117 protein-coding genes and 3 tRNA genes (1 of these 120 running past the window's edge) are annotated in these 115,343 nt (G+C 43.7%); 60 read left to right on the forward strand and 60 right to left on the reverse strand.

Annotated elements, in window-relative coordinates:
• Positions 1-624: 624 nt before the first annotated feature.
• The 4 genes from RHM67_RS06660 to RHM67_RS06675 all read left to right on the forward strand — a co-directional run bounded on the left by RHM67_RS06660 (position 625) and on the right by RHM67_RS06675 (position 3,957).
• Complete coding sequence (locus RHM67_RS06660) at positions 625-1,059, forward strand: META domain-containing protein (RefSeq protein WP_322231325.1); 435 nt, start codon at positions 625-627, stop codon at positions 1,057-1,059.
• Positions 1,060-1,075: 16 nt separating this feature from the next.
• Complete coding sequence (locus RHM67_RS06665) at positions 1,076-1,861, forward strand: META domain-containing protein (protein WP_322231326.1); 786 nt, start codon at positions 1,076-1,078, stop codon at positions 1,859-1,861.
• A gap of 3 nt (positions 1,862-1,864) precedes the next feature.
• Positions 1,865-2,635 (forward strand): hypothetical protein, encoded by a 771-nt coding sequence (locus tag RHM67_RS06670; RefSeq protein WP_322231327.1) that lies wholly within the window; start codon positions 1,865-1,867, stop codon positions 2,633-2,635.
• Positions 2,636-3,183: 548 nt separating this feature from the next.
• A complete protein-coding gene (locus RHM67_RS06675) occupies positions 3,184-3,957 on the forward strand; it encodes a hypothetical protein (protein WP_322231328.1) in 774 nt (257 codons plus the stop codon).
• Positions 3,958-4,342: 385 nt separating this feature from the next.
• Here the strand turns inward: RHM67_RS06675 and RHM67_RS06680 are convergent, their stop codons facing one another.
• The 4 genes from RHM67_RS06680 to RHM67_RS06695 form a co-directional block, all read right to left on the reverse strand.
• Entirely contained in the window at positions 4,343-5,464 is a 1,122-nt protein-coding gene (locus RHM67_RS06680) for a hypothetical protein (protein WP_322231329.1), read from the reverse strand.
• 118 nt (positions 5,465-5,582) lie between these two features.
• Positions 5,583-6,068, reverse strand: coding sequence for a hypothetical protein (locus RHM67_RS06685; RefSeq protein WP_322231330.1), 486 nt, complete (start codon positions 6,066-6,068; stop codon positions 5,583-5,585).
• 131 nt (positions 6,069-6,199) lie between these two features.
• A complete protein-coding gene (locus RHM67_RS06690; protein ID WP_322231331.1) occupies positions 6,200-7,192 on the reverse strand; it encodes an AraC family transcriptional regulator in 993 nt (330 codons plus the stop codon).
• Positions 7,189-8,169: a helix-turn-helix transcriptional regulator gene (locus RHM67_RS06695; RefSeq protein ID WP_322231332.1), complete on the reverse strand. Its 981-nt coding sequence runs from the start codon at positions 8,167-8,169 to the stop codon at positions 7,189-7,191. The genes RHM67_RS06690 and RHM67_RS06695 overlap by 4 nt, the downstream gene beginning before the upstream one ends.
• Positions 8,170-8,427: 258 nt before the next feature.
• Here RHM67_RS06695 and RHM67_RS06700 point away from each other — a divergent pair, with 258 nt between their 5' ends.
• Positions 8,428-8,691 carry a hypothetical protein gene (locus RHM67_RS06700; protein WP_322231333.1) on the forward strand — a complete coding sequence of 88 codons (264 nt, stop codon included), beginning with the start codon at positions 8,428-8,430 and terminating at the stop codon, positions 8,689-8,691.
• 70 nt (positions 8,692-8,761) lie between these two features.
• On the opposite strand, the gene RHM67_RS06705 is transcribed toward RHM67_RS06700, so the two are convergent.
• Both RHM67_RS06705 and RHM67_RS06710 read right to left on the reverse strand, forming a co-directional pair.
• The gene (locus RHM67_RS06705) at positions 8,762-9,988 is read right to left on the reverse strand and encodes a DUF2252 domain-containing protein (RefSeq protein WP_322231334.1); all 1,227 of its coding nucleotides are present in this window, start codon (positions 9,986-9,988) and stop codon (positions 8,762-8,764) included.
• A 100-nt stretch (positions 9,989-10,088) separates the two neighbouring features.
• Positions 10,089-10,751 (reverse strand): MgtC/SapB family protein, encoded by a 663-nt coding sequence (locus RHM67_RS06710; RefSeq protein ID WP_322231335.1) that lies wholly within the window; start codon positions 10,749-10,751, stop codon positions 10,089-10,091.
• Positions 10,752-11,539: 788 nt separating this feature from the next.
• Here RHM67_RS06710 and RHM67_RS06715 point away from each other — a divergent pair.
• Positions 11,540-11,773: a helix-turn-helix transcriptional regulator gene (locus tag RHM67_RS06715; RefSeq protein ID WP_322232178.1), complete on the forward strand. Its 234-nt coding sequence runs from the start codon at positions 11,540-11,542 to the stop codon at positions 11,771-11,773.
• Positions 11,774-11,894: 121 nt separating this feature from the next.
• Here the strand turns inward: RHM67_RS06715 and RHM67_RS06720 are convergent, their stop codons facing one another.
• From RHM67_RS06720 to RHM67_RS06735, 4 genes are all read right to left on the reverse strand, one after another.
• Positions 11,895-12,110 carry a hypothetical protein gene (locus tag RHM67_RS06720; RefSeq protein WP_322231336.1) on the reverse strand — a complete coding sequence of 72 codons (216 nt, stop codon included), beginning with the start codon at positions 12,108-12,110 and terminating at the stop codon, positions 11,895-11,897.
• A gap of 286 nt (positions 12,111-12,396) precedes the next feature.
• Positions 12,397-12,469 (reverse strand) — tRNA-Lys (locus RHM67_RS06725).
• Positions 12,470-12,601: 132 nt separating this feature from the next.
• Complete coding sequence (locus RHM67_RS06730; RefSeq protein WP_322231337.1) at positions 12,602-13,609, reverse strand: WD40/YVTN/BNR-like repeat-containing protein; 1,008 nt, start codon at positions 13,607-13,609, stop codon at positions 12,602-12,604.
• On the reverse strand, positions 13,609-14,043 hold the full coding sequence (locus RHM67_RS06735) for a DUF2147 domain-containing protein (RefSeq protein ID WP_322231338.1): 435 nt from the start codon (positions 14,041-14,043) through the stop codon (positions 13,609-13,611). The genes RHM67_RS06730 and RHM67_RS06735 overlap by 1 nt, the downstream gene beginning before the upstream one ends.
• 119 nt (positions 14,044-14,162) lie before the next feature.
• Here RHM67_RS06735 and RHM67_RS06740 point away from each other — a divergent pair.
• Together RHM67_RS06740 and RHM67_RS06745 are read left to right on the forward strand one after the other, a co-directional pair.
• Positions 14,163-14,246, forward strand: a tRNA-Leu gene (locus RHM67_RS06740).
• A gap of 135 nt (positions 14,247-14,381) precedes the next feature.
• Positions 14,382-14,465, forward strand: a tRNA-Leu gene (locus tag RHM67_RS06745).
• A gap of 13 nt (positions 14,466-14,478) precedes the next feature.
• Here the strand turns inward: RHM67_RS06745 and RHM67_RS06750 are convergent.
• From RHM67_RS06750 to RHM67_RS06840, 19 genes are all read right to left on the reverse strand, one after another.
• Positions 14,479-14,934 carry a hypothetical protein gene (locus RHM67_RS06750; RefSeq protein ID WP_322231339.1) on the reverse strand — a complete coding sequence of 152 codons (456 nt, stop codon included), beginning with the start codon at positions 14,932-14,934 and terminating at the stop codon, positions 14,479-14,481.
• A gap of 1 nt (position 14,935) precedes the next feature.
• Entirely contained in the window at positions 14,936-15,187 is a 252-nt protein-coding gene (locus RHM67_RS06755) for a hypothetical protein (RefSeq protein ID WP_129876519.1), read from the reverse strand.
• Positions 15,184-15,648: a lysozyme gene (locus RHM67_RS06760; protein WP_322231340.1), complete on the reverse strand. Its 465-nt coding sequence runs from the start codon at positions 15,646-15,648 to the stop codon at positions 15,184-15,186. The genes RHM67_RS06755 and RHM67_RS06760 overlap by 4 nt, the downstream gene beginning before the upstream one ends.
• Entirely contained in the window at positions 15,635-15,877 is a 243-nt protein-coding gene (locus tag RHM67_RS06765) for a hypothetical protein (protein WP_322231341.1), read from the reverse strand. The genes RHM67_RS06760 and RHM67_RS06765 overlap by 14 nt, the downstream gene beginning before the upstream one ends.
• Positions 15,878-15,921: 44 nt before the next feature.
• The gene (locus RHM67_RS06770) at positions 15,922-16,902 is read right to left on the reverse strand and encodes an acyltransferase (RefSeq protein WP_322231342.1); all 981 of its coding nucleotides are present in this window, start codon (positions 16,900-16,902) and stop codon (positions 15,922-15,924) included.
• Between the two features lie 26 nt (positions 16,903-16,928).
• Positions 16,929-17,693: a hypothetical protein gene (locus RHM67_RS06775; protein WP_322231343.1), complete on the reverse strand. Its 765-nt coding sequence runs from the start codon at positions 17,691-17,693 to the stop codon at positions 16,929-16,931.
• Between the two features lies 1 nt (position 17,694).
• Entirely contained in the window at positions 17,695-18,129 is a 435-nt protein-coding gene (locus tag RHM67_RS06780) for a hypothetical protein (RefSeq protein ID WP_322231344.1), read from the reverse strand.
• A gap of 2 nt (positions 18,130-18,131) precedes the next feature.
• The gene (locus RHM67_RS06785) at positions 18,132-19,433 is read right to left on the reverse strand and encodes a hypothetical protein (protein ID WP_322231345.1); all 1,302 of its coding nucleotides are present in this window, start codon (positions 19,431-19,433) and stop codon (positions 18,132-18,134) included.
• Positions 19,433-20,047 (reverse strand): hypothetical protein, encoded by a 615-nt coding sequence (locus RHM67_RS06790; RefSeq protein ID WP_322231346.1) that lies wholly within the window; start codon positions 20,045-20,047, stop codon positions 19,433-19,435. Before RHM67_RS06790 ends, RHM67_RS06785 begins: the two co-directional genes overlap by 1 nt.
• Positions 20,048-20,136: 89 nt before the next feature.
• Complete coding sequence (locus RHM67_RS06795) at positions 20,137-21,408, reverse strand: hypothetical protein (protein WP_322231347.1); 1,272 nt, start codon at positions 21,406-21,408, stop codon at positions 20,137-20,139.
• Positions 21,409-21,410: 2 nt separating this feature from the next.
• The gene (locus RHM67_RS06800) at positions 21,411-21,665 is read right to left on the reverse strand and encodes a hypothetical protein (protein WP_322231348.1); all 255 of its coding nucleotides are present in this window, start codon (positions 21,663-21,665) and stop codon (positions 21,411-21,413) included.
• A 145-nt stretch (positions 21,666-21,810) separates the two neighbouring features.
• The gene (locus RHM67_RS06805; RefSeq protein ID WP_322231349.1) at positions 21,811-22,395 is read right to left on the reverse strand and encodes a hypothetical protein; all 585 of its coding nucleotides are present in this window, start codon (positions 22,393-22,395) and stop codon (positions 21,811-21,813) included.
• A gap of 123 nt (positions 22,396-22,518) precedes the next feature.
• Positions 22,519-23,727, reverse strand: coding sequence for a hypothetical protein (locus RHM67_RS06810; RefSeq protein WP_322231350.1), 1,209 nt, complete (start codon positions 23,725-23,727; stop codon positions 22,519-22,521).
• Positions 23,728-23,834: 107 nt separating this feature from the next.
• Complete coding sequence (locus RHM67_RS06815; protein WP_322231351.1) at positions 23,835-25,022, reverse strand: head maturation protease, ClpP-related; 1,188 nt, start codon at positions 25,020-25,022, stop codon at positions 23,835-23,837.
• Positions 25,023-25,455: 433 nt separating this feature from the next.
• Complete coding sequence (locus RHM67_RS06820; protein WP_322231352.1) at positions 25,456-25,686, reverse strand: hypothetical protein; 231 nt, start codon at positions 25,684-25,686, stop codon at positions 25,456-25,458.
• A 64-nt stretch (positions 25,687-25,750) separates the two neighbouring features.
• Positions 25,751-28,186, reverse strand: coding sequence for a hypothetical protein (locus RHM67_RS06825; RefSeq protein ID WP_322231353.1), 2,436 nt, complete (start codon positions 28,184-28,186; stop codon positions 25,751-25,753).
• A 109-nt stretch (positions 28,187-28,295) separates the two neighbouring features.
• Complete coding sequence (locus RHM67_RS06830) at positions 28,296-29,018, reverse strand: hypothetical protein (RefSeq protein ID WP_322231354.1); 723 nt, start codon at positions 29,016-29,018, stop codon at positions 28,296-28,298.
• Between the two features lie 20 nt (positions 29,019-29,038).
• Positions 29,039-29,971 (reverse strand): hypothetical protein, encoded by a 933-nt coding sequence (locus RHM67_RS06835; protein ID WP_322231355.1) that lies wholly within the window; start codon positions 29,969-29,971, stop codon positions 29,039-29,041.
• A gap of 169 nt (positions 29,972-30,140) precedes the next feature.
• A complete protein-coding gene (locus tag RHM67_RS06840) occupies positions 30,141-32,180 on the reverse strand; it encodes a hypothetical protein (RefSeq protein WP_322231356.1) in 2,040 nt (679 codons plus the stop codon).
• A gap of 36 nt (positions 32,181-32,216) precedes the next feature.
• Here RHM67_RS06840 and RHM67_RS06845 point away from each other — a divergent pair, with 36 nt between their 5' ends.
• Positions 32,217-32,675, forward strand: coding sequence for a hypothetical protein (locus RHM67_RS06845; protein ID WP_322231357.1), 459 nt, complete (start codon positions 32,217-32,219; stop codon positions 32,673-32,675).
• Positions 32,676-32,755: 80 nt separating this feature from the next.
• Here the strand turns inward: RHM67_RS06845 and RHM67_RS06850 are convergent, their stop codons facing one another.
• From RHM67_RS06850 to RHM67_RS06875, 6 genes are all read right to left on the reverse strand, one after another.
• Positions 32,756-34,849: a hypothetical protein gene (locus tag RHM67_RS06850; RefSeq protein WP_322231358.1), complete on the reverse strand. Its 2,094-nt coding sequence runs from the start codon at positions 34,847-34,849 to the stop codon at positions 32,756-32,758.
• A 36-nt stretch (positions 34,850-34,885) separates the two neighbouring features.
• Positions 34,886-35,326: a hypothetical protein gene (locus RHM67_RS06855; protein WP_322231359.1), complete on the reverse strand. Its 441-nt coding sequence runs from the start codon at positions 35,324-35,326 to the stop codon at positions 34,886-34,888.
• 550 nt (positions 35,327-35,876) lie between these two features.
• Positions 35,877-36,065, reverse strand: coding sequence for a hypothetical protein (locus RHM67_RS06860; RefSeq protein WP_322231360.1), 189 nt, complete (start codon positions 36,063-36,065; stop codon positions 35,877-35,879).
• Positions 36,008-36,709: a hypothetical protein gene (locus RHM67_RS06865; RefSeq protein WP_322231361.1), complete on the reverse strand. Its 702-nt coding sequence runs from the start codon at positions 36,707-36,709 to the stop codon at positions 36,008-36,010. Before RHM67_RS06865 ends, RHM67_RS06860 begins: the two co-directional genes overlap by 58 nt.
• A gap of 93 nt (positions 36,710-36,802) precedes the next feature.
• Positions 36,803-38,017, reverse strand: a complete 1,215-nt coding sequence (locus tag RHM67_RS06870; protein ID WP_322231362.1) for a PBSX family phage terminase large subunit — start codon at positions 38,015-38,017, stop codon at positions 36,803-36,805.
• 66 nt (positions 38,018-38,083) lie between these two features.
• Positions 38,084-38,545, reverse strand: coding sequence for a terminase small subunit (locus tag RHM67_RS06875; protein ID WP_322231363.1), 462 nt, complete (start codon positions 38,543-38,545; stop codon positions 38,084-38,086).
• A gap of 229 nt (positions 38,546-38,774) precedes the next feature.
• Here RHM67_RS06875 and RHM67_RS06880 point away from each other — a divergent pair, with 229 nt between their 5' ends.
• From RHM67_RS06880 to RHM67_RS06915, 8 genes are all read left to right on the forward strand, one after another.
• Positions 38,775-40,022, forward strand: a complete 1,248-nt coding sequence (locus tag RHM67_RS06880; RefSeq protein ID WP_322231364.1) for a BamA/TamA family outer membrane protein — start codon at positions 38,775-38,777, stop codon at positions 40,020-40,022.
• 191 nt (positions 40,023-40,213) lie between these two features.
• A complete protein-coding gene (locus RHM67_RS06885) occupies positions 40,214-40,804 on the forward strand; it encodes a hypothetical protein (RefSeq protein WP_322231365.1) in 591 nt (196 codons plus the stop codon).
• A gap of 124 nt (positions 40,805-40,928) precedes the next feature.
• Positions 40,929-41,222, forward strand: a complete 294-nt coding sequence (locus RHM67_RS06890; RefSeq protein WP_252758139.1) for an RNA recognition motif domain-containing protein — start codon at positions 40,929-40,931, stop codon at positions 41,220-41,222.
• 165 nt (positions 41,223-41,387) lie between these two features.
• Positions 41,388-41,699 carry a hypothetical protein gene (locus tag RHM67_RS06895; protein WP_322231366.1) on the forward strand — a complete coding sequence of 104 codons (312 nt, stop codon included), beginning with the start codon at positions 41,388-41,390 and terminating at the stop codon, positions 41,697-41,699.
• 141 nt (positions 41,700-41,840) lie between these two features.
• A complete protein-coding gene (locus RHM67_RS06900) occupies positions 41,841-42,257 on the forward strand; it encodes a hypothetical protein (protein ID WP_322231367.1) in 417 nt (138 codons plus the stop codon).
• The gene (locus tag RHM67_RS06905) at positions 42,209-42,571 is read left to right on the forward strand and encodes a sensor histidine kinase (RefSeq protein WP_322231368.1); all 363 of its coding nucleotides are present in this window, start codon (positions 42,209-42,211) and stop codon (positions 42,569-42,571) included. The genes RHM67_RS06900 and RHM67_RS06905 overlap by 49 nt, the downstream gene beginning before the upstream one ends.
• Before the next feature lie 323 nt (positions 42,572-42,894).
• Positions 42,895-43,233, forward strand: a complete 339-nt coding sequence (locus RHM67_RS06910) for a hypothetical protein (protein ID WP_322231369.1) — start codon at positions 42,895-42,897, stop codon at positions 43,231-43,233.
• 256 nt (positions 43,234-43,489) lie between these two features.
• A complete protein-coding gene (locus RHM67_RS06915) occupies positions 43,490-44,179 on the forward strand; it encodes a VIT family protein (RefSeq protein ID WP_322231370.1) in 690 nt (229 codons plus the stop codon).
• Between the two features lie 186 nt (positions 44,180-44,365).
• Here RHM67_RS06915 and RHM67_RS06920 read toward each other — a convergent pair whose 3' ends face one another.
• Both RHM67_RS06920 and RHM67_RS06925 read right to left on the reverse strand, forming a co-directional pair.
• Positions 44,366-44,779 carry a hypothetical protein gene (locus RHM67_RS06920; RefSeq protein ID WP_322231371.1) on the reverse strand — a complete coding sequence of 138 codons (414 nt, stop codon included), beginning with the start codon at positions 44,777-44,779 and terminating at the stop codon, positions 44,366-44,368.
• Positions 44,780-44,883: 104 nt separating this feature from the next.
• Complete coding sequence (locus RHM67_RS06925; protein WP_322231372.1) at positions 44,884-45,066, reverse strand: hypothetical protein; 183 nt, start codon at positions 45,064-45,066, stop codon at positions 44,884-44,886.
• Between the two features lie 216 nt (positions 45,067-45,282).
• On the opposite strand from RHM67_RS06925, the gene RHM67_RS06930 reads away from it, so the two are divergent.
• Both RHM67_RS06930 and RHM67_RS06935 read left to right on the forward strand, forming a co-directional pair.
• Positions 45,283-45,978, forward strand: a complete 696-nt coding sequence (locus RHM67_RS06930) for a S24 family peptidase (protein ID WP_322231373.1) — start codon at positions 45,283-45,285, stop codon at positions 45,976-45,978.
• Positions 45,979-46,213: 235 nt separating this feature from the next.
• Positions 46,214-46,696 (forward strand): GNAT family N-acetyltransferase, encoded by a 483-nt coding sequence (locus RHM67_RS06935; protein WP_322231374.1) that lies wholly within the window; start codon positions 46,214-46,216, stop codon positions 46,694-46,696.
• On the opposite strand, the gene RHM67_RS06940 is transcribed toward RHM67_RS06935, so the two are convergent.
• Together RHM67_RS06940 and ubiE are read right to left on the reverse strand one after the other, a co-directional pair.
• A complete protein-coding gene (locus RHM67_RS06940; protein ID WP_322231375.1) occupies positions 46,677-47,402 on the reverse strand; it encodes an outer membrane beta-barrel protein in 726 nt (241 codons plus the stop codon). The genes RHM67_RS06935 and RHM67_RS06940 overlap by 20 nt on opposite strands.
• Positions 47,399-48,130: a bifunctional demethylmenaquinone methyltransferase/2-methoxy-6-polyprenyl-1,4-benzoquinol methylase UbiE gene (gene ubiE, locus RHM67_RS06945; protein WP_322231376.1), complete on the reverse strand. Its 732-nt coding sequence runs from the start codon at positions 48,128-48,130 to the stop codon at positions 47,399-47,401. The genes RHM67_RS06940 and ubiE overlap by 4 nt, the downstream gene beginning before the upstream one ends.
• Positions 48,131-48,729: 599 nt before the next feature.
• Here ubiE and RHM67_RS06950 point away from each other — a divergent pair.
• A complete protein-coding gene (locus RHM67_RS06950) occupies positions 48,730-50,097 on the forward strand; it encodes a Gfo/Idh/MocA family oxidoreductase (RefSeq protein WP_322231377.1) in 1,368 nt (455 codons plus the stop codon).
• Between the two features lie 92 nt (positions 50,098-50,189).
• Here the strand turns inward: RHM67_RS06950 and RHM67_RS06955 are convergent, their stop codons facing one another.
• On the reverse strand, positions 50,190-51,221 hold the full coding sequence (locus RHM67_RS06955) for an aldo/keto reductase (protein WP_322231378.1): 1,032 nt from the start codon (positions 51,219-51,221) through the stop codon (positions 50,190-50,192).
• 486 nt (positions 51,222-51,707) lie between these two features.
• Here RHM67_RS06955 and RHM67_RS06960 point away from each other — a divergent pair, with 486 nt between their 5' ends.
• The 23 genes from RHM67_RS06960 (at position 51,708) to RHM67_RS07070 (ending at position 75,895) form a co-directional block, all read left to right on the forward strand.
• Positions 51,708-52,472 carry an SDR family oxidoreductase gene (locus tag RHM67_RS06960; RefSeq protein ID WP_322231379.1) on the forward strand — a complete coding sequence of 255 codons (765 nt, stop codon included), beginning with the start codon at positions 51,708-51,710 and terminating at the stop codon, positions 52,470-52,472.
• A 105-nt stretch (positions 52,473-52,577) separates the two neighbouring features.
• Positions 52,578-53,027, forward strand: a complete 450-nt coding sequence (locus RHM67_RS06965) for a GatB/YqeY domain-containing protein (protein WP_322231380.1) — start codon at positions 52,578-52,580, stop codon at positions 53,025-53,027.
• A 126-nt stretch (positions 53,028-53,153) separates the two neighbouring features.
• On the forward strand, positions 53,154-53,915 hold the full coding sequence (locus tag RHM67_RS06970; protein ID WP_322231381.1) for an alpha/beta hydrolase: 762 nt from the start codon (positions 53,154-53,156) through the stop codon (positions 53,913-53,915).
• A 103-nt stretch (positions 53,916-54,018) separates the two neighbouring features.
• The gene (locus RHM67_RS06975) at positions 54,019-54,681 is read left to right on the forward strand and encodes a CBS domain-containing protein (RefSeq protein ID WP_322231382.1); all 663 of its coding nucleotides are present in this window, start codon (positions 54,019-54,021) and stop codon (positions 54,679-54,681) included.
• Between the two features lie 9 nt (positions 54,682-54,690).
• Positions 54,691-55,572 carry an NAD kinase gene (locus RHM67_RS06980; RefSeq protein WP_322231383.1) on the forward strand — a complete coding sequence of 294 codons (882 nt, stop codon included), beginning with the start codon at positions 54,691-54,693 and terminating at the stop codon, positions 55,570-55,572.
• 11 nt (positions 55,573-55,583) lie between these two features.
• Positions 55,584-56,372: a DUF6089 family protein gene (locus RHM67_RS06985; protein ID WP_322231384.1), complete on the forward strand. Its 789-nt coding sequence runs from the start codon at positions 55,584-55,586 to the stop codon at positions 56,370-56,372.
• 136 nt (positions 56,373-56,508) lie between these two features.
• The gene (locus tag RHM67_RS06990; protein ID WP_322231385.1) at positions 56,509-57,030 is read left to right on the forward strand and encodes a biopolymer transporter ExbD; all 522 of its coding nucleotides are present in this window, start codon (positions 56,509-56,511) and stop codon (positions 57,028-57,030) included.
• Positions 57,031-57,374: 344 nt separating this feature from the next.
• Entirely contained in the window at positions 57,375-58,115 is a 741-nt protein-coding gene (locus RHM67_RS06995; protein ID WP_322231386.1) for an isoprenyl transferase, read from the forward strand.
• 63 nt (positions 58,116-58,178) lie between these two features.
• A complete protein-coding gene (gene bamA / locus RHM67_RS07000; RefSeq protein WP_322231387.1) occupies positions 58,179-60,734 on the forward strand; it encodes an outer membrane protein assembly factor BamA in 2,556 nt (851 codons plus the stop codon).
• A 22-nt stretch (positions 60,735-60,756) separates the two neighbouring features.
• Positions 60,757-61,287 (forward strand): OmpH family outer membrane protein, encoded by a 531-nt coding sequence (locus RHM67_RS07005; protein WP_322231388.1) that lies wholly within the window; start codon positions 60,757-60,759, stop codon positions 61,285-61,287.
• Between the two features lie 52 nt (positions 61,288-61,339).
• Positions 61,340-61,852, forward strand: coding sequence for an OmpH family outer membrane protein (locus RHM67_RS07010; RefSeq protein ID WP_322231389.1), 513 nt, complete (start codon positions 61,340-61,342; stop codon positions 61,850-61,852).
• A 63-nt stretch (positions 61,853-61,915) separates the two neighbouring features.
• The gene (gene murI, locus RHM67_RS07015) at positions 61,916-62,755 is read left to right on the forward strand and encodes a glutamate racemase (protein WP_322231390.1); all 840 of its coding nucleotides are present in this window, start codon (positions 61,916-61,918) and stop codon (positions 62,753-62,755) included.
• Positions 62,756-63,170: 415 nt separating this feature from the next.
• On the forward strand, positions 63,171-64,241 hold the full coding sequence (nuoH, locus tag RHM67_RS07020; RefSeq protein ID WP_322231391.1) for an NADH-quinone oxidoreductase subunit NuoH: 1,071 nt from the start codon (positions 63,171-63,173) through the stop codon (positions 64,239-64,241).
• A gap of 70 nt (positions 64,242-64,311) precedes the next feature.
• Positions 64,312-64,902, forward strand: coding sequence for an NADH-quinone oxidoreductase subunit I (locus RHM67_RS07025; protein ID WP_322231392.1), 591 nt, complete (start codon positions 64,312-64,314; stop codon positions 64,900-64,902).
• Entirely contained in the window at positions 64,899-65,450 is a 552-nt protein-coding gene (locus RHM67_RS07030) for an NADH-quinone oxidoreductase subunit J (protein WP_322231393.1), read from the forward strand. Before RHM67_RS07025 ends, RHM67_RS07030 begins: the two co-directional genes overlap by 4 nt.
• The gene (nuoK, locus tag RHM67_RS07035) at positions 65,447-65,752 is read left to right on the forward strand and encodes an NADH-quinone oxidoreductase subunit NuoK (RefSeq protein WP_322231394.1); all 306 of its coding nucleotides are present in this window, start codon (positions 65,447-65,449) and stop codon (positions 65,750-65,752) included. The genes RHM67_RS07030 and nuoK overlap by 4 nt, the downstream gene beginning before the upstream one ends.
• A 3-nt stretch (positions 65,753-65,755) precedes the next feature.
• Positions 65,756-66,307, forward strand: coding sequence for a TonB-dependent receptor plug domain-containing protein (locus tag RHM67_RS07040; RefSeq protein ID WP_322231395.1), 552 nt, complete (start codon positions 65,756-65,758; stop codon positions 66,305-66,307).
• Positions 66,308-66,469: 162 nt separating this feature from the next.
• Positions 66,470-67,192, forward strand: coding sequence for a hypothetical protein (locus tag RHM67_RS07045; protein ID WP_322231396.1), 723 nt, complete (start codon positions 66,470-66,472; stop codon positions 67,190-67,192).
• Between the two features lie 158 nt (positions 67,193-67,350).
• Complete coding sequence (locus tag RHM67_RS07050; protein ID WP_322231397.1) at positions 67,351-69,414, forward strand: NADH-quinone oxidoreductase subunit L; 2,064 nt, start codon at positions 67,351-67,353, stop codon at positions 69,412-69,414.
• Entirely contained in the window at positions 69,414-71,018 is a 1,605-nt protein-coding gene (locus RHM67_RS07055) for an NADH-quinone oxidoreductase subunit M (protein ID WP_322231398.1), read from the forward strand. The genes RHM67_RS07050 and RHM67_RS07055 overlap by 1 nt, the downstream gene beginning before the upstream one ends.
• A gap of 72 nt (positions 71,019-71,090) precedes the next feature.
• Complete coding sequence (locus RHM67_RS07060) at positions 71,091-72,992, forward strand: DUF4139 domain-containing protein (protein ID WP_322231399.1); 1,902 nt, start codon at positions 71,091-71,093, stop codon at positions 72,990-72,992.
• Positions 72,993-72,997: 5 nt separating this feature from the next.
• Complete coding sequence (locus tag RHM67_RS07065) at positions 72,998-74,512, forward strand: NADH-quinone oxidoreductase subunit N (RefSeq protein WP_322231401.1); 1,515 nt, start codon at positions 72,998-73,000, stop codon at positions 74,510-74,512.
• Between the two features lie 75 nt (positions 74,513-74,587).
• Entirely contained in the window at positions 74,588-75,895 is a 1,308-nt protein-coding gene (locus RHM67_RS07070; protein ID WP_322231402.1) for an ammonium transporter, read from the forward strand.
• Between the two features lie 347 nt (positions 75,896-76,242).
• On the opposite strand, the gene RHM67_RS07075 is transcribed toward RHM67_RS07070, so the two are convergent.
• Complete coding sequence (locus tag RHM67_RS07075; RefSeq protein ID WP_322231403.1) at positions 76,243-77,031, reverse strand: carbon-nitrogen hydrolase family protein; 789 nt, start codon at positions 77,029-77,031, stop codon at positions 76,243-76,245.
• A 692-nt stretch (positions 77,032-77,723) separates the two neighbouring features.
• Here RHM67_RS07075 and RHM67_RS07080 point away from each other — a divergent pair.
• Positions 77,724-79,631 carry a class II glutamine amidotransferase gene (locus RHM67_RS07080; protein ID WP_322231404.1) on the forward strand — a complete coding sequence of 636 codons (1,908 nt, stop codon included), beginning with the start codon at positions 77,724-77,726 and terminating at the stop codon, positions 79,629-79,631.
• Between the two features lie 155 nt (positions 79,632-79,786).
• On the opposite strand, the gene RHM67_RS07085 is transcribed toward RHM67_RS07080, so the two are convergent.
• Complete coding sequence (locus tag RHM67_RS07085) at positions 79,787-80,443, reverse strand: LysE family translocator (RefSeq protein ID WP_322231405.1); 657 nt, start codon at positions 80,441-80,443, stop codon at positions 79,787-79,789.
• A 190-nt stretch (positions 80,444-80,633) separates the two neighbouring features.
• Between RHM67_RS07085 and RHM67_RS07090 the strand changes: the two genes are divergently transcribed.
• Both RHM67_RS07090 and RHM67_RS07095 read left to right on the forward strand, forming a co-directional pair.
• Complete coding sequence (locus RHM67_RS07090) at positions 80,634-82,244, forward strand: MFS transporter (protein ID WP_252758179.1); 1,611 nt, start codon at positions 80,634-80,636, stop codon at positions 82,242-82,244.
• A 104-nt stretch (positions 82,245-82,348) separates the two neighbouring features.
• Positions 82,349-82,822: a deoxycytidylate deaminase gene (locus tag RHM67_RS07095; RefSeq protein WP_252758180.1), complete on the forward strand. Its 474-nt coding sequence runs from the start codon at positions 82,349-82,351 to the stop codon at positions 82,820-82,822.
• A gap of 32 nt (positions 82,823-82,854) precedes the next feature.
• Here the strand turns inward: RHM67_RS07095 and cmk are convergent, their stop codons facing one another.
• Entirely contained in the window at positions 82,855-83,529 is a 675-nt protein-coding gene (cmk, locus tag RHM67_RS07100) for a (d)CMP kinase (RefSeq protein ID WP_322231407.1), read from the reverse strand.
• 148 nt (positions 83,530-83,677) lie between these two features.
• Between cmk and arfB the strand changes: the two genes are divergently transcribed.
• Positions 83,678-84,088, forward strand: coding sequence for an alternative ribosome rescue aminoacyl-tRNA hydrolase ArfB (gene arfB / locus RHM67_RS07105; protein ID WP_322231408.1), 411 nt, complete (start codon positions 83,678-83,680; stop codon positions 84,086-84,088).
• Between the two features lie 9 nt (positions 84,089-84,097).
• Here the strand turns inward: arfB and RHM67_RS07110 are convergent, their stop codons facing one another.
• The 4 genes from RHM67_RS07110 to lon all read right to left on the reverse strand — a co-directional run bounded on the left by RHM67_RS07110 (position 84,098) and on the right by lon (position 89,001).
• Positions 84,098-84,739 carry a hypothetical protein gene (locus RHM67_RS07110; protein WP_322231410.1) on the reverse strand — a complete coding sequence of 214 codons (642 nt, stop codon included), beginning with the start codon at positions 84,737-84,739 and terminating at the stop codon, positions 84,098-84,100.
• 5 nt (positions 84,740-84,744) lie between these two features.
• Positions 84,745-85,707 (reverse strand): lipid A deacylase LpxR family protein, encoded by a 963-nt coding sequence (locus RHM67_RS07115; protein WP_322231411.1) that lies wholly within the window; start codon positions 85,705-85,707, stop codon positions 84,745-84,747.
• Positions 85,708-85,773: 66 nt separating this feature from the next.
• Positions 85,774-86,373: a hypothetical protein gene (locus tag RHM67_RS07120; protein WP_322231412.1), complete on the reverse strand. Its 600-nt coding sequence runs from the start codon at positions 86,371-86,373 to the stop codon at positions 85,774-85,776.
• A 150-nt stretch (positions 86,374-86,523) separates the two neighbouring features.
• Positions 86,524-89,001 (reverse strand): endopeptidase La, encoded by a 2,478-nt coding sequence (gene lon / locus RHM67_RS07125; protein WP_416182868.1) that lies wholly within the window; start codon positions 88,999-89,001, stop codon positions 86,524-86,526.
• Between the two features lie 791 nt (positions 89,002-89,792).
• Between lon and RHM67_RS07130 the strand changes: the two genes are divergently transcribed.
• Positions 89,793-90,416: a tetratricopeptide repeat protein gene (locus RHM67_RS07130; protein ID WP_322231414.1), complete on the forward strand. Its 624-nt coding sequence runs from the start codon at positions 89,793-89,795 to the stop codon at positions 90,414-90,416.
• On the opposite strand, the gene RHM67_RS07135 is transcribed toward RHM67_RS07130, so the two are convergent.
• Positions 90,413-90,928, reverse strand: a complete 516-nt coding sequence (locus RHM67_RS07135) for a hypothetical protein (RefSeq protein WP_322231416.1) — start codon at positions 90,926-90,928, stop codon at positions 90,413-90,415. The genes RHM67_RS07130 and RHM67_RS07135 overlap by 4 nt on opposite strands.
• 31 nt (positions 90,929-90,959) lie before the next feature.
• Positions 90,960-92,513, reverse strand: coding sequence for a 2,3-bisphosphoglycerate-independent phosphoglycerate mutase (gene gpmI / locus RHM67_RS07140; RefSeq protein ID WP_322231417.1), 1,554 nt, complete (start codon positions 92,511-92,513; stop codon positions 90,960-90,962).
• Positions 92,514-92,576: 63 nt separating this feature from the next.
• Between gpmI and RHM67_RS07145 the strand changes: the two genes are divergently transcribed.
• The 5 genes from RHM67_RS07145 (at position 92,577) to RHM67_RS07165 (ending at position 96,230) form a co-directional block, all read left to right on the forward strand.
• A complete protein-coding gene (locus RHM67_RS07145) occupies positions 92,577-92,975 on the forward strand; it encodes a DUF4783 domain-containing protein (protein WP_322231419.1) in 399 nt (132 codons plus the stop codon).
• 41 nt (positions 92,976-93,016) lie between these two features.
• On the forward strand, positions 93,017-93,865 hold the full coding sequence (nadC, locus tag RHM67_RS07150) for a carboxylating nicotinate-nucleotide diphosphorylase (protein WP_322231420.1): 849 nt from the start codon (positions 93,017-93,019) through the stop codon (positions 93,863-93,865).
• Between the two features lie 47 nt (positions 93,866-93,912).
• Positions 93,913-94,563, forward strand: a complete 651-nt coding sequence (gene plsY, locus RHM67_RS07155) for a glycerol-3-phosphate 1-O-acyltransferase PlsY (RefSeq protein WP_252758190.1) — start codon at positions 93,913-93,915, stop codon at positions 94,561-94,563.
• Between the two features lie 6 nt (positions 94,564-94,569).
• Positions 94,570-95,373 carry a M48 family metallopeptidase gene (locus RHM67_RS07160; protein ID WP_322231421.1) on the forward strand — a complete coding sequence of 268 codons (804 nt, stop codon included), beginning with the start codon at positions 94,570-94,572 and terminating at the stop codon, positions 95,371-95,373.
• 116 nt (positions 95,374-95,489) lie between these two features.
• Positions 95,490-96,230 carry a DUF2071 domain-containing protein gene (locus tag RHM67_RS07165; RefSeq protein WP_322231422.1) on the forward strand — a complete coding sequence of 247 codons (741 nt, stop codon included), beginning with the start codon at positions 95,490-95,492 and terminating at the stop codon, positions 96,228-96,230.
• An 89-nt stretch (positions 96,231-96,319) separates the two neighbouring features.
• Here the strand turns inward: RHM67_RS07165 and RHM67_RS07170 are convergent, their stop codons facing one another.
• From RHM67_RS07170 to RHM67_RS07185, 4 genes are all read right to left on the reverse strand, one after another.
• Positions 96,320-97,600 carry an anthranilate synthase component I family protein gene (locus RHM67_RS07170; RefSeq protein WP_322231423.1) on the reverse strand — a complete coding sequence of 427 codons (1,281 nt, stop codon included), beginning with the start codon at positions 97,598-97,600 and terminating at the stop codon, positions 96,320-96,322.
• A 75-nt stretch (positions 97,601-97,675) separates the two neighbouring features.
• The gene (locus RHM67_RS07175; protein ID WP_322231424.1) at positions 97,676-98,953 is read right to left on the reverse strand and encodes an adenylosuccinate synthase; all 1,278 of its coding nucleotides are present in this window, start codon (positions 98,951-98,953) and stop codon (positions 97,676-97,678) included.
• 44 nt (positions 98,954-98,997) lie between these two features.
• Positions 98,998-99,468, reverse strand: a complete 471-nt coding sequence (locus RHM67_RS07180) for a Fur family transcriptional regulator (RefSeq protein WP_252758195.1) — start codon at positions 99,466-99,468, stop codon at positions 98,998-99,000.
• 135 nt (positions 99,469-99,603) lie between these two features.
• Positions 99,604-101,826 (reverse strand): bifunctional (p)ppGpp synthetase/guanosine-3',5'-bis(diphosphate) 3'-pyrophosphohydrolase, encoded by a 2,223-nt coding sequence (locus RHM67_RS07185; RefSeq protein WP_322231426.1) that lies wholly within the window; start codon positions 101,824-101,826, stop codon positions 99,604-99,606.
• 107 nt (positions 101,827-101,933) lie between these two features.
• On the opposite strand from RHM67_RS07185, the gene RHM67_RS07190 reads away from it, so the two are divergent.
• Genes RHM67_RS07190 through bshB1 form a run of 3 tightly spaced genes read left to right on the forward strand, consistent with a single transcriptional unit; the run spans position 101,934 to position 103,770 of the window.
• Complete coding sequence (locus RHM67_RS07190; protein ID WP_322231427.1) at positions 101,934-102,551, forward strand: DUF4294 domain-containing protein; 618 nt, start codon at positions 101,934-101,936, stop codon at positions 102,549-102,551.
• Complete coding sequence (locus RHM67_RS07195) at positions 102,552-103,034, forward strand: glutathione peroxidase (RefSeq protein ID WP_322231428.1); 483 nt, start codon at positions 102,552-102,554, stop codon at positions 103,032-103,034.
• A gap of 10 nt (positions 103,035-103,044) precedes the next feature.
• The gene (gene bshB1 / locus RHM67_RS07200) at positions 103,045-103,770 is read left to right on the forward strand and encodes a bacillithiol biosynthesis deacetylase BshB1 (RefSeq protein ID WP_322231429.1); all 726 of its coding nucleotides are present in this window, start codon (positions 103,045-103,047) and stop codon (positions 103,768-103,770) included.
• 206 nt (positions 103,771-103,976) lie between these two features.
• Here bshB1 and RHM67_RS07205 read toward each other — a convergent pair whose 3' ends face one another.
• From RHM67_RS07205 to RHM67_RS07215, 3 genes are all read right to left on the reverse strand, one after another.
• On the reverse strand, positions 103,977-104,414 hold the full coding sequence (locus tag RHM67_RS07205; RefSeq protein ID WP_322231430.1) for a hypothetical protein: 438 nt from the start codon (positions 104,412-104,414) through the stop codon (positions 103,977-103,979).
• Positions 104,415-104,611: 197 nt separating this feature from the next.
• The gene (lat, locus tag RHM67_RS07210) at positions 104,612-105,943 is read right to left on the reverse strand and encodes an L-lysine 6-transaminase (RefSeq protein ID WP_322231431.1); all 1,332 of its coding nucleotides are present in this window, start codon (positions 105,941-105,943) and stop codon (positions 104,612-104,614) included.
• A 217-nt stretch (positions 105,944-106,160) separates the two neighbouring features.
• The gene (locus RHM67_RS07215; protein WP_322231432.1) at positions 106,161-107,051 is read right to left on the reverse strand and encodes a 1-aminocyclopropane-1-carboxylate deaminase/D-cysteine desulfhydrase; all 891 of its coding nucleotides are present in this window, start codon (positions 107,049-107,051) and stop codon (positions 106,161-106,163) included.
• A 124-nt stretch (positions 107,052-107,175) separates the two neighbouring features.
• On the opposite strand from RHM67_RS07215, the gene RHM67_RS07220 reads away from it, so the two are divergent.
• From RHM67_RS07220 to RHM67_RS07230, 3 genes are all read left to right on the forward strand, one after another.
• Positions 107,176-108,219, forward strand: coding sequence for an RluA family pseudouridine synthase (locus tag RHM67_RS07220; protein WP_322231434.1), 1,044 nt, complete (start codon positions 107,176-107,178; stop codon positions 108,217-108,219).
• Between the two features lie 172 nt (positions 108,220-108,391).
• The gene (locus RHM67_RS07225; RefSeq protein WP_322231435.1) at positions 108,392-109,225 is read left to right on the forward strand and encodes an aminotransferase class IV; all 834 of its coding nucleotides are present in this window, start codon (positions 108,392-108,394) and stop codon (positions 109,223-109,225) included.
• A 55-nt stretch (positions 109,226-109,280) separates the two neighbouring features.
• Positions 109,281-109,922, forward strand: a complete 642-nt coding sequence (locus tag RHM67_RS07230) for a hypothetical protein (RefSeq protein ID WP_322231436.1) — start codon at positions 109,281-109,283, stop codon at positions 109,920-109,922.
• Between the two features lie 692 nt (positions 109,923-110,614).
• Here the strand turns inward: RHM67_RS07230 and RHM67_RS07235 are convergent.
• Genes RHM67_RS07235 through RHM67_RS07245 form a run of 3 tightly spaced genes read right to left on the reverse strand, consistent with a single transcriptional unit; the run spans position 110,615 to position 113,613 of the window.
• Positions 110,615-111,406, reverse strand: a complete 792-nt coding sequence (locus tag RHM67_RS07235; RefSeq protein ID WP_322231437.1) for a DUF3050 domain-containing protein — start codon at positions 111,404-111,406, stop codon at positions 110,615-110,617.
• 4 nt (positions 111,407-111,410) lie between these two features.
• Complete coding sequence (gene fmt / locus RHM67_RS07240) at positions 111,411-112,328, reverse strand: methionyl-tRNA formyltransferase (protein WP_322231438.1); 918 nt, start codon at positions 112,326-112,328, stop codon at positions 111,411-111,413.
• A gap of 40 nt (positions 112,329-112,368) precedes the next feature.
• Positions 112,369-113,613 carry a DUF1343 domain-containing protein gene (locus tag RHM67_RS07245; protein WP_322231439.1) on the reverse strand — a complete coding sequence of 415 codons (1,245 nt, stop codon included), beginning with the start codon at positions 113,611-113,613 and terminating at the stop codon, positions 112,369-112,371.
• An 87-nt stretch (positions 113,614-113,700) separates the two neighbouring features.
• On the opposite strand from RHM67_RS07245, the gene RHM67_RS07250 reads away from it, so the two are divergent.
• On the forward strand, positions 113,701-114,921 hold the full coding sequence (locus RHM67_RS07250) for an ABC transporter permease (protein ID WP_322231441.1): 1,221 nt from the start codon (positions 113,701-113,703) through the stop codon (positions 114,919-114,921).
• A gap of 2 nt (positions 114,922-114,923) precedes the next feature.
• Here the strand turns inward: RHM67_RS07250 and RHM67_RS07255 are convergent, their stop codons facing one another.
• Positions 114,924-115,343: the 3' end of a nitrilase family protein gene (locus RHM67_RS07255; protein ID WP_322231442.1), read on the reverse strand. The gene runs 525 nt beyond the window's last position; only the last 420 of its 945 coding nucleotides appear in the window; its start codon lies off the right edge, out of view — the gene reads right to left on this strand; the stop codon is at positions 114,924-114,926.

The following is a 115,343-nucleotide window of genomic DNA, read 5'->3' on the forward strand; positions in this document are numbered from 1 at the left end:
ATCGTCTGCCTGACATTCCGGAACGAGGTGTCAATGGCTCCGGAATCTCCCATAAGGTAAGTATATAAGAAAGCGAAGAAATCAAAAAAATGCCCCATAGTTTAACGGCACTTATTGTATAAGTATAAAGTATTATGCGGATATCGATTTTGTAAATTTTGGATTGTTTGCCTTTAATTTACTTCTTGAATCCCTATATTCAATATAATATCTTTTAGAAAATATCCGATAAAGGAACATTAACAGCTTTAACGGCATTTATATTGGTTATGGGTTTAGTATACCAAATAATTTCACACAATATCTGGAATCCAACAGGTTTCCAAAGAATTATTGCATTCGCTAATTCCTCTTTTTATATTAGTGTATTGGTTGTTATTCGCAGATATTTCAGATATAAAATTTCAAAATTGTAAAACCAGCTATGGTTTCCATTGCTCTATTTTGTCCATGTAATTATCAGTGGTCATTTTTTAAATTTTTATCCCTATACATTTATAAATGTTTCTGAAATTGATTACTTTCATGTATTGATTGTAAGTGTTTTTTTTATCCGTATTGGGTATTTTAATTTTCACCGAAAAAAAATAAAAAAAAGTAATTTAACCTTAATAAATTTTAATTATGAAAAACAATGCGTTGTTATTCGTCTCTCTTGTAGCAATATTTGTCAGCTCTTGTTCAACAGTTAAAAACACTAAGACCACGGATAATCTCTCAAGTGCAACTTGGGAACTGGAATATATTTCCGGGACACGAATTGCTTTTGAAGGTTTATATCCTAACAAGAAGCCCCAAATTACATTCAATACAACAACAAATGAAGTTAATGGAACTTCAAGTTGTAACGGATATATGGCAAAATATACCTCTAATGGTAAAACAATTTCATTTGGAGAGCCAGGACCGACAACAATGATGTTCTGTGAAGGCGGAGGTGAACAGAGGTTTTTACAAATGATAAAAAAAGTCGACAATTATTCCATTGACAATGACGGCAAGCTTAATTTGAATATTGGCGAAGTACCAATGATGCGGTTCAAAAAAAGCAAGAACTAATTTTACATCTGATCCAATGAATAAAATAGCCTATTTTGGAATTATTCTTTTAACTGTTTTAAGTTGTAGAACCGCAGTTGTTCCAAATCATCAAAGTTCAAATTCAAAAATGCCAAAAGTGAACGACTTTGAGAAAGTGGGTAATACTGAAAATATCTATTTTAAATCAAGCGGAACAGAACCTTTTTGGGGCTTAACAATTTCAGATGGCAAAATTGTTTTAAAAACAATAAACGACTCCCTTGTAACTCCTTACGTGGAGCCTATTTTGGCTATGGATGCAAATGTAAAATTGTATCGGACAAAGACTGAAACGGCTCAACTAAACATTCAAATTTCACAGCAAAAATGCGTAAACGAAATGTCGGGGAATGCTTTGCCATATACTGTTTCTGTTGAATACAAAAAAAATACAATCTCTGAATTTGAAAAACTGAAAGGCTGTGGGCAATATGTGACAGATTATCGATTGAACGACATTTGGGTTTTAGAAGAACTCAATGGTAGAAAAATAACCAAACAAGATTTTAGTAAAGAATTTCCATTGCTAGAAATCCATGCAAGTGAAAATAAGTTTTTGGGTTTTGCAGGCTGCAACCGAATGAATGGTTCATTATTTTTTGAAAAAGAAAAACTTCGATTTACCAATTTGGCTACCACTAAAATGATGTGTGAGCCTGCAAACAAAGAAGCAGAATTCATCACAGCACTTCAAAGCAGCAACACCTATCAAATAGGAAACAACAGATTAACTTTGTCAAATTCATCAGAAGTAAAAATGATATTTAAAAAAGTTGATTAAACTATGAAAAATATAATAATATTATCATTCGTAGTATTAACTATGCTAAGCTGTAAAAACAAAGAACAAAAAACAAAAAATTCAAATTCTGATTTACAGGAAGTTGCAAAAAAAACAGCAAATGCGCTAGATTTAGGGTGTTATGTTTTTAATGACGGGAAAAGTGTGGTGCTCTTAGAAATCATCGAAAACGGTAAAGAAATCAAAGGTAACCTAACTTATACTTTGGCAGAAAAAGATAAAAATTCAGGAAATTTCACAGGAGAACTAAAAAAGGGTTTTTTAATAGCAAATTACACTTTTCAGTCAGAAGGAAAAGAGTCGATTAGACAAGTCGCTTTTAAAGTTGACGGAGATAAACTTACCGAAGGTTATGGTGAGTTAAATAATGATGGCACAGCTTTTAAAGACCTAAGCAATATTCATTTTACATCAAAAATGCCGCTAACAAAAATCGATTGTAATAGTCTAAAAAAAGCTTGTTTGTTTGAAAACGGAAAAGCATATTCCGAATTAAAACAAACTTGTTTAGAGTTAGCAACTCTAAAAACCAAACTAAATTCTTTAAAAGACGGCGCAAAAACCGATGGTAATCCTGCCTATATATTATTCAATTCAGACAATAGCAAAGCGGAAATTTTTCTGCCAAAATCAAATAATGGAATTGTGCTAAAAAAATCAAAACAAGGAAATTGGATTTTTGAAAATTACACCTTAATCTCTTGGAAAGGTTACGTCTTACAAGAAAAGGGAGTAGCGATATATGGAGGTTAATATTTTGGTGAACGTGACGCTCATTGTTTATGCAATATAGTTTCATTTTTCATTATCCTATAGTGTTGACCTTACAGACATCGAACAAAAAATCTGCATTCATAGCATTTTAAGCAAGATTAAAATCACCGTAAAAAACAGAAAACCATCTTTAAGTTTCCTTGAAGATGGTTTTTAAATTTCTGTGATCCTTATAGTCGAAATCTCGAACACATTTGTGTCAGATTTAAAACGTATAATTAATTGGCTGATGAATTAGATAACAAATATTGAAAATTCTCTAGTAGAGTTTTTTGTGATTTCACTACTATTGTATACAAATTGTGATTATTGGATTTTGCCTAAGTTGGATAAACCAATGTCAATTGATCTCATCTTGCCAAAATCAAGCAACCTCTAATAGATTAAATTTTAGTGAATTAGATTATATATAACATTGGCAAATGAGGGTCAACCAACTCTGGTTTATACAACAAGTATTAGATTATAATTTAAACACTTAATTTACCATTTAGTAAATAAGCCAATATTTTAATAAATTACTGCATATGAATATATTATATAACATTCCTTCATGGTTAATTGCATTGATTATGATTGCGTTAATGATAGCTACAAATGCGATTGGCTATTATTTTAAGCAGCAAAATCACCAAAAAGACCCAATCGCTGCAAGAGCAGGACTAGGGCCAGTAGAAGGTTCTTTATTAGGCTTACTAGCGCTGTTACTATCATTCACTTTTAGTATTTCTGCTTGTAAAAACGATCAGAGAAGGAAATTGATCACAGAGGAAGCAAATGATATTGGTACCGTAATTTTAAGAACAGATCTCTATCCAGACAGTGCAAGATTGATTTTACGCGATTTATTGTCAACTTATATTGATGAAAGAATGGCTTACTATACGGCAAACGATGATAATAAAATTATCATCAGCTTGAAAACATCGAATACAACAAGTGCGCTGCTTTGGGGAATAGTAAGTGAACTCGCTCAAGATCCAAGTAATACTTTGCGCTCTCAACAAATGATACCTGCGTTAAATGCAATGATTGATATCGTTAGCACTAGAGACGCAGAAAGAAAAGCACACGTACCAGAATCGATCATCTGGTTGTTATTTACTTTAACTTTGGCAGGAAGTTTTATCATTGGTTATGGAACAAAAGGTAAATTCAATTGGATAATGGTCTGGAGTTTTTCATTGATGACTGCTATTACAATTTATCTGATTTTAGATCTCGATAGACCACGAAGAGGTATCATTAATATGGATGAGGCACATAGTAGTATAATTGAATTAAAAAGGTTGCTCAAATAGTAACCAAAATATAATAGAACAAAAAAGCCCCACAATTTGTGAAGCTTTTCGTGACCTCGATGGTACAAACTTGAACCAATTATTGGGGATTTGTGACTTTGAGTCGTACCATTTCTGATTTGGGGCAATATGGATGGGACAACAAGTTTTATGGATTTATCAGCAAAAAAATAATAGCGGACAATACGGTGATAATGGTAGACAGCGAGGTTGTAACAGTAATTAAGAATACTTTTTTTGCATGCTTATTGTTATGCATGTCAGCACCTAACTAACAGCTTGAGTTAATTATTATTCTTCATCTTTTTTTATTGATACAAAGGCAAGGCGAGTGTATTGCCACTGATACCAGAATAAGACATTAAACTACCTGATTAAGACAGAACTATTGATATATATTCCTCATTCTGAAATTGAATTGGGTCATGATCTGTCTAGTTAGTTCCTGATACAAGTCATCATACCCGGGTCTGTTATCAAAATTACCCTTTACAAGACTCCAGTCTTTATTATCCAAAGCCCTTGAATCTCCTGTGTACTTACCAGTTAAACTTTCCCAGGTATACTGAGCAGGAATATGATCTGTAGCAATCATTTTCCCGGAAGCAGCATCTGTAATCTGATAATCCATGATCGCTCTGGAATTGATGACCCTTCTTGTGGCCTGGATAGTGGCAGATACCTTAATGGTACTATTGCTGCCGGCCATTTTATCATTTTTTATAGGTATTATTTTGGATACGGTATAAGAATAATTATTAGTGGCCAAGTTGCTAAACCAAAGATCATGCATGTTAAGTTCTATCAACTGGTCAATCCTCCTGTTTGTGGCCTGTCCATTATTAGTACTATAAAATTGGTAATAATTTGAATTGCCAATCATATTGAGGTTCCATAAAATGTCCTTTTCAAAAAAGTTGCCATTGATGGTATAATAGCCAAAACGCTGATCTATTTTGGTAACCATCACATTGGTAATGGCGGCATCATACGCTTGTTGTTTCTTTGTAATCACATCTTTATAACCCGGCACATAATCATCAGCTAATTTCAGATTGCCATACGCTTTGCGGGCATTCATTCGATCGTTACGCTGTAACAAGGCAAGGCCCCTAATATAATGTGCATCCGCAGCATTTGAAGCTGCCTGATTTAATTCAACATTATAGTCTTTAGGACTAAAATCATTTATGTTTTTTGCAGTTTGCTCAACGGCGTCGTACATTTTTTGTAGGGATACGTAGCCATTGTAAATTCCAGCAAGTTGAGCCACTTTTTTACCATTCCCACTCTTTGCTGCCGCTATGTCTTGTTCATATTTGGAAGAAGCTTCTTTATAAGCATCGGGAAGGATTTTTTTGGCATTTGCATCAGAAGAATTCTTTTTGAGGTCACTGATTGCAGCATAAAAGGCTTTGTCATACTCGCCTTTGTCAAATAATTTCTGTGTGGATACACAGGAAGAGAGCAATAGCCCTAACAAGAAGAATAAGAGAAAATTTTTCATTTTTATGAGAATAAATTAAGATAACTAAAGATAAGCAAATGCAGGATAGAATATTAAACATTAAAAAACCCGCACTTTAATATTAAAGCGCAGGTTAACGAAAAAAGAATTTTTTTTATTAATTCCTTTCTAGTCCGGTAACGTCGTATTTGCGTTCCATTATTATTGTTCCCTGTGGGCTACTCACTTTAAATTCATCAGCAGGTGCGGTAGCAATTATTTTCCCCTCGGCATTCAGTAAAACCGCAGATCGGATGGTTAAAGTTGTACCAGCTTTAAAAGTAAATACTTTTTGATCAATGGTAGTAGCTTTGGCAACAGTTGATGAAAGGATTAACTCTGCTTCCTTTAATACAGGCAAAGTGATGCCATTGTCTTTTACTCCATATACTACTTTTAAAGTAGTTGCATTGCTTAGGTCAACTGCTTTGCCGTCGGCAGATTTTGGTGAAGCCGCATTGCTGCTAAAAGTAAATTTTACATTGGTTACTGCATTTACTGATTCAGGAATAGCTTCATTATTCTTATCCTTTTTACAAGCTGTAAATAATACTGGAAGAGTTAAAGCAACTATTGCTAACATTTTTCTTACATTGATTTTCATAATTTCTAATTTTAATTCGTGTTTAATTAATCATTATTCTTTTATCTTTTTTTGTTGATACAAAGGTAAGGCTGGTATATTGCCAGATATACCAGAATAAGACATTAAACTACCGGATTAAGACAGAACTGCTAAATACCTGCTTTGATGAAGATCTCTTGCGGAAGCGATTCGAATGCCTTTTTATAAGCTTCAGAGAAATATCCAGGTTTGCTGTAGCCAACTTCAATGGACACTTCCCTAATTGAATTGAAGTTGCCGCTTTGAAGTAAGTTTTGGGCCAGCAGAAGTTTTTCTTGGAGAAAAAAACCGTTAGGACTGCCCTTCATAACCTTTTTGAACAATAGCTTATATTTAGACTCAGACATACCTGCCATTTCAGCAAGTACACTTACGCCAGGAAAATCTAAAAACAAGTTATTCATCAAATATTCGGCGGTTTTTAAAATGCCTGAAGTATCAGCTGGTGACAGTTTTTGAATAATGGGTTCAAAGTTTCTTGCCCTTTTAACTAGGTAGGTGAGGGCCTTTAATGCAGTACCTTTGAGTAGTAATTCAAATAAAGAGTCATCAAAGCTGTAGGCTTTTAAGGGCTGTAGTAAAATCCTGGTATTGCTATCGATATGACTATAGAAAAACAGGGTGTTTTTGGAATCATCAAAAAGATCTTCTACAACTGCTTGTGGTTTAGTCTTACCCATAAGCGACTTTAGTAAATATTTGCTAATAAAAAGCCTAAGACTACAATACCGTTGATGAAGGGCTGGAATCAGTGTACTTTCCGTACTGCAATCCATAAATCCCATTCCAAGTTTTGACTGATAACCAATCTTGTGATCGGTGCCATTTACGATGTGACTGCTGATCTCTTCGCTCATATCATAATAAACGATATAAAATGGGTCATTGGCGGCCATACGGGTCATTGAAATTGGCACACCAAAAGTTAGGTCCATAAACAGTAAAGACAGGCCAGGCATTACTTCCAAAAAAACAGACCCTCCATTGCCAATATCTTTGGGTAGCAATAACAATTTATCATTGATCAGCTTAGCGCCCAAAGCATTGGCAATTTGCTGCTGCCATACCGGGCTCAGCGAGTAATGATGTCTGATACTGATCATAAATAACTCAGGTGTTCTTTTGGTGCCACCCCGAAAGAGGTTTTGAAGAGCTCTGTAAAGTGGGAGGCATTGGCGAAATTAAAATGAACTGCAACTTCCCCAACACTATGCTGACCGTTTTCTAACATTTCTTTGGCAAAAGATAATTTATTGTTTAGGAAAAAGGCGTTGGGACTTAGCCCCGTGATTTTCTTAAATAAAGATTTATAACGGGTTTCAGACATGCAGGCTTCACTGGCCAACGAAGAGATTCCTGGAAAAGCTTCCGTGATTAGATCAAGTAGTACGGATTGGGAACTAATAATCGCTGCAAGGTCTTCTTTAACTACTTTTTCAATCAAAATTTCTTGCTGGCTACTTTGTTCAACATAATCGTTCAACAAGCAATAAACAGTACCTTTCAAAAAGATATCATACAAAGGATCATCCATTTCCATTTTCCTTAATTCATCAATCAGCCACCATGCATTATTGCTCATTCTTTCATACCGGATAAAGGTGTTTTGCTCCTGATCAAAAATAGCATCTACTACATCTTGGAACTGGGGTAACTGTGCCAAATAATTTTTAAATGCTCCCTTGGAAACAAAAATACAGAGCATATAAGTTTTAGCGCCTTGTTTAATGATATATTCCGAGTCAAGACTACTATCCATAATTGTCAGATTGTAATCCCATCTGCCAACTGATCTTGAAACCTCATCTATCACATGTATTGCATCCCCTTCAGTAAGGTTATAATAAATCCCAATAAAATCATCCCTAGTATTGCGTTGGTGAAAAGTGACAGATTGATTATAAGTAACATCGATTACCTGTACTGTTGTGAATGGACTTACTGGCAATACATAGCGAATGCCACTATGCACTTCATCAGGGATTTTGAGATAATTGCCATCCATATATCCATCCAGCTGTTTAGCCAGATTCTCTTTCCAAAATAATTCAACGGCATATTCATGAGTAATTTCTTTCATTTAGCCATAGGGTAAGTAATATTAAGAAAGCGAAGAAATCAAAAAATTGCCCAGTAGTTTAACTGCACTTATTGTAAAAGTATCAAATATTATGCGGATATCGATTTTGTAAATTTTGCATTGTTTGCCATTATTGTACTTCTTGAATCTCTTATTCAATAAAATATCTTTTCGAAAATATCCGATTGGAGATTCCGTATCCATTGACCATGCGATTCCGTGCGCCTCAAAGCACCGATTTTTGTAAGCAGGTAGAAAATGAAATTAATAATCAAGGATTTAATATGGTCAAAGTGTTCCGGAATCGTCTGCCTGACATTCCGGAACGAGGTGTCAATTGCTGCGGAATCTCCAGCAAGGCATCACACAGAAGCTCACAAAAACCATTCTGAAGGACACGACGAAAAGGCCGTTCATCATGCCCATGCGGCTCAGGGACATTCTGACAAAGCTGGAGGACATGCATCTGAAGCAGCTAAAAAGCATTCAGAAAACGCAGCTCTTCACACTCACACAGTTTAATCCAAACAATAAGTAGGCTACATTATCGTGGCCTGCTTTTGGGTTTTTGGATAGATTTCCGGGCAGCCTGTTAATTGGTATTCCCTTTATTCGCAGTTGAAAATTCCCCGCTATTATAAGCTGATAGGAATTGATTAAAATCATCAGAAACCTGTTTTGAATAATTCATAGCATAGTCTAACAACGGTTTATGCCAATCTTTTTGCATACCAAACGCCACTAGTTCGTCAGTAATTGAAGCGTTTTGTATCCCACTGCTTCGGATCTGTGCAGCAGCAGTTAACATCGCCATATCTTTGATCACCTGGTTTAGATATTTATATTTATCTTCTATCAGTTCAAAATTAATTCTATCTGCCGCAGGCTGCATTTCCTGAAGAACATAAGTATCTTCTTTAAAAATGGTCGGGCTTAACAAAGCGGGTGAAACATTTTGCATTCTTTGCTTAGTCGTTATTACCCGTTCTGCTTCCGATTTCCAGGCGGGTTGCTTAATCGCGTTATAGGGGAACGATGAAGAATCCCTGCTTTCTTTCATTTCCACCAATATATATTTCTTTTTAGTCTGGGTACTTTCCAAAAGAAACATATATCGTTTTAAGCCAACACTACCTGTACCAGCAACCCGGAAGGCAGCGTCTTTAACTTTATAATTATTGGGCCATTCCACGGTGTTTTTTATCCAGTCAGTTAAATGTCCGGTGAGTTCCGCTTTTAAATTTTTTTCAATTTTAAAATGAGTTTTAGCATTGATGTGTATTTTTAAATGGCTGGATTTTGGATCAGTTACACTTTTGATTAAATCGGCTTCTTTCCTTTTTTTTACTGTTTTCATGAAATTTTTCACGACCCCCTCGGCTGTCCTCGGGTCAATGTAATGGGCTTTACCCTTTGATAGCACGTCACTATAGGTTGAAAGAAATAGCCCCGCTGCCTTTTTTGCTTCAGAGGGCTTGATTTTCAGAGAATCAAACGCAACAAAGATACTGGTCAGTACCCGGGATATCTCCCAGCCTAATGGTGCTAAAACAGCTTCATCGAAATCATTTAAGTCAAAATAGACCATACGGTTATTCCCTTTGAAACTACCAAAGTTTTCCAGGTGCAGGTCACCACATGTCCAGGTGGCCGGTGAGCCGGGGAAATCTTTAGATTTACTCAGATCTTCATAAAAAAGATGACAGGTACCCCTGAAAAAACGGAAGGCATTTTCTGACATGAGTTTGTACTTCAACTGAACCATATCAGGCAGCAAATCTTTATTAAACTTGATTAATCTTGCGGAGAGTTTTAACATTATATTAAGTTAACAATAACTTAACCTATTTGTTCTGCTATTTACCCGATAAGGTAATAAATGAAACAAAGTATTGGCTTTAAAAGAAGGGTTTATTATCTCAACATTCAATTGACAGTATGGATTGATTTTCAATCAACCATTCATTAAATAAATCAAGGTTGCTTTCTTTTCCTGAAATTTCAAACTCAATAATGGTCTGCGTATCCGCGCGTAAAATCTTTGTTTTAGTCTGCTTTAATTTCAGTGACCTTACCTGATCGTTCAATGGCTTTGCCGGACAATCTTTTCGGAATGTTATTTTGTAATTCCTGTGTGCAAATTTATCATCTATCCAAAATTGGATAAAATCCAATGCATATAATATAATTAAGGCAAAAACTAAGGAAATTCCGGCCAGCGAGTATTCCCCGATACCTAAAAGCATCCCTATAGCGGCGGCAACCCATATGGAGGCTGCGGTAGTGATTCCTGAAATCGAAGAATCAGTACGGAATATAACTCCTGCCCCAATAAATCCAATGCCGGTAATGATATTGGCGGCTATCCTGTCGCGATTAGCTTCTACACCAAGCAGGTAAGAACAGACAGTGAAAATAGTTGCCCCAAAGCAAATCAAAGCCAATGTCCTGAACCCGGCAGATTTACCCCTGATTTCTCTTTCCAAACCAAGAATACATCCTGCTAATACAGAAAGAGATAATTTCAATAATTCATGGCCGTAAATGCCATGTGTGCCATTTATAATATTATCCGCATCCAATTTCTGAAAAGTTAATCATGTATTAATTATCAAATGAATATAAGAAACATAATGTAATAGACTATTAAGTGGAGATTCCGTATCCATTGACCATGCGATTCCGTGCGCCTCAGAGCACCGATTTGTGTAAGCTGGTAGAAAAAATGGAATTAATAATCAAGGATTTAATATGGTCAAAATGTTCCGGAATAGTCTGCCTGACATTCCGGAACGCGGTGTCAATGGCTCCGGAATCTCCACTCTACTGCTTTTTTACTATTCATGCGATTTTTGGAAAGAACGTTTATTATCCAAATTTGACAAAAAATCTGCTTAAAGCTACTAAATGAACCCGCTGGGACAGAAAAATCATTTATTGGATTATTTATAAGTGTTTATTTTACCGCGACTTGCATAGATGTTGAAGCAGTTTTTGGTATAATTAGGGCACCATTTTGGGCATCAGTAGATGAAATAGTACTAAATTCTGGTGCCCAAATGTACATTTAACCGATGCCCAATTCTGATTTTGAATTTATTCAAGATTTAAATATTCAATTATTTACGTTTCAAAATGCGCCAAAATAGGATTTTTTAATGCTTGTATTTTTTAATAATGTTTCTTAGAGTGATTCTGCTGAATTAAGACCCAGGACCCCTGTGGAAATTCTATTTTAAACGCTTTCACTTGAATAATTTTTAAATTATACGTAATTGCATATAAATGTACTTAAAAAGTGTAGATTATATCTAATTGCATATAGTTTAACAAAAAATCAAAATTATATGTAATTGCATATAATTAATCAATATGGAAAACTTTAGCAAATTTTGTTAAACAAAAACGTAAGGAAACAGGGCTAACACAAGAAGACTTCGCGTTAAAGGCGGGTGTTGCATTAACAGTCATTAGGAAAATAGAACAGGGTAAGGGTAACTTAAATTTAGAAAAGGCAAATCAAGTACTAAAAATGTTTGGCCATGAGTTGGCACCGATTAATAGTAAGGAACTTTTGCAGGTAGATGAAAACTTGCAACCATGAGAGAGGCGAGAATATTTATAAAGAAATTGAGGCCGGTAAATTGACCGAAACCGATAACGGATTATATGAATTTCGATACTTGCCCGATGTGTAGAAACATGGCCTGGGCAGTTTATCACTTTTAATCAAGATAAGTATTTACTGTAGGAGACTCGTCGCGTATTCCTTTCGCGGCACCTTTACCGAAATCCCATATAGATAGGCTGATTAGTTGTTTGAGCGCAATAGATCCTTTTTCCTTGTTTACGGTCACGGCGGCATAAAGCGGCGCTTTACCATCTTTGGCTTTGTCAGATTTAATTGTAAAATAAACGCTGAACGATTTTGAAGTTTTCATAATGAATAAGTTTTCATAATGAATAAAAATTAAGTTTAAATGCTTCATTCGCCCTGATTTAATTAAGATCTCCTGTGTATCGATCAAGCCTCATAAATATGCTGCAAATATCTGATCAGCAATTTGTTAAGCCATTTTCGAACACCTAAGTTAAAAACTATTCAGAGGTGTTCAGTTAGGTGTTCAGAAACCTGGGGTTAGAAAGGGTTGTTGAGGGGATGATAAATGAAAAAACCCTCTAAACAAGCAGTTTAGAGGGTTTTCATGCGCCTTGGGGGCGTCTTTGTGATCCCGCTGGGATTCGAACCCAGGACCCCAACATTAAAAGTGTTATGCTCTACCAGCTGAGCTACGGAATCATCTTTTTAACTTTTTCGGTAGTGTTACCTTTTCGGTTTAAAGTGGTGCAAATATAGGATTAATAGATATACGGCGCAAGCCTAATTTAAATAAATTGTAAAGTTTATAATAAGTGCCTAAAACACACAATTTTAAAATTTAAATATTCCGAGTTTGCCACTGTCGCCGGCCAATAAAATGAGGTTTCCGCGTTTTGCTTTGCGGCAAACGTTATAACTGGTGCTATTAATTTTGATCCATGTTTTGCCGCCGTCGGTTGTTAGGTTAGTGCCCGGGGTGCCGGTAGACAGGAATGTATCGCCCTTTAAATATTCTACACATGACTGGTAACCCGCCGGGCCGATCACCGGAATATTCTTTTTAAACTTTGCACCGGCACCGGGAATAACGTAAGCTACCGAATCGGGAAGTTTATCTTTTGCGTAATTACCACCCACAATAATGGTTTGATGTTTACCAAAGGCAACCGAAAACGCACCACGGCTTGAAACGCCGTTGGTAAGCGGCAACGCTTTATCAACCCAAACCAGGTCCTTAATCGGCGACATAAGCATTCTGCTGTTGCTGCCACCGGTAACAATACCCAAAAAGCCATCGGCGCGCAGGCAGGTACCACTTGCGGCAAATGCAGCCTCGTCTTTTAATGCTACGGGCGCATTTTTAACCGGGTTCCAGCTATCTCCGCCATCTAAAGTTTTCAATAACAGGAATTTGCCATTTATAGGGTCGCCTAAAACAAAACCATGTTTAGCATCAGTAAAATCCATGGCGTCTAAAAAATAGGTAGTGTCGGCCTTTTCAAATTTAGTTTCCCAGTGCAGGCCGCCATTGGTAGTTTTTAAAATATACGCGGGGGAGCCGGATGCAATAACCACAGCCTCTTTATCAGATAATGCCTCGATATCTCTAAAGTCGGCTTTTTCAAAACCTTTTACCTGTTGCCAGGTCCAGTTTGCACCACCATCGGTTGTGATGCCTATGGTGCCTTTTGTACCGCTTACCCAGGCAACCTTGTCGTTCAAAACAGAAAGCCCGCGAAAGCCGGCAGTAGTGCTTTGTTTAACAGGGGTGATAGTTTGGGCTTTTAAATTTGCGCAGAACAAAGTTGTTGCCAACGCTAAAATGATCTTTGATCTCATTATCTTACTCTTTTCCATATTTCGCTTCGGCCTAATAGTGCAATGCCTATAAAGCCGCGTATTTTAAGATTGTCGCCATTTAGCGTCATTTTGCAGCTGTAGGTTTTGCCGTTTTTAGGGTCATAAATACTGCCGTTTTCATAAGCGTTATCTCCATCAAAAACAAAATATTTTAATAGCTCGATGCCCAGTTTCGGCCTCGACTGCAAAGCTTTGTCGGGGTTTTGGTTGTCCAGTTTAGGTTTGCCATCAGCTTCGTTCGGGAATTTCATCCAGGCAAGCTTACCATAGTATTTGTTGCCTTTTTTTAAGATCTGCACCTGGCCTTCGCCGCTTGGGTTTATCCATCGTCCTAATATCGCGTCGGCGTTTTGGGCAGATGCCGCTACCGAATATACTGCCAGGAATAATATTAAATATGCTTTTTTTATCATGAATTTTATAATTGGTATCCGAAGTTACCTTTTGCCTGCGGTTTTACAAAGCGGCGGCTTATTTTTTCATTTATTTTAGCCCCGTTGCGTAAAACAATTATATTTGCAACCTCGTAAATGCCCGGATGGCGAAATTGGTAAACGTTGCGGTCTCAGAAGCCGTTGAGAATTGTCTCTTGAGAGTTCGAGTCTCTCTTCGGGCACATCCGCTTTAGATGTGAGATACGAGATGTGAGATATGAGAAAACCTTATATCTCGCATTTTTTTTGATTGGATGAGTTGGCAACTACATGGCTTTCTCAAATCTAAGTTCTCACATCTCAGATCTTATTTTAATGCCCGGGTGGCGAAATTGGTAGACGCACCATCTTGAGGGGGTGGCATTCGTAAGGATGTACGAGTTCGAATCTCGTTCCGGGCACTATCCTGTTAAATTAACGCTCTGTTGGTTTAAATTTGTTTTTATAATACCATTCCACCACGCAAACGCCGTCGCTCCAGCTTAATTTACCGTCTGCAGTTATTTGGGTAAGTAATACAGATAGCGCGTGCAGGTACACGCTCTTTAGGCCGCCATCCAGTTTTTGGAGTGTGTTTATAGCGCACTTGGTGATCTCTTCCGGGTCTGAAAGATTACCGCATTCGTCCGCGAGTTTCAAATTGCTTAAAATAACCGGCAACCCGCTTCGTAACGACTGCTTTATTTTATCATCGATATCGCCTGGGATAATGGCTGTTAATACATCGGCAATAGGCGAATCAATAAACTTTTTAATATTTTCTGTTAGCATAACAGCAATATGCACTGCCGACTGAATTTCGGACGGGATGCTGTTAAACAATGATTGAATAGTGCCCCATATTTTTGTGAGGAATGATTTGATGCTCATGTTATTGATGTTTTGTAGGTTTAATTTCTTCCATTTCTCGCTGTAGTACCGCAACCTGGCTTTCGAGCACTTTCAAGCGGATCTCGTTGACTCGTGTCTGTGATTGCTGATCGAGCTTTACTTCGTTGATGTCGCCTTTCAACTCAAAATAGGTGGTCATTACCGAGGCGACGATACTGGCGGTGCTGATAATAGTGACCACGATATTCTTGATTGTTATGCCTTTGAGTTGGCGATGTTCTATAGACGTCATTCGGATAGGAATAATGCGCGCTCCTGTTCGCGCCGTTGGGTAAGGGTTTTAGAAACCACTTTTTTACCCGTATGCGGGTCGGTTATTTTATTCCATACCAGGAACTGGTCGGCAGCGCCGCGGTAATCGCCTGCATTTAGTTTTTTGAATAAGGTGGATGACCTTACCGCACCGGTGCCTACATTGTATATGAATGAAACCAAGGCATCAAACTGATCCTGGGACAAATGCACTGATGCACCCTTGTTTACCGCATTAACGTAATTAGTTAGGGTGCTTTTTAACAAGGTTTCGGTTTGCGCTTCATTTGCAAGTTTATCGCCGGGTTTAACAGGCTTGCCGTCGTTATACATGGTAGAGCCATAGCCAATTGTCCATACGCCCGCTATGTCCTGGTAAGCGTTTAGGCGCAGGCCTTCAAAGTTTTTTATGACGGCTATGCCGCGCTTACTTAATATCATTATCGGTTTTTGTATTTAATGGTTGGTATTGTTTTACTGCGAATTGGGCAATGATGGTTATGGTACTGCCTGCAGAAATAAGTATTGTGGTAAGTTTGGCGGAGATGCCCGCCACCTGGCCAAGCGAAGTGCCTAAGCTAACCAGGCCGATACCAAATAATTGTGCGCGTTTGAAAAATGCAGGCGTATCGCTGCGCACGCGCTGCCAAAGGGTTAGTTTGTTTTGCATGAGGAAGATGAGATTGAAAAATTGAATGAAGAAATTGCTTAGCGCTATTTTAACTGAGACTTTAATGGATTCGATCTAAATAGCCTGCTAAATTTAATTGATGGCTTTTCGATGAGTAGATAGAAAATATAGGAGGCAAGGATGCTTCCTGAAAAGGTGATAAATAGTAAATAACCGCTACTTGCAATATGTTTTTGGGCAATTCTAACGACCAGAATAGATATTGGCACATGTATCAAATAGAGGGAATATGATATATTACCTATAAATAAAACAGGTTTTAGGGAAAATTCCGGTTTATAGAATAGTAAAAATAGGGCTGCTATTATTGGCACCGCTCCTGATTTTATTGAGACGGATTGCATCACATAAAATGAAAATACAAATAGAGCAGCCAATGTAATTTTGAGATTCAATCTTTTTGTAAAGCCTAAAAAAACTATGAAGCCTATAGTAAAGTCGTAAAGGTTTGTAATTATAATTCCTCTAAAGTTGGCTTTCAACAAAATACATATAACCGAAGGAATAATAACCGCGGATAATGCATACAACGGTTTTAAACGCATTAGAAACGGGTATGCCAGCCCGATCAGGATGTAATATTGAAACTCTATTGATAATGTCCAGTAAACGTCACTATACCAATGCGCATCGCTAATAAAAGGTACTAAATATGTTAGGTGTAGTAAAACAGATTTAGCGTTAAGAGCGATTAAAGGTTGCAACCCGATTAGAAAAACTAAAATTATGCTCGCCCAATATGGTGGATCAATTCTAATAATACGACCTGTTAAAAAGCTAAAAAAATCTTTAATTAAATAAACCTTTTTATATAACGAATAGGGCAATATAAAGCCGGAAATCACAAAGAATATAGCTACTCCAGACTGGCCCTCATTTATTAAAGCTTGTAAGATTCCGGTTGTATGAAAGCCAGAAATCATCGCCAAGTGGATAAGACAAACTAATAAAGCAGCAATTGCCCTCAACGTAACTATGCTTTCTAACCTCTCGTTTATTATCATATAATTTCTGAAAATACAATTTTTAATTAAAACGGTTGTAGGGAATAAGTAGATGATGCAGAGTTTGTGTCCATATTAATGGGTAAGCCATGATTATTATTTCCACTAAAATCCCTCATTCCCAGCCTTATGTCACTACCATCTTGCAGACTTGAAAAGTCTAACAATTCAAATGTTTCAAACTTGTACCAAATTAATAAATTTTCGGTGGTTGTGGGGTTTGCGCCCATTCCATTATTGTAGTTTGTAACGACCTCATTTAATGGTAATACTTTATTGTAAACCCTAAATTCATCTATAGGATATATATTTACCTCGCTTCTCGAGTATTCGATGTTAACTGTAAAATCGTTAACAGGATAAGATGGTATTTGACTTGTAAAAGATGCAAGATCTCCTAAACGATAACCTATTGGATCAGCATTTTGTATTAAACCAGATTTGCCGTTATCTAAATCGAAATATTTCAATAAATGCTTTGTCCCTGAAGTTGGGTAGCCAAATTCATTCCAATCCCTTGCATCCATGTTAAACCTTGAATTACCTCCAATAATGCCCGTCCAATGCATCCCTGCAAGCGTGTAATTAAATACAGATGCGGCTTTACACCATATCTCAAATGTGATGGATGTGTTGATGTATTTACCCAGCATACCTGGCACCAAAAAATACATAGCTGTCCCGTTAGGCTTTAACCCATTATCAAACCCAAATGCTGCTGGTAATGCCCTTCCAAAACCTTTACCTTTTGAACCCCTTATTTTAGGATTTAATCCATTTCTGCTTGCCATATTATGCTGCGTATGAGCCGCCGCTTGTTGTTACTGTAATTGTTTCGCCGCTTGTTAATCCACTCAATAATTTCATTTCCAAATTCATATTGAAATTAAGGTCGATAAAAGGGTTACCATCGCTGTCTATTTGCAACCAGGGCAGGTTGCCCCTGTTTAACCCCGAAACTATAGGCACAGAGCCATTGGTACCTGCGCCAGCCGGGATAGTAATGGTACCCATTGGTGCTATCTCCCCGCTTATTAAATTATGTAACTGCATAATCATGTATTTTTGTGAGGCAGATGTGCTGCTAATCGCCAAAAAATTTATCCTGCTGGCAGGATCTGCAGGCGCATAGGTTTGTTTTGCCGTAGTGCCGTCGGCATTGGTAAAAGAGATAGGGCGCACGCCAATTCCCTTCGTAAATGCAACTATTTCGTTATAAGATGCCATAATTATCTATAATTTGATTTTTTAAAAATTTTAAGAATTACACTTTCCTGGTTAACCGTGCCAATTTTTGTGCTCACTTCATTAATAGCCTCAACAAGGCTATTTGTAGCATCAGTAGATAATTGAGATTTATCCCCAACAACATCAATAAATTGTGAAGTTGTTACATAAGTAGCACCTGGTGCTACAGTAACTTCATTTCCTGATGGTGTAACCAATACAAATCCAATCTCCACGCAATTGGTCGGTAATGAGGGTTTAACAGGATTTGTGGCCGCTACGCCGGTAAGTAATACAACCGTGTTTATGGTTGTAGCATATATCAGGTCGATCCGGTTATTTGTTTCATTTGCCACGGTAATGGCCAGGTCAGTGGCAGATAATGTTTGATAAATTTTATCTGCAATTCTCCAGCTCCCCGGGGCGGCGTTAATGTTCTCTTCGGTAACTGATAATAATAACCCGCTGACTATTCCATCAGGTGCATGCACCCCACCTCCGCCTGTCATCTCCACCCACTCCGTATCATAATTTCCATCACTTACCTTAGCCAAAACCTGCCCGGCGGTACCTCCGGTCGGGACGCCTTCACCGTTGAGGCCGTTAGTTCCATTGGCGCCGTTTGCTCCCGGATCACCTTGCGGTCCGGTTTCGCCTTGTTCGCCGTTTATGCCAACTATTGTTATGCCCGCCGGCCAAACGCCGTTTGTTTTAGGGCCGAAAAGCTGAAAGGAATTGGTGTTGATATAAAAATCGCCGTTGGTACCGGTTAATAGGTTTGAAGGGTTTGAGGTGCCGCTTAAAATGGTGCGGCCATTTGCACCGGTATCGCCCTTGTCGCCTTTTTCACCCCTTGCGCCCGGGGGGCCTGTCTGCATCGAGAATACCTGTGCCCATGTGCCTGCATTTTTACGGTAAAATATACCGGTATTGGTGTTGATATAGGTGTCGTTAGTGTTGCCGATGCCTGGGCCGGGTATGCCCGAATTATATAAAACAGTTCCGTCCTTTTCGGCATCGGTGGAGGGCAAGGTGTATTTTACCTGCCAACTGCCCGATGCTTTCTGGGCGAACGAGCCTGCGGAGGTATTGATGAATAGGTCGCCGTTTTTGCCAATGCTGTTTTGCGGTAAGGCGCTGCCAAATGATACCGTTGCACCGCTGTTGATCCCCGAGTTGATAAAGGTTAAAAGCGCGTCGAAATTAAACTGGTAGTCGGTGCCGTTGTGCACCACTACAGATGTATCTGCGGCGGTAACGGCGCCGAGTATGGGGAGTTCGCTTATTTTTTTGTCTGCTGCCATTAGTTTAAAAATTCGGTGATCAAATGGTTGGTGTTAAAATTATCCGCAGGAAAATTGAAGTCGGTTTTATCTACCGACCGGATGCGCGGGCCGGACTGCCTGCTGCTTTTGTTTTTTTGATTGTAATGCCACACCGGGAAATTCTGCTTTTGATCTGTTAAGAAGCGTTCCGTTTCGTTTGCGTAGGCATTGGCCGTGCTGCGTTGCTGCTCTACCAGTTTTACAATATCTTTTGCAGGCAGGGCATCCGCATTATCGTAACGTTTGGTTATCGGTCCGGTAGCGGTGTAATGCACCGAATCTGCTTCAATAAAGCGGGCAAATGCAAAATAGGCAAGTACAGGTTGTAAGCCCTGGTATAAAACAATGTGGCCGTCATCGTCCAGGTATTCGCAGCCGTTAAGCAGGTCTTTGTAATGCTGCGGGGCGTCGTCTTTAAGGTTGCCTTCGGTATCCAGCTGCTTAATGAGGTCATAATAAAGTATGTAACCTAAAAAAGGTTTCAAGTCAAGCTCCTGCGCTTTTTGGATGAACACTTTTATGCGCTCGGTTTTTACATTCGCGGCGATATCCTGGTATCGCTGCAATGTTTCGGGGGTGATTAAATTTAACATGCAATGGTCCTCCTGTCCCCGCCAGCCGGCGGAGATTTTTTTAAATTCTTGATGATCTTATTTTGTAAATTATTTCGCCGGCTGGCGTGTTAAGCACACATGGCCTCAGCTTCGGCTTGTTTAAAGCCGTAGGCGTATACCAGTGTTGCTATCTTGGTTTCAACGGCAATTACCGACTGCAGCAGCTGGTTGATGGCAGCCCCGGCCTTAATACCTATCACGTCATCGGCAATGGTTGCCGGTACCGGTATAATACTCCAGTTTGCAGAAGGATTGATACGGGTACAAAAATGACCGAACAATTCTTCCAGCGTTTCGCTTAGCTCCAGCCTGTCGGCAGCGGTATTATCGTTAAACTCGCGGATGGCTTCCTTTTTTTCGCCGCCATTGCTTAGCCCCGATGATTTCTCGGCGTTGATCAGTTCCTTGGGCACCGAGAAGCCTTTAACGATGCGGGCCTCTACCGACCTTTCCGTTGTTTCAAAAAGCTTATCGTTGTTCTGGATAGCATAGGGTTGAAACTCCGGTTTGGAACTCTCGTCCTCATATTCGATCACTATGATCTTTTGAGCGCTTTTGGCCCCCTGGAAACTGCCCAGGTCTTTTTCTAACTGCGAAGGCGTGTTAGCTTTGCCGTTATCTGTACTGTTCTCCGCTTCTTCGCGGCGCGACTGCATGAACAGCATGGTTGAGGGAAGGAAGCCTGTAGTAACCTCGCGGTTGTTAAAGATCTTGATGCCGGCCTCGGTCTCAAAATCCTCCCAAACAGAATCTGCTTCTATCAGCGGGTAATCATCCACCTCGGGGTTAAAGTAAAGTAGCTGGCCCTTGTATTTATCCCATCCACCGGCAATTTTAACCTGCTGTTTAATGGCTTTTTCGTCAGGATCGTACTTGTCCAGAAAGTTGATTTTGCTGCGCATGATGTTCTTCCAGGTCTTTCTTCCCCAATCGTTATATATGGCAAACTTGCCCGCGGTTTCGGCGTTGTCGGTATCGCCCATGCGGATGTCCTCGAACTTTACATAATTTACCGATGCTATCTTAAAATTGGCGTTATAGTTAACATGGATGCCAAACCCGCGGAATAACGCTTTATCTGACGCGATGGCTTTTAACAGTTTGGCTATGGTTAAGCCCTTGTTGTTGATGATCTGTTTGCCCAGCAACGGTTCTTCGAAACTATTACCGGTAATGAATTTGGCCCGCTTATTCCAGCAATCTTTAGCGGTGTGCGATTGGCCAACCAGCTCCAGCATCCGCTGCGGATAGGCGTTATCCATATCGTAATTTAAGATGCCGAAGGTTTGGTTGGGCCTTACCAGTATTCGCCGTTCAATTTGTGGTAAGTAGGTTTTCATAGTTATTGAATTTCACTGATTTTGGATGATTCCACCGATTTTGATATTCGCTTTCTTTTGGCTTTAGCGTTAGGCTTTTCTTCTTCCGGACTTTCCGACTTACCGTCTTCCGGGCTTTGGGCAAACAGCCCCGCTATGTGCGGATACCTTTGCAGGTACCATTCGGCTTCTTCATCCGTAAGGGTATCGTTACTGTGTACCGCCGCCGAGTTTGGTGCGAACTGGTGGACGCCCGGTTTTAAAATATATTTTTTCATAAGCCTCTCCTAAACGGCGCAGCCCTCATGAACACCATGAGAAACAAACGCCTTTTGAATAATCCTCCCCGGTAGGAAGGACTTTTTTATAATTAAATGTGATTTAATTCTCTCCGCTAACCAGCGGAGGAGACAAAGAGGGGGCTTACGCTACCAACTCTTCCAGCGCAGCTATGGTGCTTGCGTAGGTAGCCGTGCCACTTGTAGGGGCGATAGACACCGCGCGTGGTGGGTAAGGCTCTTTCAGCTTATCGGGGTTGGTTAATTTGATCTTGTAACCGCCGTCTAAAGTTTCGTCGGCTGCGTTGCGCTCTGCTTCGGTTACGATAAGGCCGTTTACCGCGCCAAATAATTCTATGGCCGAGTCGCTGTCTTTATAGTTGTTTACCGAGATGGCACGTACACGGCCGTAACCCATGGCCATCAGCTGCGCTTTAACATCGGTAGATAAACCGGCTATGTTAAAGTCGATCTCCTCGGTGTAGCGCGGGCCAACCTGGGTTTTGGCCAGCTTGCTAATGGTGTTAAAGCTGTTGTTGGTGCCTTCAAATTTGTAAACCTTGGCAGTGCCTACAGCGGTGATATCTTTGATGATCAGCGGATTTAAGGTGTCATAAGTCAGCACAAAATCGTCCTGGTTAAAAATGTATACCACATCTTCGATACCTGAAGTAATTGGCCCCGATGTGCCCAGGCTAAAGCCCGCGTTTATTTTATTGTAAATTGACATGTTTATTTATTTAAGCCCCCTCTAAATCTTCCCCGGTAGGGAAACTTAAAAAGGATAGTTTATTAAGTGAAAGGTTATTAAAGCCCTTCCGCTTACCAGCGGAGAGGGTTTGGGTGGGCTGCACTACGCGCCCAGGTAAAACAGCTCGTTAGCGAATTTGAAGTTTACTGCGGCCTTCATTCGGGCTTTCATGCGCACCACATTATCGTTGGTGTAGGGCTTCATGTAAACGGTTGATAGCTCTGAAGCATCGCCCAAAAGATCCACACCCAGGAACAGGTTTGACGAGCGTGCACCTAAAATAGTATTGGCCTGCCAGTGGTTCATCAACTGCAGTGGTACGCCCAGGTAATCCATTTTCTTAGGGTCGGTAAAGGCATTCAGTACATTTACTGCCTTATCTGCCTGTGCCTGTGCATAGGCGTAACCCACGTGTAACGGGATCTGCAGGTTAAAATCTTCCTGGCTGCGATCTGCAGGGTCCAACTGGGCATAGATGCCGGTTAGTACGCCTAAAACATTGCTCGCGTTAATGTAACTTACAGTTGCCGCGGTTGCTGAGCCGCTGAAGGTGGCCGCCTTGCGGGTGTTCACTTCGTTGTAGTTGCGCACCAACTTAAATGTAGTTGCACCTGCTACCTGGATAAAGTAAGACTGACCCTGCACATCTACACCACCACCACCGTTTGTAGTGTCTTTACTCATGCCGGTTACATTAGTGATGGTCACCACATCGCCGTCTCTTAAAGTGGCGGTGCTGTTTACGGTTACTACTCCCAAACCGCTGATGGCGGTCGCTGCCATGGAAGTTTCTGATTTACCCAGGCCAACTTTGTACACGCCGCTTGCTGCCGCGATGGATGGCAATAAACCCGTAAACGGTGCGGTGAATGCTGCTTCTTTGGTGGAACCCTTACCCAGCCAGTACAAGCGCTCGTTAGCAATTTGTATTTTGGTTAAGTAACGCTGTACCATAAAGTCGCTTAGGTCAACCACGCCTTCGTAATCAAGAAAAGCGCCGGGTTTTAGTTGCTGGCTCTCCCATGATTGTACCAGTTTGTCCCATTGTTCCTGTTTCATAAACTCGTAAACTACCGGGTCTAAGTAGCTTTCGGTTTGTGTGGCGGTAGTGCCCTGGTCGGCAAAGATGCCCGATGGATTTTGCAGCACCACATCATCGTCCACATCAAGGATGATCTTGCGTTGTTTAACGTCGTTAATAACGGTTAACAGGCCACGCTTTACGGAGTCGGCCTCCAGCAGCGTACTTGCCATAAATCCCGCCAGCGCTTCGCCGGCATAGGTGTTGTTTGTAAATGTAAATTGAGCCATTTGTTTTTGTTAGAATGTTTTAAAGTTGATTTCTTAAATAGTGATTGTACGTTTGCCCGACAGAAAGTGTGTAAGTGCTAACCTTACAACATTTCAACCTTTTAACTTTACAACACGCTACTTCCCACCGCTCTTTTCACCGCGTTTTGGGCCAGGGGGCTTTGAGGTGCAAAGAAGGGTTGGGTTTCGGTTTTGGCCTTGCTGCTGCGTTTGCTTCCTTCGGGGGTGAAGTCGCTTTTTATTTCGTTCTTCACTTCTTCGCGGGTTTTGCTGAGGCGGCTTTGAGCTTCTTCAAGCGCTGCTTTAGCCTCATTCAATAAAGCGTTTTGGGCGTGTAAGCGGGCTTTAACTTCTTGCAGGCGGTTTTGTACTTCGCTGGGTTTTACGGGCAATTTAAATTTTGCTGCCGGCGCGCTTTCTTCGTCCTCATCATCCACCGCAACCGGCGTTAGCTTTTCTATCCGGCCTTGCTTAACGGCTAATTGCTCGCCATCGGCGGTGGTGTAAGTATCGGTAACGGCGGGGGTGGTAAGGTCTTCGTCCTGATAAACCTCGGCCCCTTCAGATAGTTCGCCGCTGTGGTGCAGCGTGCCTTTGTCTGTAATGGTTTGTTTGTTTACCACGCGCTTAAAAAAGTTCATGATCTTGTCTAAAACCGTGGTAGTCCGTTCAATGAGTTCTCTGTTGTCTGTGTTCATAGTTGTTTTTTGGGTTAAGATCTTGTTAATGCAACGCTGGTAAACCGCGGGCGCCGTATCGGTATATTTTTTGATGAGTGCGCTGTTGATGATGGTTTCGCTGTAATCTTCAATGGCGTCTACAAAGCCCAGGTTCAGGGCCTGGTCGGCAGTCATCCAGGTGACGGAGTTGATCAAACTATTAACGGTAACCCCGTCCAACCCGGACTTGTCCATGTAGATCTGCGCCAGGCGCGATTGCACTACATTTAACATCTGCACATCTTTTAAAAGTTCATCGGCATTGCCGCCGCTGCCTACCATAGGTTTGTGGATCATGAGCAGGGCATATTTGCTCATCACTATTTTGCCGCCTGCCATGGCTACTACCGACGCTGCCGACGCCGCAAGGGCATCTATATGGGTGGTAACGTTGCCCGGGTACTTTTTCAGTAAGTCGTAAATGGCTATGGCATCAAAGGCCGAACCACCTACTGAACTGATGTGTACCGCAACATCGGCGCCGGCAGCTGCATCTAATTGTGATTTTACATAGGCGGACGACAGGCTCCCCGAGCCTATGCAATCCGTTTCGGTATCGTATAGGTATATTTTCATAGTTTGTTAGTTTTAGTCGGGAGTTGGGATGTCCGAAAGTCCGTAAGGCTAATTGTGTTTGCTTGTTGGTTTTAAATTCCGTTTGGCATATTTTAAACCGTTTGTCATGGTGAGCCCGTCGAACCATTGGTCGCTTTGCTAAGTCTTCGACAAGCTCAGACTGGCATTGCAATGGGTGCCGTTTGGCATACATCAAAGGTCGGGATAATTTGTTTTAGTTGTGGTGACAGTAGCGTGTCAGTGGGGCGGTCTGAACTCGAATTACACGAATTTTTGAATTGTGAAATTCATTTTGATAATTCTTTAATTCCACAAATTCCGGTTCAGACGATTGAACTATACAAATATCGGGACTATTATTGATGGCGATGGTGACACAGGTTTGTCAGTAAGCTATTTTCTTCGCACTTCGCACCAAAATCCCCGCACCTTATCACACCGTAAAACAATTCATCGCCCGCCATATGGTGCGCTCGTCTTTATCGAATTTTACTTCGGCTTCCAGCACGGCCTGGTTTTTGGTGATGCCGCGGGTTTGTAGCTGGGCGTTTACCCAAAGGTAGATCTCGCGGTAGGTGAATACCTTGGTGTTAATTAAACCGGCTTTATACATGGCCGTAAGAATGCCCTCGTCGAAAAGTGTGTTTGCTGTTTGGATGTTCATTGAAGTTAGTGAGTAGTTGATTATGAGAGTGGTGAGTGGTTGCTAAAAGCTTTTACCTTTCACCTTACAGGTTTACCCTATTCACCGTTTGCGCCAGTATGTTTTGCTGGTTGTTAACATCTTTCACGTCTACATAAATAGGGGGGAAGTTGTTGATCATCTGGTAGGCCAGGGTGTTGGCCATATCTTTCATGTCGTTAACGGGTTGGTTGTAGTAACGGTTGGCATTGCCACCATCGGTAAATATACCGCCTATTGCGTAGCCGCTGCCGGTATTTGGTGCCGAAAAATCCCTGCCGCCGTGTGCAACATTGATGGCACTTACCAGGTTACGCGCCCATGGGTTGCGCATCGCTTCGGATACCACCACCGCCTCGCCGCTGCGCAGGTAGGCGTTTGTATTGTCGGTACGGCTGTAGCCGGGCAACAAGGCTCCTCGACCATCGGATATGTATTGACCGCCAACAGCAAAGCCAGGCTTTTGCTTAGCAATTTCGGCTATTGACATGGCACCCTGGCCCGCCATAAAAGCGGCTTGTGCTATACCCAAGGCCTGCCCAATAAAGGGTATCCCCGAGTAAGCCTTAAGTGATTCTAAAACCGCTCTTTTTGTGCTGATGATAACATCGGCTATAGATGTAGCTTTTTTTGCCAAAAATGCTGCCTTATATATCGCAGAATCTTTTTTACTGTTTTTTAATACAGAATCGATATACTTATCGCCTGCATGCATTTTTGAGGCTATCAGCTCATCATTTATTTTTATCCTTTGTTTGGCCGTATCCTTTTCATGCTTTGTTATGCTATCGTTATCTTTTTTAGCTTCTACTTCGGCAGTAGGTGAGTTAATTTCATTTGTCTTCTTTTGTTGCCCGTCCGTTACATTCGTTCTGATTTGTTTTGATGCATCAAGTATTTGTTGCTCTAATTTTATAGATTCTTCCAGGATCTTTATTTCCTCGGCCTTGCCTTTCTTTTTAAGTTCTATTATCGCGGCCTGCTGCTGGGCCATCTTTTCACTAATTTTTTTATCTTCAGCATCAATAGTATCTAATTTATCTTTTGTATCGAGGGCAAGCTGAGCTACCGCCTTTTGTTTAACATCGGTTAAATTATCAATGGTCATTTGTTGTAACTGGTGAAGATATTCATCGAGCTTTGCCTTGTCTTCGGCCTGGAATTTTTTGTTAATGGCAGCAAATGCTTCTGCTTTATCTTTTTCGATCTTAACTAACTTATCTGCCGAATTTTTATACTTTTTTTCGAGGGTACTAAAATGTGCTTCGGTATCAGTTACCTCTTTGGCATACTCTTTAAAAATAGCCTCGCTCATACGGGCCATATCCGCAATATGGTCGCTATTTGCCTGTTTTCGTTTTTCTTCGGCTACAGTTCTTTTCGTATCAGCAACTTCTTTTTCTTGTTCCCTTTTCTTAGCTAAATCATCAGCGGCTTTTTTGGCTTTGGCCATTTTCTCTTCGGCTGCGGTGCCCTCCTCGTAAGTTTTTACAATCACTTTTTTAGTGTCGTTGTACGCCTTTTTAATTTTATCAGTGCCGTTAGTTACGCCTGTAACACTTTGTATCAATCCATCACCAATCTTTTTAAAATCAAGGTGGATAATGCCATCCAATATAACGCCAATTGCTTTGAGCCTGTTTAAAAAATTGTTTCTCAAAAAGTTCCCAATTTTTTCAAGGCTTTGCATAGGATGGCTAAAAGCGTTTACCATAATTTCGCCCATACCGGCAAACCCATTTTTTACCGCTGTTACTACTTTTTCGACAACAGCCATTGCACCATGCAGTTTTTTTAGCCCTTCGGTGTTAGTTGTGAAGTATTCTACAAGTGATTGTAGTACCAGTACCAATAAACCAAAACCGGTAGTTTTAATAGCGCTGCCAACACTTTTAAACCCGGTTTGTATGGCAGATAAGCCTGTTTTCATGGCGTTAAAACCGGCTGCGGCATCATCTAAAGTTGTAGCAAATTGAGGGTTCTCTTCAACATATTTAGCGGTGCTTGTTTTTAAAGTTTCGAAAGAAGACGATAATGCAGCTACCGACTTTTCGTGTGCATCAAAAATTCCCCTGCTTTTCTCCAGTTTTTTTCCCTGATCACCTACTGTTTTGCTTAGTAACGCAATTTGGCCGTTTAGTTTAGATGCACCTGCTGCATGATCTCCCTGCGAACTTGTTAAAGCCACATATCGGTCTTTTAAAGATTCTAATAAGGCTTTGTTTTTTTCTAACGAACCTTTACCCATGTCAAGCATTTTGATGTTTTTATCAATTTGCTCATTGTTGCTTTTCAACGCAGCTTCTGCTTTTCTTAAAATTACGGCGTTATCCTGGTAAGCTCTCGAAAATTTCTCGGAACCGGAAGCCATTTTTTCCTGTGTGGCGCGTAGCTTTTTTAAAGACGCTTCCAACTCGATATTTGCATCTTTTAACTTTTCGGTGTCGGCCAGGATCCCTGAAATATTTAAATCGTTCTTCATATGTTTGTTATGCTATTTGGCATATTTTGTTTTAAATAATAAGCCCGATTAGGGCTTATTATTTATTAGATATTAGTTTTGTGTTTTTTTCTTTTAGCGCTCTTTTTTACTACAGCAGGTTTTCACTTAATTTAATTGCCGAATCTGGTTCAGCTTTAGGCGACACAATAGGATTAGCAGTTTTATATTTTGTTAACGCTGTGGGTGCTTCCAACCTAATATCATATGGCCGTAAGTAGTAAAGATCATTTGCCGAAATGTAACCCCTTGGGATCTTTGAAGTATAATACGGGGCAATAAGTTTTGTATTTGGTTTAACCACATACCATTTTTCTTCTGAGCCACCGTCTGACATAGCAATTGTATTATCTTTAGATACAAACAACGCTACAGAGGCATCATTATATTTAAACATACTGTCTCTTGGTACACATGTTCCGCCAAACTCAATCATTATCGCTTTTTTTAACGACGTATCAAGCTGGGCGGCCATTTTCCGTTTATCAGCAAGTGATATCTTCATCGTGTCAATGTCGGCCGTAGTAATTGGGCGGATCAATTTTTGAAATCGGAAAGAAACTTGTTTAGCTGTATCAGTAATGAAAAGATCATCAACATAAAGCGCATCACCGGGCTTAACCTTTCCCCAAGAGAGGTTTGTATCATGATTTTGCGTTGTTATCACTATAACAGCTATAGCAATAAAAAGAGCCGCTACGCCAATAGCACCACAACCATAACTGCGTTTTCTAAGATCCCAAATGCCATTGTCTTTTTCCCATTCAATTTCTACAAGCGGGTCTTTCAAGCTTTTATCTCCAAATAAACCCATATAACTGTGTGAAACTTAAATTATTTTTTTGTTAGCAAGCAAATAAACATTTTATATAAGGCGTCTTCATCATCCGGACTCTCATCGTCGATGTATAATTTGTATGTCTCTATTGGTGAGGTTTTTAAGAGGGTTATATCTGCAGGCGTTAAAGTGAATATAGCAGAACGCAGGTAACCCGAGCCCTCATCTACGGTAGATGTAACTTTTACAGCAGGCTTATTTATTTTTTTACCATTTTTTAGGAGGATAGTTACCCCTTCTTTAGTAGCACGAGGCGGATCTCTCCGGGTACTTAGATATAATGTATAGGATGGCACGCCGTTTTGGATCCTTTTACTGAAGGAACAATTAAAGGACCTTCCGCCACCGTCTAAAGGCGTATTAAACTCTTTGGCTTTATCTACCTTATTGTACTCGTAGGTAATACCGGCACAAGGGACATTTTTTATGGCTTCAAACTCTTTATTGTCTGCAGCTGCGGCAGCGTTTTCTTTAGTTAAATCTTCAACGCATTTTATACTCTTATAAGTAGGAAGTATAAAGAAGCTGCTGCGTTCAAATACGTAATATACAGGGCCGGTTTTAGCGCTATTTAACAGTAAGTAGTTCAAATGATCGTCTACGGCTGCTTTCTCGCAAACAAAAACTACGTTTTTTAACGAATCATATGAGGATGCCCTAAACATCTTAGGATCTTTGTATATGATATTGTTTTCTACGTTCTTACTTGAGAAGTTATTAAAATCTGTAAAAAATTTTGAATCTTTTTTATAATCCTTTACAAAGTTTTCCACGCCACTGCTACTAAAACCCGAAACCGAGAGTGCTGAAGTATCGAGTATAAAATGTTTGTTTACAAAATATTCCGGCGTACCATATTTGGGTTTAGCCTGGCCAAAAACATTTAGGCAAGAAATAACAAGTGTTGCAATAAGTAGGTTTATTTTCATAAAAATGCTAATTTTTTTGGTAAATATAATTATCAGCTTTATTAATAGCAACATTGTTTACAAATATTTTTTAGTAGCCGTAGGTTCAAGATCTCAACAATATTTTAGGTATTGAAATCTTATCTAAAACCTAATTTATCGTAGAAGGTATCATCTTTTTCTTAATTAATTACCCTAATTTAATTAGCTCTACCTTTACCGGCCGGCCTTTGCGCCAGCTGTCAATTTTGTTAATGTAGTAGTAGGCGCCATCCTGCTCCAGGTAAACGGGGATCAGCAGGTCAAGCTCCAGTATGTCGCGTGGGGTAAGCATAAAAAAGCGTTCAACCTTTTTGGTTTGCTGTAATATTTTTTCCAGCTCGGGGTAATATTCTATGCGCAGGTTTTCCCATAGCAGGCTGTCGGTTTGGCCCGGCTTGTAAAAGTACGGTACAGCTATAGTATCGTTATTTACTATGTTGGTTGTGCCATCGGTAAAGGTTACCTGTTTGCTTAGGTTAAGCAGGTTTAACTTTTGATCTATAAGCAGCCGGGGCTGTGTGCCGATGTTAAAATCAATGGCGTTTATATCGCTCGTGGTATCAACCTTTAGGATCTGGGCTATGCTGCCGCCAATGTAGGGGCGGTTAAGGGTAGGGGCAAACCGGCTCTCGAAAAGGTTGCCGGTTGCCGGCAGGGTTTTATCGGCCACGGTTATTTGCGCGTTGCCAAAGGCCTTGGGCAGTATAGCTTCATCCACCTTATATTCCATGGTGTTCATTTGCGCGTAGCCCCCCAGCTGGAAGGCTACGGTTTTGCCTTGGTCCAGGCATTTGGCTGTCCAGTTTTTGGCCGCCGGGATGTTGTTCACAATATCTCTGAACGAGGCGAAGGTAACCATGCGGTTTGTATTATCGGTTTGGCAGATGATACCGAAACGCTGCAGCGTATCTTTAAGGAGGTCTTTTTGGGTGATGTCGGGGAAGATACGCTCGCACTGCACCTGCTGTTTGTAAAGTACATTTATGTCCTTAGATTTAATGATGAGCGATGAGCCGCTGTAAAGCGTAAAGTTAGCATGGGTGTTACCAAAAAACTCGTACTCCACGCTTACCTCGTCGCCAAAGGTAAGTTCAACATCTGCCGCCATGTTGCGGGGTTCAAAATCATGCCAGCCATAAATATTACCGCCGTTTCCTTTTTCCCTGTCGCGCGTGTCCCATACCGAAAAATCGTAATTTGTTTCGTTTGCGCTTACGGTACCGAACGCTGTTTTAACCGCAATGCGGATAACTACATATGCCGGGTAACCCGTAACCCGGCCGTATAACCTAAATTTTTGGAATCTTACCTCCACATTAACCGTGGTTATTTGTTTAGCACGGTAAACGTACCCGTTAAACTGGCTGTGCTGGTCGGTGGTGGTGTCGGTAAAGGGTAGCACACCACGGTTATCGGCCACGTTATTGTGGTTAATAACCCGGGTGCTGCCCACAAAGGCGGTAATGCCATACTCATCCGGTTTGTTTTGGGTATTGCCGCCGTGTTCAAAATTATCGTTAGCAAACTGTACTATCAGCTTATCATACAAAGGCTGCTTAAGTAAAAACGAATGGGGGTTAATGCGGTACCCAGCGCTTTTTACAAAAAGATCTATAGCGGTTTTCAGGAAAAAGCCGGGGCGCAGGTAGCGCACATCAACTTGCGGGTTGTTGCTAAAATCGGGCGCTATACGGCCATAATCAACCACCGGCCATATCCACCCCGATGTATTGCTTTGCGATGCAACTACTGTTGCTAAGTCCCAGGTATGGTCAAACGGGGTAAAAAGGCCTTGTTTGCCAATGGTGGTGGTGCTATCGCCCATGTCGTAGATCTTAACATCCAGGCTGTCAAAAAAATCAACGTTGCCGCTAAGTACGGTAATGGCCGCGCTATCCTGTTCAATGTTGTTTAAAATAGCAAGCCCGCTGGGTACTATCTCCAGCCCGTCCTGTATTATTTTGGCCTGGTAATTATTATAAGGCAGGGCGGTGGTAAAGGCCACATCATCCGGGAAACCCAATATTTGGCGGTTGCGCTGTGTAAGCGGAAGTTTAAATTGGTTGCTGGTATTGCCCTGCTGGTTTTTTACTTCGGCCAGGTTGTTGATCTGGAAGGTGAGGGCAACGGGGCTATCGTCTGCCAGGTCAACCAATTCGTCGTTTAGGTATAGTTGTAGTTGGTTCATGGTTTTTTTTTATATTATCTTCGCGAAAACCTTATCATGAAAAAAATTTACGCTTTACTATTTGTTACCCTATTGGGATTAAGTTTTTACGCTTGTAAAAAAGATACTCCCGCAGAACCTACCAACAAAATTACCGGTGAATGGAAAATTAATAACCGCGTTTTCGAATTTTACGCGGGTGGGAAACTCATTGATACCCAAACTGAAAATAACAGCGGTAATAACACGGAATATGTAATTTTAAATGAAGATGGTACTGGTAGTTTTAAGAAAAACGGTGAAACGAATGTTAAATTCGCATATACCGTTTCAGACGCTACAATAAGCTTTACCCATGTGACTAGTTTTTACAACAACCAATGGTATGATGGGTCGGATTTTAAGTATACGAACCTCAAATTGGGCACTGCTGAATTATATTATTCTACAGAAGGCCCGGTATCCAGCCCGGCTCCATATGACAAGTATGTTACCCGCGTGCATTTGATAAAATAAATGACCCGGGAGAATACACGGATTGTTATACAGGTTTTAGTCTGATAAGTCCGAAATCGAACATCACAAATCCGAATTAATTACTGCGCCTGTATATTAATAGCCGGCAAATTAAAGGTTAAGCTAAACGGCGCCTGGCCGTTGCGGGTTTCGTATTCGCTGTAGGTGGCGGTATTTATGACGATGGTTTGCCATTTTACCGGGTTTTTGTTCACCAGCATTTGCACCTTGGGCGAGTACTTGATGGCTTGCAGGCCTTTTATATCTGCAACGCCCAGGTCCTCGGCCATTACCTTTATTTTTTGGCCCGCCGTTTTGCTGATCACTTCCTCAATGCTGTCCTGGTGTTCCCAATCGCTTACGTAGTTTTTGATGATCACGGCGTTTTGCACATCAAGGCTAACTTCCTGGTTGTACACAAAACGGTAATAGTTCCAGCTGCCGCTTAGGCCTATCCAGCGCAGGTAAACCGAATGGTCGTCCACCGCGTCATCTATCCTGATGGTTTGTGTTTTGGTAACGGTGTGTGTGGTATCGCCGTCGGCATATTTTAGAGCAACGTTAACGTAATAAACATCATTAGAAAACTTTGTATTAATAAGCAGGCGGTTCAATCCTAACTGCGCAGGCACGGGTACCGTGCTTTGGCTTTGCCTGGCTATTACATACTTGCTGCCATCCTGGTTCAGCAACCACCCTCCATCATCGTTTAACAAATAACTGCTTTGCGGGCCGCCGGGCAATGGGTTGCGGTTAATATCCAGCGGGGTAAACTCGGCAAACAAGTTGCGGCCGGTAAGTTCATCGCCATAAATAAAACCAATGTCAAAAGGGTAGCCGTTGCTGTAGGCCGGTTCGGCAAAATCGGTAATCCAGCCGGCTTTTTCGGCACCGTTTGGCTGCGATGCAAAGGGTACGTAAGCCGCCAGGTTGCCACCGTAGCGTTCGCCCAGTTGTTTGGCGGCATATAACACATAATAGGGATGCTCGATGGTGTTGTAAACAGCCGTGTGCCCGTCCCATTCTTCGGCGTAGGCAATTTTGTAGCCGGCGCTCAGGTTTAGGTCGCGGTAGTTGGTTTGCGCATAATCGCTGTCATCTTTAGCGCGTAGCAGGCTTTGCAAAAAGTTAGCAATATCGGCACGGGTAACGCCCTTGTTATTTGGGCGGTTGGTGGATGTAATGGTGCTTTCGCGCCCGGTTATCTTATCATAAAATGTAATGCGGGTGGTAACTTTATAGTAAGGCCTTAAACGATTTATATTTATGAAACCCGTGCTATAACCCGCGAACGGTGTATCAATTACCAGGGCGTTTGCAACATCGTTAGAAAAATACTTTTCCGTCACTTTAAAAGTGCCCGTGCAGGTGGGGGTTTCTATGTAAACCATATCGCCCGGTATAACGGCACCCAGATCAGTATTTGTAAATACGAGGGTGAGGCCGTTTACGGTGTGCAGCTGCAGGTTTGTAACTATAAAGTCTTTACGCTGGTAAGTGAACACGACCGGGTTAAAAGCAGCGTTCCACCTGGAGATGTTGCCGCCCGGCAAGGTTACCGAAGGGTCGGCCTGCAGCAGGTTGTTTACCGTAGGGATAAACACCTGTTTGCTTACCGTATTACCCGCGCTATTGGTTATCGTAACGGTGTGGTTGCCACCGGCCAGGCCTGCAAATACTGGCGATACCTGCGACAATAGCTCATCGATATTATACCCTATTGGATACTGCGATGCCGTTGCGTTAACCGTTATTTGCGCGTCGCGGGTACCCGGCGATGTTTCGGGGTTGTCTATATGGATACTTGTAATTTCGAGGTCGCTGTAGGGCGGTACGGACGGTGGTGTGCCCGTACCCGCGGTAAGGGAATGGAAAGCAAATGCCTTGCTGGCGGCAGACACCACATTGTGTTTGCTGTTAAAAGTTACATGCCCTATCTCGCCATCCCAGATCAGCAGCTTCATACCGGGGATGGGCTCGGTTGTTATAAAGCTTGTGGTATTATCTTCGTTTATAAATTTATAGGTAACGGTAGCATAATCGCCATTTGCAGGTTGCCCGGTTACGGCATCGTATATGGCCACGTAAACCTCGGCGTAAAGCGTCATGCTGCCATAGCTGTCGGTAATTACCGCCGGCTTGTTATAGCTTTCTATGTGTGCTGTTAAACTCATTTTTTTATAGTTGTTTGGTTTTGGGTTGATACCTGTTTAATAAACATCGTAATACATGGTGTTGAGCGTTACGGTTAGGCCAACACCGGTAGTGTTTACATCAAACTTGTTATATACCGGCACGCACTTCGCCTTTTCGCCGGCTTTAATGCGGAAGTACCGGCCTTCGCCATCGCGGTATTTACCGGCCTTTACCATAAACTCGTTTGCCATGCGCAGGGCCTGCTGCACGTAAGTCTCATTTTCGGCAGAAAATTGGCCAAACTCTGTCTTGTACAAAAACTCGAGGTATAGGGTAAACACATTATCTACCGAGCCATTTACCTGCGGCGACACCACAATGGGCTGCATAGGGTACATAAAAACGCAGGGGAACGCGGCATCATCTGCCAGGGTGTTCAGTTCTTTTTCGGTACCGTATAAAAAGGACGGATTGGCATTAAGGGTTTGGGCTACAAATTCTATTTGGTTGCGCATGGTTCAATTAGTGAATTATTGAATGAGTGATTTAGTGATTGCCTTTGTCATGGTGAGCCTCTCGAACCATTAGCCGGGCGTATAGGTCTTCGACAAGCTCAGACTGCCATTTTAAATTGGCAATTGATGTAGAGATGCGATACCTCGCGTCTCCTTTAGGACGGTGAGCCACTTGTAGAGCCGTGTTGGCAAAGGCGCGAAGTATCGCGCCTCTACAATATTTCCTTTAAATTTGTAATTGCTGTAGAGGCGCGATACCTCGCGTCTCCTTTAGAACGGTGAGCCGCTTGTAGAGCCGTGTTGGTAAAGGCGCGAAGTATCGCGCCTCTACAATATTTGCCGGCGAACGATTCGTGTCCCCTTTAGGACGGTGAGCCGCCGTGTTGGCAAAGGCGCGAAGTATCGCGCCTCTACAATATTTGCTGGCGAACGATTCGCGTCTCCTTTAGAACGGTGAGCCGCCAGGTTGGCGAAGGCGCGAAGTATCGCGGCTCTACAACGAAGGCCTTATTTCCCTCTCCTTTGGAGAGGGCCGGGGAGAGGCTACCTCCTACATCATCTCACTATACCGCTTCTGGTACTCCGCTTCGGTTTTGTTGAGGAGCAGTTTGGTGAGGACGCGTTCGTAGGGCATGGCCAGTATTTTGTTCCACCTGGTGATGTCGCCGCAGGCGAGGGCGTTTATGGTGTTGATGTATTTAAACTTCTCGAACGACTGGATGCCCGCGCGTTTTTCCATAGCCGTTGCAGCCGATGCCAGTAACCGGTTCTCGGTTTCGATAAGTTGGGATAGCTCATAAAAAAATGTTTGGCTATGGGCAGTGCCTCCGTTACCCTTAGTTTTTTAATGGTTTCGGTAAAGGCGGCGGCGGCATATTCATCATACACATTACCCGTGGCAAGGCAATAAAAGTAATAGGCCAGCACCTTGCAGCAGGCGGTAAGGGAGGGGTTAAAATAGTTCTTCCAGTTCTCTTCGCCGTAAATTTTTACGTGTTCGGTTATCTCGTCGGCAATAACATCCCGCGCGGCCATAAAAGCACCGGCGGGCTCTACCGACAGGTTACTGATCACCTTTACCGTAACGTTTTTTTGATCTATCTCCAGACTGACCTGCTTCGGGATCTCATCGCTGTTGTACAGGTGTTTTATCTGGTGCGATAAGCTGAGTACCGCATCGGCGAATGCCATAAAATCGCCGGCATCGCGCACTGTTTTAAGATCGGCTACAGGCACGCCGGATAGGATGCTGATGGCATCCAGATCGCCCAGGTTTGGGTTGTCCTGCAGGGCCATCATTTGCCCAAGCGTTACTTCGTTGAGTTGCGAGGGGATGGCTACCCGCAGTTTGCCATGTGTAGTTATGAGCGTTTTTTCTATCATATTATTTGTGGGATTACACCGATTTAGATAATTAGGTTGATTGCACCGATTGAACGATTATATTGATTTATACCGATGGATTGATCTTTCCGATTAGCCGATCAGTTCGCCTAAGATACCGCCGTTGGCTGGTGGGTGTTGTTGGGTGGGCAGCCTGCTTTTTACCTGGCTGTTTCCTTTAGTATTCAACTTGTTCAACGCCACGTACCGCAGTGGGTCTATCAGGTGGTTGCAGGTATCAATGGGTTGGTTTAGTGTGCGGCCGCTGTTATCGGTGCGCCATTTGTATTTGCCCAGTTCCTTACGCAGGTTTACGCTGTTGCGGGTAACATTTATTTTGTAGCGTTTCAGGATGTCTATCGAGTTCTTGATGCTATCGGCACCCTTTTTAGCACCGGTTACAAACCAGCCCCGCCGCTTTAGTTCCTCTATCGATTTTGGTTCGGCGCTGTCGGCAATAATTTCTGTCGATTTGCTGATTAATTGTTCTTTTAACTTGCCCGAGATATCGGTATTGGTGAGGCCGGTTTCGTAAAAAAGCTCATCCACCCAAAGCTCGCCGTTTTGCTTGTACACCAGCAGGCAGCCGGTTTCGTCGATACTGTAACCAAAATCCAGCCCGGCGGCAATTAGTTTGGCATCCTGCGGGATGGCCTCGCATACCTGCCAGTTGCTAAACACCAGGCCTGTTATTTTGCCGGTGAGGCCGCGGGCGTAAACCTTCCACAGCTCCAGGTCTTCCTCTTTCAGGGCTTCTATCTTTTTCCGCAACGGCTCATCATTAAAGGGGTTGTGCCGATGGTCGGATATTAAAAGCTGCACGCCGGGCTTGCCTATCAGTTTCTCGTGCACCCAAAAGCCGCTGTTGGGGTTGTAGTCGATATAGATGCGTTTTTTGGTCCGCAGGGCCAGTTCGGTATAAACGTCCCAGCCAATGCCGTTGGCCTCGTTCACAAACAGGTAGTCGCGTTTTCCACTCTTGGCGTCCTGCGCGTTGGCGTAGCTCTTAAATTCTATCAGGCTACCGTTGTAGAACTCGAAGATGCGGTCGGTTTTGTTATAGTTTTTGATGAGGCGTTTAAATACGTCCGACTCATCGTAGATCTGCTGCGCATCGCGGATAGCGCCCGATTTTAGATTGGGGATATCTTGGCCAACCACGGTGATCACCTGCTTTTCGGCTTTAACAGCCAGGCAAAAAAGCACCTGTTCAATAGCGTAGGTTTTGCCCGAGCTGGTACCGCCCTGGTTGATCACCACATGGGCGGCAGACTCATAATTATGTTTAAATAGGGTAGATGTTTTCATTAGGTTATTTAGTAGGGGAGTTTGAGGGTGCAATGCAAAGGGCCTTTAAAAGCTTCTTTATGAAGCTTAATTAAGCGATACTTCTTTTTCGTTAGTTGCCACTTTTAGGCCCGGATCAGAAATTTCGATAGTTAGGGTTTTAGGCAGATCCTTAAAAAGATCAGCAGCCTTTTCATTCCAGCCCAGGTTCTTTAAAAAGAATATTGCCCCGGTCGACGACTGGAAATGGAGCCGTTTTTCGTACTCGGCCTCTACCCTTAAGCGGGCCTTTTTTGCCAGGTGTGCAAACTTGCCATCCTTTTCGTACGCCTCAAGTTCGGTTATACTAATAAAGCCTAAGGCTAATGTCAGGCCGGATAGGGTAGCCGGCTCGGGCTGGCGGTCCCATACCTTTTGATCTATAAGATCAGTTTTGTCTTTAGCTGTTTTTGACGGTACTTTTTCAATGTGATATTCCCCCTCTATAAAGCGAAAATATGTTGCAATACGCGCCCTGAAAGCTTTGATAGTGCTTAGATGTTTTTTCATGAAGTTTGCGTTTAATGATTATTATGCCGATTGGCATTTGTTGTATACAAAGATAATACTTATTCTTTAATAATACAAGTCATTTAAAGAAATTTCTTGAATAATATCATTTCAATCCTAAAAAGCTGTGGATGTGTAACAGGCTACAGCAATCAGGTGTCTATCCATCACAAATAAATTATCTTTGCAGCGCTCCTCCTCCGGCAATTAACCTTCACATCCCCTAACAATGAAATTAGCTGTATTGCTGATAGCAATTTTTCTTATTCCTTTTGCCGCCCTGCATGCTCAGGACAAAAGCAGTACTGTAAAACTTACCCGTACCCGCATTAACGATACACTGGTGGTTGCCCAGCAGGATACCTCCGCGCAAAAAGATCTATATGATGTCATCAGGTCCATCTTCAACAAAAAAGGGACGGTGGCCAACAAGAGCACAACCGTTATCGGCACAAAGCCCGTGTTTTCTGTTTTGCCGGCGGTAGGGTACACCCTGCAAACCAAACTGGCGGTAACGCTGTCGGGCAATATCGCGTTCCGCATTTTGGGCAACTCGCGTATATCTACCATCTCATCCAATTCGGCCTATACACAAAATAAGCAGATCATCATCCCCATCCAATCCAACATCTGGACGGCGGGCGACCGGTTCAATTTCATCGGCGATTTTAAATATTACAAATACCCGCAAAGCACATTCGGTTTGGGGACGGATTCTAAAACGAGTAATGAGAACCCGATGGATTATATCCTGGTGCGCTTTTATGAAACCATCCTGACCAGGATAGTGGGCAACTTGTATGCCGGGGCGGGTTTTATATACGATCATCACTTTAACGTGTCTGAAAAAGGCAACCCGGATGGCAGCGTGTCTGACTATGCCTTGTATGGCGAGAAGAGCAGCACCACATCGGCAGGCATAACGCTTAACGCGCTGATAGACATGCGCGATAATTCTATTAACCCAACCCGTGGCTTTTACGCCGGGGTGCAGTTTAAGGATAACAAAAGCTTTTTGGGCAGCACATCTCCCTGGACCTCGCTGGTGATAGATGTACGCAAATACTACCGCTTCCCGGCGTCATCGCACAACGTTATCGCCTTTTGGAGCTACAGCTGGCTGGTGCTAAACGGCAAGCCCCCATACCTGGATCTGCCGGCTAATACGTGGGACCAATACAACGGCACGGGCAGGGGTTATATACAGGGCCGTTTTCGTGGCGCGCAAATGGTTTATGCCGAAAGCGAGTACCGTTATCGCATCACCAAAGATGGTTTATTGGGTGGTGTAGCGTTCCTGAATGCCGAGTCGTTTTCGGGCGCGCCGGGTACCCGTTTGCAACAGGTACAGCCCGGTTATGGCGCGGGTTTGAGGCTTAAACTGAACAAGGTATCCAAGACCAATATCGCCGTTGATTATGGCTTTGGTAACCAGGGGTCTAAGGGCGTATTTGTAACCGTGGGCGAAATATTTTAAACCTTTTTGGCGACTGCTATCCAACAAAATATCATTTAAATATATGATGAAATTTTAATGAAATTAGCTAACCTTTGGCATGTTTAATGCGTATACTTGCTAAAGTTAAAAAGTGTTAAATAATTGCTTTGAAACTATTAAAAACGCATTATTGCTAATATTTTTATTAACTTTATGGCATCTATTAACCTATGGGCTTAAAACGGTTTACTAATTGGTGCTTCTCACTTATACTGCTCCTTTCGGTGCTGTTGGTGTCGTGCCAAAAAGATACCGGCGACCAGCAGGTAGATCAAAAGAAAATAGCCCTTGCTGCCGACAGTACCTTAAAGGCAACATCACCAGATAATTTCCTGGCAACTGATGGCACGCTTACCATCACCATGCAAGATAGTGTTTACACATTTGATGCCGCAAAAGATTCGATAGCGTTTGTTAACATGAGCGTTGGCGATAACCGTTACTTTGGTATCACTGCTATCAACAAGGCCCATACGTTAAGCTTTGGTGTAAGCTCCAAAGGCGCCGCTGCCGATAGCCTTATCAAGCCTGTTGCAGGCGGCCAGCTGCTGATGATGGCCGATGTGATCCACACCAAACAGTTTACCCTTACCCAGTACGCCGAGCCGGGCGATGCAGGCAAAATAGTGCTCAACCAATATCGCCAAAAGGATGTGCTTGCGAAAGGTACTTTCTTTACGTTTTTGTCTAAGGACGATGAGCCTAATTCATCGCTTTACAGGGTAGAGGGAACCTTTGATCTGAAGCTTAAAAAGCAGTAATTGCCATCCCTGTGTCGTAATGACACCTTATTGTAAAAAACACCTGACAAGCCGTCTCATTTGCCCCACGGCTGCCGAAATCCGGCCATTTTTCGTATATTTACAAAAAAACAAAAGGAGATTAATGAAAGTATTTATTGGAGGCCTTCCGTTAGAAGTAAGTGAGGCCGAACTAAATGCGGTTTTTGGTGATTTTGGGCCGGTTAAGAGCCTAAGGATCGTTAAGGATCGTGAAACAAAAGAAAGCAGAGGCTTTGGATTTGTGGAGATGGTAAATGAGGATGAAGCTAAAGAAGCTATCCGCTGCATGAACGGCCAAAGCTATTATGGTAAACGTATAACAGTTAACATCGCTGAGGACAAAGGTCCTGGTTTTGGCGGTGCTGGTGGTAACAGAGGTGGCTTTAGCCGCAACTAACCCATAATATTTTTCTTTATATAAAATTCGCCCTGCCATGCGGGGCTTTTTTATGCTCTTTATTCCCGGTCGTGATTTTTTTTTCTCTTTCTAAAAAACCATCCCTGCGGGTTGTGCTGAAGGTTTTTATTTTGTAAAATTGTAGAACCCTAAACGAACAACGAATTGCGCCCCTTTGGAAATATCAATCGCCTTTGGATCAGGCTTACAGGCTCAACCTCAGAGTTTCCTTTAGAGTTTAGGATCTGCCACTCCCTTTGCTTAATTGCCATTTTTGCGCTTGCCTACAACGTTCCTTTTAATTATTTGATAGGGCTGCCTTTTATTGCTTTAATAAGCCTTGTAACAATGCTTGTTTTTTCGTTCCTGTATTACCGATCGCGTTACCTGGGCAAGGTTAAAACCACCATTACTATATTTACCATTATTGGTAACCTGCTTTTTGCTACAAACTTTATTTACAACTCGGGCACCTAGGGGCCAACAGACCTGCTGATGCGGCTTTCTATCCTGCTGGTGCTTTGTGTGGTGCCTAAAAAACAGCAAAAGTTTTGGATAGGCATAAACATGGCTATCATTATTGTAATGCATGTAATAGAGTATTACCACCCCTAATGGGTGCATAATAGCTATGACAGCCGCGAGAGCCGCTTTTGGGGCCTTTCATCGGCCTATGTGGTGGTGGTAATTGTAATCTATTACACCATTACCTACCTGAAGCGTAACCACAATCACGAAAAACGCTCGGCAGCCGATAAAGCAAATTTCATCTCCCAGCAAAACAAGCATATTTCCGAGCAGAATAAAGAACTTGCCCGCATCAACTCCGAAAAAAACAAGCTGATGTCCATCATAGCGCATGACCTGCGCTCGCCGCTTAGCAAGATCCAGAATTACCTGGAGCTGGTTGCCGAATACGAGCTGGATACCGCCGAACGCCGAATGGTAGAGGGCGACCTGCTGAAAGTACCCGCCGTACTATTGATATGCTGGGCAAGCTGCTGGTATGGTCTAAAGCGCAAATGGACGGCGTAAATGTTAAACTTGGTTGTGTTAACCTATGGAATGCCTTGTTTAACACCATTGAATTGGAGAAGGTCATCGCCCTCAAGAAAAACATCACCCTTACCGACGAGTTAGATTGGGATACCCGCATCGTGCCCGATAGCGATATGTTGCAGCTGGTGATCCGCAACCTCATTAGTAATGCCATTAAGTTCACACCGTTGGGCGGGCATATAAGCTTCAAGGCCAAACAAATTGGCAGCGAGTACTTGCTTATCATCCTCGATAACGGCATAGGCATGAGTACCGAGAAGCAAGCCGACCTGTTCTCGCTGCAGGCATAATCAACCTTTGGTACCGATAACGAGAAGGGCGTAGGCCTACGCCTTCTGCTTTGTAAAGAATTTACCGAACTGCAGGGTGGCCGCATCTGGGCTGAAAGTGTATCCAACGAGGGCATCGCCTTCTTTGTATCTATGCCGGCGGGGGATTGATTTTAGTTCATGGTTCATGTAAAGGGATCATAGTTTTTTCCGCTCTTGTTGGTGTTGTCACCAACAAGCCGCCACGCTTGTTTAGCCATACTTATTCGCCTGTCCTAATTGTTGTTGGTGACAACACCAACAATGGATAATCATTATTTAAAATTTCTTAATTTTGCCCTACTATGAAGGTCGGCGATAAAGTGATATGTGTAAATGATAAGATCGATGCGGATAAAAGCACCGAAATAAGGCGCGATTTTGAGATCTGGATCACCAAAGATAAAGAGTATACCATCCGCGAGATCCTCGATAACAACAACATCGTAACCGGTGTACTGCTGGATGAGGTACATAATTTCCCCAAATTCTTCACCCTCATCAATCGGTACCAGGAACCTGCCTTCGCCATCTGGCGTTTCCGTAAACTTAATTATGCCGCTGCACCTGCAGAAGCTGTAAGTGAGGTTGAGGAGTTAGTAGGGGTTGATGAAAAGCAGGAACATTTGGTTAAGACGAAGTAATACCTTCACGTCTCGATATTATCATTAATAGCCTGCTACAGCAGCTTGATTATCTTAAATATTGTAAGTCATAACATTAACGTTAAAAGTTCTTTTTATTGAGATCCTTTCGTAACACTCAATTCTGTTTAAATTTTGAAGATCAGCCATTAACCTTTATTAAATCATTATTAATAAAAGGTCTAATTATCAATTGCTTATAATTAAAACATTTCTATTCTACTAACGTAGTTATTTGAAATTACAGATAAATCATATGGAACTAGAGGACCATTACACTAATAGAAGCGGATGGTTGCGTGCGGCCGTTTTGGGCGCGAACGATGGAATATTGTCTACAACAAGTATAGCTATCGGTGTTGCAGCTGCCAGCACCACCAGAGGCCCTATTATTCTTGCGGCATTAGCCGGACTGGTAGCAGGGGCATTGTCTATGGCCGCGGGTGAATATGTTTCGGTCAGTTCACAATCCGATATCGAAACTGCGGATCTGGAAAGAGAAAAAAAAGAATTGGAGACCACGCCGGAAATTGAACTGAAAGAACTTGCCAAGATCTACCAAAAAAGGGGATTGGACAGCGAGTTATCGCTCCGGGTTGCTCAGCAGCTTACCAAGCATGACGCACTGGAGGCCCACGCGAAAGACGAGTTAGGCATTAATGAATTTTCAACACCAAAACCACTTCAGGCCGCGTTAGCCTCGGGTGCATCTTTTATTTCCGGAGGTTTATTACCCTTTTTAGTTTCCCTGTTTGCACCGGTGGGTTTAATGGTATATTTCTTATATGGATCTGCAACTGTTTTCCTTGCATTATCAGGAGGGGTTGCCGCAAAAGCCGGCGGGGCAAACATACCGAAAGGCATCATAAGAATTTGCTTCTGGGGAACAGTAGCTATGGGGATTACGGCGCTGGTAGGTTATATATTTGGGGTGAAGACAGCATAAGTTGTTTCTGTAAAATCACTACGCCGCCGTCCCTGGCGGAAGCATCGGTTACTTTTCTTTACGGCTAAGGCAAAGAAAATTTACACCCATATGCTTAGAACAACTCACTGCATTCCTATCGAAGAAGAGTTCTTTGCCACTCATAGCCCAAATTCATGTTTCTAATGCTATTTGGCATAATTATTATTAGTTTTTATCTATTGCTACCTCTGTTTCCACTAATTGCGTTAGGATAGCTTTCAACATCGCTTCACGTGCCCATTGCTGTTCTATCAGGGTGGCATCCTGCTGGTACCAGGTAATAGCCTCGTTGATCTGTACGCGGGTTTTGTACACGAATTGCTTGTTGGGGTGCAGGCGCTGGCCTTCGTAACTGTTCAGGTTTTCGGTAGTGATGACCTTGGCGAAGTTCTTTAGTGAGATTTCCAGTTGTAGGCATTCGTCGAGCGAGTTTTTAAAATCCTGCTTATCCTCCAGCCATAGGGTTAGGTGGTCGTCGGTAAGGTCGTGGTCGGCAATGCAGATACGGCTGTAGTTGTAATCTACCGTGATGATGAGCCACCACAGCTGGTCTTTGATTTTTTGTGCGATTTTTATCATAATGTTATTAGTTAATGGTTGATATAGGGTTGATGGTTTATAGGGAATAGGCATATAGTTGATGGTTAATAGTTCATAGTCAGAAGCCTTTTTGGCTTTCTGCTTTAAGCTTTCCGCTCAAAAGGCGGCATCCATCCGGGCATGTATTGCTGTATGGCGGCTATCTCTGCGCGATACTTATTACAGGCGGTTTGGTAAGCCTGATAGCGCTCAGCAAGGTGCTGGTTGTTAAGTTCGGCTTTGCCGTTTTTTTGTTTGGTGCGCAGGGCGTAGTAGGCTATATGCATAGTTGTATATGGATAATTTAGTTTATTTATGGTTGTCTTTAAAGTCTCCCCTTCCGGGGGGGATTAGAGGGGACTTATAAAGTATATTCTTTAAGTTCTGTATGCATAATATTTGGATTGTTGATTTTTAGTTTTAAATTAGCAATTATCGAACGAACAAATATAAAGAAATATCTTTAATTAAATAAAGAAAATTCTGTAATTATTTTTTATGCTATGGATGATCTATCAAAACCGAACAAAATAAAAACGGTACGCCCTGAAACACTGGAATTTATTATCCTTTACAACCAGTTGCGTGGCCGCGCTTTTAATAACAATAGTGAGCTGGCCGAGGCGCTCAATTTTAATTCGGCAAGTTCTATTACCGAGATCATTAAGAGCCGCCAGAACATCGACCCTGAAAAACTAAAGATCTTTAAAGAGAAATATGCCGAGCACCTTGGCGGCGCGAAAAGGAATGCGGACAAACCCGCACCCGCACACCGCGAGGAAGGTATACCCATGTATGATATTATTGCTACCGCATCGGGCGTGGAGGTTTATAATGACATTAACGATACGCAATCTGTTGGCCGCATGAATTTCCCGGGAATAGAGGAGTGCGACTTCGCCCTGCCGGTTTGGGGCCACTCAATGTACCCTTACCTGGAGAACGGCTGCTGGGTAGCCCTCAAAACCATCAACGATAAAAAGATATTGCCCGGCGAAGTATATTACATTGAGTGGGGCGACTACCGCATGTACAAACGCCTGCTGGCCAGCGATAACCCCGAGGAGGTGATCGCCCACTCAGACAATGTAACAGAAATGGTGGCCGGCCGCCTAAAGTATGCCCCTTTCCCCATCCGCATAGATGAAATTAAAAAACTATGCCTGGTGAAGGATATCCATAAAAAGCATAATCATTAGTAGATGTGCAGATGTGCGAATATGCAGATGTGCAAATAAGAAAATTAAAAAGAATGGCATTTCGAACGAGCGATGGCGAGGAGAAATCTTCTACGAGCAGTAAGTATAAAATAGTTTAGCGAAGTGCATTGCGTATAAGATTTCTCGCTATCGCATCGAAATGACAGAGAAATAAATCCAAAATCGTAAATCCAAAATGATTCGCCTTGCCACAGTAAACGATATACCTGCCATAATGCAGGTAATACACGATGTTGTACCCATTATGCGGTCGGCGGGTAATTTACAGTGGGACGATACGTACCCCAACGCGCAGGTTTTTGAAGACGATATTAAAGCCGGGCAGCTTTGGGTGTTAGAAGCCGACGGACAAATTGTCGGCGTAACCGCCATCACCACCGAGCAATATCCAGAATATGCGCAGGTAGGCCTTGATACCAACGAAGAAGCCATTGTAACGCACAGGCTTGCGGTAAGTCCACACTTTAGGGGCAGAGGCCTCGCTGCCGATCTGCTGTACCAGGCCGAAGTGGTGGCTATCGAGCGGGGCATCGGCATCCTGCGTATCGATACCAACTCGCAAAACCATGCCACGCAGCAGCTTTTCCCCAAATTGGGTTATGTATATAAAGGTGAAATTACATTAGAATTTAGGCCGGGCCTAAGCTTTGTTTGCTTCGAAAAGCGCTTGGAGCTGCCTACTCAAAAAACAGACTGAACATAAAGGTATGCAACGATAATTTGCTGATAGGCGTTGCAAAAGGCGTATTATCAGCAACCAACATATTGCCAAAACTGTTGGTCAGTTTTATTTCGGGCGATAGCTTAAAATATTCAAAATAAATATCAAACCCAAAGCCGGCCTCGTACGATGGGTAGCCGCGCATGTTTCGCAACAGGCGCTCGGTAGGGGCGGTGTTAGGCTGGTCTTTTTTAGAACCAATGGCACCCGAATATTTCAACCCGCCAATCAGGTAAGCGCGAGCGTTCCCCAACCTGTCCGATTTTAGTTTCAGCTGCAGTGGAAAATCAACCGTGGTGGTTTGCACAGCCTTATCTACATCCTGCGATGGGTCCACATAATTATACGTAACCGACCTGTCCGAAAATACCAGCGACGGGGTAATTCTGGCCTCCAGGTGATCTGTTAAACGATAACGCGTTAAAAAGCCTACAGCAAAACCCGGCATATTTTTAGAACTAATGGCGTTAAGCGGTGTGCTCACATTTGCGCCCGTTTCCGGGTCAACAAAGGGCGTTTGCCAGTTGGGCTGTTTTATGATCTTAAAACTACTTGATACATATGAGAACGAGAAACCAAAACTCAGGTCGTTTTGGTCGGCGCCGCCACCCCATGCCTGCGCACGCAGCAAATTGCTGCAGCCCAAAAGCACTATTGTGATGAAGAGGCGGGTTTTGGTCATTTAATACCGGTATAAATGGAACAAATACCAAACGCCAAAGGGCGCTGTTTGGTATTTTTAAAACCTGCTTTTTGCATCAGCGTGGTAAACGCCTCGCCATCAGGGAAAGCCGCTACAGATTCGGGCAAGTAAGTGTATGCCCTCGCGTCTTTAGAAAAGAGCTTGCCAATACCCGGCGTTACATAGTTAAAATAGAACGCATAAAGCTGTTTTATTGGGAAGCCTTTCGGTTTAGAAAACTCCAGCACCACCGCTTTACCACCCGGTTTTAATACCCGGTGAATATCGGCCAGCCCGGTCTCCAGATTCTCGAAATTACGCACACCATATGCCACGGTAACCGCGTCAAATTCGTCAGCCTCAAAAGGAAGATTTTCTGAATCGCCAAGCTTAACTTCAAACTTATCGCTCAGGCGGCGTTTGGCAATTTTTTGGTCGGCAATATCCAGCATCCCGCGAGAAATATCCACACCAATTATTTTCTTTGGTCTCAGGATTTTCAGGGCCTCAAAAGCAAAATCGCCGGTGCCGGTAGCCACGTCCAGTATCAATTGGGGCTTATCGTTCTTCAATTCGTTGATGGCCTTTTTACGCCAGATAATATCGATCCCCAGCGACAAAAAATGGTTCAAAAAATCGTAAGTTTTAGAGATGTTGTTAAACATATCGGCCACCTGCTCTTTTTTGGTGCCCTGCTGGTTTTGGTATGGTGTTACAGTTTTGCTCATGTGTGTAGCGGCAAAGATAAGTATTGGAGGTGATAGTTAATGGTTCATAGTTGATGGTTCATCATGGATAGTGAAAATTATGATAATAGGCTTACCTGGCGTTGGTTTAAGCCAACATAAACTGATCTCTAATTACGGCGTTGCCTTCGGCCCGGTCTGTTGGCTAACGAATCATACGGCTGCAGGCAATACGCTCGGGGCCGATATCTGCTTCGCTACCTAACGCATTTTTCTGAACGGAGAATCTGTGGGATTTATACGATTTTTCGGATTTTTCTGAACTTGAATTTACCAGATTAAAGAATTTGCAAAATGTCGTGAGATAAGTATTGAAGAGCGGAGGCCGACAAAAAACCGTGGCCGATGGGTAAAGGCCTGTGCGGGGAAGGACTTTTTTGTCTTGATTTTTTGGTTGCTTTTTGATCAAGCAAAAAGTTTAGCCCTCCGCGGCAATTGAGCGGACTGACGTTCATTAAAGTGCGAACCCAATCCTAAGTCACACTAATATTTTGGGGGCGACTTGTTCCCGCTATGAACTTTCAAACAAAAACAATACCTTCACTTTTCCACAAACAACTAAACTAATATACCTCATCATCATGAAAGAAAATCCCGAAGCATCCCGCAGGGGCTTTATTAAAAAACTGGCTACCACTGCAGCAGCGGTAACTGTGGGCAGCAGTTTACTGGCTGCCGATAAGCACAGCTTTCATTACCTTAAACAAAAGTATAACCAATACGGCCCTAACGACCAGGTGAACATCGCCCTCATAGGTGCGGGCGGCATGGGTACGCAAGATGCCATTGTTGCCCTGCAAATACCCGGCGTAAAACTGATTGCCGTGTGCGACTTGTACGACGGCCGCCTTAAAGAAGCCAAAACTCGTTGGGGGGCAGATGTTTATACCACCAAAATTTATAAAGAGATCTTAAACCGCAAAGATATCGACGCGGTTATCATAGCAACGCCGGACCATTGGCACCAGCAAATTTCTGTTGAAGCCATGCACGCCGGCAAGCACGTGTATTGCGAAAAACCCATGGTACATTCCGTTGCCGAAGGCCCTGCGGTGATAAAAGCGCAGAAGGAAACCGGTAAGATCTTCCAGGTGGGTAGCCAGGGCGTATCATCGCTTGGTAATGAAAAAGCACACGAATTGTTAAAGAGCGGTGCCATTGGCGAACTTAATTATGCCGAAGGCTTTTGGGCACGCCGCGCACCTGTTGAGGTTTGGCAATACCCGATCCCGGAGGATGCATCAACCCAAACAGTTGATTGGGAAACTTATGTTGCCAACACCCAAAAACGACCGTACGATTCCAAACGGTTTTTCCGCTGGAGAAACTATACCGATTATGGTACAGGTATGGCCGGCGACTTGTTCGTGCACCTGTTCAGTAGCCTGCACTTCATCACAGAATCTATGGGGCCTAATAAAATTTATGCTTCGGGCGGGTTACGTTACTGGAACGATGGCCGCGAAGTGCCGGATGTTTTATTAGGTACTTTCGATTACGGCAAAACGGTTGCGCACCCGGCGTTCAACCTATCGTTACGTTGTAATTTTGTGGATGGCACCAGCGGTACTACTTACCTTAAACTGGTAGGCAGCGAGGGTTCTATGGATATTACCTGGGATAGTGTTACCCTGAAAAGGAACAAAGTTATCCAGTCGGACGATCCATTTTATATCGAAAAAATGCGCAAAGCGGGCCAAACCGACGCGGGCCGTAAACACATTCTGCCTCCCGAAGAAATCACCTACAATGCCGAAAAAGGTTACCTGGGCGGCCCGTACGATCACATGAATAACTGGATCACGGCCATCCGCACAAATGGCAAAATTACCGAGGATGCCATCTTCGGCTACCGCGCCGCCGCCCCGGCACTGCTATGTAACGACAGCTATTACAAAAACACCCCTATGTTTTGGGATCCGGAGAAAATGAAGATGGTTAGTAAGTAGCAAAATCGTCATTCCTTCGTACCGCAATGACGCGCGGAGAGGGGCGCTCGTTTAAAACAAACAAAAGGCCCCGATTTCGGGGCCTTTGCTATTTAATAAAACTTTGGCAACGGGTTTAACCTCGTATCCTGGCGTTGGTGCCAGTAGGGGTAGATGGGGTCGCGGTCGCTGGCGGCGTCCAGTTTTTTAATTTGGTCGGTGGTAAGGTTCCACCCAAAGGCGGCAAGGTTTTGTTTTAGCTGCTCCTCGTTCCGGGCACCAATAACAACATTGGCAACGGTAGGGCGTTGCAGTAACCAGTTGATGGACACCTGCGCTATCGATTTGCCGGTTTCTTCGGCTACTTCGTCCAAAGCGTCTACAATAGTATAAAGGCGTTCAAAGTCAGTTTCTGGGCCGTGGCTGCCACCCTGGCTGCGGCGATTATCCTGCGGAATAGGCTGCCCACGGCGAAATTTACCACCCAGCTGACCGGAAGCTAACGGGCTCCAAACAATGGTGCTTACTTTTTGGTCGATACCAAGCGGCATCAGTTCCCACTCAAATTCACGGTCTAATAGCGAATAGTATGCCTGGTGCCCAACGTATTTTGACCAGCCGTAACGTTCAGAAACCGAAAGCGATTTCATTAAATGCCATCCCGAAAAGTTGGAAGCCGCGATATAACGCACCTTGCCGCTTCGGATCAGGTCGTCCAATGCGCGCAGGGTTTCTTCAACCGGGGTGTTACCGTCAAAGCCGTGCATGTGGTATATATCAATATGGTCGGTTTTTAAGCGGCGCAGGCTATCCTCTGCCGATTTCACCAAATGGTAACGTGATGAACCAAAATCGTTTGGGCCATCGCCCATTTTAAAGGTGGCTTTGGTGGAGATAAGCACTTTATCGCGCAGGCCTTCCAGTGCCTGGCCCAAAATTTCTTCGGAAATGCCGCCCGAGTAAACGTCGGCCGTATCAAACAAGTTAACCCCTGCATCAAGGCAAAGGTGAATTAGTTTTTTAGCGTCATCAAGCTGGGTATCGCCCCAGGCCTTAAAAAATTCGCCCGAGCCGCCAAAGGTAGCCGTACCAAAACTTAGTACCGGCACGTTTAATCCCGATCCGCCTAATTGTCTGTATTCCATTTGTGTATGTTTTTGTGGTATGATGTAATGTAAAAACTCAAATCTCGGGGATAGTTTTAAGGTTTGTATCATGGTAATAACATAAAAGGAATAAAGAGGGCGTAGCATTCATTGTAATACATCCATTACCAAATTGTCATTTTCTACCGAGGCACGAGGAGAACCGACCATAGGGAGCTTACAGCCGCGTGTTTTTTTTGTTCGTTTCTTTTTTGCGACAAAAAAGAACGGCATAGCCCTCTTGAGTGCCAAAATAAACATATACGAAAAAATGGACATACAGGCCCTTAAACTTTATACTGCCATTCCTAACGGGGAACTAACAGGCTACTTGCTCAAAGAGATTGCTTCGTACGCAATGACGCGTGGTTAAGTTTACTATCAACCATGAACAATCAACCATCAACCACCTCCCAAATACTACCTTAAAAAGACAAAATAAGACAAAATAAAAACATAATTTAGTTGCCGATAGTTAACATATCTATGGCAAAAATCGCATTAATAACAGGCGCCACCGCAGGGATAGGCGAGGCCTGTGCCCACACATTTGCACGCGAAGGTTATAACCTGATCCTCACCGGCCGCCGTATGGACAGGCTGGAGAAACTCGCGCACCACTTAAACGACAAATATAACGTAGAGGTAGCCGTATCATCATTTGATGTACGCAACCGCGAACAGGTGATCCAGAACTTGGAAGGCCTGCCCGCGCACTGGAAAAAGGTTGATGTGCTGGTAAACAACGCCGGCCTTAGCCAGGGCCTCGACCCGATCCAGAACGGCAGTTACGACGATTGGGAAACCATGATAGATACCAATATAAAAGGCCTGCTTTATGTAAGCCGCGTGGTGTCTAACTGGATGATCGGCAACGGTTACGGCCATATCATCAACTTAGGGTCGATAGCCGGGAAAGAGGTTTACCCTAACGGGAATGTATATTGCGCTACCAAGCACGCGGTTGATGCCTTAAATAAAGGGATGCGGATAGATCTGAATGATAAAGGCATCCGTGTATCGGCAATACACCCGGGCGCTGTGGAAACGGAATTTTCGGAAGTGCGCTTTAAAGGCGATAAAGAACGCGCTAAAAAAGTGTACAATGGTTTTGAGCCGCTGGTGGCCGATGATGTTGCCGAAACCATCTGGTTCATTGCATCGCGCCCCGCGCACGTAAACATCAACGACCTGATAATTATGCCAACCGCGCAAGCAACGGCAACAAATATTTTTAGGAAGAATATTTAAGTCGGTAAAGTCCGAAAGACGAAATAAAATAGATATACAATTATAGTACCTTACACTTCCGGACTTTCCGACTTGTCGGACTTCCGGACTAAATACTTAAAAATCATGTCATTACTTATCCAAATAGACCAGGATATAAAACAAGCGATGCTAAGTAAACAGGCCGACAGGCTTAGGGGGCTGCGCGCTATAAAATCGGCTTTGCTGCTGGCCAAAACCGAAAAAGGCGCTGCCGATGAGTTGACCCAGGATGCCGAGATAAAGGTGTTACAGAAACTGATCAAACAACGTAAAGAATCTGCCGACATTTATAAAACACAAGGCCGCGAAGATCTGTACGATATTGAGATTGCCGAAATGTATGTGATAGAGCCTTACCTGCCGCAGCAAATGACGAAATTTGAGATAGAAGGTTTTATACAGGAAGTTATTGAAAGGCTGGGTGTTACATCTGTAAAAGATATGGGCCGGGTTATGGGCGTTGCCAATAAAGAGCTTGCAGGCCGTGCCGATGGCAAAACGGTTTCTGAAGTGGTAAAACAACTGTTAGGCTAATTGCCGCGTAATAATTATTGGAGTTAAAGCTGGTAAACTATCTTAATAATTATAATTTTACAACAAATCAGACTAATATTGATTTCGGTCTGATATATTTACGAAAATACTTACACCAGCTATATTATGGATTTTGTGCTTAAAGAGGAAAAGGGTTTCAGTTACATCGAGGAGGGGCAGGGCGAACCGCTGTTGTTGCTTCACGGGTTAATGGGCGCTTTAAGCAATTGGGACGATGTTATCCGCGAGTTTAGCCCAAATTACAGGGTTATAATTCCGGTTTTACCTATATATGACCTGCCTTTGTTAACTACGGGAGTCCGTGCGTTGTCAAAATTCATACATAAGTTCATCAAGTTTAAACAACTAAGTAATGTTGTACTTTTAGGTAACTCGCTTGGTGGGCATGTTGGCTTGGTTTATGTACTTGCACATCCGGGTTATGTTAAAGCATTGGTTTTAACGGGGAGCTCTGGCTTGTACGAAAACGCTTTTGGCGGTTCATTCCCCAAACGCGAGAGTATTGATTTTGTAAGGGAGAAAGTAAGATATACCTTTTACGACCCGGAAACGGCCACAGAAGATATGGTGCAGGAGATATTCCAAACCATAAACGACAGGCATAAGGTGATCAGGATATTGGCCATGGCAAAATCGGCCATCCGCCATAATATGAAAACCGAGCTGCGTAAAATTACCATGCCGGTATCGTTAATTTGGGGCAAGGAGGATAAGATTACCCCGCCCGAGGTGGCTATTGAGTTTAACGAGTTGTTGCCAAACTCGGAGTTGCACTGGGTTGATAAATGCGGCCACGCCCCAATGATGGAGCGCCCCGTAGAATTTAATGAGTATTTAAAACTGTTTTTAGATAAGATAAAAAAATAGGAGCCCCCTCTAAATCTCCTCCGCTGGTTAGCGGAGAGACTTAAAAATCTTAGCCCCTCACTTCTGGGGAGGGTTTGGGTGGGGCTATTTAAAAATAATAACTATGCTTGCAATTGAGCTTATATCTGACGCGATGCCGCCGGTACATACTTCTGATAGTATACAGAAGGTGTTTGACCGTATGGCCGAGTTTCGTGTGAGCCATTTGCCAATTGTAAATGAGGAACAGTTCCTGGGCCTGATAAGCGAGGATGACCTGGTCGAAGAAACAGACTACAACGCGCCCATAGGTTCGATAGCCTTATCGCTGGTAAACCCATATGTGTTGGAAGAGCAGCATATTTACGATGTGATCCGCCTGTTTTATGAGCGCCGGCTAAGCGTGGTGCCCGTGCTTAATATCAAAAAGGAATACCTGGGTCTCATCAGTATCAACACCATGAACGAGTACTTTGCCAAGCTTACCTCGGTATCCGAGCCGGGCGGTATTATTGTTTTGGAGGTTGATAATAAGAATAATTCGCTGGCGCACATGTCGCAAGTGGTAGAGTCAGATAACGCGCAGATCCTGAGCTCGTACACCCGCACTTTTCCGGATAGTACCAAAATGGAGATTACCCTAAAGGTGAATAAACAGGACATCTCTACTATACTGGCCACGTTTCAACGCTACAATTACGACGTAAAGGCCACCTTTAACTTCACCGACCATAACGATAACTCTATGGACAGGTTCGATTCGTTCATGAATTACCTGAACCTGTAAACCCAGCATATGAAAATAGCAGTTTACGGCAGGCAGTTTAACGACCCATCGGTGTTCCCGTACATCCGCCAGGTGTTTGAAAGCCTTGCGCAACACAAGGTTGAGGTTTACGTTCACCCTATATTAAGCGAAAACCTAAAAGGTAATGTAGATACAAGTACCTGTGCAATTCTTAACTGTAATGAACCCATCAAAGGTAATGTAGATGTTTTTATAACCCTTGGGGGCGATGGTACCCTGCTGGATATGGTTACCCTTGTGCGCGATTCGGGCGTGCCGGTTATCGGTATCAACTTTGGCAGGCTTGGCTTTTTGGCCAGCATCAACAAAAGCGATATAGCGGCAGCTATACACGCTGTAGTAAACCAGGAGTTTACAATGGATGCCCGTGAACTACTGGTGATAGATTCTGAACATAAAATATTTGGCGAAAACAACTTCGCGCTTAACGATGTAACCATTCACAAACGCGATGATAGTGCCATGATCACCACACATGTAGCGTTAGATGGCGAGTTTTTAAACTCGTACTGGGGCGATGGGCTCATCGTGTCGACGCCAACGGGTTCAACCGCGTATTCGTTAAGTTGTAACGGGCCTATTATTTTCCCTAACTCAAACAGTATAGTGCTTACACCTGTGGCACCGCATAACTTAAACGTTAGGCCGGTAGTATTGCCTGATACCAGCGTGCTTACACTGGATATTGATTACCGGGGCAATAACTACATTGTATCGTGCGATAGCCGTACTGTAATTGTAGACAAACCCATGCAATTTAAGGTGTACAAGGCCGATTTTAAGCTTAATTTGGTACGCCTGAATAATGAAAGCTACTTATCTACGTTAAGGAAAAAACTATTATGGGGTTTAGACGCCCGTAATTATTAACTGATCCCTTGATGCCCAAATTTTACGCCTTTTATATTTTACTGTTTATCAGCATAAATGTACATGCCCAGCAAACCTGGGAAATTGGCGGCAATATAGGCGCGGCCGGTTACATCGGCGATCTTAATATCAATAACCCTGTTAAACCAAGCGGCGGGCAGGTGGGTCTGTTTGTAAAGCGTAATTTTAACCGCTACCTGGGTGTAAAGCTAAATTACACATTTGCGCAAATAAGCGGCGCCGACAGTACCTCGGGCATCCAGCAGTTTCGCGACCGTAACCTGAGCTTTACAACCCCCATAAAAGAACTTAGTTTGATGGCCGAGTTCAACTTTATGAGTTACATCCCCGATGCTGGCAAAAATAAATACACACCTTATATATACCTGGGCGCCGGCATAGCCTCGTACGCGCCAAGGGCGATGTATAAAGGCAACGTTGTTGGCTTGCGGCCATTAAAAACCGAAGGGCAAACCAGCCCCTACGCAAACACGGCCATAGTAGTGCCGTTTGGCGCCGGGTTTAAATATAACTTTTCGGGCAAGTGGACTGTTGCTGCGGACCTTGGGTACCGCTTCACCAATACCGATTATTTGGACGATGTAAGTAAAAACTACGCCGCTAAAGGGTCATTCAGTAATGCTACAGCAAGGGCGCTTTCAGACCGCTCAGGCGAAAAGACCAACGTATACATCGGTAACGCCGGCTCCCAGCGTGGCGATTACCGCCAACGGGATTTTTACATGTTTGTGGGCTTTACCGTATCTTATACTTTTGTAACGCAGGCCTGTTATTATTAACTAAAACGCCATAATTCAAAATATAAAATCTTATATTTTAAAATTACAGAATTTAATTTTGTTTATTGTAAATTAACAGTTATATTTATATGTATTATTACATGTAACCAATTGTTTCACATTAAACTATACTGCTATGGCCGAATTAAATTCATCCCCGGAAAAATCAGGCACAAAAACCCGCTCGAAAAAAGCCGCGTTAAAGGTAGATCTTACTGCAATGGTTGATCTTGCCTTCCTGCTCATTACCTTTTTTATGCTTACCACAACCTTAAGCAAACCCAGCGCTATGGACGTAGCCATGCCGGTAGGCGAGGAGAGCGAACCGGTAGCCCAATCCCGCACCATGACTATCTGCCTGGGAAAAAACAACAAGGCCATGTACTACCTGGGCTTAGCAGATAAACCGTTAATACCTGCCACTGTTACCAATTATAGCGGTAGCGGCTTGCGCAAGGCTATATTTGATATGAGCAAACATGTGCAGCAAACCACCGGCAAAAGTATGCTGATAATTATAAAACCCGCCGAAACATCCGTTTATGGCAATCTGGTAAACACGCTTGATGAAATGAAAATAACAAGCACACAGCAATACGCCATTGCAGATATCGCCCCAAAGGATATCAGTTTGTTGAAAGAGCAGCAGGCGTATTAAAAGTAATTGAATTATACTGCAGCACCATGGTACAAGCCACGGTGCTTTTTTATGCGGAAGCTATGGTTTATTCTCCTTACCCTCTTTGCACAGCAGCGAGGGTCGGCCAGCGCAGCGTAGTCGGGGTGAGTAACTATGCAAACAGCAAATCCCTGCCATCCAAAACCACCCCCGTTGATAATTATTTCTTTTTTAACGCATACTAAAATAAATACAATTAAGTTTTACCTTTGTCACCTGAAAAAAAGGGCATAAGTTGTTGAGGGCTTTGCTAAAAACGATTTAAATTTTAACAAGGCTACAGGCGCTACAGTTCATAAGCAGCTGTTAACACCGATCGGGAAATGAGTTATAAGGACCAGATAGATCTTCAGAAGTTACCCCGTCATATAGCTGTTATTATGGATGGTAACGGCCGCTGGGCAAAGGGTAAAGGCAAGTTAAGGGTGTTTGGCCATCATAATGGCGTGCTATCTGTACGCGATATTGTGGAGACCGCCAGCGAGTTGGGTATCGAATACCTTACCCTGTATACCTTTAGCACCGAGAACTGGAACCGCCCCAAATTTGAAGTTACCGCCATTATGGAACTGCTCATCAGCACCCTTAATAAGGAGATTGCCAAGCTGATGAAAAATAACGTGCGCCTGAACGCCATAGGCGATCTTAAGGCACTACCCGGCAAATGCCACCAGGAGTTAGAGAATGCCATAGGCAAAACAGCCGGTAATACCGGGCTGGTACTTACGCTTGCATTAAGCTACAGTAGCCGCGGCGAAATAGTACAGGCTGCTAAAAACATAGTAGCCAAAGTACAAAGCGGCGAATTAAACCCTGCCGATATTGATGAACAATTGTTTGAAGATAATTTATATACCGGCGGTATGCCCAACCCCGAACTTTTGATAAGGACGAGTGGGGAATACCGCATAAGTAATTATTTGTTATGGCAAATTGCCTATGCCGAGCTATATTTCACCACCAAACTATGGCCCGACTTTAGGCGCGAGGATTTGTACGAAGCGATATTTGATTACCAGAAACGCGAACGCCGATTTGGGATGACAAGCGAGCAGGTAAACTAAATTTTTACTTTTAACACTTTTTAACAACTGTATAAATTATTTTTAGCCCACTAAAATATTCGAATGAATAAAGTTTTTTTTGCTCTACTCTTCTCTGTTATAAGCACTGCAGCAATGGCTCAGGTAGGCGGCCAAAGGCAATCAGCATTATCCGGCGGCTCTATCCCTGCCGATAGTTTAAGTTACCTAAACCCAAAAGATTATATTATAGGTGGTGTAACCGTATCTGGTGCCAAGTATTTGGATAAGGATGTGTTGCTTACTATATCTAAACTAAACAAAGGCGACAAGATAAACCTTCCCGGTGAGGCTAACGCGAATGTTATTAAAGATCTTTACAAACAAGGCCTTTTTGATAATGTACAGCTAAATGTTACCCGCATCAACATGGATACCATTTACCTGGAAATTGCCGTAACAGAGCGCCCGCGTTTATCGCGTTTGCACATTACAGGCATCCGCAAGGGCGAGATAGAGGACGTAAATAAAAAACTGGCAGATAAAACCGGTAAGATCGTGAACGAAAACTTACTGAGTACTACAACGGCCATCATTAAAAAACACTTTAACGAAAAGGGCTACCTTAACACTACCGTTAAAATAACCCAAACCAAAGACCCAGGGGATGCCAACAGCGTTATACTGGATGTTGCAGTTGATAAAAAATCGAAGGTTGAAATTAACAGTGTTGACTTTGAGGGTAACACGGCGTTCTCTGATGCCAAGTTGCGAAAGCTGTTGAAAAACACCCGCGAGAAAAAAATATATAACATCTTCGGTTCAAAAAAATTCAAGAAAGACAAATACGAAGAAGACAAGGAAACGCTTATTGAAAAACTACAAGGGAAAGGTTACCGCGATGCCGAAGTATTGAGCGATACCGTTACCAAACATGACGAAAAAACCGTCGACGTAAAAATCAAGATCTACGAAGGCCCCAAGTATTATTTTGGTAATGTAAAATTCTCGGGTAATGCAACTTACCCTACCGAGTTATTAGAAAGGATACTGCGTATCGAAAAGGGAACGGTATTTAGCGAGGTTGAATTATCAAAACGTTTAACAGGCCCAACGCCAAGTAATGATGACGTATCATCGTTATACTTAAACAATGGTTACTTAACCTTTAATGCAGACCCGGTTCAAACCAGGGTTTATAATGACACCGTGGATTTGGATATCCGTATCTATGAAGGCCCGCAGTATACCATTAACCGTGTTATATTAAAAGGTAATGATGTTACCAATGATAAAGTGGTAATGCGCGAGATCCGTACCAAACCGGGGCAAAAATTTAACAAAGAACTATTGATTCGTAGTGCGCGTGAGATTGGCCAGTTGGGTAACTTTGATGAGCAAAAAACCGAGCCAAGGCCTACGAACATTAACCCCGCCGACGGTACTGTGGATCTGGTTTACAATGTGGTTGAAAAACCATCCGATCAGATAGAACTATCAGGTGGTTTTGGTGGTGGCCAGTTGGTTGGTACCTTAGGTTTAACATTCAACAACTTTGCGCTGCGTAACATTTTCAACCTTAAAGCATACAAACCTTTGCCAAAAGGCGATGGCCAAAAATTAAGCTTAAGGGGGCAATCGAGCGGGCGTACTTACCAAAACTTCTCGTTCACATTCTCCGAGCCATGGTTGGGGGGTAAAAAACCTATCTATTTCGCTTTATCGGCTTATACACAAGGTAGTTCAACAGGCCAATATTATCCTAAAAGCAGCCCTTACTATAACAAATTACGTATCAATGGTATAGGTGTAACGTTAGGTAAAAAATTAAACTGGCCTGATAACTACTTCCAGTTAAACTACTCGTTAAACGTAGATCACTACGATCTGGATAACTATGGTGGTTACCTGTTCCAGAATGGTACATCATACAATATTAAACTAACCCAGGAGCTTAGCCGTAACTCGGTTGATGTGCCTTTGTACCCAACATCGGGTTCAAACATAAAATTAACCATACAGGCAACGCCACCATACTCGTTGTTTAATAACGTGAACTATAAAGTGGCAACGCCCGAAGAAAGATACCACTTTGTAGAGTACTACAAATGGAAGTTTGATGCACAGTGGTTCGAGCGTATAACCGGTAAACTGGTATTAATGTCGCAGGTGCGTTTTGGTTACCTGGGGCAGTATAATGCTTTGGTTGGGCCGTCTCCGTTCGAGCGTTTCAAACTGGGTGGCGATGGTATGCAAAGCTACCAGTTCTTACAAGGTACAGATGTTATAGGTTTACGTGGTTACGAAAACTTCTCTATAGTGCCCGAGGGTTCAAGGTTAACTGCAAACACCAACCAGGGTAGTGCTATTTACAATAAATATACTATGGAGCTAAGGCATCCCGTTATTACTGGGCAGTCTGCAACCATTTTCTTGTTAGCTTTTGCTGAGGGTGGTAATGTTTGGAATGGTTTTAGCCAATTTAACCCTTTCAATATAAGGAAATCTGTAGGTGTTGGTGCAAGGATATTTTTACCGATATTTGGTTTGCTTGGTTTAGACTACGGCTACGGTTTCGACAAGATCCCGAACCAGCCCGATGCCAACAAAGGCCACTTCCACTTTACTATTTCGCAAAGCTTAAGTGGCGGGTTTAATTAATTTTGTATAACGATTATTTATTATGAAGAAGATAATTTTAATACTATTTGTTACGTTTGCAGCATGTACCGCGGCAGTTGCCCAGCGTTTTGCTTATGTAGATTCGGATTATATTTTGAAACACATGCCGGAGTATGCTTCATCGCAGAAACAACTGGCATCACTTTCAGAATCGTGGCAGAAGGATGTTGACGTCCGTTTCCAGGAAATTGACCGCCTTTACAAAGCCTACCAGGCCGACCAGGTGTTGATGACCCCGGATATGCGTAAACGCCGCGAGGCCGAAATTGTAGATAAAGAGAAACAAGCGAAGGATTACCAACGCCAGATATTTGGGCCGGATGGCGAGCTTTCTAAAAAAAGCAACGCGCTGATTAAACCAATACAGGATAGGGTGTCTAAAGCTGTACAGGCTGTAGCCGAAAGCGAAAACCTGGATATGATATTTGATAAAAACAGCGAAGTGATAATGTTGTACGCAAGCCCGCGTTATAACAAGAGCGATGCTGTAGTAACTCGTTTAGGTTTAAAACCGGGCGTGTTTGCTAAATAAAGATTGTATATTTATAATTAGAACTATTTTTTTTAAACACAGAAGAACACAAATGAAAAAACTATTTAAAGTTGCTTTAGTTGCAGCAGGAATGTTATTTGCAGGCAACTTTGCCCAGGCACAATCAAAAATTGGCCACATTAATTTTCAGCAGTTGATCGATTTTATGCCCGAAACTAAAACTGTAAAATCTCAGCTTGAAATTTACCAGAAACAATTCATTGATCAACTTAGTACAATGAATAACGAATACCAGACCAAAGGCCAGGCTTACCAAACAAAACGTGCAGGCATGACTGATGCAGCGCGTGGCGCCGCTGAAAGCGAATTGCAGGACATCGCAAAACGCTTACAGGATTACCAAACTTCATCTCAGCAACAAGTTGAGGCTAAACAACGCGAGCTTGGTAAACCATTGATTGATAAAGCACGTGGTGCAGTTACAGCGGTAGCTAAAGAAAAAGGTTACGGTTACGTATTAGATACCACCAGCGAGTACTTAGTAGTATCTCCGGACGCTGATGACCTGATGCCGGCTGTAAAGCTTAAATTAGGATTAAAGTAATCTCAAAATTAAATTATTTAGAAAGCGCCTCCATTACGGGGCGCTTTTTTTATTTTTGATGATATGTTGGTAGGCAGTCCCATAGGGGTATTTGATTCGGGTATAGGTGGCTTAACGGTGTTCCGTTCTATAGTAGAGCAAATGCCAGGTTACGATTATTTATACCTGGGCGATAACGGCCGCGCCCCTTACGGCAACCGCTCGTTCAAAACCATTCACCAGTACACCTGGGAATGTGTGCAATGGATGTTTAAGCAAGGCTGTCCGTTAGTAATATTAGCCTGCAATACCGCATCGTCCAAAGCCCTGCGCACCATACAGCAGCAGGACATGCCTGGCCTCCATACCGATAAACGTGTGCTCGGCGTAATTCGCCCCACGGCCGAAGTTATTGGCAATTATACCAAAACCAAACAGATAGGTGTACTGGGCACCAAAGGCACCGTGCAATCCGGCTCGTACCTGTTAGAGATAGAACACTTCTTCCCCGATCTTAAAGTTTACCAGCAGGCCTGCCCGCTTTGGGTACCACTGATAGAGAACGGCGAATACAACAAACCCGGCGCGGATTACTACGTAGAGCTTTACCTGGATCAGTTGATGGAGCAATCACCTGATATTGATACCATTTTACTGGCCTGTACCCATTACCCGCTTTTGCAGGAGAAAATAAAAGCTCACCTGCCGGCCAATGTTAATGTAGTTGCGCAAGGCGACATTGTAGCCACCAGCCTGGTAGATTACCTGCAGCGCCACCCCGAAATGGAGCAACGCCTCAGCAAACAAGGCAACCGCCAGTTTTACACCACCATTGATGACACCCCCGATTTTGACCGCCATGCGTCGCTCTTTTTTGCAGATAATGTAAAGAGTGAGTTTGTTGATGTAAGGGAAGTATGTTAAAATAGATGTGCAGATGTGCAAATATGTAGATGTGCACATAATACATTGCCTCGCCAAGCGTCCACGCTTGGCGCAAACAATTTTAAGCGTACAACGTTCAAGCGTAAACGCTTGAACAGGCAGGTAATAAATGGAGATTCATTTTGAAAGCCTACCAATCCCTAAATCAAGCGAATCCCGGTTCAGACAATTGCGTTAGGGAGTGGGGCGGATACCGGACTCGCGCCTAATGCCTGCAGGCGTATGATCCGTAGGCAACGGCCATTTTAGAGAATAGTGATTTGTGAACAGAGATTAGTTAGTAGCCATAGTGAAACCACATCGGTGCAATCCAATCACGCAGCGCAAAAAACAACTACCAAAACAGTCAACTATCCTTAGCATTTATTAAGTTTGCAACCCAAAGCAATCGCACTTGAATTATTACCTTACATATTTTATTGTAGCAGCAGGTTTATTTGCTTTTGTGGGCCTGTTTACCATGTTTGGCGTATATGCCGAGCGTAAGGTAAGCGCCTTTATCCAAAACCGACTTGGCCCTACAGAAACGGGCAAATACGGTTCCCTGCAGGTACTGGCAGATATGATGAAGATGGTGCAAAAGGAGCTTATTATCCCGGCAGCGGCCGATAAGATCTTGTTCCTGGCCGCACCCGTTATTATTTTTATTGGGGTGTACCTTGCCTTTGCCGCCTTGCCCTGGGGGCCGGGATTGATCCCTGCTAACATCAATATTGGGCTTTACTATATTTTCGCTATTATCTCTATCGAAACCCTGGGCATACTAATGGCCGGTTGGGGGTCGAACAATAAATATTCAATACTGGGGGCAATGCGCTCTGCCGCGCAAATCATTTCTTACGAGATCCCTGCGGGTTTCGCGCTCATCTCTGTTGTGATGATAGCGCAGACCCTTAACCTGCAGGATATAGCCATGCAGCAGGGTATCCTTTCGGCAGATAAGGCGAAGTTCTTTGGCTTCTGGGATGTATCACAAATTGGGGGCATCCTGTCGTGGAACATCTTCCAGGCGCCTCATTTGATGGTGGCCTTTGTGATCTACTTCATCGCATCGTTGGCAGAGAGTAACCGCGCACCGTTCGATATTCCCGAGGCGGAATCGGAATTGGTAGCAGGTTTCCACACCGAGTTTACCGGTTTGCAATTCGCGCTGGTGTTTTTAGCCGAATACTCCATGATGTTTTTGGTATCGATGGTAGGCGTAATATTATTTTTAGGCGCATGGAATACGCCTTTACCAAACATAGGTTCGGTACATTTGGCAACGTGGACAACCAGCGCGGGCTGGGGCATCATCTGGATCTTGATAAAGACCTTACTTTTAATAGGCGTACAAATGTGGATCCGCTGGACACTGCCCCGTTTACGGGTAGATCAGCTGATGAACCTGTGCTGGAAAGTATTAACCCCGCTGGCTTTTGCCTGCATGCTAATATCGGGCGTGTGGCGGCTGTGGATTATGTGAGTTTGATTTCGGATTTGCGATTTAGCTTTTAGAGTTTAGAGTTTAGAATTTATTATTTATTATTTAGAATTTGCTACGAAGAGCATTAAACGGTTTTACAACGGCATGGAAGGGGCTCTCTCTTACCATCAGGGCCTTGTTTGCTTCAAATGCCAAAAGGCAGATTACGCCTATCGCCAATGATAATTACTTCCATCAGCAAAATAATACTAATACCATCCAGTACCCTAAGCAGGAACTGCCTGTGCCCGAGGTGGGCCGCTACCAGTTGGATGTGGAAATTGACGACTGTATCGTGTGCGACCTTTGCGCCAAAATTTGCCCGGTGAACTGTATCACCATCGAATCGATAAAATCGACCGAGGGCAGCATCGGCGAAACATCCGACGGGTCTAAAAAGTTGCTTTACGCCGCCCAGTTTGATATTGATATGGCCAAGTGCATGTATTGCGGACTGTGTACTATTGTGTGCCCAACGGAGTGTATTGTAATGACCAACGAGTACGATAAAACCGTATTTGAACTGAAAGACCTGAACTACGAATTCTCGGACATGTTGCCCGAGTTTGCTGCCGAAAAGCGCGACCTGCTGGAACGCCAGACTGCCGAAAAGCAAGCCGCTAAATTAGCCGCCATGAAAGCAAGGGAGGGAGGGGTATGAGTTTAGTGCAGGCAATGTTTTACCTGATGGCGTTTGTAACCGTGGGCTCGGCCTTGGTTGTAGCCGCGGGGAAGAATTTGGTGCGCAGCATCTTTTTGTTTTTTGTAACCCTGTTTGGCGTGGCCGGGTTATACGTTTTAGCACTTGCCGATTTTGTGGCCGTTACCCAAATTGTAATTTACGTTGGCGGCATTTTGGTGCTGATACTGTTCGCTTTTATGCTCTCGGGCAAGGAGGCTTTAGCTACTGCAGAGCAACAGAAAACAAAATTCATCAGTATGCATAATTTACCTGCATTTATATTGGCCGCCCTGTTTTTGGTGGTGATGCTAAATGTGGTTTTTAAAGCGGATATCAACAATCTACCTTGGATAAAAACGGCCATCGCAACAAAAAATGTGGTACCGGTAAATGGGACGGGTATTAACGACATTGGCGTAAGTTTGATGACACGCTACCTACTGCCATTTGAGGTGATCTCGGTATTGCTGATGATAGCTTTGGTTGGCGCGGCGCATCTGTCCAGAAAGGAGCCGGTAGAAGCGTGATAGGCCTTAACGATTTTATGCTGGTGAGCGTGGTGTTGTTTTGCATCGGCCTCTTCATCATCGTATCCAAAAAGAACGCGATCCAGATTTTGATAGGCATAGAGCTAATGCTGAACGCCGCCATATTAAACCTGGTAGCTTTTGGTAAATACGATAAGACCAATAACGGGGGGCAGGTATTCGCACTGTTTGCCATAGTTTTGGCTGCTGCTACAACTGCTGTTGCGCTGGCTATAATATTGAACGTTTACCGCCGTTACAAAACCATCGATCCTGATAAAATTAACCAGTTAAAAGATTAAGATATGAAAAAGCTACTTGTTGTTTTCTCGTTATTCTTGTCGGTAAGCGCTTTCGCGCAAATGCCGGATACTGCTAAAAAGGAAACTAAACTAAATTTAACTCACAATGGATTGCCTCCGTTGGTAATGGTCAATCGGGTAAAATATATTGGTGATATTAATACCATCAACCCAAATGATATCGAAAAGATAGAGGTATTAAAAACGCCATCGTCAACATCATTATACGGTGCAGAGGGTTTAAACGGAGTTATTTTAATTACCACTAAAGAAGGTAAGGGAGTTAACCTTTCAACTAAAGTAGCTATTGCGGCTAAAGCCGATTCTGCCGCTGCAAAAGCGCTTTATATTATCGATGGTAATAAGGCAACCACTGAGGGTATGAAGGCTCTTAATCCTAATGATATTGACAATATATCGGTATTAAAAGATGCCTCATCTGTTGCCCTATATGGCGATACCGGTAAAAATGGCGTGGTGATCATCGTTACCAAGGCCTATAAAAAGCAACATTCTACCAGAAAAGCCGAAACCGAAAGACAAGGGAAAAACTAAAATGAAAAAACTGCTTTTAATATTGCTGATGCTGATCTCTGTTTGCGCTTTTGCGCAGCGGAAAAAGCATGCGACAAAAAAGAAGGCCAAGACTACTAAGCACACAAAAAAACGTTCGTCAAGGCACCGCTCAAGGGGGGGGGAGCCCGTGTAGAGGAGCACGTGGAGGAAGAAGAAAGGGTAACTTATCCGTTCTTCTCGGTGGATAGCGTTACCAAGAAACTGGTGCTGAAAGACCCTCCCGAAGAACGCGACCGCCCGTTTGTAATGGTGAACGATAACGAATACCACGGCCGCCTGCAGGACCTGAAGCCTGAAAGTATCCTGGATGTATCCGTTATAAAACCGAAAGGCGCCAAAATGATGTACGGCCAAAAGGCTGCCGCGGGTGCGCTGATCGTGAAGACCAAACAAGCTTTGCCTGCAGATTTGCCAAGCACGCTATTGCCTTTGCCAAAGCAGCAAGGAAACCAAAAAGCCTTTGTGCTGAATGAGGAGGCAACGTTTGGAAAAGTATCAGATATCGACCCGGAAACCATCCTGAAAATTGATAAGCTGATTCAGCCGAAATTTGCAGGCGCTACCGTGAATGATACCACGGTTAACGTTACCACTAAAAAGTATGGCACCAAGCTGTACCAATGGAAATTTGGTACGCTGTCCAAAGCTTATAAATCATACATTCGCTCGCGTAGGGGAAAAGATCTGGCCGTTACGTACGTGATGCCTGATGGCACCGAACTAACCGGCGAGGACAAGCTGCAACTGTGGGAGCTGGCCAGCAAAGCTGATATAAAAGCAGCCACCTTTACCGGCCCAAGTGGCATTCGCAAGAACCGCAAACCGGCAACACTTATTATTGAACTAAACCAACCGGCAAATTGATGAAAGCAGGCCTTGGTAAATATTATGAGCTAAGTTCCCCTCTTGAGAGGGGCAAGGGGTGTGTTAGTCGCGCGACTAACACACCCCTGCAACAACGCAGCCCAACACTCCCCTCTCAAGAGGGGAACAAAAAAGCTTAATTTTATATTAGATATAATTTGAACCCAACCCTACCACAAACCGACGCGCAAACCATAACCCTTGCTATTATAGCAGTGGTGCTGCCCTTTGCTGCCTTTGTGTTAAACTTTTTACTGCTGGGCAAAAGCAAGGCCTCGGGCTGGGTATCTACATTAGCGATATTGGTAAGCACGGTTTTGGCTGCCAATGTATTTATAAAAGTTTGGGGCAGCCATACCATTCATGCGCAGCAGGTTTGGTTTACCATTGGGGCTACCAAGGTGCAGGCAGGCATCCTGCTGAATAATCTATCGGTATTGCTGCTGTTATTGGTCCCGGTGATAGCCCTGCCGGTGCATATTTACTCTACCGCTTACATGAAGGATGATGACGGTTACAGTCGTTATTTCCGCTATTTAAGTCTGTTTTGTTTTAGCATGCTGACTTTGGTGGTGGTAGATAACCTGATATTGCTTTATGCCTTTTGGGAGATGGTTGGCTTCTCATCCTACCTGTTGATAGGGTTTTGGTTTACCCGCGAGAGTGCCATCATCGCTAACAAAAAAGCCTTTATTATGAACAGGATAGGGGATATCGGCTTGCTATCGGCCATCATCATCCTGTTTACCCAGTTCCATACATTGGATATTCAAGAACTCTTTGCCGAGAAAAGCCTCATCGCAAATGCCATCATCGCTAACGGCGAGTGGACAAGCCCTTTGGGCAGTATCCCGGCTACCTGGCAATACGTAGCCTTCGGCGGGATCTTTCTTGCCGTGGCAGCAAAGTCGGCACAGTTCCCGTTACATACCTGGCTGCCCGATGCGATGGAGGGCCCAACTTCAGTTTCGGCACTCATCCACGCGGCAACCATGGTGGCGGCAGGGGTATTTTTGCTGGGCAGGTTTTACCCAATGTTTACGGGTACCGAGCTAACCATCCTGGCGGTTATTGGTTGTTTTACCGCGTTTATGGCAGCTACCATCGCCCTTACGCAAAACGACCTGAAAAGAATATTAGCCTACTCCACCATATCGCAATTAGGTTTTATGGTAATGGCCATGGGGGTGGGTGCTTACGCCTCCTCGTTGTTCCATTTGGCTACTCACGCGTTCTTTAAATGTTTGCTTTTTTTGGTTGCGGGTATTGTCATCCATCAAATGAAACACATTAAGGACGATAACAACCTGGATATCGACCCGCAAAACATCCTGCATATGGGTGGCCTGCGCAAAAAATTACCACTAACGTTTATCGCCGCGTTAATTGGGAGCCTCGCCTTGGCCGGCTTGCCGCTTACTTCAGGCTATCTCTCCAAAGACGGCATCCTGATCCAGGCGTTTGACTGGAGCGAGGATAAGGGCGGCTTACTAAAATTAATCCCATATTTTGCCCTTCTCACCAGCTGGTTAACGGCTTTTTATGTAGCAAGGCTTATCACCAAAGTTTTCTTTGGCGAGTTCCGTCTTCAAAAGATGAACCCGCATATCCGAATCTACATGGGCGATGGCGGCTGGCAATACAAACTGCCGTTGGTGTTTTTAGCGATCTGCTGTTTGTTCCCGGTGTTCTCATACAGCCCGGTGTTTTATGAAGATGCCTGGTTGTACAAAGGATTTTTGCTGACCAATATTTTTGCCCGCGAAAACCTGTACCATGTCATCATTCCGTTAATTGTAGTGATTTTAAGCGTGGTGGTGATGTATGGCGCATATGTAATTTATGTAAAACGCAATACCTGGTCGTTCCCGCAAAAGGGGCTGCTGTACCGCATCTCATTTAACGAGTGGTATATCGACAGGTTCTACAACCGCGTCATCATACGTTTTGTAATGTGGCTGAGCAACGCCTTTTATTGGTTCGACAAAAAAGTGGTGGATGGCTTTGTAAATTCACTCGAAAAAGTTGGATTAGCCATTGCGGGTATTGCCGCCTGGTTTGATAAAAACATTGTGGATGGCTTCCTGCATTTGGTTGCAGATGTAGTGCAAGGCATTGGTAGTTTTGCCCGCCGTTTCCAGGGAGGTAAAATTCAATATTATTTATACAGCATGCTATTAGTGCTGATCACCGTATTTATTTTAAAACTGATCTGGACCTGATGAATATATTAACCCTGCTCATTTTTACCCCAATTTTGTTTGGCTTAGTTATTCTGCTGCTGCCATCATCACTGCGCGCGAGTTTTAAGTACATTACGCTGGCGGCTACGTTTTTACAGTTGTGTTTCAGCATTTACATTTACCTGCACTTCCAGACAGGGGCGGCACACGCGGGCATCAACCACGAGGATCAGTTCCAGTTTGTTCAAAAACTCCCGTGGATCAGCCTCGATCTTGGTTCGATGGGCAAAATGCAGATAGAATATTTTGTGGGGATAGACGGTATTTCAGTAACGCTATTGGTGATGACCTCGCTGGTAATGGTGATAGCCGCTATTGCATCCTGGGAAATAAAAAGTAACCTGAAAGGTTTTTTTGCCCTGTTCCTGCTGCTGGATATGGCCGTAGTTGGCGTGTTCTGCGCGCTGGATTTCTTTTTGTTCTACACTTTTTACGAACTAATGCTGCTGCCATTATACTTCATGATAGGCATGTGGGGAGGCGCAAGGCGCGAGTACGCAGCTATTAAATTTTTCCTGTACACGCTGTTCGGTTCGGTGTTTATGTTGTTGGTGATGGTGGGTTTATACTTGTCGGTTAAAGATCCGGTTACGGGCAATCACACCTTCAATATCATCCACATGATGAACCCGGCTAATTATATCGATGGATCGGTATTCTCCTTACTCAGCAACGCTACCATTTTGGGCATGCCTGCGCGTACCGTTGGTTTTGTGGTGCTGTTTATTGCCTTTGCCATTAAAGTGCCGGTAGTGCCCTTTCATACCTGGCTACCTGATGCCCACGTAGAGGCACCGACCCCGGTATCTATCATCCTTGCAGGCATCCTGCTAAAAATTGGCGGCTACGGTATTATCCGCATCTGTATAGGCATCTTCCCCGAGGTTGCTTTATCCGGCGCATTTTGGCTTGGCTTATTGGGAGTGATCTCCATATTATATGGCGCTTTTAACGCCCTTGCCCAGCGCGATCTGAAACGCATGATCGCCTATTCATCCGTATCGCACATGGGTTTTGTGCTTTTGGGCATCGCCTCCAATACAGCCGAGGGCATCAGCGGCGCTGTGCTGCAAATGGTGAGCCACGGGTTTTTATCAACCATGCTCTTCTTCCTGGTAGGGGTGATCTATAATAGGGTACACGACAGGGATATCTACAATTTTCGCGGATTAGGTACATTGATGCCGCGGTATACCGTTTATGTGATGGTGGCATTTTTCGCTTCGTTAGGTCTGCCCGGCTTCTCGGCTTTTGTGGCCGAAGCATTTACGCTGGCTGGCGCATTTAAATCACATTCGGTTAACGGCTTGCTTCCTTATTGGATGGCTATCTGTGGTACGGTGGGAATCCTATTAAGTGCGGCCTATTTCCTGTGGACCCTGCAACGCATGTTCTTCGGCGCCGTATCCCTAAAAGGTGGCGACGTTTGGAAGACAGCCCTAACCGATCTCAACTTCCGCGAAACGGCCACCTTATTGCCGCTGGCTTTGATCGCATTGCTATTAGGCATCCTGCCATCGCTGGTGCTTGGCGAGGTGAATGATTCGGTACTGGCGTTGGTCCAATTTATCCAGGCGAAATAAATTTTCATTTATTTCTACATCGGTTTATGGAAAACTTAAGGCTTGTGCATCATACAGGTAAAATTAAATATCATGACTAAAAAGTTATTATTTATTGCCTGCCTGTTCATCAGCCTTACCCGTGTCGCTAACGCCGATGATTCCCAAAAGATCGTATCAAAGGTGCAAAAGGTTACCCTGTTTTTGAACGGGGCGCAAGTAACCCGCACATCGCCTGTAAACGTGGCTCCCGGCACATCCACTTTAGTGTTCGAAAATATTTCTCCGGGTATCGATGTGCAAAGCATCCAGGTACGTGCCGCCGGCGATTTTACCATCCTTTCGGTAAAGCACGAATTGAATTACCTGAACGAGCAAGCCAAACAAAAGCATGTAGAGGAATTACAGGCCCAGCAAAAGGCCCTGAATGACAAAATATCGCTCCTGAATTACGCTTTAACCATTAACCAGGAAGAATATAATATGCTGGTTAAAAACCAGGTGGTAAGCGGCCAAAACAGTAATTTGGATGTGCTTAAATTAAAGCAAGCTTTGGATTATCAAACTATCCGCCTGACCGAGATCAAAAAGAAAGAGCAGCTGATCAATAACCAGGTAACCGACCTTAATATACAGCAGGAACGCTTCGCCAAACAAATTAACGATATCCTTCGCGGCAGCAGCACCGTAACCAGTAATATATTGGTGATGGTTTCATCAAAGGCGGCGGCGCAATCGCAGTTTACGCTTACCTATCTGGTTAATAACGCTAACTGGTATCCAACTTACGATATCAGGGCCAAAAATGTGAATAGCCCTATCACCATCTCCTACAAGGCTAACGTGAGCCAGCAAAGCGGCGAGGACTGGAAAAATGTAAAGCTAACCCTATCAACCGGTAACCCAACGGTTAGCGGCGGCAAGCCGGAGTTGTCGCCGTATTATCTAAATTATGGCATGAATTACTCTGGCCGGCAATCGGCAATTACCAAGGTAACGGGTAGGGTGTTTGGGCAGGACGATCGCCTGCCACTTCCCGGCGTAGCTATAAGGATTAAGGGGACGTCCATCGGTACACAAACCGATGCGGCAGGCAACTACTCGATACAGGTGCCCAACAGCAGCGCTATTTTAGAGTATAGCTTCATCGGTTACGAAAAAATGGAACGCACTGCAACGGTGCCGGTGTTAAACATTGGCCTGAAAGCATCTTCGCAGCAATTGAATGAAGTTGTGGTAACTGGATATTCATCTATAGAAGGCTATTTGCAAGGAAAAGCCGCTGGGGTAAATGTTCAGGGCTCGCCGGGATCTGCCTCCCAAATTTCAATTAGGGGAATGCGAGATAAGCAATCCACCCCGATAGAAGTTCAACAGGTAGAGAACCAAACCAACGTAGAGTTTAACATCGCTAACCCATACTCTGTACCGAGCGATGGCAAGCAATACCTGGTAGAAATAAACGAAGTGAACACCGATGCTACCTACCAGTACTTTGTAGCGCCAAAGCTGAGCACCGACGTATTCCTGACCGCGCGCATCACCGACTGGAACAAATACAACTTTTTATCAGGCGAGGCCAACCTGTTTTTTGAGGGTACGTTTATCGGTAAATCGTTAATTGATACCCACGCCATTGCCGATACCTTAAATTTATCGTTAGGTACCGATAAAAATATTGTGGTAACCCGTACCTTGCAAAAGGATTTGACAGAGAAACAAGGCTTCGGTTCTAATAAAAAAGAAACCCGCGACTGGTTGATAAACGTGAAGAACCGCAAGAACCAGCCCGTGAACTTATTGGTGGAAGACCAGGTGCCGGTATCGCAAAACTCGGCCATTGAGGTAGAAACGCAAGACGTAAGCGGTGCGCAGATGGATAAACTTAGCGGCAAACTATCGTGGAGCCAAAACCTGAAACCGCAGGACGAGAAACAATTACATTTAAAATACCAGGTTAAATATCCAAAAAACCAGTTAGTTATAGTACAATAAAATAAATGAAGGATCTGTTACCAGAAGTTACCACCCAGCTAAACGAAGTATTACGCGGCCTGCGCTTTTTTGTGCCCGAGCTGTATTTAGCCGCCTTGTTTATTTTGGTGCTGGTAACAGATCTTTTATTTGGTAAACGTTCGGCAAAATTATGCCGCGCGGTAGCAACGGGTGGTATGATGATTGTGATCGTACAGGTCATCAGTCAAAAATTAAGCCTCAACGCAAATGATACCGCCCGGTTTTTTAGCGGGATGTTGATGCTGCACCATACGGGCATTGTTTTTAAACTTATTATAGATGTGCTGGCGCTGATGCTGCTCTTCTACTTTGCGTGGGATAAGAAACTGGCATCGCACAAAAAAGGCTTGTCGGACTTGTACACTATTGTCATCGGCTCGGTATTGGGCTTACATTTAATGACCATGGCGGTAAATTTGCTGTCCATTTATTTGGCTATTGAAATGGTTTCCATTGCATCGTACCTGTTGGCAGCCTACCGTACCGATAATGCCAAAAGCACCGAGGCGGGTTTGAAATATGTACTCTTCGGCGCGACGGCATCGGCAGTAATGCTGTATGGTATTTCGCTTGTCTATGCCTTCTGTGGTTCGCTTGATATTTTCTCGCGCGAGATGCAGGAGGGGCTGATCCAGGTAAATCCTGTAAGCGTATCATTCGCGCTAACATTGATATTATTGGGAATTGGGTTTAAACTTTCGCTGGTGCCGGCGCATTTTTATGTGCCCGATGTTTATGAGGGCGCGGCAACTCCGGTAACGGCCTACCTGTCTACCTTACCAAAAATAGCAGCCTTTGCCTTGCTGATAAATTTCATCACACCGTTTATCACCTCCAGCGGGATGTATATTAACTGGGCGGGGTTAAACTTCAGGCTGGTATTATCTGCCGTTGGTATCGCTACCATGGTGGTGGGTAATTTTGCAGCGGTTTGGCAAAATAGTGTAAAACGGATGCTGGCCTACTCGGGCATAGCGCATACCGGTTTTGCCTTGATGGCCGTGGTAACCTTTAGCGGGCAAGGACTTACCGCGCTTACTTATTACCTGCTGGTTTACGGCCTGGCAAATATTGCCGCGCTTATGCTGGCCAACTATTTTGAAAATAACGAGGGCATCACCAACATAAGCGATTATAAAGGCCTCGGCTTTAAATACCCGCTGGCATCTGTAGCATTTGTAATAATATTGATCTCCCTAACGGGGATCCCCATCAGCGCGGGATTTACAGGGAAGGTTGTAGTATTTTCGGCAGTGTATGGCGTATACCAGCAAACGCATGATATCTGGCTGATGGGCATGCTGATAACCGGTGCGGTTACTACCGTTGTTGGTTTGTTCTACTACATCAAGATCCCGTTGAACTTATTTTTAAAACGCGTTGAAATTACCCCGAACGAAAATTTGCAATCGCGTAACCTGGTGATTTTTTCTTCTGTTGTTGCGTTATTGCTAATAATTTTTGGACTTATCCCCGATAAATTGATTAATTTATTGTAATTGTTTCATTTTTTATAAAATATCTACTAAAATTGTATAAATTGAGGCCGTTTTAATAAATGGTTTTAATTTGATATGAAACGTTACTTCCCCTTTTTTGTAATCCTTGTTATTTTATCACTTACGTTTATTTTTCCATCCGTAGAATACGATAAAACTGTAAAATCTAACTTTAATACCGGCGATATCGCCTGGATGTTAATGTCCACCGCGCTTGTTTTAATTATGACCCCCGGCCTTGCCTTTTTTTACGGCGGAATGGTGAATAAAAAGAATGTTATATCTACAATGCTGCAAAGTATTGTGTGTATGGTGATTATTACGGTGCTTTGGGGCATATTTGGCTTTAGTTTAGCCTTTGGCGATAGCATTGGCGGCGTAATTGGCAATCCATCTACCTTTTTTATGATGAAGGGCATGCTGGGCAACGCCAGCTGGAAAGCCGCACCAACTATCCCGCTGTTATTATTTGCCATGTACCAGTTAAAATTCGCCATTATTACCCCGGCGCTAATAACAGGTGCTTTTGCAGAGCGCATCCGTTTCAATTCATATATCATATTTTTGGTGCTGTTCAGCATCTTCATCTTCTCGCCATTGGCCCACGCCACCTGGCACCCGGATGGTGTATTAGCTAAACTGGGAGTGCTGGATTTTGCAGGCGGTACGGTGGTACACATGTCGGCAGGTTGGGCAGCATTGGCCTCAGCCTTATTCCTAAAACGCCGTAACGAAGCCAACCACGCACCCGCGCGCATCACTTATGTGATGATCGGTACGGGCCTGTTATGGTTTGGCTGGTTTGGTTTTAACGCGGGCTCTGCATTTGGCGCAAACCATTTGGCGGTAACCGCATTGGCAACAAGCACCACAGCATCTGCCGCGGCCGGTGTTACCTGGATCTTTTTTGATATGCTGCGCGGCCGCAAGCCATCGGCCATGGGTACTTGTATAGGTGCAGTGGTAGGTTTGGTTGCCATAACCCCGGCAGCAGGTTTTGTAAGTGTTCCGCATTCGCTGGCCATCGGTATCATATCTGCCGTGGTAAGTAACCTGGTTGTAGAATGGCGTACACGTACCACTATCGATGATACGCTTGATGTATTTCCTTGCCATGGTGTGGGCGGTATGGTAGGTATGTTACTAACCGGCGTATTTGCCAACCACAACGTAAATCCCGCCAACGTAACCGGCGACGGGTTATTCTTTGGTCACACCCATTTGTTTTTCATTCAGCTATTCGCGCTTGTAGCTACTTCCATATTCTCGTTCTTTGGGTCGGTGATATTGTTAAAAGTTACCGACATGATCTCGCCATTGCGGGTTTCTAAAGAAGATGAGGTTTTGGGATTGGATATCAGCCAGCACGGGGAGAAATTGTAAGGAGAAAAGCTCAAACGGAAATTTTTATGCAAGGAGACGTGAAGTATCGTGTCTCTACGAAAATCGATAATGTAGAAACGCGATACTTCGCGTCTTTGAACATGCCGAAACTTTTGGTCCGTTTTTGTGGCTAAAGCAAAGAAATGGCGTAGCTTCTTGAGTGCCAAAACAAAAATAAACACATTACGAAAAAATTAACATCTATAGGCTTATATACTTAGAACTGCCATTCCTAATAGAGCACTAATCGACGACTTTTCTATCGAGGATTGGCCACGCTATCACTCGCAATAACGCGCGGAGAGATAGCGACGAATGGTTCGACAGGCTCACCATTGCAATTGTGGTTACTTATACAACTCAGGTTTAAACCTTTTCGCTAATAGGCCTGTTGCTTTTTCGGTATCGACATCTGCAACCACAACACCGGCATGGCCGTAGGGCTGGTGGGCAACGCAAACGCCATCGGGCGCAATGATGGAACTGGTAGATTCCTGGAATTTCATGGCGTAGCCAACGCTTGCGAAGTAAATGGTATTTTCCAGCGCGCGCATCATCATGGCTTTTTCGTAGTAGGGGCTGTGGCTGTCGCCCCAGTCGGTTATTTGTTTACCGGTTGCATCGCTGCCGGTAAGGTGCGGGTGGAAAACCACCTGCGCGCCTTCGCGTGCCGCCCATCTTACAGATTCGGGGTAGCGGAAACCTTCGTGGCAAATGGTGATGCCGAATTTAAGGCCGTTCACTTCAAACAGGCTGCGTTGTGTTCCAGGCACCCAAAAATTATCTTCGCTTGGGTCTAACTGATTTTTGGTTTGATAACCCAGCACCTCGCCCGTTGGCGATATCACATGCGCGGTATTTAAAAACCGGTCTTCCTCGTAACAATCCATTGGGATGATAATGGCGATGGCATTAGCAGCCGCTATTTCGCACACTTTGTTTAACGCATCCAATAATTGCTGATGTGTGGCTTTCTCCGGTTTATGGTCGGTAAGCGGGTAGCCGGGAATAAATGATTCGGGGAAGCATACAATTACAGCGCCTTGCTGCGCGGCATCTCTTGAAAGATGATCAACCTGGTTTAAACCATCATGGATGGATGTGGGAAAAGTAGGAGAGGCAAGGGCTATTTTCATGCAGGTGAATTTAAGGAATTGTTTTTATAGTTTGTAGAATTTGCTCACCCCGCTGCACTTCGTGCGCGACCCTCTCTGGTGCGCAAAGAGGGTGAGGGAAAAAGCCTCTCCGGAGGAGAGGGCGCTAAAAGCTTTATCCTCTTTCCGCCAACAGCGAAGAAGGGTGGCCGGGCGAAGCAACGACCGGGTGAGTAAAAACACCCGCAAGGCTTGTTTAAAATAATAACAGGTTTTGGGTAGCCCCTACGGGGCAAAATAAATTTGTATTTATTTTTACAAAGCGGTAGCCCCCGATGGGGCATATCTGCTTAGTTAATGAGTTTCCTAATGTTTACGCATCAATGCCCCATCGGGGCTACCGCTTTGTAGGAAGCGTATTCTTATTTTATTACTCCGTAGGAGTTACCCTTATCGGCACAACCGCTCATCCATAAACCCGATAGGGGCGGATACCTGCACCTGCGCCCGCCCTAACAGGAGAACCAACGCTCTTTAAAAATCTATCAATTTTTTAAACGGGTAAATCAGGTTCAAACAATAATCGTCCCTATCCCACAAATTACGGTTCAAACAATCCCTGAAATCCGCTTATCCCGGTCTACTTTTCCACACTATAAAAAATACTAACTAATGACAATATGTTTAAACACTATATAAGATAAAATTTTACCTTTGCATGCTCATCCCAAATCATGAGCGATCAGATTAAACATGAATGCGGTGTGGCATTTATCCGCCTTTTAAAGCCACTCTCTTTTTATCAGAAAAAGTACGGGACTGCCCTGTACGGACTAAACAAGCTTTACCTTTTAATGGAAAAACAGCACAATCGCGGCCAAGATGGCGCGGGCGTTGCTACCATTAAACTGGATATTGAGCCTGGGAAGCGGTACATAAGCAGGCACCGGTCAATGGCGAGTAATGCTGTTGCTGATATCTTCGAATATATCCAGAAAAAGTTTGCTGAGATACAGAAGGAAACGCCTGAAAAAATGGCTGATACCGAATGGCTCAAAGAGCACGTAAGCTTTACCGGCGAAGTGTTGTTGGGCCATTTGCGTTATGGTACCCACGGTAAAAACAGTATCGAAAACTGCCATCCCTTTCTGCGCCAAAACAACTGGATGACCCGTAACCTGGTTATTGCCGGTAACTTCAACATGACTAATGTTGATGAACTGCTGCAGCAATTGTACGACCTTGGCCAGCACCCTAAAGAAAAGGCCGATACGGTGACCGTTCTTGAAAAAATGGGCCACTTTATTGACACCGAGGTACAGGGCTTGTTTGACCAGTACAAACGCGAAGGACTTGACGATAACGCCCAAATTAGCAAGCTAATTGCTAACGATATGGATGTTGCCAAGATCTTGCGAAAGTCGGCCAAAAACTGGGATGGTGGTTATACCATTGCAGGGATACTGGGCCACGGCGATGCATTTGTAATGCGCGACCCGGTTGGCATCCGCCCGGCTTACTATTATTATAACGACGAGATTGTAGTGGCCGCCTCTGAGCGCCCCGCTATCATGACAGCCTTTAACATCCCTATTGAGGAGATCAAGGAGATAAAACCTGGTCATGCCCTCATTGTTAAAAAAGATGGTAAGATAACCGAGGATATGTTTAGCGAGCCTTTAGAGAAAAAAGCATGTTCTTTCGAGCGCATCTATTTTTCTCGTGGCAGCGATGCTTCTATATACAAAGAGCGTAAACAGCTTGGCAGGTTGCTTTGTCCGCAGATATTGGATGCGGTAGAGAACGACGTTAAGAACACCGTATTCTCCTACATACCAAATACCGCTGAGGTGGCCTTTTATGGTATGGTGGAGGGGATTCACAAATACATCAAAAAATACCAGCGCGACAGGCTCCTGAACCGCGACGATAAAATTAGCGAAGAAGAATTGACAGAAGTTTTGGCACTTGCCCCACGTGTGGAGAAGATTGCCATTAAAGATGTTAAGCTCCGCACCTTTATTACCCAGGATGCCGACCGCAGCGAAATGGTTGCCCACGTTTACGATACCACTTACGGTTTAATAAACAAAGACGCCGATACGTTGGTGGTATTGGATGACTCCATCGTACGTGGTACTACTTTAAAACAAAGCATCCTGAAGATACTTGACCGCCTTGGCCCTAAAAAGGTTGTGGTGGTATCATCTGCCCCGCAGATCCGTTACCCGGATTGTTACGGTATAGATATGTCGCGCATGGGCGAGTTTGTGGCTTTTGAGGCTGCAATTAGCCTGTTAAAAGAGCAGGGCAAAGAGAACATCATTGTTGAGGTTTACCAGAAATGTAAGGATAGCTCTAAACTGGCTAAAGAAGATGTAGAGAACTATGTAAAAGCCATCTACGCGCCCTTTACCGACCAAGAGGTCTCTGACCGTATTGCCAAGATCATCACCCCGCCAAACATCACGGCCAAGGTACAAGTAATTTATCAAACCCTTGATAACCTGCACATAGCCTGCCCTGACCATGCCGGCGACTGGTACTTTAGCGGCGATTACCCAACCCCGGGCGGTAATAAGGTAGTAAACCGCGCCTTTGTTAACTGGATGGAAGGTAATAACCAAAGGGCTTATATGTAGAGATTAGTGGTTGGTGTCCCGATAGTTATCGGGAAGAGATTAGTTGCCAAATTTTTAAAATATCAAGAGCGATAGATTTCTATTGCTCTTTTTTGTTTACAATGTTTTTTCGTAGAGACGCGATACTTCGCGTCTCTTTGCCCCAGAATGGTTGCTTAACTAACCGCTGGTGCCGAAAATATAAAGTGTGTTACCAGCCTGTCAATCAAAACCAGTGAGGCGATGATAAGGGCTATACCGGCAATTTCGTTTAGGCGGTGCACAAATTTAGGCGATATTTTTTCGCGGAGTTTGTTGGCGTAAAAGGCCTTTACAGAATCAAGCCCAAATTGGATGATGAGTATGGTGAGGAACATGACCGCTATTTTGGCCGACCGGTGGTGAACGCCTGCATGAAACTGGGTACTGGCTACGCCGATAACCACCGTCCAATGCAGTAGCACGGTTGGGTTAAAAATGCACATCACAAAGCCTTTAAAAAAATAGCCCGCGTGGTTTATTTTGGTGGGGATGGTATTGTTGTAATTAACATCGGCCTTTTTAAAGATGTAGTAGATACCGATGGTGAAGAGAATGATACTACCAACAATGCCCGCTATGGTTTTATCATATGCCGATACATCAAAGTATTGCGACCCAAAAAGGATGGCGCCCACGAAAACCATATCGCTGGTTACTACGCCAAGGGCAAGTGATAAACCGGCATGAAACCCTTTTTCAATACTGGTTTTTATGAGAGCAAAAAAGACAGGGCCTGTTATAAACGTGAGCACTAATCCAAATCCAATTCCCGAAATAATGGCTTCTATCATTATGTAGGCTTATATATCCTGTTTTTCCCTACAGGTAAAAAATCAGGACACTAATATGCGACTTTTATCTGTTAAACAACAAAACTTAATGCTTGGATTTATATTTTGAAAATTTTATAGCCATAATTATAAAATTTGATTTATGTTTAGTGTTTCAAACACACCAATTAGTATTAACCTTAATTAAACAATGGCACAAGACAACTCTAAGAGTAATGGTTCGGCTTTATATACCATCATTACCGTGTTTTTCTTTTGGGGCTTTTTAGCAGCTTCGAATGGTATTTTTATCCCTTTTTGTAAAGCACACTTCAGCTTAACACAGTTCGAATCTCAACTGATAGATTTTACTTTTTACGGTGGCTATTTCATCGGTTCGTTAATACTTTACTTTGCTTCATCGGCAACCAAAGTAGATATACTTAATAAGATAGGGTATAAGAACGGTATCATTTACGGTCTTTTAATCTCGGCTGTAGGCGCGCTGATCATGATCCCGGCTATCAACTCGGGTTCGTTCGCATTCATCTTATTCACTTTCTTTGTTATCGCATTAGGTTTCTCGTTACAGCAAACAGCTGCCAACCCGTTTGTGGTGGCGCTTGGTAGCCCCGAGACCGGTACCCACCGCTTAAACTTTGCGGGTGGTGTAAATAACTTTGGTAGTATCTGGGGCCCGGTAATTGTGGGTTTCGTGCTGTTTGGCTCGGCATCGGCAAAGATTCCGGCATCTGAGGTTAAAATAGCATCGGTAAATACCTTATATATTATCCTTGCTGTGTTGTTCCTGGCAGTTGCTTTGTTTTTCTGGCTATCAAAACTACCAAGCGTAACCAGCGACGAAAAGATAGAACCAAGCAACAAAGCGAACACTCCTCTGGGTATCATATTTGTGGCGTTCCTGCTTATTTTAGCTGCAACCCCGCTTGCACAAGCTACAGGAATCCATAAACAATATTTTGTTTATGCTTCATTAGCCATCATCTTATTCACTCTTGTAGGCACATCATCTGCAGCCGGTAAAGGCGGCCAGGGTTGGGGCGCTATGCAATACCCGCAGTTGGTTTATGGTATGCTTGCCATATTTACTTACGTAGGTGTTGAGGTTACTATCCAAAGTAACATGGGTGCGTTATTAGAGACCCCTGCCTTTGGTAATTTTAAAACCGACCAGGTAGCGCCGTTTATCTCATTATACTGGGGTAGCTTAATGGTAGGCCGCTGGACGGGTGCCATTGCGGCGTTCAGTCTTTCAAAAGCAACTAAATTGATCTTAACCATCGTTATTCCATTTGTAGCATTTGGTGTGGTACTTATTGTTAACCGTATCAGCGGTACCGATGTTAGCATGCTTTACCCATACGCAGGTTGTGTAGCTTTATTAGTTATTGGCTTCCTGATGGGTAACCAAAAACCGGTACGTACACTGGCTATTTTCGGCATACTGGGTGCTGTATTTATGGTGATCGGCTTAATGACTACAGGCATGGTTGCGGTATTCGCATTTATTAGCGGTGGCTTATGCTGCTCTATCATGTGGCCATCCATCTTCTCATTATCGGTTACCGGTTTGGGTAAATACACCAGCCAGGGCTCGGCATTTTTGATCATGATGATCCTGGGTGGTTCAATTATTCCACCGGTACAGGGTATCCTTGCCGATGGTATTGGTATCCACAAATCATACATTATCCCGGTTATTGGGTTTGCTTACCTTGCATTTTTTGCATTTAAAGCCGGCGCCATCCTTAAAAAACAAGGTATCGACGTTGACAACCTGGAAGCAGGCGGAGGACACTAATTTTTATTGTCTGAACTCGAATTAAGCGAATTAATTGAATTTTAGGATTCTGTTAATTCGCTTAATTATTTATTAATTTGATTTCAGATTACCAATGACACAACATGAAACCCAGTTTCGAACATATTTTCATGAACCTGGCGACCGACCTGGCTCAACGCTCTCATTGCGTAAAGGCCCAGGTCGGTGCCGTTTTAGCTAAAGACACGCGCATTATATCCATTGGGTATAACGGCCCGCCTGCAGGTACCCATAACTGCGACGAGGAGTGGCCTGGGCAAGGCTGCGCCCGCGACTCTAAAGGCAGCTGCTCGCTTGCCCTGCACGCCGAAGAGAACGCCATCCTATACGCTGTAAAGAACGGTGCTAACCTGGAAGGCGCTACGTTGTACACCACGCTATCGCCATGCCTGCCCTGCGCAAGGCTGATATTTTCTGCAGGCATCAAACATGTCTATTTCGATAAATCATACGCCCAATATAAAGGCTTAACCAGCGATGAAGGGGTTGATTTTTTGAATAGGTTTGGGGTGAATGCGGTGCAGTTTACAGGGGAGGGAAGAGAAACAGGAGGTTAGGAATCAAGAGGCATGAAAGTAAGCCTTCAGCTTTACGCTTTTAACGCCTCAATCTTATCCAGTGCGAACTGCAGCTGCTGCTCGGGGGTGATGTTGGTATTATCTAATATAATGGCATCATCGGCGCGTACAAGGGGGCTTTCCTCGCGGGTGGTGTCCTGGTAATCGCGGTGGGCGATGTTCTCAAATATATCCTCTAAAGTAACCTCGGGGTTTTTAGCGTGGATCTCGTTATAACGGCGCTCGGCACGGATCTTTGGGTCGGCAGTCATGAAGATCTTTAGAGGCGCATGCGGGAATACCGCGGTGCCAATATCGCGGCCATCCATCACAATATTTTTTGATTTACCCATGCGTTGCTGCTGTTTCACCATCTCACGGCGCACCTCTTTCAGGGCAGCTACCGCGCTTACCTTTTCGGATACCGGCATCTGGCGGATCTCTTCAGAAACCTCTTCGTCGTTTAGGGTGATATGGGTTTCGTAATCGCGCGAGTGGAAATTAAGGTGGATGTTTTTCAGGGCTTCCTCAATTTGGGCGTGATCGGTAAGATCAATATTGTTCCTCAAAAAGTATAGAGCCACGGCACGGTACATTGCGCCGCTATCCACATAAATATAATGCAATTTTTTGGCTAATGCCTTGGCCAATGTGCTTTTACCGCATGATGAGTAGCCGTCGATCGCTACAATAATATTGTTGTTCATTGAGGAACGAAGTTAATAATTTTTGGTTACTGGTGAATGGTTGATTAAGTTGATTGGTGAATAGTTGGATGGAGTTATTAAAAGAATGGTTGATAAAAAACAACCACTCACCACTTAACCCAATCAACCACTAACTATATTTACACCTATGAATTTAACTAAGGCCGACCTGCAAAAAGAAATTTCTTACAAAACATCGCGTAGTGGGGGCAAAGGCGGGCAAAACGTAAACAAGGTATCAACCAAGGTGGAACTGCTTTTTAGCATTGATGACAGTATCCTGTTAACCGATGAGGAAAAACTAACGCTTACCCAAAAGCTGCAAACCCGTTTTAATAAGGACGGCCTGGTACAAGTAATTTGCGATGAAGAACGCAGCCAATACCTCAACAAAGAGATTGCAGTAGAACGCCTCATCGTGCTCATCACCAACGCCCTGCACAAACCAAAAGTGCGTAAACCTAGTAAAGTTAGCCGCACGGCAAAACTCGCCCGCCTCGGCAACAAAAAGATTCAGTCCACCAAAAAAGCCGACCGTAAAAAGAATTTTGATTTTTAATGTGGATGCTTACTTACCCGTAAAGGTATAATCGGTAACAATTTTAATTTCAATCAGCTTATTATTCTTAAAAATATAGTAATGCTGGATGCCATCTACGGTAGAGATCAGTTTAATGAAATTTACAGCAATTGAAGGAGTTTTATTAAATAGGAGCGCCAACAACTCTTCTTTAGACATGCCAATATGAATATTATTTAGGAAATGAAAGTTGTTATCAAAAATATTTGCAGATACAATCTCCTGGTATGTAGTTTCGTCGCTTTTGTAAAATTTTATGATACTTTTAGCAGTGCTTATTTGTGTTATGGCTGTACTATCCTTGTTACCCCAATTAATTAAATAGATATTCTTTACGGAGCTATGTACTATCGACTGTTTAATATTTGTTACGTTACTATGTTTGCCAAACGGGTAATAAAGGTCAGGGGTGCCGGTTATTATCTTTAAAGTGTCCCCATTAAAAAGAATTTCAGCAATATCCACGCCCGGTTTTTGCGATTTTTCAAGAAGTTTTCTCAACGATGCGGTATCTGTTTTAATTACAGTCGCTGATGCTGTTTTATTATCAGTTAGAGTAGCTTTTTGTGGTTTTGGATTACAAGAAAACAGCGCGCTAAGCACCAATAACACCAAAATATTTTGCTTCATTTATTTTAATTAAACCTATACAGCGCCGTTATAGATCCCCACTGATGGGTGTTTTTTACCTGCTGTTTCACCTCGCGGGTATTTACCACCGCGCCAATATCAAACACCAAGCGGCTGGTGGTAAAAGCAACCCCCAGTTGATTGCTGAATACGAAGTGGTTAATGTCGCCAACAATTTCTTGCGTGCCGGGCTCCGGGTGGTCCTTAAAGATATTGCCCTGCACGGTGGCATCATACAATATTCCGTTTATTTGCGGCTTATAGTAAAAGAAAAGTTCCTGGTTATGAAGTAAGGTGTTGCTTGTGTTTTTACTCGCCGTACTTTGCGTACTTACCGAATTAAATAACTGGTTAAAATTACCCAAGCGGAACATTGGCCCAATACCCGCTGCATTAAAGCCCGTACCGGCGTTGATATAACCAGCTGCAGTAACGTCCACCCATGAAGCACGGGCAAGTAATTTGTTCACTTCGAGGCTTAAGTTTACCTGCGCGGCGTTACGCACCTGGTACTGCCAGGTGTTCAATTCGTAAAAGCCGAATGTATTGTGGATGAATTTTTGGATAGGGTAACCGCCTGCTGCCGGGCCAACCATGCCAATTTTTGCAGATAGCTTTACGGTAGTTTCATTTTTATACAACACATTGCCCGATAAGCCCAGGTATAAGTAACCCGCAACAGGCCTGTCCACAAAATCTGCAGAAGGCAACTGGCCCGACTGCGCGTTATAGATCTTTTGTCCCAACTCTAAACCAAACACGGCATTAGCCATATTAGGTTTAAGACGTTTAACATCAGCCGCATGGCGATAGTACAGGAAAAATCCATTGGTGTAATAACGGTCGGACCCCTGGCCCAAAAAAGAATCGTTGTCCGCCTGGAAACCGATCTCGTGGCCGCGGGTTTGGGCATACGTGCTGATGCCCGCTAACAGGCAAACGGCTATTAGGAAAAGCTTGTTTTTCATTTTGAAATTTAAGGGTGCGCTAATGTAAAAAAAGCAGCGTATTATTTCTTTGCTTTCGGTTTATTTTTAAACGTAGCCAAAACTCATATAAGGCCAAAACTGGTATTGTTTTTTGCTTGTAGCCATAGGGCCACCGCCCGCTCTGAAAGTAAATCCACCTTTAAGAGGTTGGTATCGGTAGCCAACGTTTAAACTGCCGATTATGCCGGTTTGCCCATGTAACTTAGGCACATAATTTACCGGGTGTGGGTTAGATTCGCTGTTGTCGCTGTAGAAAAATATATCTTCTATTGCATTGAAATGGAAAAAAGTTACTCCTGCGCCCAACTCCAGGTAATGGCCTTTTTTGCCCGCTAAATAATTTACAATAACCGGGACAGTAATTAAATTCTCATTTTGTTTGCGCGGAAAATAGCTTATACCGGCGCGTATACCAAGCCCATTTTGCGTTTTACTAAAACGGGCGTCATAATTTATTGAATACAGTACGCCGGGCCGGCCGGCTTCAAAATAGATGCTTTTACCCCGGCGGTTAAAAAGCGTTTTGTAAACCGAATCTTTTTTTAGTGAGTCTTTTGCTGTTGTTAGGATTTTTTGTGCGTTGGATATGTCGCAAATGAATAGGAATGTTGCAAATAAAATGGAACGTAGTAAAAATTTCCTCATAAGAGTTAGCTATTGGCTTTTAATCTCTATGTTCCCTCTTGAGAGGGGTTAGGGGTGTGTTCTTAAACTATTCAAGTTTCCTAACACACCCCTGCCATTTCACGGTCTTTCGCGCCCCCTCTCAAGAGGGGAACCTGCTATGTTTTTCACTTAACCAACCACTGGCTTTACTTCCTTTTCCTTAACAGTAAGGTCAAGTGGCTCGCTTACCAGATCAGTTAGCAGGGCAAGGTTTATTACCTCGCGCATATCGGTAACGTAATGGAATTTCAGGTCGGTGATGTAATCTTCTTTGATCTCCAGGATGTCTTTCTGGTTAGATTTGCAGAGGATGATCTCCTTAATATTGGCGCGTTTGGCTGCCAATATCTTCTCTTTGATACCACCTACAGGTAATACACGGCCGCGCAGGGTTATCTCCCCTGTCATGGCCAGATGTGGTTTTATTTTACGTTGGGTAAATGCCGATACCAATGCGGTAAGCATTGTAACACCTGCCGATGGGCCGTCTTTAGGAGTGGCGCCTGCCGGTACGTGCACGTGGATATCCCATTGCTCAAATAGTTTGGGGTTGATGTTAAAGTAACCCGCATGCGCGCGCAAATAAGCTAACGCAATGGTTACCGATTCCTTCATTACATCGCCAAGGCTACCGGTTATGGTAAGCTTGCCATTGCCCGGGCTTAGGCTTGCCTCAATAAACAATATGTCGCCACCAACGGATGTCCAGGCCAAACCTGTTACCACACCTGCGGTGTCGTTGTTTTCGTAAAGGTCTTTATCGTAGAATGGTGCGCCCAATATCTTCTCCACCTCTTTTTTGGTGACCAATACATTATAAGGCTCTTCCATCGCGATGTTTTTAGCCACGCCGCGGATCACCGATCCTATCCGTTTCTCCAGCGTACGCACGCCCGATTCACGGGTATAGTCTTCTATCAGTTTCTCCAGCACATCGACCTTTACTACCACATCCTTAAGCGTTAAACCGTGGGCTTCGCGCTGTTTTGGTAATAGGTGTTTCTTGGCTATCTCAATCTTTTCTTCAATGGTATAACCGTTCACCTCAATGATCTCCATCCTGTCTAACAAGGCAGGCTGTATGCTGCTCAGCGAGTTTGCGGTAGCGATGAACATCACGTTGGATAGGTCGAAATCCATCTCCACATAGTTATCATAAAAAGTACTATTCTGTTCAGGATCAAGCACCTCTAACAAGGCAGATGATGGGTCGCCACGGAAATCGGTGCTTACCTTATCTATCTCATCCAGTATAAATACCGGGTTAGCCGCGCCGGCTTTTTTTACCGACTGGATGATTCTGCCCGGCATAGCACCGATATATGTTTTACGGTGCCCGCGGATCTCTGCTTCATCGCGCACTCCACCCAAAGCCATGCGTACATACTTGCGGCCTAACGCTTTCGCAATAGATTTACCTAATGAAGTTTTACCAACTCCCGGAGGGCCAACCAAACAAAGGATAGGTGCTTTCATGTTATGTTTCAACTTCAGCACCGCTAAATATTCGATGATGCGCTGTTTTACCTTATCAAGGCCAAAGTGATCCTTATCCAATACCTTTTGGGCCCTTTTAAGGTCGAAATTATCCTTTGTAAAGTCGTTCCATGGCAGGTCAAGCAACAGCTCTAAATAGTTTATTTGTACCGAGTAATCTGCCGCGGCGGGGTTGGTGCGAACCAGTTTTTCAAGCTCTTTGGCAAAGTGGGTTTTAACCTCTTTGTCCCATTTCTTTTTCAGGGCACGCTGGCGCAGATTCTCGATCTCCAGATCGGGAGAAGTGCCACCCAGCTCTTCCTGAATGGTTTTTAGCTGCTGATTCAGGAAGTAATCACGCTGCTGTTTGTCCAAATCAACACGTACTTTGGTCTGAATTTGGTTCTTTAGTTCCAGCATCTGCAGGTCGAGCGTCAAATGTTCCAGCACCATATTTATCCTGTCGCGCAGGCTGGCAGTTTGTAGCAGGGCCTGTTTTGCTGCCATATCCGCATTCATATTTGATGATATGAAGTTGATGAGGAAAGATGTGCTTTCGATGTTACGGATAGCTATACCTGCCTCGCTCGGGATGTTTGGCGATAGCTGTATAATGTTCATAGCCATATCTTTAACAGACGATACCATGGCTTTAAATTCTTTGTCCTCTTTAGCCTTTACCTCTTTAAACGGTGTGATGCTTGCTTTAATGTAAGGCTCGGTTTGTACCTCTTCCTTTAATGTAAAACGCTTTTTACCCTGCAATATCACGGTGGTGTTACCATCGGGCATTTGCAGCATTTTGATGATGAGGGCAATGGTACCAACCTTGTTTAGCTGGTCAAAAGTTGGGTCTTCAATACTTACATCCTGCTGGGAAACAACGCCAATAAGGCGGCTGCCTTTGTTAGCATCGCGGATAAGCTTGATGGATTTATCGCGGCCAACAGTAATAGGGATCACAACACCGGGAAACAACACGGTATTGCGCAGCGGCAGTATAGAAATTATATCGGGTACCTCTTCATTATTCATTTCCGCCTCATCCTCTGAAGACATCAGCGGGAAAAACTCGGAATCTTCATTAATGGAGGGCATGGTATTCTTAAAATCGAATGGATCAAAACTCATCAATCACCTTTTATGTATGGTAACAACGTCATAATGGCAGGCACGGAAACTCCGGACTTGCAAATACAGGTTAATTGCCAATAGTTATATATTTAAATATACAGTTTCAAGAGCTATGCCAATATAAGTTAATTGCCCCGGGTAAATGACACACATTTGTAAATGGTTGATTTTTTGGCGTTTGTGAAGGTAAAATAAATGTGGGTGGTTTTTGGTGGGATTTGAGGAAAGTGGAAAAAAAGTCATGTGCGGTTGTGGACGATAAACTTTCCAAAACCCTCTTTCCGCGCAGTGCAGAGAGAGTGGTTGAGCGAAGCAACAGTCCCGATAGCTATTGGGAGGGTGAGTAGACTGTGCGGTTTGCAATTTGGTCGCGCTCCTATTTTACTCACCCCGACTACGCTACGCTGGCCGATCCTCTCTGCTGCGCAAAGAGGGTAAAAAAGGTTTTTCAATTCCATCATTGGGGAGGGAGGGGTTTCTATGCTGTTTTTGTAAAGCACATACAGTGACAGTGGATAATAATTTGGCTAAAGCCGCTTTTACAGTTGGCTTATCCATGGCTGAAGCCAATGGCAATTATATTGAAGATCCCTTCATTGCCGCCCCATTTATGGGGCGGATGGCAACTTGAAATGTTCCCGGCTTTAACCAAAGTCTTCGGCTAATCCCCTTTTATTCAAATAAGTTGTATGTAATTCTAAAATTATTAACAAATTGCACGCCTGGGATAATAATTTAACACATTGTTAGTTAATATATTGTTACTGGATAATACCCGCTAATTAAATATGAGGCTGTCGGCTATAATTTCTTTGATCCTGTTTACATCGGTGGAGACACTATCGGCACAAAATGCCTACGTAAAAATGGGGCAGCAGGCTTTTATGGATGGCAATTTTAAAGCCGCCGTAAAACAGCTGGAGAAAGCATGTATTGTAGATAGCACAAATGCCAATGCCTATTGGATGCTGGGTTATTCATATTATCACAGTGAAAACTACCGCAAATCCATAGCTGCATACACCAAAGTGATTTTTATTAACCCGATAGATGCCACCGCATATTATTACCGTGCGCGTGCCAAAGGTTATTTAGGGAAAGATACTTTCCTGTCGCCGCAAGAGCGCGAGAAACACCTGTTGGGCGCAATATTCGATTTGACCAAAGCCATCTCCATTGATCCTAACGACCATGGTAAATGCTTCCAGACCCGTGGTATTGCTTACCGTGAGTATGGTGTATTTAAATTGCAGCCTGGTGCTACCTTTGATAAAGCGCGTGGCGTAAACTCGCTAAGAGCATCTATTACCGATCTGGAAAAAGTATTGGCCGATAACCCCGGAAGGTCTGATATCTCTACACTGATAGAGCTATCCAAAGAAAAACTGGCAACCGCCAACGGGCATCATTAATTTATAAAACTGCCATTTATCCGGTAGTTGTTCGCACCCATCACTTTCACTTTCTGGTTTTTTTCAATGCTGTAATAGGCATTTGGTACGTAAACCAATTTCTCGCTGGTGTTGTACAGGATGTTGTGCGTGTTGTTAACGATAGCGATCTCGGTAACCTGCCCCGCTTTTTTGCGGACTACAATTTCACGGGTTTTTAACTCCGGGAATTTGGCTTTGTAAACAGTGCTGTCGGCATTACTTTGCACATTGTAGCTTTGTTTCCAGGCGGGTTTGTTGATGTCGCTTTCGGTAAACAGGTTAAGCTCCTTTTTCCAGCTGGCAATGCGTACCTTTTTGCTTTCGGTATCGCCGTTATGGGCTACGGATTTGTTTACCTCGGGGTTTTGTTTGGTAAGCAGGGTATCCTGTTTGCCAAAATAGCCCTTCAGGTCAAAGTACTGCAGCTCGGCGCCAGTTTCCTTTATTTCGGGCTTATTACAGGCGTAGCTGCCGCATAAAAGCAGCAGCACGCTTGTATAAATAGTATATTTTGAGAATGGTTTATACCAATACATTACCGGTCATTTCTTCGGGAATGGCTACACCCAAAATTTGCAGTACGGTAGGGGCAATGTCACCCAGTTTACCATCTTTTACCTGTTTAACATCGCTGTCGATAATGATACAAGGTACCAGGTTAGTAGTGTGGGCCGTATTTGGCGAACCATCTTCGTTAATCATGTAATCGGCATTACCGTGGTCGGCAATAATGATGAACGAGTAGCCTGTTTTTAAACCGGCTTCGACAACCGCTTTACAGCAGGCATCAGCAGTTTCAGCAGCTTTCATCACCGCGCTAAAAACGCCTGTGTGGCCAACCATGTCTGTATTGGCAAAGTTCAGACAAACAAAATCGGGCCAGCCGGCTTCTAGTTCGGGGATGATCGCATCACGGATGCCTTCGGCACTCATTTCGGGTTGCAAATCGTACGTTGCCACCTTTGGCGATGGTACTAATAGGCGTTTCTCATCAATAAATTCCGTTTCGCGGCCACCCGAAAAGAAGAATGTTACGTGCGGATATTTCTCGGTTTCAGCAATGCGGATCTGTTTTTTACCGGCACCTTCTAAAACCTCGCCCAATGTTTTGCTCAGGTCATCCTTACGGAAAACTACCTTCACATTTTTAAAGGTTTCATCGTACGATGTCATGGTCACATAGTGGATGTCCAACGGCTTCATATCATACTCCGGGAACTCCTTTTGGGTAAGCGCCTGTGAAATTTCGCGGCCCCTGTCCGTACGGAAGTTGAAGCAGATCACCACGTCGCCATCTTTAATTACTGCGATGGGTTGGCCGTTCTCGTCAACCTTAACAATAGGTTTTATAAATTCATCGGTAACACCATCCGCATACGATTTTTGGATAGACGCTAAAATATCGTCGGTAGCAGTACCTTCGCCCTTAACCATCAGGTCGTAAGCCAGTTTAACGCGTTCCCAGCGGTTATCGCGGTCCATAGCGTAATAGCGGCCAATGGCTGATGCTAAACGCGCCGGCGAATCGGCAATGTGGTTCTCCAGATCAGTGATGAATTTTAATCCCGAATTTGGGTCGGTATCACGGCCATCTAAAAAGGCATGGATAAATACTTTCTCGAGCCCTAAAGCCTTAGTAGCATCTGTTAAGCCTTTAAGGTGATTAATGTGGGCATGTACGCCGCCATCGCTCACCAGGCCAATCAGGTGCAGGTCTTTATCGTTTTCTTTAGCATATTTAAATGCATCAAGTATGGTTTCATTTTGTATAAACTCGTTATCAATAACGGCTTTGTTTATACGGCCCAGCTCCTGGTAAACCACGCGGCCGGCGCCAAGGTTCATGTGCCCTACTTCCGAGTTACCCATTTGTCCTTCCGGTAAACCTACGGCAAGGCCCGATGCCTCCAGTTTGGAGTTTGGATACTGCGCTATCATCGAATCGAAGAACGGCGTGTTTGCCGCTACAATAGCGTTTGATCTGTCGTTACGGCCGTAACCCCAGCCATCAAGTATAATTAAAGCAACTTTTTTTATTTTTTCCACAATGCAAATATAAAAGCAACGTTTATACATTGTAGTTTAAACACCGCTTTATTTTTACCGGTGCAACAATTCTTTAGTTTATTGGTCATATAAATGATGAAACTAAAACATCTGCCATTGCTTACCTTGCTTTTTTTGCTGCCCATGGTAGCAAGAGCGGATACTATTGATAAGATCACCGACCTTTTAAAAACAGGGAACGCCCAGGAAATTGCCATATACTTTGCCCCCAATGTAGATATCAGCATCAGCGAAGCGAGTAATTCCTATTCAAAAACGCAGGCCGAAATGATATTGAATAAGTTTTTTAAAGATAACAAACCTCACACGGCCAAACTGTTACATCGCGTTAGCTCCAATCCTAACTATAACTTCGGCGTATATATTTTAACTACCGAAAAAGGTAAGTTCAGGGTCTCGTGCACGCTTAAGGAAGTTAATAAGGTGATGCAGATCATGGAGTTGCGAATTGAAACAGAAAAACCTAATTAATGCGCAATTGTTCTTACTTTTGAAACTCAAAAAACAAAGGTTTGGACAAACAAATTATTCACCAGTTCATCGTTAATGCTTTAAGTGAAGATGTTGGCGACGGCGACCACACATCACTATCGACCATTGAAGTAGGCACACAAGGCAAAGCAAAATTATTAGTTAAGGATACCGGGATACTGGCAGGCGTTGAGTTGGCTTTAGAGATCTTTAGCGAGGTTGACCCAAACCTAAAGGTTACCGTATTTTTAAATGATGGTGCCGAAGTTAAACCAAAAGATATTGCCCTTGAAGTAGAAGGCGACGCGCAGGCCATTTTAAAGGCCGAGCGCCTAGTGCTTAACTGCATGCAGCGCATGAGCGGCATTGCCACTACCACCCATCAAATTGTAGACCTTTTAAAAGGTACAAATACCAAAGTTTTAGATACCCGTAAAACCACACCCGGTATGCGCTACCTGGAGAAATGGGCCGTGCGCATAGGCGGGGGGATTAACCATCGTTTTGGTTTGTACGATATGATTCTGATCAAGGATAACCATGTAGATTATTCGGGGGGCATCCGCCAGGCAATAGAGAACGCCAATAAATACCTTGCCGATACAGGTAAAAAACTGGCTATTGAAATTGAAGTGCGGAACATTGAAGAGTTGGAACAGGTTTTGCAAACAGGGAAGGTAAACCGTATTTTAATTGACAATTTTAATTTTGACGACCTGAGGCAGGCCGTTAACATGATACAGGGGCGCTACATTACCGAAGCATCCGGAGGGATCACCATTGATAACATTCGCGATTATGCCGATTGCGGCGTGGATTATGTATCGGTTGGGGCATTAACGCATTCTATAAAAAGTTTAGACCTCAGCTTAAAAGCTGTAAAATTATAATGATATATTGCGGTAGTATAACATCAATTTAATAATATTGCAGGCAGATGCTATCAGTCTACTCGATTTCGGCTCTTATTGCGGCTTATCTTTTCGGATCAATTCCTACTGCAGTATGGATAGGGCAAGCATTCTACCATATCGACGTACGCGAATATGGCAGCGGTAACGCCGGTGCTACAAACACATTCAGGGTTTTAGGTAAAAAGGCGGGTATCCCCGTAATGCTGCTGGATATTTTAAAAGGATGGACAGCCACTAACCTCGCTTATATTGTTGGTACAAGTGTAACCGGGCCTTTCAATTCGGTAGCGTTTGTTAATTTGCAGTTGGCCTTGGGTGTGGCTGCTGTTATGGGCCATTTGTTCCCGGTATTCGCCGGTTTTAGGGGTGGTAAAGGTATCGCCACACTTTTTGGAATGATATTAGCTATAAACTTACCGGCTGCCTTACTTTGCGTTGCTGTATTTATTACAACGTTGCTAATAACGCGTTATGTATCACTTTCATCAATATTAGCCGGTTTTATTTACCCTATCGGGATAACGTTTGTTTTCCATGTGAGTATTAAATCGGTCATTATTTATGGGATGTGTATATTTATACTGGTATTGGTAACGCATCAAAAAAATATAGAGCGATTATTGAAGGGCAAGGAGTCGAAAGTTAATTTATTTAAAAAGAAAATCACTACCTAACTCACCATGAAGAGAATGAAACCCCTACTGGCACTGGCTATAATAGCTATTGCAACTTATGCCTGTTCAACCGTTCCGCTTACAGGCCGCTCACAACTTAGTTTAGTAAGCGACGACCAGATTAACCCCGCCGCGGCGCAAAGTTATCGTACGCTATTATCAGACCCCAGCACCAAAGTTATTAATACCGGTACCGATGCCCAGCGCGTAAAACGTATAGGCAGCCAGCTTGCAATAGCTATCGACGCTTATTTAAAAGCAAACGGTTACGGTAGCCAGTATAACTACCAATGGGAATTTAACCTGATCCAAAGCAAAGAAATTAACGCATGGTGTATGCCGGGTGGTAAAGTTGCCGTATATAGTGGCATACTACCGGTTACCCAAACAGACGCAGGCCTTGCAACCGTTATGGGCCACGAAATTGGCCATGCTATTGCCCACCACTCTGCCGAGGCGCTTTCACAGCAAATGGCTGTACAGGCGGGCGGTACTGCAATTGGCGTAGCAACAGGCAATAAATCACAATCTATACAAGCTATTATCGGCACACTTTACGGTGTAGGCGGCCAGTTAGCTACCCTAAAATATTCGCGAGATAAAGAGAACGAGGCCGATAGGCTTGGTTTAACCTTTATGGCAATGGCTGGTTACGACCCACGCCAGGCCGTTAGCTTTTGGCAACGTATGGCCGCCCAAAACCAGGGCGCCCCACCTGAGTTTTTAAGCACCCACCCAAGCGATGCTACCCGTATAGCCAATATTCAAAGGTTGGTACCCGAGGCGATGAAGTATTATAAAGGAAAATAGGGTTATTTATGACTAAGTTTTAAAGGGCTGCAACAATATCGTTGTGGCCTTTTGTTGTTTTAAGGTAAATTAGTAGATGCTCAAAAACACAACAATAAATAATAAGTTCTACTATCATGGCTATTTCTAAATCTCGTTTTCTCACAGCCCAATGGCGCAACCTGGTGATGCTTAATTACGAGGTTGACCCAGAGATATTGAAACCTTACCTGCCCGCCGCTACCGAGATCGATCTTTGGGAGGGAAAGGCGTTGGTTAGTATGGTAGGCTTTATGTTTCAGGATACGCGGGTGCTGGGCATCAAATGGCCATTCCATGTCAATTTTGAGGAAGTGAACCTGCGCTTTTATGTGCGCCATTTCGATGGTAAGGAATGGAAACGCGGGGCGGTTTTTGCGAGCGAGATTGTCCCCAAAAGTATCATCGTGGTTATTGCTAATACGCTTTATAAAGAGCATTACCGCGCCTGCCCTATGCGGCATTCGATCACAAAATCGGGCTCTAACCATACGCAATTTTTATACGAATGGAAGGTGAATGGCAAATGGAACAAACTTGGCGCTACGGTACGCAATAGCCTAACATCAATACCGCCGGGCAGCCCCGAAGAATTTATTTTTGAGCATTATTGGGGCTACAACCGCTTAACCGATTATAAAACAATGCAGTACCAGGTAGAGCATATTTCCTGGCAAATTGCCGAGGTTAAAGACTTTGTTTTTGAAGCGGATATTAAAGAGTTATATGGCGAAGCCTTTGAGCCGTACCTGAGCGTTAAACCCTACTCTGCATTTTGGGCGAATGGCTCGGAGATCGCGGTGAGGATAGGGGATAAGTTGGTGCTGGATGAGATGTAGCCGGGATAAATAAAAGTATGTCATGGTGAGCCTGTGAAACCATTCGTCGCTTCATAAGTCTTCGAAAAGCTCAGACTGACAGGAATGTTTTACATCTCGCTGCTTAACCCCAAAACCTCCAAAATAGCTTTTGCTTTCAACAAACATTCCTCGTATTCCCGTTCCGGGCTGGCGTGGTAGGTGATGGCGCCGCCTACGTGGAACGACAGATATTTTTTGGTGCTGTTGTACAGGAGCGTGCGAATCACTACGTTAAAATCAAAATCACTATCAGGACTAAAATAACCTATCGCGCCGGAATATACGCCGCGTTTGCTGCGTTCGTATTCTTCCATCAGCTGCATGGCGCTTATTTTGGGCGCGCCCGTCATGCTGCCCATGGGGAATGTGTTTTTTACAGCATCAACGGTCGATACATCATCCCTCAGTTCGCAAACTATGGTTGACACCATTTGGTGTACCTGCTTAAAACTTTGGATGCCGTATAGTTCTTCGGTTTTAACCGTGCCGGGCTTGGCTGAATGGGTAAGATCGTTACGCACCAAGTCTACAATCATGACGTTTTCCTGCAATTCCTTCGGGTGGTTGCGCAATTCTTCGATGATGGTTTTATCTATGGCCTCGTCCGCATCCCGCCTTGCGGTACCTTTGATGGGTTGGGAAATGAGTTTGCTACCACGTTTAGCCAAAAAACGCTCGGGAGAGGCGCACATAATGTAGTTGCCTTTCCATTTAAAAAAGGTAGAAAAGGGAGTAGGTGATACGCTATTAAGGTTTTGAAAGATGGATAGCGGGTCTATCTCGCTGTCTTCCGCATAAAACTCCTGGCAAAAGTTGGTTACATATATATCACCGCGTACAATGTGGTTTTGAATTTTCTCTACCGTTTCTATATACTCAGCCTTGCTGAAACGGGGTTGTATATTGATGGTTTTAACAGGTATAGTGGACGAGGGTTCGAATCCCTCCGCCTCCACTAACTTTCGGATTTCCGTTTCATTCTCCCCAATTATCTCAACCGTATTTTCTTTGATGCTGATCAGGATCTCGGGTGCAAAAAAGTAAAGGTCGGGAAAGTTGAGATGGTCTAAATTGTTGGATCGCAGGTTCTCCACCTCATTCTTCAAGTCGTACCCTAGGAAGCCTGTTATCCAGCCGGGGGTGGCGTTTTTAAATTGGGATAGCTGCACGAATGCATCTCCTGCATTGGCTGTAAGTTCGGCTTTGGCACCAATGGCTATCACTGTATCAAACTTGCCGTAGGGGTCGTTAAAGCTGTTGCTGTCGAGATAGCACAGGGTGTCAAATTTTGTTGCCCATGCAAGCACCTTTTGTTTAAATAAAGCTACGTCGGTTACCTCGGTTATCACGCCACAAAAATAGTTAACTAAATATAAAAGGCCCCGATAAATCGAGGCCTTTTGAATGTTTAATTGAAATATCTTTTAGTGCAATACCAAAGTCTGCTTTCTATCCGGGCCTACAGATAACCATTTGATTGGTACTTCCAATTCAGCCTCTAAATACGCGATGTATGCCTGCAGTTTTGCCGGGATCTCATTTAATTCAGTAATGCCGGTAATATCTTCTTTCCAACCATCAATTTCTTTTAAAACAGGTACAGCATCAACCGAGCAAATATCGTACGGCATGTAATCTATCTGTTCGCCTAAATAGTTGTAATGGGTGCAAGCGTAGATCTTATCGAAACCGCTTAGCACATCAGCCTTGGTCATTACCATTTGGGTAACACCGTTCAGCATAATGGCATATTTAAGTGCAGGAAGGTCTATCCAACCGCAACGGCGTGGCCTGCCTGTGGTAGCACCAAACTCGTGTCCTATACGGCGCAGTTCTTCGCCCATTTCGTCGTTCAATTCGGTAGGGAAAGGGCCTCCGCCAACGCGGGTACAGTATGCTTTAAAAATACCTATCACGTCACCAATTTGGCGCGGGGCAATACCTAAACCGGTACAGGCACCTGCTGCGGTGGTATTTGATGAGGTAACGAAAGGATAAGAACCAAAATCAATATCCAGCATAGCACCCTGTGCGCCTTCTGCCAATACCTTTTTGCCTTCTTTTATATAGTTGTTCACCAAATGCTCACTATCAACCAGCGGGAATTTTTTGATCAGCTCAATAGCTTCAAAAAATGCTGCTTCACGCTCGCTAAAGTCGGCAACTTCGCCGTACATAGCTTGCAGCATCGAGGTATGTTTATCAACCAGTTTCTGGTAGCGCTCTTTAAAATCGGGCAGGGTGATGTCGCCAATGCGCAAACCATTACGGCCTGTTTTATCCATGTAAGTTGGGCCAATACCTTTTAAGGTAGAACCAATTTTGCCGTCGCCCATTTTCTTTTCAGACGCGGCATCCAGCAACTGATGGGTTGGCAGGATCAGGTGAGCCTTTTTGGCTATCATCAAATTCTTTTTGGCAAGCAGGTCGTGGCCGGCATCTTTCAGTTTATCAAGCTCTTTTTTAAGCGTGATAGGGTCGATAACAACGCCATTGCCAATGAGGTTCATGGTGTTGTCAAAGAAAATACCCGAAGGAATGGTGTTCAGTACAAATTTTTTGCCTTCAAACTCTAAGGTGTGGCCGGCATTTGGGCCGCCCTGGAAACGTGCTATCAGGTCGTAACCCGCGCTTAGTACATCAACAATTTTACCTTTACCTTCGTCGCCCCACTGGAGGCCTAATAATACGTCAACAGCCATTAAATGATATCTTTATCTTGAAAATAAGTTTGAATGATTATGAATTATTGCGCTTTCCTGTCGCAAAAACCTTCGCGCAGTTTAGTGCAGTTACCGTAAAGGTTTAGGGAGTGGTGTTTAATTTCGAACTTTAAAATATCGCCCATCATGCTTTGAATCTGCTGGATCCGCGGATCGCAAAACTCAACCACTTTACCGCAATCGATACAGATGATGTGATCGTGCTGTTTGTAGCCGTATGATTTTTCGAACTGGGCCATGTTTTTGCCAAACTGATGTTTGGTTACCAGATCACACGATACCAGTAATTCGAGGGTGTTATAAACCGTAGCGCGGCTTACGCGGTATTTCTTATTCTTCATGTGGATGTATAACGATTCCACATCAAAATGGTCTGTCCTTGAATATATCTCTTCAAGTATGGCGAAGCGTTCCGGGGTTTTCCGGAGGCTTTTGTTTTCGAGATAAGCCTCGAAAATCTTTTTCACCAACGCAATGGTTTCCTGTACAGGCATAATGTTAAATTAACAGAACAAAGGTATTAAATATTTTAGTTTTTAGAGGCAAGAATCGGGAAGTCAAGAGTCAAGATGCAAAATAAAAAATTCAACGTCGTCCTAATTCCTGACTCTTGATACCCAGGCTCTCTCCTAAGACGCTTTCTCTATCACCGAATCAAATCTATTCACGGATGTGATGCCTTTTACCTGGTTCAGTTTCCTGATCAGGTTATCCAGGTGCTCGGTATCGTTCACATAAACCATAATCGCGCCTTCAAAAATACCATTATCGCTATCAACCGTAATAGAACGGATGTTCACTTTAAAATCATTTGAGATCACAGTAGTAAGCTTGTTTATCAAACCAACATCATCAATACCCCTTATGCGCAAGCCAGTTAAAAAGGCAAGTTCCAGCTGTTTGGTCCACTTGGCTTTTACAATACGGTAGCCATAGTTGGCCATCAATTTGGCCGCGTTAGGGCAATTGGTACGGTGAATTTTGATGCCATCGCTTACGGTTACAAAGCCGAAAACATCGTCGCCCGGGATAGGGTTACAGCAGTTAGCCAGTTTATAGTCTATCTTTTGCAGGTCCTCGCCAAATAGCAATACGTCGCTATCCTTGGTTTTTATATTACGGACGATGCTCTGCAGCTGCTCGCTCTCAATTTTATCCTGCGGTTTATTCTCGATAACTTTTTCAGATGCCTGGTACTCCTTCAGGTCCTTCATATCAATAAGGCCTTTGGCCACATTGTAAAAAAGGTCCTGGGTGGATGGCAGCTTAAAGTAGTAGCTCAGTTTATGGATATTTTCGGAGTTGTAAGTGATCTTGATCGATTTCATCTTACGCTCCAATATCTCTTTGCCATCGTCGGCAACCTTGCGTTTCTCTTCCTTAAGGGCCGATTTGATCTTGGCTTTGGCCTTGGCCGTTACCACAAAGTTTAACCAGTCCTCTTTTGGCACTTGCTTGCCTGAGGTAATGATCTCTACCTGATCGCCGTTTTGCAGTTTATAGCTAAGCGGCACTAACTTATGGTTCACTTTGGCGCCAATACAGCTTGCACCCACATCGGTGTGGATCTCGAAGGCGAAATCCAGCGCGGTAGCGTTTAGCGGTAGCTGGATCAACGCACCTTTTGGGGTAAAGATGAATATCTCGTCGCTAAACAAGTTCATCTTAAAATCATCCAAAAAGTCGAGCGCGTTAGAATCAGGATTCTTTAGCATATCCCTAACTTTTTGCACCCACTGGTCCAAACCACTATCGGTAGATGATTCCTTGTATTTCCAATGCGCCGCGAAACCTTTCTCGGCAATTTCGTTCATGCGTTTGGTACGGATCTGTACCTCCACCCATTGCCCGCGCGGGCCCATTACGGTAGTGTGTAGTGATTCGTAACCGTTGGCCTTTGGTGACGAGATCCAGTCGCGCAACCTGTCGGGGTTTGGCCTGTACAAGTCGGTAACTATCGAGTAGGCCTTCCAGCAATCGGCTTTCTCGTTCTCAGGTATACTGTCTAATACGATCCTGATGGCGAAAAGATCGTACACCTCTTCAAACGGAATGGCCTTTTTCTTCATCTTATTCCAGATGGAGTGGATGGATTTTGGGCGACCAAATAGCTCGCCATGCACATCCTGGCTTTCCAACACCTTATTTACCGGCTCAATAAAATTACAGATGAATTTCTCGCGCTCGGTCTTTTTCTCGTTAAGTTTATTTTTGATGAATTGGTAAGTTTCGCGCTCCATGTATTTCATGGACAGATCTTCCAGTTCGGATTTTATGGCGTACAAACCCAAACGGTGGGCAAGCGGCGCGTACAGGTATACTGTTTCTGATGATAGTTTAAGCTGCTTATCGCGCGGCATAAACTCCATGGTACGCATGTTGTGCAGCCTGTCGGCCAGTTTTATCAGTATCACCCTCACATCATCGGCAAGGGTAAGCAGCATCTTACGAAAGTTTTCGGCCTGTAACGAGCTATTGGTATCAAACACGCCCGATATTTTGGTAAGCCCGTCAATGATTTTGGCAACCTTTTTACCAAACTCCAGTTCAATATCTTCCAGCGTAACATCGGTATCTTCCACCACATCGTGCAGCAGGGCACAAACGATGGATGTTGTACCTAAACCTATTTCTTCGGCAGCAATTTGCGCTACCGCAATAGGGTGGTATATATAAGGCTCGCCGCTTTTACGGCGCATATCTTTGTGGCTCTCCAAAGCCATTTCAAAGGCCTTGCGTATCATGCGTTTATCGCCCTTTTGCAGGGTAGATTTACTGGCGCGCAGCAATGCCCGGTACCTTTTCAGGATCTCTTTTTTCTCGGCTTCCAGGTCAATCACTAAATCTTTCATGTATGGGATGGGGTATTACTATAATTAAACCCGAAAACATTAAATTTTATTGCAGGTTTGTATAAAATAACAAAATAAAATGCGTTAATTTTGTATCAAGTAAAAATATGAAATTTATTGTTTCTCTTTTGATGTTTTGTTGCGCGCTTGGGAGCTTAAAAGCCCAGGACGAGAAACCCGCGCCTCCAGTTACTCTTGGCAAAAATGATACCGTAAAGGTATACATGACCAAGCTTGACGGCGAGTTAGTGCCGTGGATAGTTGCGCGCGAAGTACGCATTGTTGATACACGTATTTTTGCCAGCGAGCAGGACAGGCTTGATTACATGCGTTTACGGTATAATGTGAACAAAGTGTTGCCTTACGCACGCTTCGCAGGCCAGCGCTACCGCCAGCTACAGCGCGACCTTGCCCTTACCGGCGATAAAAAGAAACAAAAAGAGTTGATGAAAGCCTGTGAAACAGAGATAAAAACTTTGTTTAACCACGATATTAAAAATCTGACAATTAGTCAGGGTGAGGTATTGATAAAGTTGGTTAGCCGTGAAACGGGTAACACCAGCTTTGCATTAGCCAAAGAACTTAAGGGCGGTTTCAACGCCTTCCTCTTCCAATCGGTAGCCCGTATATTTGGGCATAACTTAAAAGAAACGTATGACCCTATAGAACAACGCGATATTGAACAGATCTTGCGCGACGCCGGTTACGTTTCCAGCTACAACTAAATGGATAACGACAGCATCTACCAATTCACAGTTGAGAAACTGAATGGCGAGCATATAGGCCTTGCCGACTACCGCGAAAAAGTTTTACTGATAGTAAACACAGCATCGCAATGCGGTTTTACCCCGCAACTGCAAGACCTTGCCGACCTGAAAAAAGAATTTGCCGATAAAGATTTTGAGATCCTGGCTTTTCCATCTGATGATTTTGGGGGGCAGGAGCCTTTAGCCGGCGATGAAATTGCAAGTTTTTGTCATAATTATGGCGATAACTTCACCTTGTTTGAGAAATCCCGGGTACGTGGTGAGTTTGCGATACCGCTGTATAAGTATTTAGCAGGAACATCAAAACCGCGCTGGAATTTCCACAAGTATCTAATTAATAAAAACGGCAAGGTTGTTGATTTCTTTTACCCTTTCACCAAACCTACATCATCTAAAATAAAGAAAAAGATACAGCGGCTATTGGCTGCTATGCCTAAATAGCGTTCTGTTTATGAAATTAGATATTTTAGTTTTACCCGTACACCCCGACGATGCCGAACTGGGCTGTGCAGGCACCATATTAAAACATATAAAACTTGGCCACAAAGTAGGCATTGTAGACCTTACCCGCGGTGAGCTGGGTACCCGTGGCTCTGCTGAGATCCGCGATGAAGAGGCCGCGAAGGCTGCCGAAATATTAGGTTTAGCCGTGAGGGAAAACCTGGCTATTCCAGACGGCTTTTTTACCAATACGCAAGAGTGCCAACTGAAAGTGATAGCAGCTATCCGTAAGTTTCAGCCCGAAATAGTGATCACCAATGCCTATCACGACCGCCACCCCGATCATGGCCGCGCGAATGAACTGGTAGAAGCATCCGCATTTTTATCGGGCTTGCGACGGATAGAAACTTTTGATGCAGATGGTAAAGCGCAAGAGCCATGGCGCCCAACACAGGTACTCCATTTTATACAGGACAGGTACATTAAGCCTGATATTATTGTAGATGTAACCGAGTTTTGGGGTAAAAAGATAGAAAGCGTTTACGCCTACAGATCCCAGTTCCACAGCCCAGATTATAATGAGGACGAGCCACAAACCTACATCTCATCTCCCGATTTCATCGAGCAGATAAATGGTCGCGGCCGCGAGTTTGGCAAAAGCATCAACACCAAATACGGCGAAGGCTTTACATCAAGAAAGATCTTAGGGGTAGATAATTTGTTTGAGTTGAGATAAGGATTAGATTTCGTTGTCGTAGGGTCTCACATCGTGGACTCTGCGATACCTTGCATGCGTGCGCAGGGTCTCTTTCAGAAGACCCTGCGAGGACTTGAAGAGGCCGCTCAATTTCCTGCCTTTGTTGGTGTTGTCACCAAAAATATCCGATAACGAAAGAAGGCCACTCAAATTGTATGGCCTTCTTTCGTTAAATTCATTAAGATTTAAACGCCTACGTATTCAAAACGGTTGTTCTCGTTGCTGCGTTCGCGTTTAAGCCTGTTCTCTTTGGCAAGCTTTAGCAGTATGCCCGATAACTCGGATGTTTTGAATTCCGAATCGAATTTTTCTTTGCAGTACTCCGCAATGGATGATATAGAATGCGGTGTTTTAAAATAATCGCTGTTTAGCAAATGGTTCAACACCTTGGTAGCACCCGGTTTTTTACGGCCATGCTCCTCGTTCACTTCATTCTCTCTTGATGGCCTGCGTCCTTTTTTATTGAAAATTTCAGATCCTTCCGTATCACCCCGCTCTGTTTCCATAATCTCGTCTAAAAGCCTGTCAACCACTCTCACTTGTACAGCTTCAGACTGGAAAGAATTAACAACTTCAGCAATCTCAGTAAGTTGTTTTTTTAATTTTTCAATTTGTCTGTTCATTCTATTTTTCTGGTCCTATATGTATTTCAATAATGCGTTTTATATGTTACGTATCTGTGCCTCAATTAATAACAATTAAGGCACAATTATTAATTAATATTATAATAACGCTAATTCGCAATTATAGTATTTGATAAATAAAAAAAGCGCCTGTTTGTTTAAAAACAGGCGCTTGTAGCAATATTATTACAGTTGTATTATAGTTTCGGCAATATCTTTTCCAGCATGTGCATACCCTCGTCAATATGGCCGTTACCCATAATAAGGGCCGGCCTAAAGCGAATGCTTCTGTCACCACAGCCCAGGTACATAATATTATTCTCTAAACCAATATTAATAAAGGTGTTACGGGTGTTAGCATCCGGGAAATCAAAGGCAGTTAGCAAACCTTTACCACGCACGTTAGTTACGATATTATTTTTAGCGGCGATATTTTTTAAGCTGGTTTGCAGGTATTCGCCAGTTGCGGCGGCTTGCGCGCAAAGGCCATCTTCTTCAATAATTTCCAGGATTTTGGATGAGCGCACCATATCAACCAAATTACCGCCCCAGGTAGAGTTGATGCGCGATGATACGTTGAAAGCATTGTTCTCCACCTCGTCAACCTTTTTGCCTGCCAGTATACCGCATACCTGCATTTTTTTACCAAAGGCCAAAATATCAGGGCGGGCATTTTCGCCAAAATGCTGGTGCAGCCAAAACTTACCGCTAAGGCCAACGCCGGTTTGTACTTCATCATAAACCAGCATCACTTCGTTCTCATCGGCAATGGCTCGCAATTGCTCTAAAAACTCCTGGCGAACGTGTTTGTCGCCACCCTCGGATAATACAGGCTCGATGATAATGGCGCAAATGTCATCCGGGTTATCGGCAAAGGCTTGTTTTATTTGGGCGATGGATTTTGCTTCGCGATCTTTCAGGTCTTCAATATTGGCATCCGTAAGCGGAAAGTGAACCTCAGGTAATGACACCCTCGGCCAGTCGAACTTGGCGAACCATTTGGTTTTAACGGGCTGGGTATTGGTTAAGCTTAGGGTATAGCCCGAGCGGCCGTGGAATGCGTTTTCAAAGTGGATCACCTTAAAACCTTTTTCGGATTTGTGGCCCTTGGCGAAGTTCTTTTGAACTTTCCAATCCATAGCAACCTTAAGCGCATTTTCAATAGCGAGCGACCCTCCTGCAATAAAGAAGGCGTGGGGCAAGTAATCGGGTATGCCAACGCGACTAAACGTATCTACAAATTGGGCGTATTGCTCGGTGTAAATATCGGAGTTGGATGGATTGGTTAATGCGGCCAGCATCAGGCTTTTTTTAAAGCCCTCGTCGTTTAGCATTTTTGGGTGATTATAACCCAGGGGTACCGATGCAAAGCAGGTGAAAAAGTCTAATAGGGTGCGGTTGTTTTTGGAGTCATAAATATGAACGCCCTGGCTTTTTTCCATATCAAAGATAAGGTCGAAACCATCGGCCAAAATATGCTTGCTAAGGGTAGCCTGAACGTTCTGCGGAGTTACTTGCAATTGGTACATAAAGTAGAATTATTGATTATACAAATCTAACAAAAAGGCCTAAATAACAATATTTTAAAGGTTTTTATACCAATTGACAAAAAAGTAACTTTAAATGAACTAAACCTATTTTTTGAACTAAAGCAATTATTGGTATACCAATAATTGATGTGCAGATGTGCAAATTTTAGATGTGCAGATGAAGGGAACAGATCAATTTAATATTCAAATCTGCATATTACAAGAATTTATCCTTCATCCCTAATAACCCCCAGATACCGCCACTATGTATGGCGAGGATCTTGCTGCCGGGGGCAAAGTGGTCTTTGGCTGCCAAGTCGTAAATAGCGTAGAGCATTTTGCCGGTGTAGATGGGTTCGATAAGGATGCCGGTTTGGGTTACAAACTGCTTGATGAACCCGATAAGCTCGGGCGTGGTTTTGCCATAGCCGCCAAAGTGGTAATCCGTATGCAACGCATATTGTGTAGGGAAGGTTAAAAAACGGTTAATTTCATCGCGCATGAAATCGCCATTTTTAAGCACAGTCACAGCATTGAACTGGGTGGGTAAGCCTTTAGCGGTGACGCCATTGATGATGCCTGCTGCGGTGGTTCCGGTTCCACAGGCGCAAAAGATATTGTCGTAGGTTTGGGGGAGTTCGTTAACTAATTCGCTTACGCCTTTGGCACCTTCGGCAGATGCACCACCTTCGTCGATAAAGAAGGCTTGCCTGTCATTAGCAAAAAACTTTTTGAATAGAGCTTGTTTATCGCGGTAGCCCTCCCGATCTGTAAAGATCAGTTGCATGCCGTGCAGTTTGCAAAGGAAGAGAGTGTCATTCTCCACCTCTTCGCCGCGTACAACGCCCGTTGCTTTAAAACCGAATTTTGCCGCAGCAGCCGCTGTTGCCAGTAAATGGTTGGAGTACGCCCCGCCGAATGTTACCAAATGCGTTTTGTTTTGTGCCTGTGCTTGTTGCAGCACATATTTAAGTTTTCGCCATTTATTACCCGAGATGATGGGGTGGATGAGATCGTCGCGCTTGATGGACACCTGTAAGCCTTTTGCTGTAAATAGTTCGTTTTCTATTGGCTGTACGGGGCTATATATTTCAAGGTTAAGATCCATGGGGTAAATTTAGGGAAATTAAAAGAGCCTCACCTAGTCCTCCCCAGAGGAGAGGACTTTAAAAAGCATTTGCACCCTCTCTTATGGCGAGGGTGGGGTGAGGCTTTTTTCTTACTTTTGCCACATGATTGATGAAACCGCCATAATTGATAGCGACGAGCAGGATTTGTTTGAACACCTGCGCGTGGTTGTTGATAAGGGGCAGTCGCTGTTGCGGATTGATAAATTTTTGATGCACCGGGTAGAGAATGCATCGCGTAACCGCATCCAGAATGCTATCGATGCCGGCAACGTATTGGTGAATGATAAGATTATTAAAGCCAGCTATCGGGTTAAACCGCAGGATGTGATCTCGGTAGTGTTACCGCACCCGCCGCGCGATACAGAGGTTTATCCGGAAGACCTGCCCATCGAAATTATTTATGAAGATAACGATGTACTCATCGTGAATAAAGCCGCAGGTATGGTGGTGCATCCGGGTTTTAATAACTATGAGGGCACGCTGGTGAACGCACTGGTTTATCACTTTAACCAATTGCCAACCCTGCCGGGGAACGATGGCCGCCCCGGATTGGTGCACCGTATTGATAAGGATACGTCCGGCCTGCTGCTCATCAGCAAGAATGAGCGCAGCATGAGCTACCTGGCCAAGCAGTTTTACGACCACACCATCAACCGGAAATACTTAGCGCTTGCCTGGGGCGATATTGAGCATGACGGCACCGTTACCGGCTACATAGGCCGCAGTGTGAACGACCGCAGGGTGATGTCGATATACGACGATGCGGAGAAAGGAAAATGGTCGGTAACGCATTATAAGGTGTTAGAGCGGATGGGTTATGTTACCCTGATAGAGTGTAAACTGGAAACGGGCAAAACCCACCAGATCCGCGCGCATATGAAACATATTGGTCACCCTTTGTTTAGCGATGCCATGTATGGCGGCGATAAAATTTTAAAGGGAACAGTGTTTAGCAAGTACCGCCAGTTTGTAGAGAATTGCTTTGAGATAATGCCAAGGCAGGCACTGCATGCGCAATCGCTTGGTTTTGTGCACCCTTCGCTTAAAAAGGATATTTACTTTGAAGCCCCGCTACCTGCTGATTTTGAAGGTGTTTTAGATAAATGGCGAAAGTATATCAAAACAGAAGTGGGAAAAGAGATATGAGATTTGAGACAGAAGAACAAAATGCCATTAGCGGGGTTTCCTCAAAAAATAAATTATACTTAAGTATTTTTTTTTAAGTTATTAAATGTTGTTAGGTAGGGATTAGGGATTTTATCTACGTTTGTAAAAACGTTATTTCTTGAATCTAACATCTCAAATCTCATATCTACAAATGCCTGTTTATATCAACTTTAACGGAGAGATAATACCTGCAGATAGCCAGTTGCTTACTATTGCCAACAGGGCATTCAGGTATGGCGACGGCTTGTTTGAGAGTATGCGTGTGATGAAAGGCAAACTTAAATTCCCCGAGCTGCATGCCGAGCGCCTGCAAAAGGGAATGAAGGCGCTTAAGATTGATGGCTATTCGCAGGCCGATAGCTGGTTTTTAAAAGAAAAGGTAGAGGAGCTTGCCCGTCGTAACAAGATAAAACATGGTCGTTTGCGCTTAACCGTTTTTCGCGATGCGGAGGGCTTGTATGCGCCTACCCAAAATAAAATGGCCTACTGCCTGGAGATCCAGCCGATTGAAGAACCCCGCTATTTCCTGAACGAGCGCGGCCTGATCATGGATGTTTATACCGAACTACCAAAGCCGCTTAACTGGTTATCGAATATTAAAACCTGTAACTCGCTTATATACGTAATGGCGGGCATTTACAAACAGCAAAACAAGCTGGATGATGTGTTCCTGATCAATCAAAACAGGTACCTATGCGAGGCCAACAGTTCTAACATATTTGTTTGGTATCAAAACCATTTATACACCCCTGCCCTAAGCGAAGGTTGTGTAGAAGGTGTTATGCGCAAGGTAGTGATACAACTCGCACTTGATAACAACATCCCTGTTACCGAGGCGCAGATAAACCCCGAAATATTAAACGAAGCCGACGAGGTGTTTTTAACCAATGCCACCAAAGGCATCCAATGGGTGATGGGCTACGGCGTAAAACGCTACTTTAACCGCATCAGCAAAACGCTGATGGATGAGTTGAATAAGTTGTAGGAAAAGCGCCTCGTAACAATTTTTATAGTTTGTTATCAAATGGTAAATTAGCACTATGAGAGCAACCTCCTTATTATCAGCCTTAATACTTATTATTTCGATTTCTGCCTGCCATCAAACAGAAAAAGCTAAACCCGTTGATGAAAAGGCAGAGCTTCCCGAAGCTTTGGATGATTCTAAGAAAGATGTTGTAAGTTTTAAGCGGTATCCATCAGGGAATTTAATTGATGCTATTTACATTGACCTTGTAAAAAAAACACCCGATCTTCAAAATTTGGAAGATCAGCTTCAAAAATTCAATGAAGGCAACGCCGATAGTTTACAAGCATTTAACAATTACGTAAGTAAAATTGAAAGCTATTATGGTTCGGCAAACCAAGATATAGAGAACATTGGCGATAGCGTATTAAAAGCCAGGCTAAAAGTGCTTTTCGCTGCCGAAAAAGGTAGATACAAATTAATAGCCAATAAATTTAAAATCCTGATCAATGATACGGATAACGAAAACATGGTAATGAAGGACTACTACGAAACGTTAAAGCTCGTATCTACCTTACCTGTAATAGTGAAGTATCAAAACAATAACACCCCCGATATTAAAAGTGTAAAGGCCATTAATAACGAAGCAAAATTGTTAAAAGCTAAAACTGTTAAGCTGGTTAAGAAATATGGCGGTGCGAGTGTGGTTGAGAATTAGGCGGGTGTTTGGTATTGTGTTAACGGTATTACCAAGGCGTTGATGGATGAGTTGAATAATTTGTAAATTCTCCAAGCGTATTGCGAGTTATGAAGGAATCTCTTTGCTATACAGAGCTGTTGATTAGTTCTTCGTTAGGTGCGGGAGTGAGCGATATTAATCGTCAGTGGATATTACTTTCTTTTCTCTCAAAAGAAAGTAACCAAAGAAAAGTCGCGACTTGGTAACAACCTGTGTAAGTTAGTGCTTTTATAAGTTTCTGTGCCACCCATGTGTTACACTATGTCGCAGTTTTAGGTTATCGTTCCGTTCGTCGGGTTCTAAAATATTGTTATCATGCTGATCCGTTAGCCAACGGGGTGCATCTAATCGCCGACATGCACCTTCAGTTGCAAAGTTCGATAATAGATCCTTCGCTATCGCTCAGGATGACAAAGGGAGAACTGCTGTTTTTTAAAAGCGTGGGCCCAAAACGTCAAAGCGGGCGGGCCGGGTGTATAGCGGGAATGTCGGTTTAGCTTTGAAGTCCGCGCAAGCGGCGAGAAAGCGTTAAGAACCGGCAGGGTGGGTGGAAGCTTCGCTTTGATTTGGCCTTTTCTTTTGGTTCGTTTTCTTTGCGGCTAAGGCAAAGAAAATGAACTTCCACAAGCTAGTCAATAACCGCTGCCGCACCTAACGAAGAACTAACTAAATTACCTCTCTAATACTTCCGCTTTTATCTCCGCCAAAATCCCATCCCACAATGCAATACGTGCTTCCAGCGCTTGCTTAACAGCGGTGCTTGCTTGCGCCCATTTGCTATCATCATCGCCGCAAAGTTCGGCGGTCATCTGGTAGGCTAACTGGGAGTGGTGGTCGCCGTCCACTTCTATATGGCGCTCCAGGTAGTAAAGCAATATCTCAACTTTGCCGGGCAGCTGCCCATTCAGCCTCGTCACCATTTCTATAAACATACCGGGGATCAGATCCTCTCGCCCGAACGTAAATACGGCTGCCTGCAAAAAGCTTTGGTTGGTGGCTATCACCTCAAAAGTATGCTTCACAAACTCGCGTGCGGCGGCAGGTATTTCTGCTTTTGCTAACGCGATGTTTACATCTTTTTGCGTGCTTAATTGTTGGAATAGAGAAACTATTGCTGATGTATCAGCACCTGCCTGCTCCATGGCTTTCAGGTATAGTTCGAAATGGCTGGTGCGTGTAGCGGTATGGTCCACGTCGCTTTCTTCGCCGGTTACAATCTCATTAATAAGGTAACGGGTATTGGCACTGCCAACCGGCATCCACGGCAGGGTGGTGCAGGTAAGGTTTTGTTGCAGGGCTTTCAGTAGCGACATAAAATCCCAAACGGCAAATATGTGATGCTGCATAAAGGTATGCAGGCTATCAATGGTGTTAATGTTGCGGTATAGCTCGTGGCTAATCAGTTGCTCGCGTAGCGGCTCAATCTCTTGTTTTAGCTGAGCAATTCTTTCAGTACTATTCATCAAATTATAATTTATTCCCCCTCAAAAATTCTTCTATTCCCATGCGTTTTTTGCCTTCCATCTGTACGTCCGTTACGCTGATGAAACCATCTGTGGTGGCAAATTTCAGCCCTGTTTTATTATCGGTTACAAAACCACTCGCGGCAATCTCCGGTTCGCCAGACTCAAAATTTGCGCCGTATATCTTCAATACCTTATCGTTCAATACGGTATATGCCGTTGGCGACGGGCTTAACCCTCTTATCAAATTATACACCTGCTCTGCCGGGTTATTGAAATCTACGAGACAATCGGTTTTAAAGATCTTGGGGGCGTGTTTTAATTCCATGCCTTCTGCCAATTCTTCCTGCGGGTGTTCGTGGTAGCGGCCGCTTTCTATCCCTTTTACGGTTTTCACCAATAGGCCCGCGCCCTTGTTCATGAGGCGGTCGTGCAGGTCGCCGGCCGTTTCAGTGCCGTTTAGGGTCACTTTTTCGGTGAAAAGGACGTCGCCGGTATCAATATCGTGCTTTAAAAAGAAGGTGGTAACACCGCTTTCCTTTTCGCCGTTAATGATGGCCCAGTTGATAGGGGCGGCTCCGCGGTATTGCGGCAGCAAAGAGGCATGTAGGTTAATAGTGCCTTTTGGCGGCATATTCCAAACAACTTCGGGTAACATCCTAAAGGCTACAACCACCTGCAGATCGGCTTTTAACGCCTCCAGTTCGGCCAAAAATTCCGGGTTCTTCAGTTTTTCGGGCTGCAGCACTTTTATGCAGTTCGCATCAGCATACTGCTTCACTGCCGATTGATTTACCTTTTGACCACGACCTGCAGGTTTATCGGGCGCGGTTATCACAGCAACAATATCGCTGCCGGCCTTTATCAAAGCATCAAGCGATGCAACAGCAAATTGGGGGGTACCCATAAATATAATTCTCATTTGCGCGCTCCTGGTTTTATGTTTTTGTAGATAGATAGTATTAGTTATACAGTAGGTATTTAACCCTCATGGCCTTAAACTTAGTTAAGCCCGGCTCCCAGCTCTGGCGTATCTCCGCCTCGGTTTTACCTGCTACAATTTGTTTCCTCAACTCATCGGTACCGGCAAGCCTTTTAAAATAGGGTATAAAAAAATGTGCCTTATCCGGGTATATTTTATACATATCAATTAACCACGCTAAATTAAGTTTTCCGCTGTTGCGAATGGTTTGCATATTGTAATTTTTAAGGTCGAGGCCATAGCAAACGGTATCTTGCAGGGGCGGCTTATCGCTCATGCCCGGGATGCTCACCGGTTTAAAGTTAAAGTCGTACTTATCTTTCAGGTATGGGCTACCCACCACCTGGAAAGGGAATAGTGTACCGCGGCCAAGGCTTAGCTTTGTCCCTTCAAAAAAGCAGATATGCGGGTATAACAGGATGGATTGCGCGGTGTTCAAATTTGGCGACGGGTTAACCGGCAGCACATAATCCATAGTACGGGCGTAGTTGCCCACTTTTACAATTTTAAGCTTACACCTTACTTTGTTTTTTAACCAGCCCTGGCCGTTTATCATCTGGGCATATTCGGCAATGGTCATCCCGTGCAGTACCGGGATAGGGTGCATCCCCACGAACGAGCGGAACCCGGCAGTATCCAATATCGGGCCATCCACATAAACGCCGTTAGGGTTTGGTCTATCCAATACCATCAGCTCGATATTGTTTTCGGCGCAGGCCTCCATTACATAATGCAGGGTAGATATATAGGTGTAAAACCTGGTGCCCACATCCTGGACGTCAAATATCATCAGGTCGATGCCTTTCAGGTCTTCGGGCGTTGGTTTAAAATGTTTGCCATAAAGGGATATGGCGGGCAGGCCGGTAACAGCATCTACGGTATTACCAATCGTAGCACCATCGCTGGCATTGCCCCTAAAACCATGCTCGGGGCCGTAGATCTTTTTAACGCCCACGCCAAGTTTCAGCAAGCTATCTACCAATGGTTTTTTATTTGTACCGATGATGGATGTTTGGTTGATGAGCATCCCTATTTTGCGCCCCTTAAGATAAGGCAGGTACAGGTCCAGCCTGTCGGCAGCGGGTAGTATGGGTGCTGTTATCTTTTTTACCACCACCGTTTTAATGTTTTTGGTTGATGCTTTTGGCGCTTGCGCAAAGTCGTCGCATTTTAAAAATAGCAGGCTTAATGCAATTATGGGTGTGTACAGTTTAATACCGGTCATAAGTTTTTGGTGTTAAAGCAAATTTAAAAGCAGTATGTTTAAGTGTAAAAACGCATCTTTGCGAAGGTACAAAAAATCATTTCAGCATTGAATTTCGCCGGGTTTATATCAAGTCGTATTACGTTTAAGAGTAAGCGTACTTTCTCTAAATTAATTGTCCGCATAGCCATTATTGGCATTATGCTGGGCCTTGGCGTAATGATACTTTCGCTGGCCGTTATCCGCGGGTTTAAACAAGAGATCCGCGAAAAGGTTAGGGGCTTTGCCGGGGATATCCAAATTGTACGGACAGACAATAACACCTCGTTCGACCGTGCTTCGTTTACCGATAGTGCCGCTGTGGTTAAAAATATAAAGTCGGTTATCCAGGTAGATGCCGTATATCCATACGCTACCAAACCCGGCATTATCAAAGCAAATAACGAAATTGAGGGCGTTGTGCTAAAAGGAGTAGACAAAACCTACAACTGGGATTACGTTAAAAAAATGCTGGTTGCCGGCACGGTTATCCAGTATTCGGATACTGCCGCGGTGCAAACCCAGATCATGATATCGCAGCTTACCGCTAATCGCTTACGGTTAAAAACAGGGGATGATGTGATGATGTATTTTGTGCAGGAACCTCTGCGTAAACGCAAGCTTAAAATTGTAGGCATATTTAGTATTGGTGTGGATGAAGTGGACAAAACCTTTGTAATTGGCGACCTTGCCCTCATTAAGCGCCTTAACGACTGGAGCCACGGTGAGATAGGTGGCTATGAGGTACGTACAGCAGATTTTAACAAGATCATCTCTACCGCAAATAATATTGATGATAAGCTGCCTATCAAGCTAAAATCATACACCGTTTTAGAGAACTACCCCACCATTTTTGGCTGGCTGGATATGCTGGATGTAAATATTATAGTGATGCTGGTGCTGATGATAGCTGTCGCGGTCATCAATATGATCTCGGCCCTGCTCATAATGATACTGGAGCGCACCTCCATGATAGGTATTTTTAAAGCCATGGGGGCCGGTAACTGGATGATCCAAAAGATATTTTTGTACAATGCCACCTATTTGATAGGGGTAGGCCTGGTATTGGGTAATGCTTTGGGTTTGGGTGTAGGATACTTTCAGCAGCAAACAAATTTCTTCAAACTTGACCAAGCATCATATTACATGGCTTTTGTGCCCATAAGATTTATATGGGCAGATGTTTTATGGGTAAATGCAGGTACGTTAATAGTATGCCTGTTGGTGCTCATCGTGCCATCTATGCTGGTTACGCGGATACAACCTGTAAAGGCCATTAGGTTTAAATAGGATCATAGCCAGGCTACTTTTTGTTCGGCCTGATGATCTGCACCAATAATATCTTTGTAAAGAGCAGGCCTGCGGGCTTTGATGTATCTATGGCCGCCGGCTTTGATTAACTTATCGGGCGATATTTCTGCAATAACAACTTCATTTCCTAATGATCGGCATTCGGCCATAACTTCGCCGTAAGGGTCTAAGATCATCGAACATCCGTTTTTTAGCTGGTCGTCATCCATGCCTATAGGGTTAGAAAACACAGCATAAATGGCATTGTCGTAAGCGCGTGCGGGCAGCCATTTCATTAACCATTGCCTGCCCTTTGGCCCGTCAAATTCATTTCTTAGCATTTCCTTGTTCGTTTCTTTATCCAACCAAAGCGAAGCATCAACAAAGCCCGCGCCCGGCCTTGGCGATGGCGTACACATGGT

It is taken from the genome of Mucilaginibacter sp. 5C4, from assembly GCF_034345625.1.
Lineage (GTDB): Bacteria > Bacteroidota > Bacteroidia > Sphingobacteriales > Sphingobacteriaceae > Mucilaginibacter > Mucilaginibacter aurantiaciroseus.

Bases quoted from the DNA above. Each gene is read 5' to 3' on its own strand.
- RHM67_RS06860 (WP_322231360.1), bottom strand. From the start codon at position 36,065: ATGGAAAAACGCGCGGGCATCCAGTCGTTCGAGAAGTTTAAATACATC.
- RHM67_RS06810 (WP_322231350.1), bottom strand. From the start codon at position 23,727: ATGGCTCAATTTACATTTACAAACAACACCTATGCCGGCGAAGCGCTG.
- RHM67_RS06765 (WP_322231341.1), bottom strand. From the start codon at position 15,877: ATGCAAAACAAACTAACCCTTTGGCAGCGCGTGCGCAGCGATACGCCT.
- RHM67_RS06830 (WP_322231354.1), bottom strand. From the start codon at position 29,018: ATGGGTTTATTTGGAGATAAAAGCTTGAAAGACCCGCTTGTAGAAATT.
- RHM67_RS07110 (WP_322231410.1), bottom strand. From the start codon at position 84,739: ATGAAGCAAAATATTTTGGTGTTATTGGTGCTTAGCGCGCTGTTTTCT.
- RHM67_RS06910 (WP_322231369.1), top strand. From the start codon at position 42,895: ATGAAGGTCGGCGATAAAGTGATATGTGTAAATGATAAGATCGATGCG.
- RHM67_RS06980 (WP_322231383.1), top strand. From the start codon at position 54,691: ATGAAAATAGCAGTTTACGGCAGGCAGTTTAACGACCCATCGGTGTTC.
- RHM67_RS07180 (WP_252758195.1), bottom strand. From the start codon at position 99,468: ATGCCTGTACAGGAAACCATTGCGTTGGTGAAAAAGATTTTCGAGGCT.
- lon (WP_416182868.1), bottom strand. From the start codon at position 89,001: ATGAGTTTTGATCCATTCGATTTTAAGAATACCATGCCCTCCATTAAT.
- RHM67_RS06790 (WP_322231346.1), bottom strand. From the start codon at position 20,047: ATGTTAAATTTAATCACCCCCGAAACATTGCAGCGATACCAGGATATC.
- RHM67_RS07010 (WP_322231389.1), top strand. From the start codon at position 61,340: ATGAAAAAACTATTTAAAGTTGCTTTAGTTGCAGCAGGAATGTTATTT.
- RHM67_RS07130 (WP_322231414.1), top strand. From the start codon at position 89,793: ATGAGGCTGTCGGCTATAATTTCTTTGATCCTGTTTACATCGGTGGAG.
- RHM67_RS07120 (WP_322231412.1), bottom strand. From the start codon at position 86,373: ATGAGGAAATTTTTACTACGTTCCATTTTATTTGCAACATTCCTATTC.
- ubiE (WP_322231376.1), bottom strand. From the start codon at position 48,130: ATGAGCAAAACTGTAACACCATACCAAAACCAGCAGGGCACCAAAAAA.
- RHM67_RS06995 (WP_322231386.1), top strand. From the start codon at position 57,375: ATGAGTTATAAGGACCAGATAGATCTTCAGAAGTTACCCCGTCATATA.
- RHM67_RS06700 (WP_322231333.1), top strand. From the start codon at position 8,428: ATGAAATTAATAATCAAGGATTTAATATGGTCAAAGTGTTCCGGAATC.
- RHM67_RS06705 (WP_322231334.1), bottom strand. From the start codon at position 9,988: ATGTTAAAACTCTCCGCAAGATTAATCAAGTTTAATAAAGATTTGCTG.
- RHM67_RS06915 (WP_322231370.1), top strand. From the start codon at position 43,490: ATGGAACTAGAGGACCATTACACTAATAGAAGCGGATGGTTGCGTGCG.
- RHM67_RS06660 (WP_322231325.1), top strand. From the start codon at position 625: ATGAAAAACAATGCGTTGTTATTCGTCTCTCTTGTAGCAATATTTGTC.
- RHM67_RS06750 (WP_322231339.1), bottom strand. From the start codon at position 14,934: ATGAGCATCAAATCATTCCTCACAAAAATATGGGGCACTATTCAATCA.
- RHM67_RS06670 (WP_322231327.1), top strand. From the start codon at position 1,865: ATGAAAAATATAATAATATTATCATTCGTAGTATTAACTATGCTAAGC.
- RHM67_RS06835 (WP_322231355.1), bottom strand. From the start codon at position 29,971: ATGAAAATAAACCTACTTATTGCAACACTTGTTATTTCTTGCCTAAAT.
- RHM67_RS07175 (WP_322231424.1), bottom strand. From the start codon at position 98,953: ATGGCTGTTGACGTATTATTAGGCCTCCAGTGGGGCGACGAAGGTAAA.
- RHM67_RS07005 (WP_322231388.1), top strand. From the start codon at position 60,757: ATGAAGAAGATAATTTTAATACTATTTGTTACGTTTGCAGCATGTACC.
- RHM67_RS07160 (WP_322231421.1), top strand. From the start codon at position 94,570: ATGAAGAGAATGAAACCCCTACTGGCACTGGCTATAATAGCTATTGCA.
- RHM67_RS07205 (WP_322231430.1), bottom strand. From the start codon at position 104,414: ATGAACAGACAAATTGAAAAATTAAAAAAACAACTTACTGAGATTGCT.
- RHM67_RS07040 (WP_322231395.1), top strand. From the start codon at position 65,756: ATGAAAAAGCTACTTGTTGTTTTCTCGTTATTCTTGTCGGTAAGCGCT.
- RHM67_RS07030 (WP_322231393.1), top strand. From the start codon at position 64,899: ATGAGTTTAGTGCAGGCAATGTTTTACCTGATGGCGTTTGTAACCGTG.
- RHM67_RS06695 (WP_322231332.1), bottom strand. From the start codon at position 8,169: ATGAAAGAAATTACTCATGAATATGCCGTTGAATTATTTTGGAAAGAG.
- RHM67_RS06685 (WP_322231330.1), bottom strand. From the start codon at position 6,068: ATGAAAATCAATGTAAGAAAAATGTTAGCAATAGTTGCTTTAACTCTT.
- RHM67_RS06940 (WP_322231375.1), bottom strand. From the start codon at position 47,402: ATGACCAAAACCCGCCTCTTCATCACAATAGTGCTTTTGGGCTGCAGC.
- murI (WP_322231390.1), top strand. From the start codon at position 61,916: ATGTTGGTAGGCAGTCCCATAGGGGTATTTGATTCGGGTATAGGTGGC.
- RHM67_RS06960 (WP_322231379.1), top strand. From the start codon at position 51,708: ATGGCAAAAATCGCATTAATAACAGGCGCCACCGCAGGGATAGGCGAG.
- RHM67_RS06845 (WP_322231357.1), top strand. From the start codon at position 32,217: ATGAAAAAAATTTACGCTTTACTATTTGTTACCCTATTGGGATTAAGT.
- RHM67_RS07080 (WP_322231404.1), top strand. From the start codon at position 77,724: ATGAGCGATCAGATTAAACATGAATGCGGTGTGGCATTTATCCGCCTT.
- RHM67_RS06755 (WP_129876519.1), bottom strand. From the start codon at position 15,187: ATGACGTCTATAGAACATCGCCAACTCAAAGGCATAACAATCAAGAAT.
- RHM67_RS06760 (WP_322231340.1), bottom strand. From the start codon at position 15,648: ATGATATTAAGTAAGCGCGGCATAGCCGTCATAAAAAACTTTGAAGGC.
- RHM67_RS07190 (WP_322231427.1), top strand. From the start codon at position 101,934: ATGAAATTTATTGTTTCTCTTTTGATGTTTTGTTGCGCGCTTGGGAGC.
- RHM67_RS06735 (WP_322231338.1), bottom strand. From the start codon at position 14,043: ATGATAAAAAAAGCATATTTAATATTATTCCTGGCAGTATATTCGGTA.
- RHM67_RS06925 (WP_322231372.1), bottom strand. From the start codon at position 45,066: ATGCATATAGCCTACTACGCCCTGCGCACCAAACAAAAAAACGGCAAA.
- bshB1 (WP_322231429.1), top strand. From the start codon at position 103,045: ATGAAATTAGATATTTTAGTTTTACCCGTACACCCCGACGATGCCGAA.
- RHM67_RS06875 (WP_322231363.1), bottom strand. From the start codon at position 38,545: ATGAAAAAACATCTAAGCACTATCAAAGCTTTCAGGGCGCGTATTGCA.
- RHM67_RS06905 (WP_322231368.1), top strand. From the start codon at position 42,209: ATGCTGGGCAAGCTGCTGGTATGGTCTAAAGCGCAAATGGACGGCGTA.
- RHM67_RS06805 (WP_322231349.1), bottom strand. From the start codon at position 22,395: ATGTCAATTTACAATAAAATAAACGCGGGCTTTAGCCTGGGCACATCG.
- RHM67_RS06985 (WP_322231384.1), top strand. From the start codon at position 55,584: ATGCCCAAATTTTACGCCTTTTATATTTTACTGTTTATCAGCATAAAT.
- RHM67_RS06990 (WP_322231385.1), top strand. From the start codon at position 56,509: ATGGCCGAATTAAATTCATCCCCGGAAAAATCAGGCACAAAAACCCGC.
- RHM67_RS06920 (WP_322231371.1), bottom strand. From the start codon at position 44,779: ATGATAAAAATCGCACAAAAAATCAAAGACCAGCTGTGGTGGCTCATC.
- RHM67_RS06890 (WP_252758139.1), top strand. From the start codon at position 40,929: ATGAAAGTATTTATTGGAGGCCTTCCGTTAGAAGTAAGTGAGGCCGAA.
- RHM67_RS07095 (WP_252758180.1), top strand. From the start codon at position 82,349: ATGAAACCCAGTTTCGAACATATTTTCATGAACCTGGCGACCGACCTG.
- RHM67_RS07145 (WP_322231419.1), top strand. From the start codon at position 92,577: ATGATGAAACTAAAACATCTGCCATTGCTTACCTTGCTTTTTTTGCTG.
- RHM67_RS06820 (WP_322231352.1), bottom strand. From the start codon at position 25,686: ATGAACATCCAAACAGCAAACACACTTTTCGACGAGGGCATTCTTACG.
- RHM67_RS07165 (WP_322231422.1), top strand. From the start codon at position 95,490: ATGGCTATTTCTAAATCTCGTTTTCTCACAGCCCAATGGCGCAACCTG.
- RHM67_RS06770 (WP_322231342.1), bottom strand. From the start codon at position 16,902: ATGATAATAAACGAGAGGTTAGAAAGCATAGTTACGTTGAGGGCAATT.
- RHM67_RS06935 (WP_322231374.1), top strand. From the start codon at position 46,214: ATGCAGGTAATACACGATGTTGTACCCATTATGCGGTCGGCGGGTAAT.
- RHM67_RS06870 (WP_322231362.1), bottom strand. From the start codon at position 38,017: ATGAAAACATCTACCCTATTTAAACATAATTATGAGTCTGCCGCCCAT.
- RHM67_RS06955 (WP_322231378.1), bottom strand. From the start codon at position 51,221: ATGGAATACAGACAATTAGGCGGATCGGGATTAAACGTGCCGGTACTA.
- RHM67_RS06865 (WP_322231361.1), bottom strand. From the start codon at position 36,709: ATGATAGAAAAAACGCTCATAACTACACATGGCAAACTGCGGGTAGCC.
- RHM67_RS07075 (WP_322231403.1), bottom strand. From the start codon at position 77,031: ATGAAAATAGCCCTTGCCTCTCCTACTTTTCCCACATCCATCCATGAT.
- RHM67_RS06675 (WP_322231328.1), top strand. From the start codon at position 3,184: ATGAATATATTATATAACATTCCTTCATGGTTAATTGCATTGATTATG.
- RHM67_RS06850 (WP_322231358.1), bottom strand. From the start codon at position 34,849: ATGAGTTTAACAGCACACATAGAAAGCTATAACAAGCCGGCGGTAATT.
- RHM67_RS06855 (WP_322231359.1), bottom strand. From the start codon at position 35,326: ATGCGCAACCAAATAGAATTTGTAGCCCAAACCCTTAATGCCAATCCG.
- RHM67_RS06795 (WP_322231347.1), bottom strand. From the start codon at position 21,408: ATGAAAACCTACTTACCACAAATTGAACGGCGAATACTGGTAAGGCCC.
- RHM67_RS07225 (WP_322231435.1), top strand. From the start codon at position 108,392: ATGCCTGTTTATATCAACTTTAACGGAGAGATAATACCTGCAGATAGC.
- RHM67_RS07195 (WP_322231428.1), top strand. From the start codon at position 102,552: ATGGATAACGACAGCATCTACCAATTCACAGTTGAGAAACTGAATGGC.
- RHM67_RS06930 (WP_322231373.1), top strand. From the start codon at position 45,283: ATGGATGATCTATCAAAACCGAACAAAATAAAAACGGTACGCCCTGAA.
- RHM67_RS06885 (WP_322231365.1), top strand. From the start codon at position 40,214: ATGGGCTTAAAACGGTTTACTAATTGGTGCTTCTCACTTATACTGCTC.
- RHM67_RS06950 (WP_322231377.1), top strand. From the start codon at position 48,730: ATGAAAGAAAATCCCGAAGCATCCCGCAGGGGCTTTATTAAAAAACTG.
- RHM67_RS06690 (WP_322231331.1), bottom strand. From the start codon at position 7,192: ATGATCAGTATCAGACATCATTACTCGCTGAGCCCGGTATGGCAGCAG.
- RHM67_RS06775 (WP_322231343.1), bottom strand. From the start codon at position 17,693: ATGGCAAGCAGAAATGGATTAAATCCTAAAATAAGGGGTTCAAAAGGT.
- RHM67_RS07235 (WP_322231437.1), bottom strand. From the start codon at position 111,406: ATGAATAGTACTGAAAGAATTGCTCAGCTAAAACAAGAGATTGAGCCG.
- RHM67_RS07220 (WP_322231434.1), top strand. From the start codon at position 107,176: ATGATTGATGAAACCGCCATAATTGATAGCGACGAGCAGGATTTGTTT.
- RHM67_RS07185 (WP_322231426.1), bottom strand. From the start codon at position 101,826: ATGAAAGATTTAGTGATTGACCTGGAAGCCGAGAAAAAAGAGATCCTG.
- RHM67_RS06785 (WP_322231345.1), bottom strand. From the start codon at position 19,433: ATGGCAGCAGACAAAAAAATAAGCGAACTCCCCATACTCGGCGCCGTT.
- RHM67_RS06780 (WP_322231344.1), bottom strand. From the start codon at position 18,129: ATGGCATCTTATAACGAAATAGTTGCATTTACGAAGGGAATTGGCGTG.
- plsY (WP_252758190.1), top strand. From the start codon at position 93,913: ATGCTATCAGTCTACTCGATTTCGGCTCTTATTGCGGCTTATCTTTTC.
- RHM67_RS06815 (WP_322231351.1), bottom strand. From the start codon at position 25,022: ATGAAAATATACCTATACGATACCGAAACGGATTGCATAGGCTCGGGG.
- RHM67_RS06825 (WP_322231353.1), bottom strand. From the start codon at position 28,186: ATGAAGAACGATTTAAATATTTCAGGGATCCTGGCCGACACCGAAAAG.
- bamA (WP_322231387.1), top strand. From the start codon at position 58,179: ATGAATAAAGTTTTTTTTGCTCTACTCTTCTCTGTTATAAGCACTGCA.
- fmt (WP_322231438.1), bottom strand. From the start codon at position 112,328: ATGAGAATTATATTTATGGGTACCCCCCAATTTGCTGTTGCATCGCTT.
- RHM67_RS06975 (WP_322231382.1), top strand. From the start codon at position 54,019: ATGCTTGCAATTGAGCTTATATCTGACGCGATGCCGCCGGTACATACT.
- RHM67_RS06800 (WP_322231348.1), bottom strand. From the start codon at position 21,665: ATGAAAAAATATATTTTAAAACCGGGCGTCCACCAGTTCGCACCAAAC.
- RHM67_RS06970 (WP_322231381.1), top strand. From the start codon at position 53,154: ATGGATTTTGTGCTTAAAGAGGAAAAGGGTTTCAGTTACATCGAGGAG.
- RHM67_RS06730 (WP_322231337.1), bottom strand. From the start codon at position 13,609: ATGAGATCAAAGATCATTTTAGCGTTGGCAACAACTTTGTTCTGCGCA.
- RHM67_RS06720 (WP_322231336.1), bottom strand. From the start codon at position 12,110: ATGAAAACTTCAAAATCGTTCAGCGTTTATTTTACAATTAAATCTGAC.
- RHM67_RS07070 (WP_322231402.1), top strand. From the start codon at position 74,588: ATGAAACGTTACTTCCCCTTTTTTGTAATCCTTGTTATTTTATCACTT.
- RHM67_RS06680 (WP_322231329.1), bottom strand. From the start codon at position 5,464: ATGAAAAATTTTCTCTTATTCTTCTTGTTAGGGCTATTGCTCTCTTCC.
- RHM67_RS07230 (WP_322231436.1), top strand. From the start codon at position 109,281: ATGAGAGCAACCTCCTTATTATCAGCCTTAATACTTATTATTTCGATT.
- RHM67_RS07245 (WP_322231439.1), bottom strand. From the start codon at position 113,613: ATGACCGGTATTAAACTGTACACACCCATAATTGCATTAAGCCTGCTA.
- RHM67_RS06840 (WP_322231356.1), bottom strand. From the start codon at position 32,180: ATGAACCAACTACAACTATACCTAAACGACGAATTGGTTGACCTGGCA.
- RHM67_RS07085 (WP_322231405.1), bottom strand. From the start codon at position 80,443: ATGATAGAAGCCATTATTTCGGGAATTGGATTTGGATTAGTGCTCACG.
- RHM67_RS07215 (WP_322231432.1), bottom strand. From the start codon at position 107,051: ATGGATCTTAACCTTGAAATATATAGCCCCGTACAGCCAATAGAAAAC.
- RHM67_RS07115 (WP_322231411.1), bottom strand. From the start codon at position 85,707: ATGAAAAACAAGCTTTTCCTAATAGCCGTTTGCCTGTTAGCGGGCATC.
- RHM67_RS07060 (WP_322231399.1), top strand. From the start codon at position 71,091: ATGACTAAAAAGTTATTATTTATTGCCTGCCTGTTCATCAGCCTTACC.
- cmk (WP_322231407.1), bottom strand. From the start codon at position 83,529: ATGAACAACAATATTATTGTAGCGATCGACGGCTACTCATCATGCGGT.
- RHM67_RS07090 (WP_252758179.1), top strand. From the start codon at position 80,634: ATGGCACAAGACAACTCTAAGAGTAATGGTTCGGCTTTATATACCATC.
- gpmI (WP_322231417.1), bottom strand. From the start codon at position 92,513: ATGTATAAACGTTGCTTTTATATTTGCATTGTGGAAAAAATAAAAAAA.
- RHM67_RS07065 (WP_322231401.1), top strand. From the start codon at position 72,998: ATGAAGGATCTGTTACCAGAAGTTACCACCCAGCTAAACGAAGTATTA.
- RHM67_RS06880 (WP_322231364.1), top strand. From the start codon at position 38,775: ATGAAATTAGCTGTATTGCTGATAGCAATTTTTCTTATTCCTTTTGCC.
- RHM67_RS06665 (WP_322231326.1), top strand. From the start codon at position 1,076: ATGAATAAAATAGCCTATTTTGGAATTATTCTTTTAACTGTTTTAAGT.
- RHM67_RS07055 (WP_322231398.1), top strand. From the start codon at position 69,414: ATGAATATATTAACCCTGCTCATTTTTACCCCAATTTTGTTTGGCTTA.
- lat (WP_322231431.1), bottom strand. From the start codon at position 105,943: ATGTACCAATTGCAAGTAACTCCGCAGAACGTTCAGGCTACCCTTAGC.
- RHM67_RS06965 (WP_322231380.1), top strand. From the start codon at position 52,578: ATGTCATTACTTATCCAAATAGACCAGGATATAAAACAAGCGATGCTA.
- arfB (WP_322231408.1), top strand. From the start codon at position 83,678: ATGAATTTAACTAAGGCCGACCTGCAAAAAGAAATTTCTTACAAAACA.